Consider the following 89,009-nt stretch of genomic DNA (forward strand, 5'->3'; position numbering starts at 1 on the left):
GACGTCTTCCACGTCATGGCCACCACCCGCCACGACACCGTCGTGACCCGCTGGGCCATGGACCATCCCGTTCACGACCTGTTTCCCGGACTCCCGAGGCAGAAGTGGAAGCGTCGTTCCTGCGGGAACGGCGCCCACGGCCCGCGCGTCTACGACTGGGCCAGGGTGGAGGTCCGGCCCTGGCACCGTGAGGACCGCCGGCACTGGGTGATCGCCCGCCGAAGCGTCAGCCGGCCCGACCAGGTCTCCTACTACATCGCGTACTGCCCGGCCGAGACGACCCTCGACGAGCTCATCCGCATCGCGGGCAGCCGTTGGGCGGTCGAGGAATGCTTCCAGACCGCCAAGCAGGAATGCGGCCTGGACGACTACCAGGTCCGCCGCTATCCCGGCTGGCACCGCCACATCACCCTCGCCATGGCCGCCCACGCCTGCCTCACCGTCCTGCGGGCCCGAGCCTCGGACACCGGGAAAGCAGAAACGGATCCTCCCAGCTCATACCCCTCACCCTTCCCGAAATCCGACGCCTGATCACCCGCCTCACCCACCGCCAACCAGCACCCGTCGAGCACATCCTCCACTGGTCACACTGGCGCCGCAGACGACAACACCAGGCCCGCACCAGCCACTACAAACGACGCGGACACACACCACCCGAAGCTGCCAACCTGTCAGACCAAAGACCGTTGCAGTACTAGGGCTCAGGCGATTACGAGAAGTGGTTCACGTCCACGTGTCGTACGCATCGAGCACAGCCTGAATCCCGTCTTCCCAACTACTGAAGTACCCCCGGATCATCGTGAGCGTTACCGCTGGCGTGGTTTTCCTGCCGTCCATCACAAAGGGGTGGCAGAAATCGCCCGATGTGTCCGCCGCGTACATATGCCCCACCCTGGTGAACCCACAATCGTTCGGGTTCGGATCGGTACACACGAAGACATAGACATCCCTGTCGTCCTCCTCGGGCGAGACGAGGAACAAGCCCCGCCTTGCCACCTCGTTCCGCACACGACGATCGATCTTCAACACATCCAGGAACGCCATGACCAACTCCGTCCGGTCTGCCCGGCCACCCCATCAGTGACCGATGACAGTCTGTTTTGTAAGGAGGAGTAGCGGCGGCAAGACCGCTCCACGTTGGCTTGAAAAGGCCCCGGTTCGCGCGCTTGCCACGAACAGGTGAGTCATCGCCGCGAGTCGACCCTCGAAGGGGTCGGCACCGCGGCCCGCAAGGGCAAGCACGGCGGCCGGCCGCCGGTCATCACCGAGGACCTGCTCCACACTGTTCTGCGACGCCGCGCGGGCGATGAGACGGTCGAACAGATCCAGCCCGATCTGATCACCGCTACCGGCCGCCGCAGGGGGCAGAACCCGAGCCTGTCCAGCATCTACCGGGCGCTCGCCGAACACGAGAAGCGTCAGGCGTACCCGGAGGCCGTCGAGCAGGCGCACGCCGACTTCGCCGCCCTTCAGAGGGTCGGGAGTATTCCGGGCCAGGGAACATCAGCGCATGATCTACGCAGCCCATCGTGCGAAGGGTGCCCCCGTGCTCGGGGCCCTGCCTGGCCAGGACGGACCCTTCGGCCGCCGGCCCGCCCCGGGCGAGCACGACGACACCCACGTGGACACCGAGGAGCGGCGCCGGGAGATGTCGATGCTCGATCTCCCGGATCTGCGGCACAACCCGCGCGCGCCGCAGTACAGGCGGCTCGGGGCCCTGGAAGTCCGGTACGGGAAGGCATCACGAGGATGTCCACCAAAGCGCCGCACTGTCGTGACGGTGCCGGAGTTCGAATGGATCGTACTCTTTGTCCAGGAATGGGTTGAGGAAGTAGCTGTCGGTGTCGGGGGCGCCGAAGACGGTTGAGCTTCCCGGGATCCCGCCTCGCGGCGGTGGCTTCGCTGGGACTTGGCGCGGTGCTCGGCCCCGAGGGCCCGCTCATCTTGCTGGGCAGCGGGGTGGCGGTCTGGCTGATGCGCCTGTTCAAGGCGGACGTACCGGCGCAAGGTCAGGCGATGGTGGGGGCTGCGGGGAGCTTCGCCGCGGTGAGCACCCTGCTGGGGCCGCCCATCACGGGGGCTTTCCTCCTCATGGAGGTGTCGGGGATCGGCGGGCCGATGCTCGGGGTCGTGCTGGTGCCGGGGCTGCTTGCCGCAGGTACCGGCTCGCTCGTGTTCGTGGGCCTGGACAACTGGACCGGTCTCGGCACGTTTTCCCTAGCGATCCCGGACGTGCCGCAGGCCACTTCGCCCACCGTGACCGAGCTCGGCTGGGCGCTGGTCATCGGCCTCTTGGCGGCCTCCGTGGGCACGGGCAGCCGGAAGCTGTCCCTGCTGCTTCAGGCGCGGGCCGAGCGGCACCTGATCCCCGCCACCGTGCTGATGGGCCTGGTGGTCGCCGGGCTCGCCATCGCCTACGCCCAAGGCTCCGGGAAGGCCGCGACCGAGGTCCTGTACTCGGGACAGTCCGCCCTGGGACCGCTGCTCTCCAACAGCGCCGGCTACACCGTCGCCACCTTGCTCTTGCTCCTCGCCTGCAAGGGGCTGGCCTACTGCGCCTCGCTGAGCGCCTTCCGAGGGGGCCCGATCTTCCCGGCGATGTTTCTGGGGGCGGCGGGCGGGATCGCTCTTTCGCACCTTCCGGAGCTGCAGCTGACCTCCGCGTTCGCGATGGGCATCGGCGCCATGTCGGTCGCCATGCTCAAGCTGCCGTTGACCGCGGTGCTGCTGGCCACCCTGTTGCTGGGGGTGCAGGGCCTGACCGTGATGCCGCTGGTGATCCTCGCGGTCGTGGTCGCCCATGTCGTGACGCTCCGGCCGGCGGGCCCGACGCCGGTGCACCGAAGACGTCCGCGCCGGCATGACGAACCGTCGGGCGGGCGCCCCATCCCCTCGATGGGCCCTTCCCGGGGGAATCGGCAGCAGTCACCGCACTCCTGCTCTGTCACCGCAGCCGATGCCCGCTGACTGACCGGTGCCGTCGTCCGTCCCGCGAGCCCGACACCAGGCCGGCTCCCTTCCTCTTCCAGGCGAGCGGGCCACCGCGTCAGTAGCCGGTGCCGCGCTTGACCTGGGCCCGCTCGATCACGTGGGCCCCGCCCTTCTCGTCCAGCGTGCGGCATGCGTCGGCGATGTCCTGCGTCAGGCGGTCGATCTGCTCGCGACTCAGGGTCTCCTTGACCAGGGCGCGCAGGATCTTCACGTTCTCCGCGTTGGGCGGGAGGGTGTAGGCGGGCACCATCCAGCCCCGCTCGGCCGAGAGCTGCCAGGCGATGTCGGACTCGTCGTAGGCGTGCTTGCCGGTGAGACGGAAGGCGACCAGCGGTAGCTGCTCGAGGTCTCTCCCGATCACTTCGAAGCGGCCGCTGCTCTGCAGGTTGTCCGCCAGCGCGTGGGCATTCTCCTGCATGATTTTCATGATGTAGGTGTAGCCCTGGCGGCCGAGCCGCACGAAGTTGTAGTACTGCGCGAGCACCATCGACGCACCGGTGGAGAAGTTCAGGGTGAACGTCGCGTCCGTCTTGCCCAGGTAGTTCTCGTAGAACACGAGATCCTTGGCCAGGTCGGCTTCCTCGCGGAAGACCAGCCATCCGATACCGGGGTAGACGAGGCCGTACTTGTGTCCCGAGACGTTGATCGAACGGACCTGTTCGAGCCGGAAGTCCCATTTCGAGTCCGGGTAGAGGAAGGGCCACACGAATGCGCCACTGGCGCCGTCGACATGGATCGGAATGTCGAGGTCCCGCTTCTTGCGCACGTCCCGCAGGAGCTTGTCGATCCCGACGACATCGTCCATGTGGCCGGTGAAGGTGGTGCCGAGGACGGCGACGACGCCGATCGTGTTCTCGTCGAGGTGCGGCTCCACGTCCTCCGGGCCGATCGTGTACTTGTTCTCGGCGAGCGGAACGATCCGCGGCTCGACGTCGAAGTAACGGCAGAACTTCTCCCACACGACGTGGACGTCGCCCCCGAAGACCAGGTTGGGCCGGTCGATCGACAGGCCGGCTGCCTGGCGGCGCTCGCGCCACTTCCACTTCAACGACAGCGCGCCGAGCATGATCGCCTCGGACGAGCCCTGGGTCCGGCACCCGGTCGTCCTGCCGGGCGCGTGGAAAAGGTCGGCGAGCATGCGCACGCACCGCTGCTCGATCTCGGCGGAAATGGGGTATTCCGCGTGGTCGATGAAATTGCGGTGCAGGTTCTCGGCGATCAGCCGTTGGGCCTCCGGCTCCATCCACGTGGTGACGAACGTGGCGAGGTTGCGCTGCGGGTCGCCCTCCATGGCGAGATCCACATCCACGAGCCTCATCGCATCGGTGGCGGCCATGCCCTCCTCGGGGAAGGTCTCCGAGGGAGCGGGCACCGTCAGAAACCGGTTACCGAAAAGAGTCGAATCGTCATGCTTCGTCATGCCTCGATTCAACAGCTCGCGGTCTGGTACGGGCGCGGGACACACCGGTCTCCGACGGTCGCCGTTGTCCGTCGGCCGCGCGGAACAGGGCGCGCCGAGAAGGAGACGACCAGGAGCCAGGCACGATCCTTCGCCCTCGTGGCACTTCGGCGCGGCCCGCCATCCCGGTGAACCGCATGGTGCGCCTGCCGTACGCCGCCCAGGGCAGTGGGAGGCTGGTCCACGAGCCGGCGCGGCAGCGCATGTGCGGGTGCATCGGGGGGCCGTGGACAAGGGACCGAGTAGAAGCCGCCGCGAGTCACGGCGCGCCATCCTGCGGTCGCTGCTGGCCACGGCCATCCTGCTCGCCGCCTACTACCTGCTGCCGCTCGATTCGGCTTTCACCACGGAAACGGTCCTCGGGCTCGTCGGCGGCATCGCCGCGGTGACGCTGCTCCTGATCTGGCAGGTCAGCAAGATCGCGCGGTCGCAGCGGCCCAGGCTGCGGGCCATGGAAGCCGTGGGGACGTCCCTGCCGCTCTACCTGCTCCTGTTCGCCACGACCTACTACCTGATCGAGCACAGCGCCCCCGCCAGCTTCAGCGAGACGCTGTCACGGTCCGACGCGCTGTACTTCACCATGACCGTGTTCAGCACGGTCGGCTTCGGCGACATCAGCCCGCGCAGCGAACCGGCCCGGCTGCTGGTCACGGGCCAGATGACGGCGAACCTCCTGCTGATCGGCGTCGCCGCCCGGTTCCTGATGTCAGCGATCGAGCAGGCCAGAACCCGGCAGCAGCGCCCCTCGGCCGACGACCGGAACGAGGGGACCCCGGACGCACTGTGACGGCCGCCGTCACCTCTCGACCTTGGCCGTGACGCGGCGGGCCGCCTCAGGCCCTGGTGCTGCGGCCCGCCCGGTGAGGCAGGCCGCGACGACACCTTGCCGGTTGCTGCCTACAGCTTGTCGACCTCGTGGGTCTGCGGCGTTCCGCCCCGCTCCTTCAGCTTGTCTTCCACCTCGGCGGCCTCGAAGTCCCAGGCGAGCGAGCACGCCGACCGCTGCGAGGCCCGCGCTGAGCTGGTCGGTGATCTTCGCTGCGCCCTCTTCGGTGATCTTGAGGCCCTTGTGGAAGAAGTGGCCGATGACGTCGCCTCCGACGAGACCGCCTCGAGCTCGCCACCGCCGAGTACGTCGACTGGTACAACCACCGACGACTCCACGGTGAAATAGGGCATATCCCGCCCGCCGAATACGAGACCAACCATTACTACGAAACCACGAAACCCCAGGTCACAGTCACGACCAAGAGTCTCGATCAAACCCGGAACGGTTCACCCGGTGCACCGTCGAGGGCACGAGCCGCAGGTGGTGGGCGATGCGGGCCAGGTCCCCACCGCCGCAGGACCCTGGCCTTGACGATCCGCCGCTCGGTGCGGGTCGCCGTCCGTCGGGGGTGTGGTGCGGGCGGAGGAGTGGTCGCTCATGCGGCCTCACCGCGGGCCCGGTAGCGGGTGGCCCAGCGTTGGGCGGTGGTGGGTGAGACCTGGAAGCGTTCGGCGGCACGGCGCAGTGGCCAGCCGTCCTCGACCACGCAGCCGGCCAGACGCAGGCGTCCGGTCTCGGTCAGGGGTGCATTACGGTGGGGCACGAGGGCCTTTTGGTCGGTGTTGACGTCGCAATCCACACCGAACCCGGAAGGCCCTCACCCGTTCAAGAGGCCTCAGCCGAGACCCCCATCACCCGTCCACAACGTCCCGGGGCAATACACCTACCCCACCGCCCGGTGTGCCAGCGCCTCCACCTGGACAGTGGTCGTAGCCGGCCCGGCTCCCGCCTCGGATACCGTGTTCCTCTACGGGGTGCCATAACGGATGTGACGCCCCCCACCGGAGGTAGTCAGCGTATGAGTTCAAAGCGCAGCAAGAATCCAGCCCTGCCCGTACTTGACGACGCATTCCGACTCACGTCGGTCAAGGATGCCGAAGAGTCCACCCGTGACTTGGCCGCGCGGCTGGCCACCACCGAGCTGCGCCGCGTTTCCCACCCGGGCCGGGTCACCTGGGAGCCCACCGATCAGGCCGATCCCGTACCGGTCCCGCCGAGTGTGGTCGACGGTGACGGGGACCTGTGGCTGCGGGACCGGGGCACTGGCACCTGGACCATGCCCGAGTTCAACCCGAAGGAGTTCCCGGCCCGCTGTGGCGAGGTTCTGACGTGGAACCAGCTTGCCCGCGAGTTCGGCCCGCTTACCGCACTGGCCGACGACCGCCGCATCGGCGGCGGCCGGCGCTGACCGCGCAGTCTTCTGGTGTCGCTGGTCGGTGAACTGAGCAGTCGTCAAGGCTCTGACCTGGGGTTGTGCAGTTTGGGTGAGCGGTTTTGGTGATGGGTCGGCTCACTGAATCTGCGTAGCATCGGGGTTCGTTGGTCTTCTGACCTGCGTTGCTCGTCGGCCTGACCGCCGCCGCTGCGCAGGTTGGTTGAGTGCTGCGCAGATTCACCGGTCGGCGACAGCTGGTCTTCGACCCGTTCGACCCGACCGAGATTGATGCGAGTGGTCGTTACGTCCGACTTCTCTTCGTTCGTGATCGCTCGATCGTGGTATCGATCGTTGTCCGGGCTGCTCGATGGGCATGTCCATGTTGAGATGCGGGCGTGGAGAGAGAGCCGTATCTCAGCGATTTGTAGGATGGGCTGTGGGCGTTGATCGAGCCGATGATGGCGGCCTGGAAACAGGGCCGGGTGGCGCGGTCGGCGACCGGGGATCCCGGGTCCTGTGACCTGAGGGAGGTCGTGAACGCGATCTTCTATCAGAACGGGTGTCGGCCCTTGCGGGTGGTGTACTCGTCGACGCCGACTACTCGCGCAGCGGGCACTTCCGGCTCGGGAAGTGCGTCTACCAGCCGCAGGACAGTGCTGCGGCTGACCGGCGCACCGACGATGTCGGCCAGCCGGGATCCGGCCCGGCCCGCGAGGGCGAGACCGATCGCCGCCGGGTCGAGCGAAGTCGCTCGGTCCGCTGGCCGTGCCTTCGGGGCAGGCCGGGTATCTGCCCGGCGAACGTCCTGCGCCCGAAACCAGCTTCCGAGGTGTCACAGGGAGTTCAGCCATCACTCACAGTGCTTGGATCACACAACCTGAGCCAGAACTCAGGAAATGACGGCAGCGTCGCCTTCCCGGTGACCACCCCGCCGATCTGCTTCGGAAGTCGGTCCTCATTCGTTCAGCGGAAAAACGGCCGTGCCGACTGAGGCGGACCCGTCCGGCGTACATCACCCTCGGCGGACCAGCCCTCAACGGGAGCGGACGTGCTCACACTGGCATGTGACGGGCGAAGAACGACCGTACGAGGTTGCGCACGGCGGGCACGGTGACGCGCGGGCCTGCCCGACCGACCATGGCGGCGCGTCCGGCATCGGTCATCAGGCCGGCCGTGTGGAGCTGGGGGACGAGGGCCGCATAGTCGGTGAAGACCCAGTGCGTGGTGTCGTCGCGCTGCCGCCGGGTGACGGGGCCCGAGTGAGCGAGGAGGGCTGCCCAGGACCGGTCCAGCCTGGCGTCGCGGAAGCCGTCGGTGCCGGCCAGGAGCAGCGGCCGGTCCGTCCCGTGCCGGGCCACCGGCAACAGTTCGCCGTCCATCTGGTCGAGGTACCCCTCCAGGTTGACGGCGGCGGCGATCCGCCGGTCCTCGTGGAGTGCCTGCGCGGCCGCGGTGCCGCCCGCGGAGTGTCCGTAGACCCCGGCCCGGTCCAGCCCGAGGGTGTCGAGGACGAAGCGGAGGTCGGCGACCCTAGTGTCGATCATGGTGCGGAAGGTAGCCGCGTCCATGTCCGGGCGCAGCATGGTCGTCCGGATCCGGTCGCGTCCCGGCCGCTCGTTGGGGAACTCCACCTCGCTCGCGTCTCCGGGGTGGTCAACGGTGATGACGGTCCAGCCGTACGAGGCGAGGTCGGTCGCCAGGGAGCTGCCCATCGTGCGGGCGTCGCCGCCGCCGGGGCTGTAGAGCAGTACGGGGCGCCGGCCGGGCACGGGTGGGGCGCCGGCTCGGGCGTGGGTGAGAGTGGCTGCCCAGTCGACCCCCGTCGCCGGCAGGTGGGGCGGACCAAGTGGGCTAGGAAGGCAAATGCGCCGGCGGCGCCAGGCGTGAGCTGCGGGAGGCGCGGGAAGCCGCGGCCGGGCACGGCCGGCCGCAGGATGGCGACCATGAGCTCGCGTACGCCTATCTCGGGCTGCCACGGGTCGTTGCGGGAACGGTCGACGAGGTGCAGGATCCGGGCGCCGACGGGGTACGGGCCGGTGGGCGCGGGCAGCCGGAGGAAGAGCCCGGCGGAGCGCTCGGAGCCCGAGGCGGAGCCGGGGGCGGCCGTGGCGAGGAACAGGGCGGCGGCGCCGGCGAGGGCGCCCTTGGTGAAGGAACGGCGGCCGGGCGTGAAGGAATTGGTCATGGACGGCATCCTGGGGGCGGGTGCGGTGGCGGGGCGAAGCTTGCGGCCCGACCCGAAAGGCTGGCTGGGGACAGGGAGATGTGCGTGATCCGGATCCATTTCACGGCGGAGGATTTCGCCCGGGTACGGTTCGCGCCGCGGCCCTCGCCGGTACCCGAGCTGCACGCTGCCCTGATGATGCTGGGCGCCCCGCACGAGGAACTGCTGTTCGGGCTCTGGCGGAACAGACTGTTGCGGAGCCTGACGAGCGCGGTCGGACCGCTCGCGGACCTGGCGCCGGACGGGCTGGCCCCCGCCTTCCTCGACGTCCTCGGCGACACGCTGGACGAGGGGGTCGCGCTGATCAGGGCCGCCCGCCCGGAGTCCGTGCGGGCCGGGATCGAGCAGGTGTACGCGTGACGGCCGGCCCCGCCGTGGATCCGCGCCCTGCACGGCGGGACCGCCGACGCCTGGCGGACACTCGGCCGGGCACAGCGGGCGGCCCATGAGGCGGTACTCGCGCCGGTCTGGCCTCTGGTTCAGGACCTGCACCGGGCGGAGTTCACCCGCCATGCCCTAGCCGTCGCCGAACACGGCCTCGGCGCCACCCTGACCGACCTGGCACCGGGGTCACGGCTGCGCGACGGAGTCTGGGAATGGCTGGGGCCGGGAGCCGGGGGTGTGCGGGAGATACACCTCGGGGGACGCGGAATGATCCTGCGCCCGACATTCCACTGGCGTCGCGGCCCGCTCGTTCAGCACCTGCCGGACCGCCCGACGGTGCTGACCTACCCGGCAGGCCGAGGGCTGCCGCTCGTCCCGGAAAGGAGCGGCCAAGCGGACGAGCCCCTCGCGGGAGTCCTCGGACGCACCCGACTCGCGCTCCTGCGCGCATTGGACGAGGCACGTACGACCACAGGACTGGCCCGCTGTATCGGCGTCAGCAACGCCACGGCCTCAGCCCACGCCTCGGCCCTACGCGCCGCTGGTCTCCTCACCACCACGCGCACAGGCCGTTCGGTGCACCACGCGCGAACGTCCTTGGCGGAGCTGCTGCTGACCGGCGGCACCGCCGACGGCTGACCCGCGCCAGCCGGACAGGCCAGAGTCCCAGGAGACGCCGGTAGGGCGGGCTCATTTCCAGACGGCAAACGCCTCGTCGTCGCTGCGCCGCAGCAGGCCACCCTTGACCCACTCGACCTTGTCGGGCGCCGTGCTGGAGCCCGATGCGGCGAGGTAGACGGAGCAGGCCTCGTAGCTCTCGCCGGCCGGGGCCTGCTTGAACTTGCTGGAGTCGTGCTCGTCGAGGCACTTGTCGAACTTCGGGGCGTCCTTGTAGCTGAGCTTGCCGTCCGCGCCCACGATGGGTTGCGGGAAGGCGCTCATGATGTTCAACCGGGTCAGCGCGTCCCCGTCCGCTGTGACGTCGAAGGAGGGGCCGTTCACGTCCCCGGCATCGGTCTTGGTCACGCGGTAGTGGACGTAGTACGGCGTACGGCCTTGATACTGGTCTGCATCCTTGAGCACGGACAGGTCGCCGGAGGTCCCGGCGTCCACGCGCTCCACGCTGACCTCCAGATTGTCCTTCTTCGCCTTTGCGCCGAAGGAGAGCTCCTGGGTGTCGGAGCATCCGGTGAGTACGAGTGCGGCGGCAGTGGCGGTGAGGACGGCGAATACGGTACGGCTGTTCAAGATTCCCCCTGGGTTGGTGATCGAAGGGATTGCGGGCGGTCGGCGGTCAGGACTTGCCGACACGGCCCCGGGTGAGCATCAGGTCCATGGCGACGAACGCCCCCAGCCCCAGAAGCGCGGCAAGGTGCAGCACCCACCAACCACGTTCAAAGCTGCTGACGCGGCCCGCTGAGACAACGTCGTTCCCGAGCAGCACCAGCGGAAAGGTGACGGCGCACAGAAGACCCGCGACCCTGAGGGCAAGAAACCGCGCGTGCGGCCAGATGGCGCGGCCGGCGATGGTGAGCATGCCAAGGAACGAGAGCAACCATGGCCAGGTCAGCAGCCCACGCCAGGGGTCCACGGCCGGGAAGAGGTCCAGCCCCAGGACGTCCTCTGTCAGCAGGAAGGCACCGCCCTTTGACGTTCCGCCCTCGTACTCGAAGAGCATGGCGGGCAAGGGCATCGCGGCGGCGAGCACCGCCAGCACTGCGGCACAGGTCAGCATCGCTCCCGTGACGAGGCTCCAGCGAGGCCCGTAAGCGTCCGGCAGGGCAGGCTGGCGGGCGCCGACGGCCGGGCCCGGCTGCCACACTGGCGCGTACGGACGAGCGGAGTCCGTGTACGGATCCCCGCCCACGGACGAGTGGGCCGCCGAGGTTCCCACCTCGAAGATCCGCACGTGTGCGGGCGCGTACCGCCGCGTCTTGGCGGTCAGCTTCCCGAGGTCGAACTTCCGCCGCTCGAGCGCTACATGGAGCTGTGCGGGCATCGACGCATCGGGTGGCAGCACCTCGGCCCCGGCGGGTACGGCCACACCGTCGCGCAGTTGCGTACCGATCAGTACCTGCGGCCCGAGCGCGGCCGACTCGGCGACGACGAAGGCGGTGACATCGGTCCACGGCAACCGGACGTGGCCGATGCGCACGCCGGAGGAGTCGAACTGGAAGAGGACGCGCCGCGCGTCGAACCACGTGAAGACGTAGGGCACCAGCAGCACGATGACCGTGCCGCCCTTCACGTCCAGGGCCCAGCCGAGGACCAGCGCGACACCCACCAGAGCGCCGATGACGCCCCAGAGCTTCGCGAGGTCGGATGGGGAGAACGGCCCTGTGACACGGTAGCGCTCCCAGCGAGCGCGTCGGCGCGCAGCTCCTGCCGGCGGCATGGGTGCGTGTTGCGGACGGGTCATGCTGCTATCCCCTGGTGTGTGCTTCAGGCCAACACGGAACGCGACACCTCTCGGGCACCCCCCGCGAGCCAGGGTCGGCTCGCGGAACGTTTGTACCTCACACCGGTGTTGGGCCGCCCACACTGTGGGCAGCCGGAGACGAGGATCACAGAGCAGGGAGCCGGCCCAGAGGGCATTTCCGTCACGTTGGTCCATCTCGGCCTGTCCGGCCTGTTCGGCCTGTCCGACTGATCGGCTGGTCCGGGTATCGCGCCGTGTTCGGGGTGAGCCAGCGCGTCATACGGTTGATCGTCGCGAGGCGAAGCGCGGCGGCCGAGCGCTGCCGGCGAGTGGTCAGGGGCAGGTACACGTGTGCTCTGCTCTGCGGGGTGGGCCCCCAGGGACCGGTGGCTGGCTGTTTCCGGTGGCCGCTAGGGTGATCGACATGATGGGGGCAGCGGGCGACCTGGTGGGCGGGCGGTATCTCCTGGTGGAGATGGTCGGGCGCGGAGGGATGGGGCGCGTGTGGCGTGGCCGCGACTCGCTGCTCGACCGCGAGGTGGCGGTCAAGGAGGTGCTGCTGCCGCCCGAAACGGCGCCGCACGTCCGGTCGGAGCTGATCGCGCGCACCGAGCGGGAGGCACGGGCCGCAGCCCGGCTCCGGCATCCGGGCATCGTGACGGTCCACGACGTGGTGCACCACCAGGGTGTTCCGTGGATCGTGATGGAGTTCATCACCGGGCCCTCGCTAGCCGGCCTCGTCAGGGCCGAAGGACGCCTCGGCTGGGAGCGGGTCGCCGCCCTCGGGGAGACGATCGCCGACGCCTTGGCCCACGCGCACGCCGCCGGGGTGGTCCACCGCGACCTGAAGCCCGACAACGTGCTGCTCGCCGGTGACAGGCCGGTCATCACCGATTTCGGCATTGCCCGTCTCCTGGACGCCACCCAGCATCTGACAGGGACGAATACCGTCATCGGCACTCCGCAGTACATGCCGCCGGAGCAGTTGGAGGGCCGACGTGTGGGGGCCTCGGCGGACATGTGGGCGCTCGGTGCGACCCTGTACACCGCGGTCGAGGGACGCCCGCCGTTCGACGGGTCGACCCTGACAGCGGTCATCACGGCCGTGTTGACCCAGCCCGCGCCGTCGGCGGTGCGCGCCGGCGCCCTGGCGGACCTGCTCGGTGAGCTGCTGTCCAAGGACCCGGCACGGCGCCCTGACGCCGTGAGCACGCGGGCGCGGCTGGATGCCGCCCGGTCGGCGGCGCCGAGCGCCGTGGCCGCGGGGTACATCCCCACAGTGAGGGTGCAGGCCCCGGCGGTTCCCGCAGACGTGGCCGCTCTCGCGAGCGCGCCCACCGCGGCGGCACCGGCCGCCCCCGCCCTCGCGTCGTCCGGGCCGCGCCGCCGTGGTGTCCTGCTGGGCGTATTGGCCGCCCTAGGCGCGGCATCGGGGACGGTCATCGCCGTGCGCCAGTTTGCCGACCATGACGCCCCGTCCGCCAAGAACCGGGCCGGCGACTCGTGGAGCGCACTCAACGTTGCCGACAGCACCGTGATGTCGCTCGCCTACAGCCCCGACGGAGGGCTCTTGGCCGTGGGCTGCCAGGACGGCACCGTCCGGCTCTGCGACACCACCACCCGGACCGTTGCGGCCACCCTCGCCACGAAGGCCGAGGAGGTGCGGCACCTTCTGTTCAGCCCCGATGGCAGGACCCTCGCCACCGGCACGGCGCTGGGTGCGTCAAAGGCCGAACTCTGGGACGTGGCGACCCGCACCAGCCGCTCCACCCTCGACCGCCACGGCCCTGTCGGCGACGTGCTCGCCTTCAGCCCCGACGGCAGAACTCTCGCCGTCTCCGGCGACGACGACCTCCTGATGTGGGACACAGCCACCGGCACACTCACCGCCACGCAGACCGGTGACCGGGGCTGGCTGAACGTCCTGGCCTACAGCCCCGACGGGAAGACCCTCGCCATCGGCGGAGAAAGAGGCCAGGGACATGCGCTGCGGCTGTGGACCCCCGGCTCCAGCAAGGATCCCGCCGTGACCGAAATCCTCGATGGAGCAGTGGAGTCGGTGGCGTTCACACCCGACGGACGGGGCGTCATCACCGCAAGCCAGGGGAAGAACGGGCTGCGCCTGACGGACCTGGCCCACCCGGCTGGCACCGCGACCACCGTCCTCGACCAGGAGGTCATCCAGCGGGCAGCAATCAGCCCGGACGGCAGCACCATCGCCGCCGTCATCATTTCCGACCGCACCGTCAAACTCGCTTTGTGGTCCCTCGCAACCCGCACCCGCATCACCACCGCAGACCTCAGCAGCACCCTTGGGGGCGGGATCCCGGTGCAGCCGATCTTCAGCCCCGACGGACGGACGCTGGCCACCGCCAGTGAGGACAACACCGTCCGACTTTGGCCGCTCCCCATCCAGGCCGCTCACCCGTAGCCACGGCCTCTGGTCGGCACAGAGCCCGGCGGCCCGGGGCACGTGAGGTTGTGAGTGTTTGGCGTCGAGGCCATGACATCAACGGAGGGCAAGGGTCCCGTGTGGGGCTGCGTGGTGCCGATCGGGCTAGGGGGTGTCTGACAAATGATCATCCGGCTGGTTCGCGGAGCCAGAGGATCAGGGAGGCCAGGACGAGCCCGGCGCGGTAGCGGTCGGCGAGCTTGTCGAACCTGGTCGCGATCGCCCGGAACTGCTTGAGACGGGCGAAGCATCGTTCGACCACGTTGCGTTCGCGGTAGATGACCTGGTCGAAGGCGGGCGGCCGGCCGCCAAGGCGCCCTCGGCGCTGGCGGTTGGCCACCTGGTCGCGGCGTTCGGGGACCGTGGCTGTGATGCCCCGGCGCCGCAGCAGATGGCGGATCGCCCGGCTGGAGTAGGCCTTGTCGCCCAGCACTCGGTCGGGTGTCGTGCGCGGCCGGCCCGTGGTGGCGCGTCGGATGCGGATGCCGTCGAGGACCTGGGCGAACGCGGTGGCATCGTTGACGTTGCCGGGCGTGAGCACGATCGACAGCGGCAGGCCCCGGCCGTCGACGGCGAGGTGGACCTTGGTGGTCAGCCCGCCTCGGGACCGGCCGAGGGCCTGGCGCGTCTGCGAGCGGCCCGGATCGTCCAGTTCGTCCCCGTCCGCGCCCCCCTTTTGCGGGCGCCGGCGGCGTGCTGATGGGCCCGGTTGACCGTGGAGTCGACCGCGACGGTCCACTCGACCCGGCCCACCGCGTCATCGCGGACCTGGACGTGCTCCAGCAGCTTCGCCCAGGTGCCGTCCGCTTCCCAGCGGGCGAACCGCTCGTAGACGGTCTGCCACGGCCCGTACCGCTCAGGCAGATCGCGCCACGGAGCACCGGTCCGCAGCCGCCACAACACACCGTTGACCACCTGGCGGTGATCACGCCACGGACGGCCACGTCCGTCCACCTGCGGCAACAAGGGCTCTATCCGCTCCCACGCCGCTTCCGTCAACTCACCTCGACCTGCCACAAGATCAATTATCAGACACGCCTTAGTGATCGTCGCGATCGGGATCGGCGTGATGATGATCGGCAAGAACATGATCACCTCAGAGAACTCGACTCTCTGGGGCAGCCAGGTGATCAAGTAAGGCGCGACCTGCCGGAGCTGCTCCAGGGGGCGGCGAGGTGACCCACTCGTTGGGCGCCGAAGAAGCCAGGGGCAGGCAGGACGGAAGCAAGGACTTCTTCGGCCGGATCGCCGTCCTCGTCGCAGGCGCCGTCCGTGCGGGCGAAATCGCACTCATGTGGGTCACGATCAAGCACCGGAAACTCGAACCAGAGCCACAACACTCACGGGTGATACACCGGTGAGTGCACAGCACTGTCGCAACTGTCGTACCCGGCGGTAATCTGCGGACCGGTCCGCAGCATGGGGGAGTGGTATGGGAACCGTCACGGGATTCGATCCTTCCGCAGAGCACGAGAAGACCCGTGCCGCGCTGGGTGCCGTAGTCCCGCGGCTCGTCCGGCTGCTGCGCGACGTCCCCGACCTGGACGCGGCCTCCGGTGTCCCCGTGTGGACGGTGAGCGACGTCGGCTCGCACCTCTCGGCCGTGTACATCGGGTACTCCTCCGCCAGCAGCGCGGACGAATCCATGGACTGGGACAGCATCCTGCCGGCGGGGGAAGGGCCGTTCAGCGAGCGGATCGCGGCCATGAACGCCACATCAATAGGCCTCTTCGGCGGCAACGACAGGGCCCGTCTGGGCGACTTGGTCGCCGAGTGGGGCGAGGTGTTCCTGCGGGTCACCGAGCACCTCGCCCCGGACACCCCTGTCACCGTGCCCTGGTTCGGGCAGGACATCACGCTGGCGACGGTGACAGGCCTGATGCTCAGCGAGAGCCTCGTGCACGGTCTGGACATCGCCCGCGGCGCCGGACTCTCGTGGCCGATCAGCCCGAACGAGGCGCGCCTGGCACTCGGTCAGACACTAGCGACGACGATGCCACTGGCCCTGGACTCCGAGAAGGCACGAGGTGTCAGCATTGCCCTCGACCTCGCCATCAAGGGCGGCCCGCGGCTGGCGGTCGTCGTCGACGACGGAACGGTGACGGTGACCCGCGATGCTCCGCCACGCGCCTACGACTGCAGGATCACGGCGTCGCCGACCGCGTTCCTGCTGGTCTCCTTCCGGCGCACGCCGACCTGGAAGGCGATCGCGCGCGGCCAGATGCGAGCCTCCGGCCGCAGACCGTGGCTCGCCATGCGGCTCGGCGAACTCATCGCCACTCCCTGACCCAGGGCTGATTCATAGTCCTGTCTGCATCGAGTGGGACACGCGACTGGCTGAGGACAAGAGCGCGCACACCACGCCCCAGGAACTGCGGAACTTCTTCGCCGGGGCCCGGGCGACCGAGGTCACGGCATTCGACGCGGGGCCCTGGGACGGCAAGTTGAGCTGCGGCTTCCTGCCGTCCGCGGGACACCCGATCGTGTGCGCATGGACCGACTCCGGCACATCCGGCCGGGTAGTGCTCGCAGACGAACAGAGTCTCCCCGGGGCCGCCGAGATCGCCCGGCGCTTCCGCACCGCATCAGAGAAGCGCACCTGACCCGCACCGCGTACCTCCCGGCGATCCGACCGCCTCTCGACGGACGTCGGCCGGGAAGCCGGATCCGGGTGGAGGCCGGTGCCGGCGCCCAGCCCCCCTCTCCAACGTGTGGCATCGCCGGCGCCGCGAGACAATCGGTGCATGAGCGGCACAGAGCCCGGAAGCACAGAGCCCGGGGATACGGGGCGCTACGGCGAGCGGGTCTTCCGCCCCGAGGCCCGCGGTGAGGGAGACCGGATCGACCTCGGCTCCCTCACCTACGACGAGACGACCATGTCCCGGCTTCGGCAGCTGGGCGTGGGACCGGGCTGGACCTGCCTGGACATCGGAGCCGGCACCGGGACGGTGGCGCGCCGGCTACTGGAGGAGGCGGGCGTCGCGGAGGTCCTCGCGGTGGACCGCGACGTACGTTTCCTCGCCGCGCATCCCGTACCGGGGCTGACCCCGTTCCAAGCGGACATCACCGCGGACGGATTCTCCCCGGGCCTCTTCCGGCTGGTCCACGCCCGCTTCGTCCTCATGCACCTGCCGGACCGGCCGCGGCTGGTCGCCCGGCTCTCGGAGCTGCTCGCCCCCGGCGGGGTCCTGGTGATCAGCGATGCCGTGGACCTGACCACGGACTCGGCGCCCCTCACCCCCTACACCAGCGCGATGCGGGCCATGTGGCACGGGCTGCGCGACAGCATTGGGACGGACGTGTCGCAGGTGGTCCACCACCCCGAGCTGCTTGAGGCGGCGGGGCTGGAATCCGTGGCTGCCGAGATCCACGTACCACCGCTGCTGCCGGGCAGCGCGATCAGCCGGTTCTGGGCGGACACCTGGGACCGGGCCCGGGCGGACATGCTGGCGACGGGGCTCGTCGACGAGGACCGGCTCGCCGAGGCCCTGCGCCTGATGGACTCGCCCGCGTATGCCGGGCTGTCACCCGGCATGCTCACGGCCTGGGGCTGGAAGCCCGGAAACTCGTAGGCGTCCGTCCTCATCGGGGGCAGAGTTGGTTACTGGGGGGTAGGCGTGCCCCGTCGGGGTGTTGTACGGTCCCTTCCGTCAGCGGAAGGGTGGTGCCGTGCGTCGTCCCTCGCGTGCACCACGGTCATGACCTGTCGGGCTTCGAACGCGACGCGTTCACGCACGGAGGCAGCACGCGTCCCGTCCTGCGCCGCGGCAGCGGGCCCGCGGTGATCGTGATCGCGGAGATACCCGGGATCACCCCGAAGGTCCTGGAATTCGCCGAGCGGGTGGCCGCGCTGGGCTGCACCGCCGTGCTCCCGGTCCTGTTCGGCACGCCCGGCCGCGACCCCCACCCCACGGCCCGCGGCCTGTTGCGGGGCGCGCTGTACACCGCGTCCAGCGTCTGGAACGTGTGCGTGAGCCGCGAGTTCACCGTCCTTGCCACCGGCCGGAGTTCGCCCGTCGTGAGCTGGCTGCGCGCACTGTCCGCGTACGAGCACCAGCGCTGCGGCGGCCCGGGCGTGGGCGCCGTCGGCATGTGCCTGACCGGAGGCTTCGCCCTGGCCATGGCCGTCGATGAGCACCTCCTCGTGCCCGTCCTGTCGCAGCCGTCCCTCCCCCTGGGCATCAACGCCCGCCGACGGGACGGCATCGACATCTCCCCCGAGGACCTCGCCACTGTCCGGGGACGCTGCGAGCGCGAGGGCCTGCAGGTGCTGGGGCTGCGCTTCAAGAGCGACCGGCTCACGCCCGGTGCCCGTTTCGCGTTCCTGCGCCGCGAGCTCGGTGATGCTTTCGTCGCCGTCGAGCTCGAGGACGACGACGCCAACCCCGAAGCCGTGCTGCCTCCGCACTCGGTCCTCACCGAGCACCTCGTCGACCAGCCCGGGCAGGCCACCCGCGCGGCGCTGGACGACGTGTTCGACCTCTTGCGGACCCGCCTGCTCCCTGACACGTGCGGCTAGTGCCGCATCAGACAACGTTCGCCCCGTGCGTCGCACCGATGAGGCGGGGTGGAGGATAGCCCCGTGAGCTTCGATCTTGCGGTTCTAGCGATGGACGAATCAGCCGATGCTGCGGCGGCGCGTGCGATGTTCGATCGGTGCACCTCCAAGCACCACGACGAGGGTGAGTTGGATGAGCGAGTGGTCGGGTTCTATGAGCGGCTGCGCTCGCTGTTCCCGGACCGTCCCCCTTTCGCCGCGGAGTCGCCGTGGATGTCGACGCCGCTGACGATCGGTATCGACCACGTGATCATGAATCTGAGCTTCTCGTCGGGGAGCGACTCGGCAATCAAGGCGATCGAGGAGCTTGCAGCGGAGTTCCGCCTGGTCATCTGGGATCCGCAGTCCCAGGAAGCCCATCTGCTGGGGCGTGATTGACCATGCGCTCTGCTCGATTCAGGCGATGTTCGCCCTGCTGACGACGCTGCGGAGGCGTTTGTCGGCGACGTGCTTGTTCCGCCAGATGATGTAGCGGCGGATCATGCTGCCCTGGGCCTTGTGGCTGGCGTGGTCGGTGCCGTGGAGGGCGAAGGAGCGCAGGGCGGTGAACTGGGCCTCGATCCGGTTGAGCCAGGAGCTGTTGGTCGGGGTGTAGGCGATCTCGACGTTGTTCGCCGCAGCCCAATTGCCCCGGCAGGCTGGTGGACGACCACGTACCCGGCCCGACCATGTCGGGGGCGATAAGGCGTACTCGTCACGCCGCAATCGGCGTCACCTGCGCAGACGCCAGATCAAGCACACGATCCCCGAACCGAGAGACCAGCGGGCCAACCGCCAGCGCCGCGGCAGCCAAGGCGGTCGGCCCGCAGGGTTCGACAAGGCGATCTACCGGCGCCGCAACGAAGTCGAGCAGACCATCAACCGCCTCAAGAACTTCCGGGCCGTGGCCACGCGCTTCGACAAGCGGGCGTACGTCTTCCACGGAACGGTCACCGTGGCCGCGATCCGCCTATGGCTCCGCCCGAAGTGAAGCTCCCGTTCAGAGATCCTCGGCACCCGGGTAGTGGAGGCGAAGTTCGCTGAGTACGCGCTCGTCGACAGCCCTGACATCCCACAAGGAGCTGTCGAACTCGGTCAGGACAAGCACCAGCTCGTCCCCGGCGAACCCACATACTTCAGCGTCGATCAACTGAAGGAAGGGGGTCGACAACGACAACAGCGTCAACGTGTCCATGCCGGAGTCTGCGGACCTTCTCTCCATCTCGACACAGCGAGGATCGACGATCTCGTCAAGTTCGACGCGCCAGGTCAGGTCCAGGCCGAAGATGCCGAGGCGAACCAGCAGCTCGGCCAAGGTCACGTAGTGCTTTCCGCGCCAGGCACGAAACGTGATCCCCTTCATCCCCGCCTCTGCTTCGGCTGTATAGCGCGACATGCGACCCCCTTCGTTCAGCGAACACTAGGCCACAGCCCTGATCGGCTCACACGACCCATCGGACAGTCCCTAGATCGTTTCCTTCGGATCACCTCGCCGACCAGATGAAGAGGGCGGCGAGGTGGAGCCCGGCGAGGTAGGTGGTGGCGGTCTTGTCGTAGCGGGTGGCCAGGCCGCGCCATTGCTTGAGCTTGTTGATGCAGCGCTCGACGGTGTTCCGTCGCTTGTAGGCCTCGCGGTCGAAGGCCGACGGCCTGCCACCGCGGCTGCCGAGGCGTTTGCGGTTGGCGGGTGGGTCGGCGGGCTGCGGGATCACCGCCCGGAGCGGGCATCCCCGGACCCTCCCGGCGGTCTCGTGGGCATTGGTGTACTGGACCGTCGCAGCAGGGCAAGGCAAGGGGCGGGCACGCGTGACGGACTGGAATGACTTCGAGTGGGTCGTCCGGAGGCTGGAGGTCCGGGACCCGCAGCGGCTCTCGGGTGAGGAGCCGGATCTGGACGAGTGCACCAAGCAGACGATGACGGCGCTGGCCGTCTCACTGGGCTGCCTGTACGAATTCTGCGTCGACTACGACTGCTACGACGACGACACGCCCTACTACGCGTGGTGGGTCCGGCTTCCGGCGGCCGAGCACGCCAACGTCGGCAAGGACGGCCTTCCACGGGTCATCGGGCCGCTGCGCGAAAATCTGAGTACCCAGCTTCCCGGCGGTCTGAAGTGGGAGATCCTCCCGGACCGTGAGCTGACGTAGGACCACGCCAGCAGCATGGCCCTGCCGGCCGCCCACGACGACCTGATCGCCCCGTTCGAGCGCGCCCTGACGCCGTTGCGCCGGGATGGGGCTGACGCGCTTGATCCGCGGGCGAAGGTCTGGAAGTGGCAGAAGGATTTCCTGGCCGGCACGTTCGACCTGTGGCTGCGTACAGACCCGGACCGATCGGGCGCGTGGCTGGTGGCCACGGTCGGGCTGTGGACCGAACCGCAGTTCCTGGACCAGGAACCGGCGGCTCGCCTTGGCCACTTCGACTTCACCCCGCACCATCCGCTGCTCTTCCTGCCCCCGTCCGCCGGCCCCGGCGACGTTCACCGCCGCGTCACCTCCGGCTCCTTCCCCAGCAAGGACAGCCCCTGGGCGACGAAGGCCGCCGACGCCCTGGGGGCGGCTCACCAGTGGAGCGCCAACGACCCCGTCGTCCTGGCGGACCGGGTCGTGCGTGATCTCAAGCTCCTGTGGCCGCACCTCACCGGGCCGGGGGGGGCTGATGAAGGCACCGAACGGTTCCTTCGACCGCGAATGACGGACACCCACCCAGACCGTGGCCCCTCCGAGCACGGGTGGCTTCGTACGCGAAAGACCCCCGATGCACCGCCATGGCCGAGGCCCTGGTGCCGCTGCTGCGGCGGTCCTGCCCCGAGAACGCGGGCGGCTACGGCGGCGGGTTGAGGACGTCGGGGCCTTCGCCGCGGCGGCTGCGGTAGTTGTTGACGCGTACCTCCGGGAGAAGGTCCAGGAGTTCGGCGACGTTCACGCGGCAGCCTCGAAGTCGTCCCGCCTGGCCGGGGCAGGCACAGTTCGGCGTCCTCCGCAGTCCTGCCCCCGGCCCGACCCGCATGTGCCCGATCCGCTGTCCGACCCGGTCAGCCCGGCAGTGCCATCAAGCTGACTGTTGGTCAAATTGCTTGCAGGCAAGTGCTGGTCGCCCTCTTGCCTGGCCTCGTCGGTTGGCGAATGATGCTCCCGACACCGTCCCGTCCCGGTGGACCAGGAGGCATGTCGTGCGGACTTACCGGCACATCCGGAAATCACTTGCGGTCGTCGGCGCCGCCCTCGCGCTGGTGGTCGGCGTCCCCCAGGTGGCCTTCTCGGCCCCGCCCCCGGCCCTGCCCTCGCACGCCGAGACGATCGAGCTGACCTTCCAACCGGCCTACGACTACGACACTGACGGCTGCTACCCGACACCGGCTATAGGCCCGACCGGAGTGCTGAACAGCGGGCTCAAACCCACCGGAGCCCTCAGCGGCAGCTGCCGGGACGCGTCGGACCTCGCCAACACTAACGGCTATTCCCGCTGGACCTGCAACAACGGCTGGTGCGCCGTGGTCTACGCACTGTACTTCGAGAAGGACCAGGCCATCCCCGGCGTGAGCCTCGGCGGGCACCGCCATGACTGGGAACACGTCGTGGTGTGGATCCAGGGCAACGAGGCGAGGTACGTCGCCACCTCCGCCCACGGAGACTTCGCCATCCACGCGCGCGACCAGATCCGCTGGGACAACACCCACCCCAAGATCGTCTACCACAAGGACGGCGTCGGCACCCACTGCTTCCGTGCGGCGAACATCAACGACGAGCCGCCTGAGAACCACCACGGGGCATGGCAGTTCCCCGCGCTCGTCGGCTGGTCGGGCTACCCCGCGACGCTGCGCGACACGCTCACCCAGGCCGACTTCGGCAGCGCGCACTTCGGGCTCAAAGACGGCTCCTTCGCCTCCCACCTGGCGGAGGCCAAACCGGCGGGCATTCCTTTCGACCCGTACGTCTAGTGTCCTGCGCCAGTAGTTGATCGTTAGCCTCGCCGTTTCGGTTGGGGTGATGAGACGTCGCTGATCGTCTGCTGCCAGGTGGGCGAGGTGACTTCGTTGCTCGGGCATGCCGGAGTCCCGGCGCGGGGGTCAGGTTCTCCAAGGTCTTTCGGGTCGTGGGCGGTCAGGGGTTTACCGGTCAGCCGGCGGGACGGGGTAGTGCGGCAAGGCGGTGGAAAGCCGTGGCCAGTTCGTGTCTCCAGGGCCAGGTCTGCGATATCCGCAAGCGCAGTCGCCGTCCGCCTTTGTGAGGCGGGCGGCGACGTGCAGCAGTCGGTAGCGGAGCTTCTTCGGCTCGGCAGCCCCCAGCTCCCCTCCAACAGCAGGACGCGCATCCAGGCCAGCAGGTCGATCGCCGCGAGGCTGAGTTCGATCCAGGCCGAGTTGATCGCGAAGCGGCGGGAGGGGAAGCGGCCGAAGCCGGTGGTCGTGCCGCACCGGATGTGGTCCTCGACGGTGGCGTGCCCGCGGTGACGGACCTCCAGGAACTGGGCGGAACCACCACCTGAGTAGGGGGTGTCGGTGAGAAACACCTGGTGCCGCAGGCCCTCGTCCTGGTCGAACAGGGACAGCTGGGCGCCGGGGTGTGGTCGCTCGCGGTGCACGATGATGCGCGTGCCGGCCGGATAGGCGGTCAGCTCGACCATCCCGGTCAGCTCGGCGACCTTGGCGCCGGCACGGGGCGAGCCGTACTGGTCCAGGGCGGGATGCCAGAGGTGGTCGGGCAGGGCTCGGATCGCGTGGCGGACCGGCTCGGTGACCGCGTATCCGACTGAGAAGAAGGTGCGGATTCCTTGGTTCCGCGCATCTCGGACGTGGGTGAGGAATGCCTTCGCGGATCCGGCGCTGTCGGTGCGGACAAGGATGTCAGTGCCGTGCCGGTGGGGGCGTCGGGGATCTGCGCGAGTGCCTGGCCGAGCACCGTGATGTGGTCGCTCGCGGTGTGGGCGCCGGCGTTCCCGGGCCGCAGCCGGCCGGACAATCCCTCTCCGGTGTTTGCGAGGAAGCACAGCAGCGGGTGGAATCCGAAGCCGCCCTTGTAGGTGGGTGCGGCTTGGTCCTTCTCGGAATGGCAGGTGACCAGCGTGGCATCGAGATCCAGGACAAGCCCGGGCAGCATGCGTCCCGCGGCCCGGGCTGCGGGTATGCCCTCACCTTGCTCGGCGGCTTGCAGCCAGGCGACTTCCCGGGCCTGGGCAGGGGCCGAGCGCAGAGCGGTCAGTGTGTCCTCTCGTCGGTGTCGGCGAGCAGTCGCCAGGCCGTCGGTGTCGAGGCGACGGGGGCCGAACGCCTCGCCCTGGTCGCGCAGTACTGCCAGGTCCGCGATGGCCTCGCCTCCGTCGGCGAGCCTCACCGCCAGGCCGGTGGCGATCCGTCCTGGATTGTGTCCGGTCCCGCGCTGCCGAAGCGGCCTGAGAGCGGCGGAGTACGCGCGGTCAGCCCGGTTGCATCAGCGAGATCCGTCAGCAACCGTGCCCCGGCATGCCCGACCACCTCCGAACCATCGGCGCTGACATGGACCTTGGGACGCAACCCGATAGCCTGCACGTAGAAAGTGCTCTCCGCTTGGACCGACAGAACCCCTCAGCAAGGTTCATCGTTCCCGGTCAGGAAGGCACTTTCGCGTTTCCGCCTCACCAGCTGCCGTACCCAACCGAAACGGCGAGGCTAGTCAGGGCGACGCGAGAGCGTCTCGCTGACTAGCCTCGGTGACAGCCGTCTGGTGAAGTGCGGGACAGCCACACGGTGGCCCGCCAGATGTTCGTCTCCGAGCACACCGTGCAGGACCAGCTCAAGTCGGTGTTCGCCGAGACCGTGACGAACAACCGCAGAATGCTGCTGGCCCGCGCACTCGGAACGTGAACCGCGGGCCGCTACCCCGCCTGCTTGACGCAGGTCCGGTCCCTCGCCGGCAGCTTGCCGGTGGCCAGGTACCGGTTGACCTGGTCGTCCACGCACGCATTGCCGTAGCGCCCGAAGAGGGCGTGCCGGTTGGCGCCCTCGAGGGTGACCAGCCTGGAGCTCGGCAGCTGCTTGTGCAGCTCGACGCTTCCCTTGTACGTCGTACGCGGGTCACCGGTGGCGGCGACGATCAGTGCAGGGGCATCGCGCCGTACCCGGGTGGGCTCTTCGCGCGGCGAGTCCCAGAAGGCGCACGGGTTGATGTTGTTGGTCAGAGCGCCGAACAGCGGGTGCGCGATGCGGTTGCGCTCGATGTCCCGCCAGTAGAGTTCGGGATCGCGCGCGGCGGCCACGTCCCCGCAGATGACGGCGGACTGCGCGCCGGTGGGCTCGCCCTCACCGCGCAGCACGTACCGGAGCTCCGGGACGAGCATCGGCGGCACCGTCGTCGGCCGGCCCTCCGCGGCTTTGGCCAGTACGGAAAGCAGCTCGCCGAACGACGCCCGCGCCGGGGCGGTGTCGTCCGCGATGCCCGAGAAGAGGAGGAGCGGCACCTGGCTGTCGTCGATCCGGAAGGCATCGGCGCCGGCGCCGATGGTCAGCGGACCGCGCGCGGCCGCCGCGACGATGCGGTCGACGGCGGCGAGCACCTCGGCGCGGCTGCGGCCGAGGCCGTAGGTGTCGTGGTGTTCCGCGGCCCAGATGGCCCAGTCGGACAGCGCCTTCTCGTTCTCGCGCTCGGTGCCCTTCAGCAGCCGGGGGCGGTAGTCGCTCGGGTTGATGGCCCCGTCCAGCACCATCCGGTCGTAGCGGCCGGGGAACATCTGCGTGTAGACCGTGCCCAGGTAGGTGCCGTACGAGTAGCCCAGGAAGGAGATCTTCCGCTCGCCGAGCGTGCCGCGGATGACGTCCATGTCGCGGGCCGTGTTGCGGGTGGTGATGTGCGGGAGCACCGCGGCGTCGGTGGCCCGGCACTTGTCGGCCAGGCTCTTCTGCAGGGCGACCTGGCGGTCGAAGCCCGCCCGGTCGCTGCCGGCGGACAGCCAGGTCATGCCCACGGGCAAGCCGCAGTCCAGCGCGGTGCTGCGCCCGATGAAGCGCGGGTCGAAGCCGACGATGTCGTAGCGCGCGCCGACCTCCTTCATCGACGCGCGGGCCTGCGGCGGGGACTGGAGCGCGGGACCGCCCGGACCGCCGTTGTTGAGGAGGATCGCGCCGATGCGGTGACGGGTGTCGGTGGCCTTGAGCCGTGAGATCGCCACGGTGATCGTGCGCCCCCGGGGGTCGGCGTAATCCAGGGGCACGGTTACGTCCGCGCACTGCACGCCTGCCTGGTCCAGATCACGGCCCGTGGTGTCGTCGGGGCCCTTGACGCAGCTGCCCCAGCCGAGGTGCTGGCGGTAGTACCGGTCCAGTCCGGCCCCGGAGCTGTCCTGGGCGGGGGCCTCGGCGGCCGTGGCCAGGACGGGGAAGGACGTGAGGCAGGCGGCGAGGGTGAGGCCCACGGCCAAGGCGCGGCGTGCGGCGGGGCTGACAGTGGTCACGGGGTCTCCTTGAGCATCGTCCGCTTCGTGTGATCGCATGCCCCGAGGCTAGGAACCCGCCCTGGTACGGCACATCGCCCAAGGGCACGAGGACCCCGGTCCCGTCCGCCCCTGGTCCGGGACCTGCGGCCCGGTCCGGCCTCCTCCTCCGGGAGGAGACAGTCGGCGGGGCTGCGCTGAGGGCCGTCCCGGCCACGCGCCTGCCGTAAGGGGAGATCGCCGCACCGGCATGCTGTCAGGAGTTCTTCGGCTCCATAATCGAGACGACCCTGTGTCTGCTTCCCAGATCCTCTTGCTCTTCGCATGGGTCTTCACCGCCGCGGGGTCGGTCATCGGCGTCGTCGCCTCCCTCAAGATCCGACGCGGTGCTGCCGGCATCCGAGGCCGGCGCGATCCGGGTCTCCTCAAGACGGGTGACCACGCCACGCGTAGTACTGCCCTCCCTCAGCAGGAACCGGAACGGCCGCCCGTCTCTGTCCTGTTGGTGCGGTGGCTCTCCGTGCCTGCGCCGTTCCGTGCCCCGTCCCGCCCCGCGCGGCGATGGGGCACGGCCGTCCGGGTGACGGTCGGCGACTCCACTCGTCGGTGGGGCACTGGGCGGAGTCCTCCACCGACGCCCCACCAGCCCACTGCACTCCCGACGGTCCTCCTGACCACGCCCGATAGCGAAACGCTCCTGGAGTACTGGCTGCTGTAAGCCCAGCTCTTCCCGCAGTGAGCCGAAGCTGAGCGGGTCGGGTAAGGCGACGTGGAGGCGGACTCGGGCGACATCGAGGCGCGGGAATGGGCAGGAAAAAAGTCCCCGCACGCGGCAACCTTTTGCGGGTCGGCGGCCACTGGCAGGCGTAACCCTGTTTCTCTCTCGTAAGGAAGCCCCGTGGCTGCTCGCTCCCACCGCCGGTCTCTCCGCTCCCGTCGTGCCGCCGTCATCTGCACGGCCGTCGTGGCCGCATGCGTCGGCTCTGGTGTTGTCGTGATGAACGCCAACGCCGGGACCGTCGACCTGTACCACCAGACGCTCACCGCGAAGGACGGCTGGGCATCCTCCGGTACGGGGACCACCGGTGGCACGAAGGCCGACGCCGCCCACACTTTCACCGTCTCGACCCGTGCGCAGCTCGTGAAGGCGCTGGGCTCGGTCTCCGACACCACGCCCCGCATCATCAAGATCAACGGCGTGATCGACGCCAACACCGACGACAGCGGAAAGAAGCTGACCTGCGCCGACTACGCCCTCGGTAGCGGCTACTCGCTGTCGGCCTACCTCAAGGCCTACGACCCGGCCACCTACGGCCGCTCCAAGCTGCCCTCCGGCACCCAGGAGGCGGCACGTGCCGCCGCCCAGACCAAGCAGGGCAACAACATTGTCTTCAAGGTCCCCGCCAACACGACGATTGTGGGCGCCCCTGGCACGAACGCGGGCCTCACCGGGGCCATGCTCCAGATCCAGAACGTGGACAACGTCATCGTCCGCAACCTGACCTTCGCCGCCACTGAGGACTGCTTCCCGCAGTGGGACCCGACCGACGGCGACGACGGCAACTGGAACTCCAACTACGACTCGGTGTCACTGCGCGGCGCGACCCACGTGTGGGCGGACCACAACACGTTCACCGACGCGCCGCACTTCGACAGCGCCAACCCGAAGTACTTCGGCCGCGAGTACCAGATCCACGACGGCGCCCTCGACATCACCAAGGGATCCGACCTGGTGACCGCCTCGCGCAACCAGTTCACCAACCACGACAAGACGATGCTGATCGGCAGCAGCGACACCGACAGCGTCGGCAGGCTGCGCGTCTCCATCCACCACAACGTGTGGAAGGGCATCATGCAGCGTGCCCCGCTTGCCCGCATCGGCCAGATCCACATCTACAACAACTATTACGACGTCACGCCGCTCAACGGGTACACGCCGCAGTACAGCATCAACTCCCGGGCCAAGGCTCAGGTCGTCGCGGAGAACAACTACTGGAAGCTGCCGTCCGGCGCGAAGGCCGCCAAGGTCCTCAGCGGTGACGGCACCGGCTCGGTCAAGGGCTCCGGCAACCTCGTCAACGGCACGGTGACCGACCTCGTCGCCGCCTACAACGCCGCCTCGTCCAAGGACCTGAAGACCACGGTCAACTGGACCCCGACCCTCACGACGGGCCTGGAGGCCTCGGCGAGCAACCTGCCGACGTCGCTGGCGACGACGACGGGGGCGGGCGTGCTCAAGTAGCACCCGAGACACGCGAGGGCCGGGAGACCATGAGCCCCCGGCCCTCGCGTACCGCGCCGCGCGGTCCGCCGCGCCGCTCGCGTCCAGCAGCGCGGTCCACGAGGTCCGGCCGGTCTCGAGGGCGGCGACGATCGAGTAGGGCCAGCCGGGCACAATCTGCTGCTTGCCCAGGCCGCGGCCGAACGTGTGACAGAAGGAACGGTCCGAGCAGGTGCCGGCGTCCGCCCGAAGCCACGGGGAGACGTCCACGGCCACCCCAGGCGGCCGTCCTTCGCCCAGGGCAACGGCACACCGGCCAGTGCTCGTCGGAGTCGGGCGACGTCGAACCGGCCGCGGTTGATCCCGGAGAATAAGGCCCCGTGCCCTCGTCGGCGTTCCGGCGCGAGCGCCAGGTCCACGAGGACGCGGACCGGTCAGTCGATGGACAGCAGCCCGTCACGCAAGTCGAACAGGGCATCCGCACGCGACGTCAGGCATGCGTATCAACGCGTCGCGCTGGATGCGGTGCTCGACCAGTCCCACGATCCCGGCCTCCGTACCCCTCTCAACCCTGAGCACAGGATGGCTCAATCCGCGCCCACTGCGCGTCAGCCAACGGCACACCCGGACCAACGATCAGTGATCAGAGAGTGGCGGCTAATCGCCCGAGAAACCAATGCGTAGGTCTCCGTCCGCACGGCAGCGCAGACCCCAGGCGAGCAGTGTCGTGATGGCCTCGCTCTCGGCATTCCTCAACCGAGCGAGATCCGCACCTTCCAGCTCCCGCACCATCCGGCCCACTGCCTCACCGCGCAGGACGGTGTCCCCGTAGGGATCGACGTCAGCCAGGGTCGGCAACCGGTGCCGGCCCAGCTTTTCGATGGCTGTCCAGAACTCGTCATCGACGACTATCCGCTCCAGCGTCCCAGCTGCTGGACGCGGTCCTGGCTTCCGTCCAGTCCGAGAGGCCGCGACTCCGCGCCGCAGTTCGATCACAAGCGTCATCCCGCCCCCTCCTCGTTCATGCCTTGCCCTGTCCTGACCGGCCCACCGGCAGCCAATTCTTCAAGTGCGTCTACATGGCCGTCATGAGCCTGGACCCCATCGGCCAGGGACGTAAGCGCTGGACCCAGCGGTGGAAGGCAGCACTGAACGCCTTCGAGATCACCTTCGAGATCACCTTCGACGGCCGGCTCTCAGCCGCCCGCCGCTGAACCCCTACAACTCCAGAACCACCCTTCACTGGACAGACCCCCGTGGTCTTGGGGGTATTTTCTCGGGGCAGGCATCGTCTGGGTTCCTCTCACGAGTCCCATCTGACCTGCTGTCACCTTTCCCCGCATCTCAGGGGAACCTCAGTGTCACTGGGGTGAGTTGGCCTGGACAACGGGACGCGGCGTAGCAGGTCCGTCATCCACGGTCTGGCGAATTTCTCTTCAGCGGTGGCGGGAAACCGGCAGGCAGGACCTCAGTCGAGGTAGGTGTAGCCGAGCGGATTGCTGAGCCGTCCACACTCGGTGCCCGCGTAGACGGAGACGATCGCTGCCGTGGGCCACGGGGGTGCGACGGCGACGACGGCGGTATCACTGAGCACGACCACCTCCGAGCTTTCCCGCCCCGTGAAACATCCGTCGGTCCCCACCGTGCCGAAGAACACCCGCGTATAGGCGCTGAGGCCGGCACCGGTCAAAGTGACCTGCGTACCGCCGCTGCGCGGTCCGGCATCCGGCTGGAGCGCGACGAGCTGCCCCTGCGGGACCCCGTCCGGCGAACTGGAGATCCCTCCGACCGCACAGCGTCCGGGCCCAGCCCCCTCGGCCCGCGCTGCGGACTGGCCCAAAGGCAGAATGCACAGAAACACCGCGGCGAGCAGAAGCCCGTTCCGGGTACGCGTCATGACAAGACCCTTCCGGCGCAGAAGACGGAACCGGAGGACCCCGGGCCCGCCCCATCATGGGGAATCCGTACGACCCGAATCCAGCACAAACGCCTCATGTCGCCCGCGATCGTCCTCGCAGCCGGCTGCCCGGCACCAGCAGACCTCGTAGAAGAGCAGCTGGGGAAGTTGTTCTGCACGCCTGCCGGTCACGGCTACGCGCGTCCATGAGCCGGGCGCGCGCAAGGGCACAGGCCAATGCCATCACTCGTTCATCGGGTCGGCTCTCCTTTCCAGCTCAACCGATCCGCAGGATTCATCGCCCAGCCATGAGACAAAGCGGAGTAGCTCGATGCATCTGGCCCGGCATCATGGCCTGGTGACCACATGGATGCGCTGCTACTGGGACGAGGAAGACACCTGGTTCTACTTCGAGGTCGACGCCGAAAGCTGGGTGATCCGGCAGGTCGAACTCGAAGGGCCTGAGCTGATCCCGATCGCGGCTGCCTCACTCGCCGAGTGGCAGGGGGCCCGCGACGCAGGCCGCCTCGACGAGTACGACAGCAGGTTCGGGATCACCGCCGAGTTGCCCGTCTCGGAGTGGGAAGGCCATGACCCCGAACAACTCACCTTCGAGGAGTTCGAGGAAGTCTGGGGGTCTGCCCGTCGCCAGATTGCATCCCGGCCCGGCTGACCGCTCGGCCCCGCGGAGGCTTCTTGGCATCATCGCGGCATGACCCCGATCCTTCCCCGCACCGTCCGAGCCGTCGACACCGCGCAGCTCCTGGACCTGGCCCAGGAGGCCGCCATGCATGGCTTCAGCCAGCGGCTCCCGGTCGACTGGCTACGAGAGCACCTCGCCGCGGAGGCGACGCACTACCTGTTCCCGACGCTCGTGCAGCGGCTCACGCACCGTCCCGAGGTGCCGCTGCAGTGGAGGTGCCAGCAACTGCTGACCGTCAGCACCGGCGAACAGGTCCGGGGTCTCCTCGACGTCCTTCCCGACACCTTCGACAAGATCCCGGAGACCTTGGGCGCGGAGTCCAAGACGGACATCGTCAACCGCATCGAGCATGCAGTGAAGGTACGGGAGTGGATGGAACGGTCGGCCGCCGATGCAGGCTCCTGAGGTCCGGTGCAGCAGGCTGGACAGTCTGAGGAAATGAAACCGATCTGAGACAGCCGCCTGCCGACACGTCGTGAGACTGGAGGGGAACGTCCAGGTCGTAGCGTCGGCGCACGACACCGAAAGTGAGAACCTACAACGCCGGTGCTTGTTCCAGACGCTGGGGTTCGTGCGGACTGACCACCGGACCCCAGCGTCGCGCCCTCTACCGCTTGAGCGGCGAACCCGCGGACGTTGACACCTCCGACCGCCGTGAGTGCCGAGGCCGTTCCCGCTCAACGGGTCGACCGCAGGTCCGAAGTCAGGGCAGACTCTGAGCTGAGGGAAAGGAGCACACGATGACGGCACAGCCGATTCGTGGGCACGAGCCGGAGCGGGTACCGCGCAACGCTGACGGCATCGGGGCCGCGCTGTCCGGGGAGCGCCGGATGGAGTTCTACCGCGAGCTGCTGGCCGCCGCGCCGGAGAAGGCGGAGAACATCCTGCGGCGGTGGTGGCTGGAGGCGATGCTCGACACGGATCCGGAGGCTGACCGGCGTGCGGACGCCGCGTTGGCGGGCGCGATGCCAACGGTCTCGCTCGGTGAGTTGATGACGCGACGCCGGGATGCGGGCCTCCCCGTTGACTGAGTCGTACGATGGTGGGCTTCCGTGCGAACTGTCGGAAGAAGTCGCGCAGCTGATGATGGACCCTGCACTTCCGCCGGAGGCGTTCGGCGCGCTCGTCGCTGCGATGGTCTCGATCAGCGAGACCGCGGGGATGATCCCTGGAAGTACAGCGTCCGCGCGCCGGCCCCAGCAGCGACGCCTTGCCCTCGGCGAGGAGGGCGCACTCGGCCTCGCCGAGTACGTCATTGTGCTGGACGCCCACCCGCCCCACATCCTCATGACCCACGTCCTGCTGTACTGACTGGCCCGAGGGCCCGGCGCTGCACCTGGTGCGTGCCGGGTCCTCGGGCGTACCCGCAGAGGCCGCGGCCGAATCACTCTGTACTGGAGGGGCCCTTGGGCTGCCCCAGGTGTGTTGTCCGAGGTCCGTGGCAGGACCGCCGGGTTACGCGTTCGGAGCGCTCAGGGGTGCGGAGGTGATGTGTGTCATGGGGGCACAGCGGACTTGGTAGCGGCCGTTGGGGACCTCTTCGGCCGCGGCGAGCCGCACCGTGAGCGGCCCGGCCCATTCGTAGCCCTCGCGCTCGCCGTGGCGCTCCAACCGGTCGGTCAGCTCCTGCCCCACGACGGTGAGGTGCGGGCCGATCTCGGCGTACCCGGGCGAAGGCAGCTCGACGGTGTACACGTTCGGCACCACCGTGCGCTGGGAGCTGCACACGACGGCCCCCTCGTCGCACGTTCGGAGCAGTGCCGCGACCACCTCCGCCTCCGCATCACTGCCGAACAGCTTTTCCTCGCGGGCTCCACCTGGCCTCCCGGATCCGAGCATGACGGCCCCACAGCGACCGCCGGTGCGGACGCCGAAGGCATGTGGCCCCCGGCGGTGCCGCCGGGGGAGAAGCACCCGGACGCCTCCTCACCGGCCAGGAGGCCGCGGCCGTGCTGGAAACGCGGGCCTCCACCGTCCGGGACTACGGAACGGACGGGTACCTGCCCGTCGTCCAGCGGCACGGCCGTACCTGGTACCGCCGAGCCGACCTCCAAGCCAGGCTCAGCGCAGGCGATCAGCGCCACCATCCCCACCTCACCGGGGCCGGCCGCCCTCAGGGCTCGAAGGACCGGGCCCCCGGAGCCGACCAGACCCCCGTGTCGCCGAGATCGCCGCCGGACTCGCCCTCGCAGCACGGGAAGGGGCGCAGCCGGCCACATCCGCCGAGATCGCCGCGCGCTACGGCGTCGGGGAACGCACCGCGCAGAGACTCCTCCTGGCTGCCTCTCACCAGCCACTGCCATGGGAGTCTCAAGACCGGAAGAGGCAGGGCAGCGCCGGGTTACGTTGTGCAGCGGCGCCACGGCTTGTCATAGGGGCCGCCGCAGGTCCGGCAGGAGGCGGCGTAGACGGCACTGGCAGGAGTCGTCCGCTCGGCAGGCTCGGCCGGGTGGGGCTGGCCCATGATGACGACGGTCAGTTCCGGCTTCGTGCAGGTGCACGAGCCGCCCGTTTGCCGGGGCCGGGCGCGGCGGGGTGCTGGCACAGCGGCCGGGCCCGCAGAACCCGCGGACGCTGAGGGGAGGTGTTCGGTCCGCCAGCCACCGATGGGGGCCTTGCGCCTCCGCGTATTACGGTCGAAACCCTGCTGCTCGGTGCTGGTCTCGAACAGCAGCAGCATCCCCGCCAGCAGCCGGAACGCCTCCCCGCGTATGAGCCTGGCCACCGGCGACAGCACGGCGGCCGGAGTGCCGTCCGGGCCGATCAGCGGCGTCCCCCCACCCCACCTCGGATCGCCGGTGCTCAGTCCGGGCGTCACGGTGATGTGGTGCTCACGCGCCAGGTGTCCGACGGCCTGCCCCACCCCTGGCCGGCGCATCAGCGCGTCGTACCACTGGGCCCCGGCGGGTCCGAGATGCGCCCGCCGCGCTTCCGCCTCGCAGGCGGTGGCCCGCTCCAGGGCGGCCCGGCGGGAGGCGGCGTTCTTCCGGTCGATGTCGGCCCGTCTGTACCTCGCCCGCTCCTGGAGCCGCTCGCGCTCCTCGGCCGCCTGACGCTGACGCTCCTCCTCCTGCCACAGATAGACCTCCTCGTCTCGGATGTACTGGAGGGCCGTCCAGACCTCGGTGAGCTGGCGCTGGGGGTACCTCAGTCGCACACGCGGGGTGTGCGGGAAGACCCGGCAGGTGAACAGCCAGTGCAGGAATTCGACGAGGGGTACCTGCGGCCCCGGTTCCCAGGAGCGCCCGGTGAACTTCACCAGGCCTTCGGCGACGGCCAGACCACCCTCCGCAGAGACCAGCCGCACCGAGGGGACAGCCCCGAGCCACGGAGGGCGGGCCCGGTCGCTGAACCAGCAGCAGGACACATTGTGCGCGTCCATCCGCTGCGTCCGCTCGGTGATCTCCGCGACGGTGATCGGGGAGAGCTGCGCCTCCAGGGCAATCCGCCAAGTCCCGGCTGGATCACTGGCCAGCACGTCCGCCCGCCACGACCCGTCCGGCGCGCGGACCTCCAGCTCAGCGTGAGCCCCGGCCTGCCGGGCCGCGCTGACCAGCTCCAGCTTGAGGAGGTGGTGCGCCTCGGATTCTCCTTGGCGGGCGATCTCGCAGTCCGGTGCGTGCGGGGCGTGCGCGAAGAAGCGAAGCCCTCGCTCGGAGGTCTTCGCGTACATCGAGTGCCCGCACTCTGGGCAGGCGATCGCAGCGGGCGGGCGGACCTTCCACACCGCCTCCCACGCCCGCCCGCATCCTAGGTCGGGTAGATGCGAGAACACCGTCCCCCACTCGGCGTGCACAGCACGAAACGCCATCGTCCCCCCTCTGTCACCGTACTCAACCCAGCCTGATAGGCGGGCCCGCTGCCGTCGAGACCGCCGTCGGACCGACCCGTTTCCGCCGGAAGCCCGCCCGTAGGACGACTGCGCAGACATTGCCGCGGTGGTCGAGACCGGCGTGCCGTACAGCCGCGCCGCCCACTACCTGGACCGTCTCACCGCTGAGAAGCTCGGCGGCCCTGCTTCCGACACCCCGTAACTGCACGTCGTGCCCTTCATTCTGTCCTTTACCGTGCCGGCCGAGGCCGACCGGAGCGTGCTCGTGCAGGTCCTCGCCGACCAGCTCCACACCCTCCGACGGGAGGAGCGCGAGGCCGGGTGGACGTGGTCGTGCCTGCCGGCAACTGCTCTCCGGGCCCGTCAGTAAACGCTCTCAGCTCTTAACCTACGCAGCCAAAGGCTTCCAGGACCGGGCCCTGGTCTGTTGTGGGGACCGCGTCTCAGGAACCGTGAAGCGGCTCCAGCGCGGCGCACACGTGCGGCAGGAGGCGGCGTTCATGCTTGGGTGGGTGAGGGGTGCACTTAATGCGGAACAGGTTCGACGCTCGGCTGGGCTGCTGCTTGCCTTGGTCTGCATGTCTGTTGGTGTCTGGGCCGTGATCACATTCGTGACGGGGGACCTGGCCACATCCGACAAGCTCGGTGTGTTCAGCCTGTTGATCGCACTACTGCCCGCTGCTGGCCTGGCGGCGAAGCTGCTCAAGCCATCAGCCGATGTGGATCTTGTCAAGGCGGCCGGGAGTCTGGCGGAGGCGGTAGAGGCGAGTGAGCTGGCGCAGCGTACGCGTCTGCTGGCTGGTGACAATCAGCCGATCGATGTCGGTTTCACGTTCCGTTCCGCTCCGTCTCGGGCGGCTACCGGGGCCGGGCCGACCGGCCGGCTCAGCGAGATCGGCGAGTACTACCGCCGTCTGCAGCCGGGACGGCTGCTCATCACCGGAGGAGCGGGGGCGGCCAAGACGATCCTGGCCACCGAACTGATGCCGAGCTCCGGTTGCTTCTGGAGCACGACACCGCGTTTGGGAACCCACCCCGATCCGAGGCCGGATGGGGTGGGTTCAGGTCGCGGGGGCGGGGGTCAGCCGGCGGTCAGGGTGGTCCACTTCTGGTTGGAGTCGCCATGGCAGTCCCATAGTTGGAGCTGCGTGCCGTCGGTCGTGGAGTAGCCCGGGATGTCGAGGCAGCGGCCGGAGGCGGGGTTGCGGTAGCCGCCGTTGTAGGGCTGCCAGATCTGGTTGGAGCCGCCGTGGCAGGCCCAGATCTGGATCTTGGTGCCGTTGGCCGTGCCGAAGCCGGCGGCTTCGAGGCACTTGCCCATGGAGCGCAGGGTGCCGTCGGTGTAGGCGGACCAGTACTGGTTGATGCTGTCTCCGCAGCTCCAGATCTGGACGGCGGTTCCGTCGGCGGTGCCGAAGCCGCTGACATCCAGGCACTTGCCGCCCAAGTTGGACTGCACGCGTGCGGGGGCGGGGGCGGGGTTCCTCAGCCACCCGGCGCTGTCCGCGGACTGGATGCCGCGGTGGAAGGCGTCGGCCATCTTCTGGTAGCCCGCGTCGTTGGGATGCAGGGCGTCGGCCAGGTCGGCCGTGGTCAGGCTGCTCATGTCCACGTATGCGACGTGCTTGCCCGAGGACTGTGCCTCGCTGACTATCTGGGGGATGGCCTGGTTGTACGCGGCCCGGTACTGCTCCTCCGGGCCGCTGGTGGACACGACCAGGGAGGCCACCAGGACGGTCGCGTCGGGGACGTCGGCGGTGATCTGGTTGACCAGCGACTTCAGCCGGGCAGTGGCGGTGGAGACCTGGTAGCTCCCGGCCAGGTCGTTGGTGCCGATCATCAGCGTCACGACGTTGGGCCGGTAGCGGGTCAGCGAGGCGTCGGCGAGTTCGGCGATCTGGTGGATCCTGTATCCCTGGTGACCTTGGTTGTCGGGGTCGGACATCGAACCGCCCCGCAATGTGCCGACGAAGTCCAGCGGATGGCCGTCCGCCGCGAGCCGGTCCCACAACGGGCCCCGGTAGCCGTTGCCCGTACTGCTTCCGATGCCCCAGGTTATGGAGTCGCCCAACGGCATGACCCGCAAGGGCGTGTTGGAGGCGGCGGAGGCAGGAGTTGCACCTGTCGTCGTCACCCCGAGCGTGGCAGCGACGAGCGCGATCAGGGGGAGAATCCAGGACTTTCTCATGAGGCGTCCTCTTCGGTGGGTGGTGCTGAATGACTTGGCTGATCACGGTTCGTGCAGTACCGGCCGTGGTGCCATCCCGTTGGCGTCGACGAGCGTCTGACGTACCGTCAGAACGACGTGAAGCGGACCTTGGCCTCACCCTGGTCCATCACGCCCTCGATGACGAGGGCGGACAGCCCTCAAATCACCACGCCGGCAAGCTCGTTGACATCTCGCACGTCCTGCCAGCGACGCCCGTCACACTTCGGTACCACCGATTGCGGGACAGAGCCAAGAAGCTGACACTCCCGGGCGAAGGCACATGAAGCCAGCGCGGTGCGCGTCAAGACACGCGTCCGAGTTCACCTTCCGTAACCGGACTTCGCCCCGCCCCAGGGCGTACGGTCGACGGGCCGTCGGGTCGATCGTCCACGGACACCGCCTGGTCCCTTCGAGTTCACCCCGAAGGGACCAGGCCGGCGTTTCCCAACGGCCTTGAAGCCAAAGGCCCGAGCCGGACGCAGTCAGTAGCCGACGTGGAAGGTGGCGTCGGCCTTCTCCGTGGTGGTGGAGACCGGGTCGATGCGCAGGACGTAGCCGGTGTGCCGGATGTAGCGCGTCGGGAAGTTGTGCGAACGGAACGACGACCAGGCGGAGTCGGCCAGTCCGGCGGTCCTGTGGAACGTGGCGTCCGCGGCGAAGATCGCGGTGCCGTCGTTCTCTTCCAGCCGCAGGGCGTAGTTGGAGTGCCGCAGATAGCGGGTCGGGAAGTTGACCGACTGGAAGGACACACCCGCGCTGTCGGCCAGGCCGGGCACGAGCTTCCACTGCGACTCGGGGTACGGGTCGAACGGGTAGACATCGATCCGGCCGACAGAGTTGGCATGACGGACGTAACGGTCGGGGTAGTTGTAGGACTTTAGCCGGTTCCAGGCGGGGCTGCCCCACTTCGCCACGAGGTTGTTGTACTCGGTCGTGGTGATCGTCGCGATGGTGCAGTGCTTGGCGTTGAGCGGCGGGGTGTAGAGGCGCTGGTCGAGCGGGGTCCAGGTGCCGGCGGCGAGGTCGTTGCTCTGCCAGGCGTAGAAGACGCCGTTCGGCGAGTAGGTGTCGCCCCACAGGTACCAGGATCCGGAAGTCAGGGACTTCACCAGGGTCGGCGCCTCGGTGGCACCGTGAGCGACCGCCGTGCTGAAGGGCGTGAAGCTGCCCGGATTGAGGGTGGTCGACCGCGCGCCGACCAGGGTCTCGTCCCTCTTGTGGTAGAGGTAGTTGACGCCGTTGACGCCCACGGCCAGAGTGCCGTCAATGATGTCGTAGCCGGGATCGAAGAAAACCTGCGGGGACGACACCGTCTGGAAATCGGTGGTGTAGTTCACCATGATCACGCCGTGGCCGCTGGCGTTGACGGACGAGTAGATGATCCCGTACACGCCCCGGCCGGCGTCCCAGAACGACTCGGGCGCCCAGCTGTGGGTGACCATGTCGTGCAGCTTGAGGCGTCGGTAGCCGGTGAGGGTGCGCAGGTCCGCGGAGTCCCAGACGTGGATGTACTGACTGTTGTAGCCCCAGTCGAAGCCTTTGAGGTCGGTGGCGAGTACGACGAAGGTGCCGTCCTGCTTGCGCATGATGAACGGATCACGCAGGCCGCCCGCACCCTCGGTCGGGGTCACCACGGGGTTGTTCTGGTTGAGCGGTATCCAGTTGAGGCCGTCGGTGCTGACGGCCAGGTGCAGGCCGTAGTTGGCGTCCAGCAAAGCCGCGGACTCGGTGAAGTAGCCCATGACGTAGGCCGCGTCGGCAGCGTAGGCGGGCCGCGCGCCCAGGGTCAGCGTGCCGCTCAGGGCCAGCGGGACGGCGGCGGCCATACCGAGGAACAGTCGGCGCGACGGGTGAGGGCCGGGGCCGGTTGTGGCGGTCATTTGCGCTCCAGAGTGCGTGAGGGGTGGGCGGCCGTCCTCGGCAATCACGGCATGCACCGTCGCAGTGCTGGGCGGGGGCGCCCGGACCACGGGATGCCACGGGTCCCGCGGGTGGTCGCGGACGGTGCGTCCCGGGGCGGGAGGTTGCTGCCCGTTCCGTGGAGTCCAGCCCGTCGGGGGTGCGGGGACGGTGGAAGCCAAACCCACTGTTAGCGCTAACAATTCAGTCAGTGAAGTCAGGCGTTGGATGAAGGCGGCTCGATGGCCATCACTATGGGTCAGCCCGAGTAGTGCGTCAAGATTCCGCGCAAGGTCATCCCGCGGCCCGACCGGAAATCGCGGCCAGGCCCGATCCGTCATCCCGGACGGGTACGTCGGCCTAGAAGATCCGTACCGGCCACGGTCCGGAGAACATGGCCGCACTGCGAAACCTGGCGGTCAACACCCTTCGCGCCGCGGGCCAGACCATCGCAGCCGGCCTCCGCGAAATGTCCTACGCACCCTTCACTCGCCTACTGGACCTACTGGGCCTGCCCTGGCCTGCACGGCTACATGGTCGTCAGGACTATGGATCAGCCCTGGTCCCGACGAGCAGTCGGCGGAGGACTCCGGCCACCGCGCCGGGCCATCGGCGTGCCCGCGAGCTCCGGCGGACCTCTCCGAGATCGACTGCCCGGATCGCGGCCTTGATCAACGGTTGGCGAAAGGCTGCGGTCGGCTTGACAGCCGTCGAGCCTCGGCGAGGCCGGCGTCCCATAAAGGACATCCGCCGAAACCTGCCCGTTACATCTTGACGCGGCCGATGTAATCGCTCACAGTCGTGGTGCGTTCAGCCGCACCGCCGGTTGGCTACTCAACCCTCACGCCCCCACGTATTCCTGCACGGCTCGGCCCAGAAATGTTAGCGCTAACAATTTACCTCCCGGGCAGTTGTCCGTGCGCGGTTGTCGTCGGCGTCCGCGCCGAAGCGGCCCGTCCCATGCCGTCGATTCCATGATGGAAGGAAGACGCTATGTCCGTTTGGTTAGCGCGCGCCGTGAGGTGGCGTCGTCGGTGGCGGTCTGAGGTGGCCGCCGCGGCAGCCGTGGCGATTGTGGGTGCGTTGCTCACGGTGGCCACGACGCCGGCGTCGGCCGCCACAGTGGACACCACCGCCTGGTACGTACTGGTGAACCACAACAGCGGCAAGGCCCTCGAGGTCTACAACTCCTCCACCGCCGACGGCGCCGACGTCGTCCAGTGGACCCGCACCAACGCCGCCAACCAGCAGTTCCAGTTCGTGGACTCCGGCGACGGCTACTACCGGATCAAGGCGCGGCACTCGGGCAAGATGATCGACGTGTCTAGCTGGTCGAAAGCCGACGGGGCTGCCATCCACCAGTGGACCGACCACGGCGGCACCAACCAGCAGTTCCGGTTCGCCGACTCCGACAGCGGCTACCTCCGGCTGATCAACCGCAACAGCAACAAGGCGGTCGAGGTCCAGAACGCGGCGACCAACGACGGCGCCAACGTCGTGCAGTACAGCGACTGGGGCGGCACCAACCAGCAGTGGCAACTCGTCAAGGTGGACGGGGGCACCGGCTCCGGCCCGTGCGACATCTACGGCGCAGGTGGTACGCCCTGCGTGGCGGCGCACAGCACGACGCGCGCCCTCTACAGCGCCTACAACGGAGACCTGTATCAGGTCAGGCGCTCGGACAACACGACCCGCAACATCGGCGTACTGACCCCTGGCGGCGTCGCCAACGCGGCGGCCCAGGACTCCTTCTGCGCAAACACCACGTGTGTCATCACGGTCCTGTTCGATCAGTCCGGGCGTGGCAACGACCTGTGGTACCAGGGCTCCAGCGTGGTCCCAGGCTCACCGCAGACCCGCCCGGCCGTGGCGACTACCGAATCGCTGACGGTCGGTGGCAGCAAGGCCTACTCGCTGTACATCAACCCCGGGACCAGCTACTGGCGCGACGGCCACCTGACGGGCATCCCGACGGGCAGCGAACCCGAGGGCATGTACATGGTCACCAGCGGTACGCATGTCAACAGCGGCTGCTGCTTCGACTACGGCAACAGCGAAACCACCCGCAAGGCCGACGGGCCAGGTGCCATGGACGCCATCTACTTCGGGACGAGCTGCTGGTTCGGCGGCTGCTCCGGAACCGGCCCCTGGGTGCAGGCCGACCTCGAATGGGGCCTGTTCGCAGGTGGCGCCAGCACGTGGAACCCGAACCAGCAGGCGTTCACCAGCAAGTTCGTCACGGCGACCCTCAAGAACAACGGGACGACACGATTCGCACTCAAGGGCAGCAACGCCCAGGCCGGAAGCCTGAACACGCTGTGGGACGGCGCGCTTCCCAACGAGCCCAACGTCTACAGCCCGATGAAGAAGCAAGGCGCCATCGTCCTGGGCAGCGGCGGCGACTGCTGCTCACCCGAGGTGGGCAATCTCAACGACAGCGCGGGCACGTTCTACGAGGGTGCCATGGTCGCGGGCTACCCGTCGGACGCGACCGAAAACGCGGTTCAGGCGAACATCGCCGCCGCCAACTACCGATGAACCGGCCCCAGCCGCCGGCCTGACGGTACAAGCGGTGCCGCCGCTCCAAGGCGGCACCGCTTCGCCCGGATGTGCTGATCCCTGCGCAGGTTGAACCACGCGGATGGGGTCGGGCGCGGACGTGCCTGACCCCATCCGTGTGGAGGGTCTTGGGTGGGCATCCTTCCGCACAGCGGCCAAACCGGGCGCGACCCCAGCACCGTCGGCATGGGACTACGGCCGCCTGCCATACCGGCCGGGCGTGCTGACACTGCAGCGCCAGAGGTCCGGCTCCCGGCAGTCCCCGCCGACGCCACCCCGTCATATCCCAACCGAATAAGGGACTCAAACAGTGGCATTCACACTTCAGCGGTGGGCGAAACGCGTCCTCGCCTTGACGGTAGGCCTTCTCTGTATGTTGGCTTTTCTTCCGGCCACGGCCCAGGCAGACAACCCGATCGTGCAACACATTTACACCGCCGACCCGGCACCGCTGGTCTACAACGGCCGGGTCTACCTCTACACCGGGCACGACGAGGACACCTCCACCTCCTCCTTCGTGATGAATGACTGGCGGGTGTCGTCCTCCGCCGACATGGTCAACTGGACCGACCACGGCTCACCGCTCAGCCTGAACACCTTCAGCTGGGCGGGCGCCAACGCGTGGGCGGGCCAAGCCGTCGAACGGGGCGGCAAGTTCTACTGGTACGTCCCGGTATCGGTCCGGGCGACCGGCCAATTCGCCATCGGCGTGGCGGTGGCGGACAGCCCCACCGGCCCGTTCCGGGACGCCCTCGGCCACTCGCTGGTGGAGAACAGCGAGATCGACCCGACCGTCTTCATCGACGACGACGGCCAGGCCTACCTGTACTGGGGCAATCCGAACCTGTGGTACGTCAAACTGAACGCGGACATGACGTCCTACGCAGGCAGCCCCGCCCAAATTCCGCTCACCACCGAGGGCTTCGGCACCCGCACCGACAACCCCGACCGCCCCACGCTGTACGAAGAAGCACCCTGGGTCTACAAGCGGAACGGCCTGTACTACATGGTGTACGCGGCCAAGTGCTGCGCGGAGTTCATCGCCTACTCCACGGCACCCATCCCGACCGGACCGTGGACCTACCGTGGAACAGTCATGCCCGCCCAGGGCAACAGCTTCACCAACCACGCGGGCATCGTGGACTTTAAGGGCAACTCGTACTTCTTTTATCACAACGGCGCCCTCCCCGGCGGCGGCGGCTTCACCCGCTCGGTCGCGGTGGAGAAGTTCAGCTACAACGCCGACGGCACCATTCCAACCATCAACATGTCGACGCCCGGGGCACCGCAGGCCGGCACGCTCGATCCTTATGTCCGCCAGGAAGCCGAGACCATCGCGTGGGGCAGCGGCATCGAAACCGAACCCTCCAGCGAGGGCGGGATGAACATCAGCTGGATTGAAAACGGCGACTACGTCAAGGTCAAGGGCGCGGCATTCGGCACCGGTGCCGGCTCGTTCACCACCAGGGTGGCCTCAGGCACCAGCGGCGGCCGAGTTGAGCTGCACCTGGACAGTACTACCGGGCCAACGGTCGGGACATGCACTGTGTCGGGCACCGGAGGCTGGCAGACCTGGAGCACGGTCTCGTGCCCTGTCACCGGTGCAACCGGGACCCACGATCTGTACCTGCGCTTCGCCGGTGACAGCGGGTACCTGTTCAACATGAACTGGTGGCAGTTCACCGCCGGCCAACCCGCCTTCTCGTCAACCGCCGTCGCCCAGCACAGCGGGTACTGCCTGGACGACCCCAACCAGAGCACCGCCGACGGCACTCAGTACCGGCAGTACACCTGCGGTACCGGTGAGGAACAGCGGTTCGACTTCCGCCCGGTGCCAGGGGTGGCGGACACCTACTCCCTGGTGAACCACTACAGCGGCAAGTGCCTCGACATCGCCGGCGTCTCCACCGCCGACGGCGCGGCGGTCCACCAGTGGACCTGCCACGGCGGCACGAACCAGCAGTTCACGCTGCGGCCGGTCGCCGCCAACGACTACCAGCTCGTCGCGGTGCACAGCGGCAAGTGCGTGGACGTCAGCGGGATCTCCACCACCGCCGGAGCACTGGTCCACCAGTGGACCTGTGACTCCGCCAATGCCCTGGCCACCAAGAAGAACCAGGTCTGGCGCCTGACCGGCAAGAGCTGAGCTTGACGTTTAACGTCAATGCCGTTGACATAGAGGTGATTTGGCGGATCATCGGATACCAGGGGGTAGTGTCCGACGACTGCTCGATTGCTCGATTGCTCGACTGGTGGACCGGATCGGGCTGGGGGATCTGACCGAGGTGTTCCCGCCGGAGCTGGTGGACGCGGTGCTTGCGAAGTCCCGGAGCCGTGAGGTGCGGGTGCGGCTGCTGCCGCCGAGGCTGATGGTGTACTTCGTGCTCGCGCGGACGTTGTTCTCCGGTGAGCCGTACCGGGAGGTCCTGCGGACGCTCGCCGAGGCGGTCCGGCGTGAGGATGGGCGGGGTGCCTGGCGGGTCCCGGACAAGGCGGCCGTTTTCCGTGCCCGCCAGAATCTCGGTGTGGAGGTGCTGCGTGAGCTGCTGGTTCATGCCGGGGCGGCGGTGGCCGACGAGCGGACGCCGGGGGCGTTCTGGCGGGGTTTCCGGCTGATGGCGATGGACGGGACGACGCTGCAGGCTGCGGACACGGAGGCCAATGAGGCCGGGCTGGGGCGACTTCGGACCAAGGCCGGCAAGGGACCCACCGGATATCCGCTGGCCCGGGTCATGGTTCTGGTCGAGTCCGGAACCCACGTGGTCTGCGACGCCGCGGTCGATTCCTACCGGGTCAAAGAACGGGTCCTGGCCGAACGGCTTGCCGGCTCGCTCCGGCCGGGCATGCTGGTCCTGGCCGATCGAGGCCTGCCCGGAGCCCATATCTGGCAGCACCTGGCCGCCACGGGAGCTGACCTGCTGTGGCGGATCCCCGGTATCTGGAAACTGCCCGTCGAGGAGGTTCTTCCCGACGGTTCGTGGACCTCCACCGTCCGCGGCGGGCGGGGGCGAAGCGTCCGGCTGCCCCAGGACATCCGAGTCCGCGTGATCGAGTACAGCCTGGACATCCCAGGCCGTGATCAGGCCGAACGCTACCGGCTCATCACCACCCTCATGGATCCCGAAACGGCGCCCGCCGCCGAACTGGCCGCCCTCTACGGCGCGCGGTGGGAGGTGGAGAACACCCTCGCCGAACTGAAAACCACCCAGATCGGCACCCGCACCGTCATGCCGAGCAAGAGCCCTGACCTGGTGTTCCAGGAAATCTACGCACACCTGGTGCTCTACACCGGCCTGAGAGTCCTGATGCACAGAGCAGCGGTGAACCGCAGTGAACCACTTGATCCGGACCAGCTCTCCTTCTCCGCGGCCCTGCGGGCAGCCCGCCGGAGTATCACCTCGCTGAACAGGGATGATGGGCCACGCCAAGCATGGCGTGGGTGACACCCTCGCCTTTGAGTCGGCAGTCCCGGAGGATCCTCCAGGTTTTCATGCGGGCGAAGACGTGCTCGACACCGGCCCGGACCTGCTTGTGGGACTTGTTGTGTTCCCCTTTCCAAGCCGGGAGCTGGGCCTGGCCACGGTCGCGACGGTGCGGGATGAGGAGTCCGGTGCCGGGGTAGCCGCCGTCGGCGATGGTGAGTGTCTTGCCGGCGGCGGCTTTGGCGCCGGACTCCTCCCAGGCCTTGCAGTCGTTGCGGTTTCCGGCGAGCGGTCGGCCGACCGCGACGACCAGGCGGGTGTCGGCGTCGATGACGACCTGGTGGTTGGTGGAGTACCGGTAGTTCTTGGACTGCGCGGCGATGGTGTGGTCGCGGGTGGGCACCAGCGTGCCGTCGACGATCAGTATGGTGTCCTTGGCGAACCGCTTGCGGGGCTGGAGCGCGAGCATCGGGCCGAGGTGGTCGATGATTCGGGCCGCCGCCGACTTCGACACACCGAACAGCGGGGCGAGCTGGCGCATCGTCAGGTTCGTCCGCCAGTACGCAGCGACCAGCAGGGCCCGGTCCTCCGAAGGCAGGCTCCACGGCCGGCCCTTGCGGACGGCGTCCGCACCCTCACGCCGCAGCAGGGTCACCAGCTTCCCGAAACAGCGCGGGCTCAGCCCGGTGAACGGGGCTGTCCAGGGCGGCTCCGACGCCGTGATCACACCAGCCACTGCAAGATCATCTCACCCGTGACCAGCAGTTACGGGACAGCCCTTAACCGGAGCTCGCGGGCCCGCAGATACACATCGTGGCTTTGGCTTCGATGACGGCCTCGACGTTGTCTCTGGTGGTGAGCAGGGCTTCGGTGCCGACGTGCTGGGCGTGTTCGAGGCCGAGGAAATGGTCGTCGGTCTCAGGGGGAAGAAGTCCGCAGTCCAGGTCGATCACCGTGCTCAGCGCTCCTCGTCGCGGTGGGGTTTCCCGGCGGCCTGGCCGGTTGCGGATGCCCCTCCGTTCCGCCGCCTACCCGCGCCGAGGGCGGTGCTTCTCAGGTTTGAGGGCCGGCGGCGCCGGCGTCCGGTGGGAAGGTGCTTCGCGCCGTGCGGGTCATCCGTCGCAGTGGCGACAGCGCGTACCCCGACATCACGTACCCGGCGCTGGCCGACAGGGAGCCGAGAGCAAGCAGGGCGAGCAGGGCGGAGGACGCGAGCGAGTCCCGGGATTGCCACCACGGGGGAGCCGGACAGGCGCCGTCCGCTCCGCTGGTCGCCGGGTACGGCGGGAGGCCGGGCCCCCGCCCCGGGCAGGCGGCGGGCGCCAGCGCACCCCGCTGCTCCAACCCCTGTCCGAGTACCGGATCGCTGCCTCTGCCCACGGCTTGCACCGCGAGCAGGGAGACGGCAGTGAGCAGCACCGCCCCGGCCGCCATGAACATCGCGCCGTAGAGGCAGGCGAGACGGGCGCGGGTCACGGGGCGGCGCTGCGGCGAAGGGCGGTCGTGGAAGGGCGCCCCGGCCCCGCCGTCTTCGGGCGCGGGCGACGGCGTGACATCCTGCCCGGCACCGTCGACGGCGCCGCCTCGGACTCGGATCGGCATCCCGTTTCCCTCCCCTGTGGTGTGATGGCCCCACTCTCTCCGCACCCCCTTAAACGGGGCGTCAGGACGGGCCGGGGGCCAGTACTGCAACGGCGTTTGGCGTGACTGGTGCCGCGCTGGGTATGGAGCGCGTCCGCTGTGAACCGTTCCGGGTTCGGTAGGGACTTCAGATTGTGGTTGTGGCCTGGGGTTTCGTGGCTGCTCGGTAGTCGTTCGCTTCGTCTTCGACGGGCGGGATGTGCCCTATTCCACCGTGGAGTCGGCGGTGGCAGTACCAGTCGATCCACTCCGCAGTGGCCAGCTCGACCTGGGTGAGGGTCTTCCAGGGCCGCCCGGGCTTGATGAGCTCGGTCTTGAACAGGCCGATGGCGGACTCCATGAGGGCGTTGTCGTAGGCGTCGCCGACCGATCCGATCGAGGCCGCGAGCCGGCGGCCTGCAGGTGCTCGGCGAGCCGGAAACTCGTGTATTGCGACCTCGCGTCCGAATGATGTATCAACTCGCCCCGCTGGTATGGGAATCCGTCGCGGTCGCGTTGCCACAGGCCAATCTCCAGGGCGTCCAGGACGAGCCTGGTCCTCTTCGTGGTGGCGGCCCACCAGCCTACGATCCGGCGGGAGAAGGTGTCCACGACGAACGCCACGTAGACGACGCCGGCGATCTCTCTCTCAGCGCGGACCGCGCCATCGACCGGGCGGCGTCTACCGACACCCGCTCCGGTTCCAGCGGCTTGCGCCTGGACGTGTCTGGCGGCCATACCCGTTCCTGACCCGCGGGCGCGGGCCGTGCGCGTGGCCGCCCTCGGTTCCCGGGGGCGTGTTCAGCGGGCCAGGTGCAGCCGGGTATGGAAGTACCCTGCCGCCTCCTTCCCTGCCGGGTCTTCTCCGAACGCGGTGACGGTGGTCACCGCGTTCTCCTGCTCCCGGGGGTCGGTGAAGCGCCGCTGGGGCTGGGTGGTGGCGGCCCGCTCGATCGCGAGGCCGTACGACTCCAGGCAGCCGGAGATCGCCCCGTAGTCGTGGGTGCGTAGGACGAAGGCAGCCACCGGCACGGGGTGGCCGATAGCGGTGAACAGCCGGGCGAAGGTGCGCTCGGTGAGGAAGCTGGTGCCGCCGGTGACGGTGATCAGGCCCGTTCCGGCCAGCGAGCCGCGCAGACGCTCCTCCGGCTCGGTGCGCTCCAGGTCCACGCAGTGCCCCTCGTCGAGCAGCCCGACGGCAACCGCGTAGTCCAGGGCGGGGCGCGAGACGTCGATGCCGATGACCCGCACGGCTTCGGGGCGGCGGCGGACCGCGTAGAAGTCAAGGTCGCGGGCCGCGAGTTCGGCGGTGGTGAGTTCGGCCGCACGGGTCGAGGTGTAGTGCGCGAAGAGTTCGTCGAGGGTGACGTCATGGTTGAGGAGGGCGGCGTTGATCCCGTAGGAGCAGCACACGTCGAGGACCGTACGCCGCCTCGGCCCGAGTTCGGCAGCAAGCGCGCGGAACACCGGCTGGGCGTGGCCTGGGGTCTGGTACTCGTACGGCCCCAGGGCGGTGAAGTACCCGCGGGGGTCGGGGAGAGCGTAGACGTCGTCGAAGCTGGTCATACCGACCGGGTTCATCGGGGTGCGCCTCCATGGCGTTCGGCGGAAGTGGGGCGGGACACGGATGCCCAGTCTTATCCGCCCACGCGCTGGCGACGAAAGGCCGCCGATCCGGCCACCAGCGCCGACCGGCCCGAATGCCGTCCGGCCGACGCATACACCACGGCCGGGGTCGCATGACTGAGGCCACGGGCTCGGTGCTGCGGTCAGGCGGAACTCGCCGATCGGGACTTCACGTTCAGGCTCGGCCGGTCAGAGTTCGACAGGCTCCGCCCTTGACGGCTAACGGCGTTAGCCATAGCGTGGCGCCATGCCTAGCTAACGCTGTTAGCCATTTCGATCGTCGCGATGTGAGAGGGCCGCAGTGAACACCGCTACAGCCGGCAGTCCCCCGTCCCGCAGCGACCCGCCCCGTCCCCTCCGGGGTACACGGGAGGCGTCAGAGTTCCAGTCCGGGGCATTGGCGGTCCCTGGGGAAGGGCACCAACCGCAAGCCGTTACCGCGCCCGTGTTCCTCGCTGGACCGGGCCCGTTGCCGCGGAACCCTGCACGGCGCACTGCTGGAATCCGATGTCCCACGCTGGCCGCATCCGGCATCGCCATCGCGCGGACGGCCTGCCATGGCTGACCGCGCGCAGCAGATCATGGCCGCTGCCCGGGAACTGCTCGACGCCGAAGGGCCGGAAGCGTTGTCGATGCGGCGCATCGCCGAGCGTGTCGGTATCCGGGCGCCTTCCTTGTACAAGCACTTTCCTGACAAGGCCGCTGTCGAGGCCGGGCTCCAGGCCCAGGGGATGACCCAGTTGGCGCAGGAGCTGGAGGCTGCCGAAGCAGAGATCGGCGTCGAACCACCCCTGCTTGTACTCGCCCGAGCCTACCGACGGCACGCGCTCGCCAGCCCGCACCTCTACCGCATCACCCACAGTCGGCCGCTCGCCCGCAACGCACTCCCCGAGGGACTCGAAGATCGCGCAGCGACGCCGCTGGCCCACGCGGTGCACGGCGACATCGACATCGCGCGCTCATTCTGGGCATTCGCGCACGGCATGGTCGTGCTCGAACTCGACGGCCGTTTCCCGCCCGACGCGGACCTGGATGCCGCATGGCGTACCGGCTGCGAGGCGTTCGCCCAGACGATTCGAAACAAGACCCGGGGAGACACCACATGACCACGATCGCCAGGGAGCCTGCCACCGGCATCACCCCCAGAGCCGCCGGGTACACACACGCCGCGGCATGGATCCTTGGGCTCGCCGCCGGGTGGGGAGCCACACCCGAGGTCGGTGACACACACGCCGGGATCACGACCGCGTACGCCGACCGGCCAGTCCAGGCGCTGGCCCAGGCGCTGCTCGTTCACGGTGTGGCAGCTGTCTGCCTCGTGGTCGTCGGATCTGGACTGCTCGACTGGGCCCGCCGTACCGGCAACGATGCGGCTCGCCTGGCCGGATGGGCCGGGAGAGTCGCGGGCGCGCTCGCATCCCTGCAACTTGTCCTGGAACTGATCGCAGTACCCGGAGCTGATTCAGCGTCACCGGGCAGGAGCGGCGCACTGTTCGAGATGGTCCAGCGCGTGGACGGCGTCAAGATGCTCGCGCTCGCCGCACTCGCGGCGGCTGCCTGCGCAGCCTGCCGCCACGGCACACTACTGCGGCGTTGGGAGGTCGTCATCGGCTGGGTCCTCGCGACCACGATCGCCACGTCCGGCATCGGTTACTTGCTCCTGTCCACTGCCTTGACCCCGACGGCACTCATTTCGTTGCCCTTGCTGCTGATCTGGATTGCCGCACTCGGCGCAGCCCTCAGGCACCGGCCCTGACCGCTCACTCGACCAGACGGGCGTCGCGACATCGGCCGCCCCTCAGGCGGGAAAGCAGGAGCGCGTCCGGGAAGCGGCTCGATTCGTGGGTGAGCCCGCTGCAAAGTGCGCCGTCGCCCGCCGGGCTTCTGATCAAGGACTCGGTTCAGTGCACGCCTGATTGCTCAGATGCTTACCAGTCCACTTGATTGAGACCTCTACGGAGTGACCATGGATCTTGCCTACCTTCCCAGTCCTTCGAGCGGGGTCCTTCACCTCGGCCCGGTTCCGTTGAGGGCGTACGCCTTCTGCATCATCCTGGGCATATTCGTCGCCGTCTGGCTCGGCAACCGGCGCTGGGCCGCGCGGGGCGGGGACCAGGGCGTCATCGCAGACGTCACCCTCTGGGCCGTGCCGTTCGGCCTCGCAGGGGGACGTCTGTACCACGTGGTCACCAGCCCCGACGCGTACTCCGGCGAACACGGCGAGCCGATCCGAGCCCTGTACATGTGGGAAGGCGGGCTCGGCATCTGGGGCGCCATCGCCCTGGGCGGGGTCGGCGCGTGGATCGGCTGCCGCCGCCACCGCATCCCCTTCCCCGCCTTCGCGGACGCCGTCGCCCCCGGCATAGCCCTGGCCCAGGCCATCGGCCGCTGGGGCAACTGGTTCAACCAGGAACTCTACGGCCGCCCCACCACACTTTCCTGGGGCCTGGAGATCGACCGCGCGCACCGCCCTTCCACCATGCTCGACATCACGACGTACCACCCCACCTTCCTCTACGAGTCCCTCTGGAACATAGGCGTCGCCGCACTGGTCCTCTGGGCGGCCCGCCGGTTCACGCTCGGTCACGGCAGGACCTTCGCCCTGTACGTCGCCGCCTACACGGTCGGCCGGTTCTGGACCGAATACCTGCGCATCGATACATCCCACACGTTCCTCGGCCTCCGTCTGAACGGCTGGACCTCGGTCGTGGTCTTCCTTGGCGCTATCACCTTCCTCGTCGTATCGGCCCGCCGCCACCCGGGCATCGAGGACGTGTCGCGGTCAAAGGACGAGGGCGGCTACGAGATGGCCGGCGAGCCGCTCCTGGGCGTCGCCAATCCAGGCAGGAGGAGCGACGCACGATGACACGTGAGATCGCCGGCGCAACCAGGAGCACCGGGCCCAGGGCCCCACGGCTCGCCTGAGGCTTGCAACTCCTTGCCAAGTACCCCGGTGATGCCGGGGCGGGACGAACTCATCGGGTACGGGACAAGACGCCCTTTCACTTACCCGAATCGGCATCGCCGCCGCAGCGGCAACCGGGGGGGCGCTCCCTCCGGCACCCTGTTGCGGCTGCCTCCACCCCCTGCCGGGCGCCGGGGCCAAAGGTCCGCTCCCTTGCCTGGGCCCGCGTCGGCGGTCCCCGTGAAGACACCTCCGAGTTCGAGGTCACCCCGAGCGTCATCGACCCTGATCCCGCCACGGGCGAACACCAAGACGGGCTCTTGCCCGGAACGGCAAACTTAAGTCACCGTTCCGGGCAAGATCCCTCAGAAATCGCCTAGAGGCGTGCAGGCCCCGCGTTCGTTCGGGCCCGGCGCCGCGAGGCTGTCACGGCTTCAGCTTGTCGGCCTCCCGGACTTCGTGCAGGTGGATGAGAACGTCGAAGGACTTGGCGATCGCGACGTCGCGCGGTTCCGCGGGGAACTGGGTGCCGAGGCTGAGCGTGGGCCGGGCGGTGTTCAGCCAGGTACGCGCGGGCTCCGGGGCGCGGCGGACGTCGAGGTAGAAGTTCTGGTGTCGGACCTGGTCGAGGGTGTGCTCGTTCCTGCCGGGGCCGGCGGCGCCGACGGTGAATTTCTTCCATTCGCCGCCGAGGGCAGCATCCTTGGACAGGAACGAGCCCTGGTTGAAGGTGAAGCCGATGGGGAGGTAATTCTTGCCCATGGTGTCGCGCAGGAATGAGCCCTGCGTCTTGGGATACATCTTGGGGTCGCTGGCCTCGTAGCCGACATGGTCGTTGTGTGCCGACAGCAGCACCTTGTCGCCGGTCTCTCGCTGCCACCAGGTGACGTTCTGGGCCATCACCTCATCGCGGAAGCGCTGCGAGGCAGCCACCGATTCGGGGTTGGTGACGTCAATCGTGAGAAATTTGGTGGTCTGGGCGATCGACCGGGCGTTCTGCTCAGCCCACACGAAGGCCTTGTCGCCCGAGCTCCCCAGCTTGCTGACCAGTGCCAGGGCTTGCTCCGCCTTGGCGGCGAGCTGCTGCCGTTCGGCGAGGGGCTTGCCCAGGTAGGCGAAGACATCGTCGATCGGGCGCAGGCCGGCGTAGAGCTCGTTGAGCTGGGGCAGCGCCGCCGGGTGGCTGCGCTGCACGTAGCCGGTCACCCGTCCGAAGAACTCGTCGCTCAGTGTGGGAGCGCCGACATCATTGCCCATGAAGTGGACAGTGCGGCTGGGATGGCTTCGGTTGTAATCCCGCATCCACTCGATAAGGCTCACGAACTCCTCTCGTTCCCAGGGCGAATTGCCGAGTTCCTTCTTGGCGATCTCCCGGACGTCTCCCTTTCCGGTCTGCAGGTATTCGTCGATCTGGAGCCCTGAGGACCAGCTCATCTCCAGAGAGAAAGTGGTGAAACCCTTCTTCTCCACGAGGTGACGGAAAATCCGCTCCTTCATGGTGAAGAACTCGTGGGAGCCGTGAGTGGCCTCGCCGAGGCCCACCACCTTGGCGTTGCCGACCATGGAGGTCAGGGCTTGCAGGTCCGCCGTGTTTCCCCCGGGCTCCGTCGAGCGCAGCGGATGGGCTGCCCGCTCCAGTGCGCGGACCGCGCTCTGCTTTCCGCCGCCCGTGGCGTCCTTGTCGACCGTGGCCGCATTGACCGCCATGGGAGTGAGGGCCGCCCCCACCGCGATGGCCACCGTCGCAAGGAGCTTACGGCGACTGATGCGTTTCTTGTGCGTAGCCATCTTGTTCAATCCTTCTATCAACTTACGTGTGGATTCTTCAGGAGAAGATGACCAGCGATAAGCGCCGAAGTCATGCCCCACACCATCTCGGAAAGTGCCCCATCAGCACATCACCGGAATGCGCGGAGATCGTACGAGCGTGGGATGAGAAGCTGTACGGGCCCCCAGGGCCCGTCGTCCTCTGGAATGGGACCCTGGTCCTGGTCCGGTTTCGGTCCTGGGGTTGAGCCGGGGGCCGCGGGATGCAGGGACAATTGCACAAGCAGAATCGATGCTGTGCGGACCGTCCGGCATTACTGCGGAAACCAGCTGGGAGCGAACCACCATGGCGACGCGTCGCAGAGCCCAACCGTCGCGCGAGGGACTGCGTGGGCGCTTCTTCCGGCTGGACGCCGGCCCATTGCCGTGGACCCGCAACGACGCCCTGCTGGCCACCGGCGCAGCTGTCGTAGATCTCATCGGATACATCGTGTTTTCGCAGGTCACGAATGTGCCCGTGTCGAATGTCGGCGTCCTGCTGGTGACCGTTTCCGCGCTGCCGCTGCTGGTGAGGCGACGCTTCCCGCTGACGGTCATGACCGTCAGCCCGATGCTCGCCGTGTTCCTGAATCTCACGACGTCCGTGAGCCATCACTTCGGTGCGACCCTCGCGATCGCCCTCTACTCGGCTGCACGAACTGGCCGCCGGTGGGCGACGGCCGCCCTGATGATCGGGGCGATCGGGGTCACCCTGCTCACCCCGGACCTCGCTCTCCCGCGCGGATTCCTGAACGTGACCAGCGCCGGCCTCGCCGCCTGCCTCATGGCTGCCACCGGCCTCGCGGTCAACCGATGGCAGCAGGAGACTGAGGCCAACCGTCGGCTCCTCACCGACCGGGCAGTGGCCGACGAACGCCGTCGCATCGCCCGGGAGCTGCACGACATCGTCGCCCATCGCATCACCACCATGCAGCTGATGGCGGGAGGCGCCCGCGCCAACCTCGACCACGACCGCGACGTCGTCCGCGGCGCCCTGGTCACCCTCGAACACTCAGGGCGGCTGGCCCTGCGCGAGATGAGACAGCTCCTCGATGTCCTGCGGACTGACGAGGACACCGCGGGCGACCGGCACAGCCCCCCGGAGGCGCCACTACCAGGCCCGGCCGACCTCGACCGCCTGATCAAGGAGTCCCGGCAGGCCGGACAGGCCGCCGACCTGACCATCGACGGCGATCCCGGACGACTGCCCTCGGTGGTCGGTGTCACCGTCTACCGGATCGTCCAGGAGGCCCTGACCAATGCCCGCAAGCACGCCGGGCCCAGTGTCCCGGTGAAGGTCCGCCTCAGTTGTCTGCCCGAACGCGTCCTTGTTTCCGTCACCGACGGAGGCCCGACGGCCGCCGCGCAGTCGCCGTCGGCTCCCGGCATCAGGCAGGGCGCCGGATACGGTCTGATCGGAATGCGCGAACGGGTCGCCCTGCACAGTGGCGTGCTGGAGGTCGGCCCGCTCCCGGAGGCCGGCTACCAGGTCGTGGCGAGCCTGCCGCTGAAAACACCGACGGGCGAGGAGAACTGACCGGTGAGTGGGACAGAAACCGAACACGAGGCCGTGGGCGAGCGGACGATCCGGGTACTGATCGCGGACGATCAGCCGCTCGTGCGGCGTGGCCTGGCGCTGATCCTCGGCCCCTCTCGGCCATTACCGTCGTTGCCGAGGCCGAGAACGGCGAGCAGGCTCTTGTCCTCGCCCACGAGCACAATCCCGATGTCGTGGTGATGGATATCAGGATGCCGGTCCTCGACGGGGTGGCGGCCACCGAGCGACTGGCCCGCGACCTGCCCAAGTGCCGGGTGCTCGCCCTGAGCACCTTCGACATGGACGATTACGTGGTCGCCGCCCTGCGCGCCGGCGCATACGGCTTCCTGCCCAAGGACAGCTCGCCCGAGGAGCTGGTGGCCGCGATCCGCACCGTCCACGCGGGCGAGGCCATTGTCGCGCCCCGGCTGCTGACCCGGCTGATCTCCGCCTACATCAAGAGCGAGCAGGTGGCGCCCCCGGATTGCCGACGGCCCGCCCCGGAAACCGCCTCCGATCTCACCCCACGAGAGGTGGAGGCCTGGCGACTACTGGCTACCGGCCTGGACAACAACGAGATCGCGCACGCCATGGAAATCACCGTCTCCACTGTCAAGAACTACATCACCAGGATCTTTGACAAACTCGGCGTCCGCGACCGGGCACAGGCGGTGATCGCGGCCTACGAGTCGGGCTTGGTTGCAGCGGGCTGATCGGCTCTCTCCTGGGCGCTGGCCTACGCCGCTGGCCAGCAGGGGTGTCGGATCGTCAGGTTCAGAGCCACGGGCATGACGTTCCGTTACCACCGGAGGTGAGACAGAGCGGTTGACCGTACAGACCGTGGCCGACCCCCTTCGTCGTACAGAGTGGCTGCCGGTGCGGGAGACGGGGCCTCAGTGGGTTGTACGCCCAGCTTCGACAGCCGTTCCTGCTGCTGGGTGCGATCTATCGGTGTGGGGCCAGTGGTGTGAGAGACAGTGGGCTCTGGTTTGTTGCTGCTGTGCAGGCTGCGTTTCGGGGCGTGTAGATCATGGATGTGAGAGATCTGGGTCCACCCACGGTCATGGAGTGAGAGAGGCCCAGGGGTCACCTGCTGACGCGAAAGCGAGAGATTGCACTTGCAGGTGCGCGGGGATGAGGCGCCCGCCATCGATCCCGCCGTGACCTGACGGGAGATCATACTGAGGTCTACCGGACGTCACCTGAGCCCAGCACAATCGCCTGTATGACGATCGCCACGGGCCCGCCGCTGCCCACGCACCACACACCCGTCGTGCTCGCACGGAGGTTTCTGACCGGTGGCGTGGTCGGCACGTCGCTCGCCGCGTGCGTCGTGGGCGGGATCGTCGAGTACGTGCCACTGTTCGTCACCGGCTTGGTCCTGCCCGCCGTCTACGGACTGCTGTCCTTCCTCGCCGGTAGGCCGAGAAGGGCCCGGGAGGCAGCAGTCGCGCCCCGCACGGCGCTCGCGACGATCGAGAGCATGGAGGCCGTTCGGGGCGAGCCGAGCGACATACCGGTGCGGTTCGAGCTCACCGTCGCACCAGACGACGGGTCGGCGTACCGGGTTGAGATCACGCAGGACATAAACCTCGTGGACCTGTGCGACTACCGGCCGCGTGGCGTCGTGGTGGTCCAGTACCCGCCGGACCGGCCGTGGCGGGTGCGGATCGTCAAGCGGCCGACACCGGAGTGGGAGGGCCGGGTGGCCTCGGCCCGCCTCGACTCGGCGCCCGGGACGGTCAGGGTGGCCGCGCCCCCGGAGGACCCTGCCTTCGGCTTCGTCGCGCTCCTCGGCCTGCTGCTCGGTGCGGTCCTTGTGGTGCTGCTGTTCCGCGCGGACCTCTTCGACCGGGACGACACCACTAAGTCGCTTTCGCCTGCGCCGCCGCCCGTCTCCTCCCCCTCGTCGACCACGGTGGTGTCGTCGGTGTCCGCAACGGTCGAACTGGGTCGAGGTCAGTCGTTTCTCGACAAGGGTGAGCTGGACCGGACTGTCGGCTCACTCACCAGAGGCGGACGCCAGGCGCTCACCGTCGTCGTGCAAGAGCGCCTGCTGTCGGTCGTGTTTTCGCCGACCAATACCCAGACCCCGGGGTTCGACCTTCGCGCGCTGCCCTACGACCGTTTTCCCGCCCTGGTCGAGGAGGCCACGAACACCCTCGGCGTGCAGTCCCCGCGGGCCTGGCAGATCACCGCCGATCGGCTTACCGGTTCCCTCACCATCAGGGTCGTCGTGACCGGGGCCGAGGGCACGGCGTCACTGGAGGCGGAGGGACAGGGCAAGGTGGTGCGGCGCGTGCCCGCACGGTGAGGTGCCCTGGGGCCGCGCCGTTCCGGACGGCAGGGGTGTGCTCGGTGGCTGTTCCCGAAGTGGCAGGAGGAAACACGGATGGGCTGGCACGGATATGGGGTGCTGTGGTGCGCCTTGTTCGGCACGGTCGCGCTGGTCGGCTACGGGAGGTCACTGGCCGGCGTGACCCGGGCCCAGCGGACGGTTCGGGCGACCGGGCGGATCGAGCGGGTGGGAGAGCCACGGCACGGAAGCTCCCCGAACGACGGGATAGCCGTGGTCGTATCCTTCCAAGACCCCCTCACCGGCCAGGAGTTCACTGTCACAAACGACGGTGAGCGAGGCGAGAGGATCAGCGCGGCTTGGACGGGTCGGGAGATCGGCGTCCACTACCCGCGCGGAAGGGCCCACGCCTTCCGCTTCACCAACGACCGTTCCGAAGGCGGGCGGGGACTCGGATGGCCGACCTTCGCGCTCTTCCTCGTCTACGCCGGTCTGGTCGTCGTCGCCGCGATCGACTGGGGCTGGCCGTGGGCTCTGCTCGGCTTCTGCGGGCCGTGGGCCCTCTTCGGGGTCTACCACCTGCCCGGGAACATACGCGACAGGAACCGCCGTCTCGACGAGCTAGCCGCCATGGCTGCCGTGTCCGGCCGCGTCGTCGCCGTGCTCAAGAACGTCAGCACCGACGACGAGGGCCACACCTCCACCCACCTGGTGCCGGTCGTCACCTTCACCACCCTCGACGGCAGGGCCGTCACGGCCTACTGCGAGTCAGGACTGCCGAACCCCGCCGGATCGCGGGGCCTGGACGTCACGATTCACTACGCCTCCGACGACCCGGCCGTCTTCACCCTGGACGTCGAGGGCGAACGCCGGTCCTGGAAGCAGGACATGGCCGTCAATGTCGTGGGTGTTCTGGTCGTGGCAGCGGCGGCCGTGGTGGGAGTGGTCGCGCTGTGAGAGCTTCCCAGCACCTTTCCAGCTTCAGGAGGAGATAAGCTGTGCGGACTCCGGGGCAGCCTGTGGGTTGTCACTGGCTCTGCCTACTCCATACCCAGCTTCGCAAGTACGGTGAGTTGGTCGGCGTCCAGGCGGTCCCTCCTCGTCTTGGTGTTGGAGATCCATACGCCGAGCTTGATGGCCACCGGCTGCTCCGTCTCGCCTTTGACCGTGACCTCCTCTCGGTGTGCCCTCGGGACTGGCCGGTGGGCTCCTTCCCGCTCGACCCACTGCCTGAGGGCTGCCAGGCCTCGCTGGAATGAACCGTTCCGGGTTCGGTAGTAATGCCGCTTAGATAAGGGGTGTGAGTCCGTGAGTTACGCCCCAGCACGCGGACCCGGAAGCTGTTGTCGCCATCCGCGAGACTGATCAAATCCACTGCGTACCCTTTGCTCCGCCCACCGACATCTGTCAGGACTCATGGTGGCCAACCAGATCCTCGGGCACCACCAGGTTGGCCCAGCCCCATTCTGTTAGGGGTTCTTACAGCGGTGCAGGCCTGGCAGGCGGACGCGATGGGGTCGCGCTCGATCATGTAGCGGGCCTGGTCGGTGGTGATGGTGCCGCCCGTGGGGCCTTTGATCGCCCAGCAGCGGGGTTTGTGGATCCGGATTCCGGGTCCGGTCCCCGGCGCTCCGGCGGGTAGCGGTACCTGCTCGCAGACCCATTCGTCGGGGACCGTTTCGGCCGGGGTGGCTGGCGCGGGCGGGGCCGGCGCGGGGAGGACCGGCGCGGTGGGGGGTGAGGGTGGCCGTCGACGCAGCATGGGGACGTCGTCGTACGCCACCCCGGGTACGGGGCGTACGCGGGCGCCGGGGACGTCCATCTCGATAAGTTCGGGAGTCAGGTCCGCGCCGGTGCTCGCGGCGCGGTGATCCACCCCCGCAGGGCCACGCGCTACACCCACTGCCCGGCATCGGTCTGCCACCTGCGCACGGGCCGTCCGGCGACCTCGCCGTCGGGCAGGAGAACGCGGACCGGCGGGAGCAGGCCGGTTGAGGGTGTGCGGGCGCGGCCTGGCCGCGCGGTGCCTGACCTGCCATGGCTCTCTATTCGCGCAACTGTTCGAATGCAGCAAACGTGGTGCGCCCTGTCCCGTCTCAAGTGATCTGGTCCGAGGATGCGGCTGTGACCTGGGGCGACCAGAACGGTTGAGACACCTGGGTGATCGAAAATCTCAGTTGATCTGGCCCCTGGCATCTGAATACTGGGTGTCGTCTCAGTTGATCTGGTCTGCTTCCGGCGTTTCGAGTTGAACTTGTGGAAAAGCTTGCGAGGGGTGCCCATGCACGATGACCAAGTGGACGTGACCGCCGAAATCGTTGCGACCTTGATCAGAGAACAGTTCCCTCAGTGGAGCGGCAAGGCGATCCGACTCGTGTCGTCGACCGGGACGGTCAACGCCATCTTCCGCATCGGGAACGACCTCTCTGCGCGTTTCCCACTGCGTCTGGCCGATGCCGCCGAGGCGCTGACGGTTCTGGAACAGGAAGCCCAGGCGAGCGCGGAGCTGGCACAGGTGTCTCGGTTCCCCGCTCCGGAACCCGTCGCCTTGGGAAAGCCTGGAGCGAGTTACCCCATGCCGTGGTCGGTCCAGACATGGCTCCAGGGAACGGTCGCCTCTGATGCCGACCCGAGTGGGTCGGACGCTTTTGCCGAGGACCTTGCGGCCTTCATCGCAGCCCTGAGGGACGCCGAGACGCGGGGGCGGCTTTTCAGCGGCGAAAATCGTGGCGGCGTTCTCGCTCACCACGACGATTGGATGGCGAAGTGCTTCGAGGAGAGTAAGGGACTGCTCGACGTGCCCCGGCTGCGTCAGGTGTGGAGCCATTTTCGGGAGTTGCCACGCACGGGTGCCGACGTGATGAGCCATGGTGACTTGATTCCGGGCAATGTGCTGGTCGCGGGAGACCGGCTCAGCGGCGTGCTCGACACCGGCGGCTTCGGCCCAGCCGACCCCGCGCTGGATCTGGTCAGTGCCTGGCACCTGTTGCAGCCAGGCCCACGGGAAGTGCTCCGGCGGACACTGGCCTGTGACGATCTGGAGTGGGAGCGGGGCAAGGCATGGGCGTTCGAACAGGCGATGGGTCTTGTCTGGTACTACGTCGAGAGCAATCCGACGATGAGCAGAATGGGGCGCCGGACACTCGACCGCATTCTGGAGTCGATGGAGTGATGACAGGTCTCCTCAGACAACCTGGCGAACCAGATCTTCTGAGACAACGAGCGAATCAGACCCGACCAACTGAGACAGAGACCAGACCACCAGAGACGGGACACGCCCGCCTCCCGGCCTACTTCACTGTGCCTCTGTCCTGTGCCATCGAACCTTGACCGCCCAGGTCAGGGCCTCGTTGAGCAGTGTCAGAACCTTGCTGAATGATCGGGCCATGCTGATTGCGACCAACGAACGCGGCCATGTGGTGAAGCGACCCTCCAAGCCGGCCATTGGGAAGATGCTGGCCGACCTGCAACGGGGGAACGCTCACCTGGTCTTGGAGCGGGTGGACGAGGAGCGTTCCGGCAGCTGGTACATCCAGGTCCTGCTCCGTGAGAACAACACCTTCCAGCTCGAATTCCGGGACGGCGTGGCTGAGCTGCACTACCAGACACAGACGATCTCCCAGCAGAAGGTCCTCGGAGCCCTGCTCGGCTGGGCCGGTGCAGCGCCGGACTGGCGGGACAACTTCATGTGGAACAACATCTCCGAGCAGTTCGGCCCGAGCGACCGTGAGAGCCCGGAGCCGCCGGGTGGCGAGGCGCCCTCGACTGGTGCGCATACGGGCTGACCACGACGGCCAAGATGCGATGGCACGAACCGCACAGCGGCCAAATTTTAGTGGCAATCGGTCAAGGTTCGATGGCACAGGACAGCCTCGCAGCGATAGATGTCACCTCGCAGCGCAAACCGTTACCGCCTTGGAGATCGATCTGTGTGCCCGGCCCTGTGTCGAACCATGCCGCCGGCTCTCCGTTCCTTGTTCAGCGACGGCGGGGCACAGTCCTCACACGGCAGTTCGACGAATCCAGGCCTTTGATCTTGTGGGTGGAGGACCATGAGGTCATGAGGTCATGAGGGCTTTGTGGTGGGCCTTGGCTGCGGCCGGGACCGTGGCTGCGGTCACGTTGCTGGTCTGGGTGTCGGCGGGAGACCTTGAGCGGTCCAGCCAGGTGTGGGGGGTGGCCGGGGCCATCGCCGGAATGGGCGCACTGGTGGTGGGTCTGCTGCAGCTGCGGGCGTCGGCCACCGCGGCGGCCGCAGCTGCAGCGGCGGTGCCCGTTCCGTCGTGCGCGCGGGCGGCGGCGCCATCGCCGCAGGCGGCAACGTCCGCAATGCCCATGCACGTGACACTTCTCCGTCGGCCGGTAGCGCCCCGGCGCCTGGTGGCAGCCCGGGGATCTCCGCGACCGGAGGAGCAATCGCTGCTGGTGGTGACGTCGACGGGTCGACCGCCCAGAGGGGAGCGTGAAGCTCCCACGCTGGGGGCAGCCCACCAGCAAGGGGAGCCATCCGACAACCGCCGAACCGGCAGAACCGTCGGTGCACGCCGACCGGGGGTCGCTCGCAGCGGGCCGGGACATCCTCAACTCGTTGGCCCTCTACGTCGAGAACGGCACGATCCTGCCTCGGGAGGCGTACGGGCCGGTCGCTGACGTCCAGGCACCCGCCGGGTTATGCAATGCGCCTGCGACGAAGCTGTTCGTCGGCCGAACCGAGGCCCTGACCCTGCTAGACGCCGCTTTCGCGACACCCGGCGAGGTCATCGTGCAGGCTGTCCACGGCCTGGGCGGAATCGGGAAGTCAAGCCTGGCCGCCCACTGGGCCCGCCGGCACCACACTGGCAACCCCGCTGGTGGATCACTTCCGACAGCCCGGAAGCAATCGACGCCGGCCTCGCCGAACTCGCCCGTTCCCTCCAGCCCGCGCTGGCCGTCATGCCTACCGCGTTCCTCGTGGAACGCGCACTCCAATGGCTGACCACCCACGACGACTGGCTCATCCTCCTGGACAACGTCGAACGCCCCAGCGACATCACCGGGCTGCTCGACCGTGTCGGGACGGGCCGCTTCCTGGTCACTACCCGTCGCGCCACCGGCTGGCATCACACCGCCACCTCCGTGCGCCTCGACGTTCTCGCCGAGAGCGAGGCCGTGGACCCGTTGCCAGCCTCGGTCATCCAGGTCTCGCAGGCGGCGTGAGAGAAGAAGCCGCTCCGGCCAGTTCTCGTCACCTTCACCACCGCGCCACTCATGGTGTGCCGACCTGCTCTTCGCGCAGCCGTGCCGGCTGGCGGCACCGGTGGAGGGCCGTGATGTGTCTGTCCTTCTCGGCTGGTTGCCGATCGGGCAGGACGCGCCAGGACGCTTCGAGGGACAGCACGTGGCCGGTCATCGCCTGGATGTCGTTCTGGGGCAGGGCGCTGGAGCGCAGGGCCGGCAGATGCCCGACGACATAGCGTTGGTGGGCAGTTGAGCCGGACCACAGGGTCGTGACCAGGTAGCGGTTCGTGTCAAGTCGCGTGACGACCCCGGCGAGCATGCCGCCGGCCGCAGCCATACCGGGCGTCCACACCTCGCGCTGGGCTTCGAGGAAGCGCCTCTTGCGGCCTGGCAGCAGACGGCAGTCGGCGACCCGCAGGAGAACGGCTGATTCGAGAGCGCTGGACAGGTCGGCTGAGTCCCCTCCCATTTCAAGGACGATCTCCCCGGTGGCGACGTCGATCCCGGTGTAGACGGCGCTTTGCCGGTTGTCGACGACCACAGCATCGTGTCGCTCGCGCATGAAGCACCGGTAGGCCTCTGCACCGCTCCACAACCCCAGCACATGCGCACGGCCGGTCTCCGTATCCCAGCCCCCCACCTGCCCGACCAGGCCCGGCTGGTCGCTGATCGTCGACCAGGCGCTCTGGGCTGCGGAGAACCGCTCCCGCGCTGTCACCGGCACTCGGCACCCGATCCACTTGCCCCACATGTGCAGTCTGCCTCTCAGCCGTGCCGAACTCGACGAACAGATGCAGCAAATGATCGGGCGCAGACCCCGGTCGGCGTCAATCGGCCCACGGACCGATCCGACTGGGACCCGCGACGTACGGCCTACGGCGTAGCCTGGCCGGACGCGGCAGGACTCACATAGCCGCCGTGCCCAAACTGCGCACCGTCTGTGCGAGACCGCGGATGAGGTCGTTTTCCGTCTCGGTGTGCCACACCAAGCCCCATCGCAGAGAGCGTTCCTCATCGAACGGCAGGTAGACGATGTCGGGGCGGGCGTTGTAACGAGTGGCGTGCGCTCCGGTGAGGGTCACGATTCCGCCGTCGGCCACGACGGCGATGTTCTCCTCCCAGCTCGCCACCACCTCCAGGCGGGGAACCTTACGGCCTGCCGGGGTGTAGAACGGCTGGAAGGCGTTCTCCCAGGAAGCGGGCACGTCCACCGCCGGTGACAACACCCCGCAGTCGGCGAGGTGCTCCAGCGACGCGGAGTCCCGTCCGGCCAAGGGGTGGTGTACACCGACGCCGAGCACCTGCGGTTCGGAAAACAGCACGGGGCCGGTGGTGAGGTCGGGCTCGTCCACCGGCAGCCAGGCGATCAGCACATCCCCATCCCCTCGGCGCAGTGGTCCGAAGGGGTCCTGGGAGGCGCTGTGGCGCAGCCGCAGTTCACAGTGGGGGTGCCGGGAGCGGATGGCTGCCCAGAACGGCTTCAGATCGTGGCCATTGGTGTTCACCATGCCGACGCGCAGCACAGCGGTGACGCCCCCGGCGGCCATCCTGGCTCTCTGCAGGCTGTGGAGCAGACCGCGATAGACGGGCCGCAGGTCATCGCGGAGCTGCTCCCCCAAGGGGGTCACGCGAACGTTACGACGGGTGGAGCGATCGAACAACACACCGCCGATGCGGGCGTTCCTGCTCCTTGATGGCCTGGCTGACCCGGGCCTGGGACACGTGCAGCCGGACCGCGGTGCGCCCGAAGTGCAGCTCCTCGGTCAGAGTCAGGAAGATCTCGATGTCGCGCATCTCCACCGTGGCACGCCCCCGTTCGGTCCTCCTGATCGGTTCGAGATAACCCGCAGGTGATCGGGGCTATAAGCGATCCGATCTTGATCGGGACGACCGGCGTGCGTGAGCCTGGGAGCCGCCGGCAGTCGCTCCGGCCAGACGATCGACCTCATACGCACGCCCGCCCGCCACGGACCCGAACGAACCCAGGAGCATCCACATGTCCACCACCGTCGTCGTCACCGTTCTGACCGCTGTCTGGGTCGGCTTCTCCGGCCTGTCCCTGATGCGCAGAGCCCCATTCGTCGTCGAACCGCTCCTCCAGTACGAGGTGCCCAGATCCTGGTGGGCACCGCTCGCCCTGGCCAAGCTCGCCGGCGCGGTCGGCCTGCTGATCGGGTTGGCCGTACCTGTGGTCGGGTACCTCGCCGGAACCGGCCTGGTCCTCTACTTCCTCGGCGCTGTCATCACCGTGCTGCGGGCCCGTTCGTACAAGACCGTCGCCTTCCCCCTGCTCTACCTGGCTCCGGTCACGGCCACCCTCGCCCTGGGTCTCGCCGCCTGACAGCCGCGCGTCACGGCTCGGACCGAGCCGCCGATACGAGGCATCGGACACGGCGGTTGCCCCGCCGAGCGTGCGACTGCCTGAACCGCGCCACGAACCACCGGCCCCGCTCGTGCCGTAGCCCGTCCTTCCCTTTCAACCAACCGCATACGAAAGAGCACATGATGCGCGCCGTCCTCCGACTGCCTCTGGCCGCCGCCACTTTGGCCACTCTCCTGATCGCCGCCCCGGCGTCTGCACACACGGCCACCGCCTCCCCGCGAGCACACTGGATCGCCGGATGGAGCACGGCCGTCCAACGTCCCTCCCAGAGCTGGTACCCGACCTGGGCGGAGGCGGGCTTCCACGACCAAACCGTGCGTCAGACGGTAAGAGTGGGCACGGACGGATCCGACCTGCGGGTACGCCTGTCCCATTCCTTCGGAACGACCCTGCTGAGCCTGACCGGTGCCACGGTCGGCATATCCGACGGGGGCGCCGCCGTCCGGCCCGGGAGTGTCCGCACGCTGACCTTCGACGGATCCGCCGCCCCTTCGATCCGTCCCGGGGACCGGCCTGCCAGCGACCCGGTCCGGCTTCCGGTGAAGGCGGGTGACCGGCTCAGCATCACCCTGTTCTTCAAGGGTCCCTCGGGGCCCGCCAGCTTCCACAACGTGGCGATGGAGACCGCGTACCGGGCCGAGGGCGACCACCGCGCAGACGTGGGCGCGGACGCGTTCACCCAGGAAAGCTCGTCCTGGTACTTCCTCGACGGCGTCGATGTCTCCGCGAAGCCGGCGGGAGGCCGGCGGGACGCGATCGTCGCCTTCGGCGACTCCCTCACCGACGGCGCGGCCTCGACGCCGGGAGCCGACAACCGCTATCCCGACCAGCTCTCCCGCCGCCTGTCCGCCGAGGGACGTCAGCGCCCGGTCCTCAACGCCGGCATCGGCGGCAACCGAGTACTGAGCGACTCCGCTTGCTTCGGAGAGAAGGCCACGACCCGGTTCCGGCACGATGTCCTCGACCAGTCCCGCGTGGGCACCGTGATCGTGCTGGAGGGAACCAACGACATCCTGATGGGTGAGATGGCCGCGAACGCCTGCACCACCACGAACCGGCGGGTGACGGCCGGCGAGTTGATCGAGGGCCATCGCGCGCTGATCCGCGCGGCCCGCGCCCGCGGGATCATCGTCATCGGCGCGACCCTTCCGCCCGGCAAGGGCCTGGAGAGCGGAACCGCCGCCGAGACCCGCGCCGCGCTCAACCAGTGGATCCGCACCAGCGGCGCGTACGAAGCCGTCGTGGACTTCGATCGCGTCCTCGCCGACCCTCTGAACCCCGAGCGGCTGCTCCCCGCCTACGCCAGCGGGGACGGACTGCACCCCAACGACGCCGGCTACCGGGCCATGGCCGATGCCGTGAACCTGGATTCCCTGTAACTCCCTTCACCGAGTCGCCGCGCTTGCCGCGTGCCATCGGACCGCCGACCAAAGGACTCCATCCCCGTGACCACCGCTTCTGAGCACTACGACCGGCTGCTCGCCGCGCACTACACCTGGATGCTCGGCAGCGACATCCACGCCGTCGCACGCGACCAGGCCGAACTCCTTCGAGACCTGGGAGTACAGCCTGAGGCGGGCGGGGACGCGGCCATCGACCTCGGGTCCGGGCCCGGTCCGCAGACGCTGGCTCTGGCACACCTGGGGTTCTCCACCGTCACGGCCGTGGACCTCAGCCGGGCCCTGCTCGACGAACTCCTCGGGCATGCCGAGACCGCGGGCGTCGCGGGGGCCGTACGTACCGTGCGAGCGGACCTCCTGGATGCCCTGCCGCACGTGGCCGGACCGGGCACCGCGGCCGCGATCGTGTGCATGGGTGACACCGTGACCCACCTGCCCAGCCCCGCCGACGTCCGCTCCCTCCTGGACAGCGTGACGCACGCCCTACGCCCCGGTGGGCACCTCGTGGTCACCTTCCGCGACCTCACCGAGGAGCTCCGCGGCGATGAGCGGTTCTTCTCCGTACGCTCCACCGAGGAGCAGCTGCTCACCTGTTTCCTGGAGTACGTCGACGACGAAACGGTCATGGTCCACGACCTGCTCCAGACCCGGTCAGGGGGCGAGTGGCGTCTCCAGGTCGGCAGCTACCCCAAGCTGCGGCTGGCCTCGGCCTGGCTGAGCGGCGAAGCCCGACGTGCCGGCCTGCAGGTCCGCCACACCGGGGCGGGCCCCCGGGGCATGCGCATCCTCCACGCGGTCAAGCCGATCAGGGGGTAGCGGACATGCTCCGGCTGTCCGGCGTTTCGGTCACTGATACCCGAATTCCTGCGGCCCGAGGTCCCGTACGACTTCGGCGAGGGCATGGATGGGTTCGTTTCCGGATTCGGTACGCCATAGCAGGGCGTAGGACAGTGGCAGCATGTCCCGGATGGGCAGCCAGGCTATGTGGGTCAGGGCCCAGTGCCGGGTGACGTGGGCAGGGAAGGAGTGAACGATCTCGCCGGTGCCTACCAGATGGATCAGGTCGTCGCTGTTGGTGATGCTCTCGCTTCGTTCGATCGTTCGGCCTCGTGGTGTCTGGAACGGCAGGTACCGGTCCTCCCAGTAGTCCGGCATCAGAGATGCCATCGCATGGGGGCGGTCGGCCAGGGTCTCCAAGGTCACCGACGATCGTGAGGTCAGCGGGTCTTCCTTGGACACGGCGAGCAGTCGGGGGTCGGTGAAGAGCACGGGTCCGGCGGTGAGGTCCGGCTCCTCGACGGGCAGCCACCCGACCATGACGTCCAGCGTGCCGTTACGGAGGCACGCGAATGGGTCGACGTAGGGGGCTCGGCGAATCTGCAGTTCCCACTGGGGATGCCGCGTGCGGAACGTCCGCCAGTAGTGGTGGAGTGCGACAAGGTTGAAGGGCAGCATGCCGACCCGCAGTACCCCCGCCACCCCACGGGCGGTCATCCGGGCGCGCTCCAGGCTGCCGCAGATACCTGCGTACAACGGCCGCAGGTCGTCTCGCAGCTGGCCCCCCAGCGACGTCAACCGCACCTGCCGGCGGTTCGCGCGATCGAAGAGCATCCCTCCGAGCCGCCGCTCCTGCTGGGCGATGGCCTGGCTCACCCGTGCCTGGGATACCTGCAGTCGAGCGGCCGTGCGGGCGAAGTGCAGCTCTTCCGCCAGGGTCAGGAAAATCTCGATGTCCCGCAGTTCCATCGGCGGTCCTCCCTGCGTACGGCGCGTCTCATCGGTCTGCGCCCGACGTTCACGCCGGGTGTGGGCCAGGACGGAAGAGGCTGCGCGCGCTTCGGCGGCCTCGCCTCACCCAGCCGCGGGCAGAAGGGGTCGAGGTCTCGAGAACCGCCCGTTCCGGCCCCGTCAGAAACCTCGCAGCACGTACGGAAGTGCGACCGCTTCTTCTCCACCACATCTCGTCGCGCTTACGCCCTGGTCAGCGCGCACATTAGCTGATGCCCACGCATCGGACGGCAGCCACCCCCGCTGCCGCCGCTCCTGCGCTCGGCGGTGAAGTTGAGCGCGAGGCCGCGGGCATGGCTCACGCCCGGCGAATCCCGTACCCCAGGTACGTCACCAGTGGTTTGCCGTCCGATTCGATGACCATGCCGACCAGTTGCGGCAGCTGACCGTCCGTCACCGTGCCGCGCTTGCGCCCGCGCGTCGCACGCACCAGGTCGCGCACGTCGCGCGGCTTGAAAGCCGAGACGTCCTTCGCGGACAGCCCCGCCCGGTCGAGGGCCTCGGCGAGTTCCGCCGGACGGCGCAGCCGCTGTGCGGCGTAGCGGCCACGGGGCATGATCCGCGTGGCCGGGAGAGTCTGGAAGGCTCCAAGATAGATGAGACGGGACACGAGCGTGCGGTTCACCGTGTCGTACACGAAGGCTCCTCCGGGGCGCAGCAGGCGTGCGGCCTCCGCGAGGACCATGCCGGGCCGATCGGTGATTTCGAGGGTGTCGGCGCAGTACACGAGGTCGAAGGAGCTCTCCGCCAGGTCGAGGTGCTCCGCCGGGGTCGTCAGGTAGGTGACGCCGCGCCCGGCATCCGCGTTCCGGGCGAGGGTGGTCGCGGCGGGGGACGGATCGGCGGCGACCACCTCGAACCCGAGTCCAGCGAGGCCGCGGGCCAGAAGGCCGCGCCCGCTGCCCATGACGAGCGCACGGCCGGTCTCCGGCGCGAGGTCCGACTCATCGATCACGCGGCGCAGGTAATCCATGCGTACCGACTGGAAGGTCAAGGCGCGGATGTGGCGGCCGTCGACGGCACCGGGGGCGTCCGAGTCGAGTGCGATGTGCGGGGCGATGGTCATGGCGGGCTCCCTCGTCAATCAGGTCAAGTTCCCTCAGGAAACTTAACATTGACGAGTTCCCTTAGGGAATGCGCGGGCGCTACGGTGAGCGCATGGCCCGTACCTCCCTCTCCTCCGTCGCGTGCTCGATCGCCCGCGCGACCGACCTGTTCGGCGACGCCTGGACAGCCCTGATCATGCGAGACGTCCTCGTCGGCATCAGGCGCTTCGACGAGCTGGCGGAGGACTTCGGCATCTCCCGCAAGGTTCTCGCGGCGCGACTGGCTCGGCTGGTCGAGGAAGGCGTGCTCTCGCGCGAGCGGTACCAGGCGAGCCCGCCGCGGGAGGAGTACGTGGCCACGGAGAAGGGCCGGGAGCTCTACCCCGTCCTGCTGACGCTGATGGCCTGGGGCGACAAGTGGTACGCGGCGCCCACAGGTCCGCCCGCCCGCATCCGCCACGACACCTGCGGACACCTCACCATCCCGGTCGTGACCTGCGAAACATGCCGTGATCCGCTCACAGTGGCCGACACCACGCAACTACCCGGCCCCGGCGGACACACAGGGCCGGGAACACTGCTCCTGGGACCGCTGATCGCCGCGCGCGGGCAAGAAGCCCGAATCCGCCGGAGGGAATGACCTCTTTTCACCCTCATCGGCATGTGGGTGGACAAACACCGATGTGGCCTCACCGCCCCGGGCGGGACTGTAAAAGAAACGGCTCTGGCCCGTAGTCGGTGGTGACGCCGAGTAGCCATCCGCGATCATGGTCTTGTGATGGATGTCAACTCTCTTATCGGGACGGTGTTTTCCGGGCTGTCGGCACTGGTCGTCGAGGACGTGACGGACGACGGTGACAAGGTGATGGTCACGGCCCGCACCCGGGATGTGGCGGTGCCGTGTCCGGTGTGCCGAACGCCAGCGGCGAGGTGCACGGGTACCACCGCCGGACGGTGCGGGACGTGCCGGTCGACGGCCGCCCGGTCGTCGTCCACCTGCGGGTACGAAGGCTGGCCTGTCCGGTTCTGGGCTGCTCCCGGCAGACCTTCCGTGAACAGATTCCCGGACTGCTGAAGCGTCATCAGCGCCGCACTGTGCGTCTCGCCGGGCAGATATCGCAGGTGGCGCGGGAGTTATGCGGCCGGGCGGCCGCACGCCTGGCCGCTCTGCTGGCCGTGCCCGTCTCCCGCAGCACCGCACTGCGCCATCTGCGGCGCCTGCCGCTGCCCGAGCAGGCCATCCCGCGGGTGATCGGCGTGGACGATTTCGCCCTGCGCCGCCGCCACCGCTACGCCACGATCATCACGGATGCCGAGACCGGCCGACGCGTCGCGGTCCTGCCCGACCGAGAGATGGCCACCCTGGAGTCCTGGCTGCGCGAGCATCCCGGTAGAGGTCGTATGCCGGGACGGCTCGGCCACCTACGCCGAGGCCGTCCGCCGTGCCCTGCCCGACGCGGTGCAGGTCAGTGATAGATGGCACCTCTGGCGCAACCTCTGCGACAAAGCCCAGCTCGAGGTCCGCGCGCATGCCGGCTGCTGGGCCACCATCAACCCGCCTCGCCCCGGCGGAGTACGCGAGCAGACCACCCGCGAACGCTGGAACAAGATCCACGATCTCCTCGGCCAAGGTATCGGCTTGCTCGACTGTGCTCGCCGCCTGGGCCTGGCCCTGAACACCGTCAAACGCTATGCCCGCATGCCCGAACCCCAGGCCCTGCGCCTCACCCCTGCCTACCGGCCCACCCTCGTCGACCCCTACCGCGAGCACCTGCGCCAGCGCCGTGCCGAAGAACCAGCCGTTCCGGTCACCCACCTTCTCGAGGAGATCCGGGAGCTGGGCTACACCGGCAGCGCAAACCTCCTGGTCCGCTACCTCAACCAGGGCCGCGCCGAAGGCGACCGCCCCGTCACCACGGTGCGTCACGCCGGCCGCCTCCTCCTCACCGACCCCGAGAATCTACGCCCGAAGGAAACGGCCCTGCTGGAGAAGATCGCCGCAGCGTGCCCGGAGATGACCGCACTCGCCGATCTCATAAGCGATTTCGCCGCTCTGCTGAAACCAGCCGAGGGCAACGACACGAAACTCACCGATTGGATCACAGCCGCCCGCGCCGTCGCCCTGCCCCACCTGCGCAGTCTCACCAACGGGCTCAAAATCGACCGGCCCGCCGTGAACGCCGGCCTCACCTTGCCCTACCACAATGGCCGCACCGAAGGCGTCAACACCCGCACCAAGAGAATCATGAGACAGATGCACGGACGCGCCGGATTCGACCTTCTCCGGCACCGCGTCCTCCTGCCCTGACGGCTACCCGGCGTCACCACCGACTACGGGCCAGAGCCGAACGTTTTACAGTCCCGATCCTGCCGGTCATCTCCCGCAAGGGCACCCCGAACATCAAGGGGATGGGCAAGCTCCGCTACGTCGTGGAGCAGACCTTCGCCCTGCTCCACCAGTTCAAACGACTCGCCGTCCGCTGGGAACGGCGCACCGAACTCCACGACGCGTTTGTCTCCCTCGCCTGCAGCCTCATCTGCTGGCGCCGCCTCAACAAACCCGAATCATGATCGTGTTACGAGCTCTCTGGAAGGCTGATGTATCCCGCCCGGACAAAGGGAGACCACGGGCGCCTTCACCGTCGTTGTGTTGGTCCGTACGGCTGCCTTCACGCCGAGCCAGCGTCGGCGGCTGGCAGGGGTTTTGGTCGCGTCGGCTGATGCCGGGCCGTGACGGTGGTCGCGGGTGGTAGTGGAGGCCACCACCGATCGGGAGGAGGTACGCGCGGCGCTGCGTGGTCCGGTCGGGGCCGGTATGACGGCGGAGCGGCTGAGGGCTTCGCTCCCGCGCTGCCGTCCCCGGGTGACGGCCTCCGCGATCGGCCACCTGGTCCGAGCCGGTCTGCTGGTGTAGCTCGGCGGGGACGTCGAGTTCCCGGACGTGCACTCAGGCCTGGTGCCCACCCCTGAAAACCTCAGTAGCCGGCCGTCGCATCGCAGGATACGGACGTCGTGTATGGCGTCTCTGTTGCTCCAGCTCGGGCTGCGCGGATCCGGCCGGAGGTCGACCCCGAACCGCTTTGGCTCGTCGCGTGTCAGCATGCAGATCGAACCGGCCGTTGACGGGTGGATTGGGTGCGGCGGTCTCCGCTCCCGTTCCTGGCGCCGAGAGAATCTCGCAGATGGCCCGAAGGTGGTGCGGTGTCGCTTAGTGATCCTCCTCACCGAGTTGTAGGCATGCGGCTCTGGAATTGCATCGGTCCGTCAGTAAATGGATCCATCTGTGGGGCGCAGTTTCGGATGCCTGGCGTGAGTGGAATCTGTGGAGCTGTTGTGTGCTTGCTGTGAGTGTGGATATGAATGGCCCCCTCTTGATCGTTCTTGTGGGGGATCCCTGTGCGCGTCGCGCGTCCGTTCGTTGTAGTCGTTGCCTTCGTCATGGCCGTTCTAGCCGGTACGGAGCAGGCCGCGCTGGCCGTGAATCAGTGGGACGCTGCCGGCAAGGTTCCCGGGGCAGGACAGCGGCCGGAGCAGGCCTGGGGCTCGGCGAAGGGCCGCGGACATGACGTTTCCGGGGATTCCACCGATGCGAATGCGGGCGGCGGGCGTAGTGGCGCGCAGAAGGCTCCTGGCGAGCTGATGCCCACCGGAGCTCCGGCGCCGGTCGAGCTGGGCGGCCAAGCTCAGGCGCCGGTTCCGCAGGTCAAGGCGGTGGAGGCCCCTGCGGGGGCTGTGGCCGTGCCGCCTGGGTTCGATCAGAAGCGCAGTGTCGAGCTGCCCGATAAGCGCGAGCAGCGGGCGCGGACCTTCAGGAACATCGACGGAACTTTCACGACGCGCTATTTCGATGAGCAGGTCAATTTCCTTTCCCGTGAAGGAAGTTGGAAGGCCATTGATACGACCCTGGCTCGTCCCAAGGGGGCCTGGGCTTTGGGCGCGTCGGGTTCCGGTTGGGAGCCGCAGTCGACGGAGGCTCCGCTGTTCCTCGGCGAGTACGCGGACGGCAATCCGCTGGTACGAGTCAGCGCGGGGAGCGGGTACTCCGTCGGCTACGGCATCGAAGGTGCCGCGCATTCCCAGGGCCGGGTCGAGGGCAGCACGATCACCTACCCGGACGTGCGGCCGTCCACGGATGTCGAGCTGGTAGCGGGCGCTGAGTCCGTCAAGGAAACGCTGCTCCTCAAGGACCAGAGTGCCCCGAGCCAGTGGCGGTTCCCGTTGTCCCTGGTCGGGCTGACGGCAAAGCTCGACGGCCACGGCAACGTCATCTTCCTCGACAAGGATGGCAGCCAGCGCAGCTGGATGCCGTCCGGGTGGATGGAGGACTCCAACCGGGGTGAGCACTCCAACGAAGGTGCGATCTCAACCGGCGTCACCTACAGCCTCCTCGAGGAGGGCGGCCGCCAGATCCTCGTCGTCACGCTCGACACCCAGTGGCTGACGGCCCCGGAGCGCGTCTACCCGGTGAGGGTGGACCCTCCGGTCGAGGTGACGGGTGTCCGGGCGAACTCCGGGACCTTCGTCCAGTCGCCGTACAACGCGAACAACTCCGGCAACCCTCTCCTCAAGGTGGGGACGCCCGACTCCGGCGCATCCAAGGCCGCGGCGTTCCTCCGCTTCGACAACGTCAACAGCACACTGAGGAACGCGTGGGTCATCGCGGCCAACTTGAGCCTGTACAACTCATGGTCCTACTCGTGTAACGCGCGACCGGTCACCATCCACGAAATCACGTCAAACTGGGCAGAGGGTTCGACCACGACGATGCCTGGTCCGGCGACGGGTCCGGCACTGGGCTCGAAATCGTTCGCCCACGGCTGGCACCCCCAGGGGGCGAGCAACTGGACGTGTGCACCTGAGTGGGAAACGATCCCGCTGGGCGAGTCGGGCCGGCAGATGGTTGATGACTGGACTCATGGCCGCAGGGCGAACTACGGGCTCGCGGTAAAGGCGTCGACGTCGGACTCCTTCAGCTGGAAGCAGTTCTATTCCGACAGCAACAGCGAAAACGGGGGTTCGGGCAAGCCCAGCCTCGACGTGACCTGGACACAGTACGGCGCCACCTACCAGCTCGGTGGCTTCGTCAAGCCCATGACCGCGACCTCCGAGGGCACGTTCAAGGTCACCGTCACCAACAAGGGCATCGCCACCTGGCCTGCGGGCGGCAACTACAAGCTGCGCTACGACCTCTACGACGCCAACAATAATAACGTCGGTGACTGGAGCAAGATCCGCTGGACAGCCATGCCCCAGGACGTTCCGTCAGGCGGCTCGGTGACTCTCGACGCGACGATCGCGCCGCTGACTCCTGGCACTTACACGCTTGTCTGGACGATGGACGACTACGGCGCTAGTTCGTTCCGCGCAGCGGGAGTCCCTGGTGCCGGGCTCCGCTTTGACGCTGTCAACATTCCCCCGCAGATCACAGGCCTCGCTCCCGCGAGCGGCGCCCTCACCGACAACCTGACCCCCACACTGTGGGCGTCGGCCACTGACAAGGACTTCTTCCCCAACGCTCTGACCTACCAGTTCGAGGTGTGTGAGGTCCAGGGCGCGGACAGCCGCAGGAACTGCCGCCAGTCCACGCCCGGGTCCTCACAGAGCTGGATGGTGCCCGCCGGCTGGCTGAGCTGGTCCAAGACATACGCGTGGTACGCCTACGCCAGCGACGGCCAGGACAAGTCGGCGCAGACCCAGCCGTCGATGCTGACGACCCAGGTCCCCCAGCCGGTGATCACCTCGCACCTCGGCGGAGCGGACAATGGCCGCAGCTTCGGTGAGGCCGCCGGCAACTACGCGACCGCGGCGACCGACGCTTCCGTACCGGTGGTGGGCCCCGAGCTCACGGTGGTCCGGACGTACAACTCTCAGGACCCCCGCCAGGCCAACGCCTTCGGTGCCGGCTGGGCGACCCGCTGGGACATGCGGGCCAAGCCTGAGGCCGACGGAAACATCGTCATCACCCTCGCGGGCGGGAGCCAGGTTCGTTTCGGCCGCAATAGTGACGGCTCCTACAGTGCCCCCTCGGGCTCAATGGGTGTCCTGACGGCGATTGCCGGCGGGGGCTGGACGCTGCGTGACGCGAGCGGTGCCCTGTACACCTTCGACGCCGAGGGCCTGCTGAAGAAGACCACCGACGGCCACGGACGCGAGCAGACCCTCACCTACACCGATGGTCTGCTGACGAAGGCTACGGATGAACTGTCCAAGCGGTCGCTGACGTTCACCTGGAGTGCCGGGAACGTCAGCTCGGTGTCCACCGACGCGATCGGTCCCGGTGCCCCGGCACTGACTTGGACGTATACGTACAGCAACGGGCGGCTGGCGAAGGTCTGCCCGCCTACATCGGCGACCGCGTGCACGGTCTACGAGTACACGACCGGTTCGCAGTACCGCAGCATGGTCCTCGACGCCAACCCGGTCTCCTACTGGCGGATGAACGAATCCGACGGAGAGAGCGCAGCGAGTGAGGCAGTCTCGCGGACCGGCCTGAACGCCGGCCGCTACCGCGACGTCGGCCTCGGCAACCCCGGTGCCCTCACAGGGACGGGCAACAAGGCAGCTGCCTTCAACGGCACCACCTCCCACGTGGAGATACCGGAGGCCACACTGTCCTCCTCGAAGATCCTCACCGTGGAACTGTGGTTCAAGACGGCCAAGCCCAGCGTCCTGGTCGGACTCCAGAACAAACGGCTCGGCGAGCAGCCCACCCGCTGGAGCCCTGCCCTGGCCATCGACACCAGCGGAAAACTCCGCGGCGGCTTCGACCTGGCTGACGGATGGAAGAACCCGCTCGCCTCGCCGAACACGGTCACGGACAACACCTGGCACCACGCCGCACTCACCAGCACCGGCACCAGCGAAACCCTCTACCTCGACGGCCAGGCCGTCGGATCGCGCACCGGCACCGTGGACCACAGCTCCAAGACGTTCGCCTACCTCGGCGCGGGCTTCTCAAGCCCCGAATGGGACGACAACCCCGACCGGACCGTCCGCTACTTCGACGGCACCATGGACGACGTCGCCATCTACCACCGCGCCCTGGACGCCGGCGCGATACGCGCCCACTACGACGCACGCACCGCAACCTCCAAGCTGACCAAATCCACCCTGCCCTCCGGCAGGACCGGCGCCCAGGTCACCTACGACAGCGACACCGAACGCGCCACCCAGGTCACCGACGCATCGGGCGGCACCTGGCAGATCTCCGCACCCCAGTACTCCTCGGGCTCCCAGGCCTACGACAGCACCGTGCAAGCGGCCGGCCCGGTCAACTACTGGCGCCTGGGCGACAGCAGCGGCGCCGCCGCGGCCGACGAGATATCCAGCGGCGGCAACGGCTCCTATCGCGAAGGCGTCACCCTCGGCTCGGTCGGCGCGTTCCTGGACGGCGACAACGGCTCGGTCACCCTCGACGGCGCCAAGGGCGCGATCGACGTCCCCGCCGAAACCATCAGCGGCGCAACCGCCCTCACCCTCGAACTGTGGTTCCGCACCGACAAGCCCAACGGTGTACTCCTCGGCCTCCAGAACACCGAACTCGGCACCACCCCCACCGCCTGGAACCCCAGCCTCCTCATCGACTCCGACGGAAAACTCCGCGGCGAACTGTGGCGCGGCACCAAGGGCGACCAGATCACCAGCACCACCCAGGTAACCGACAACGCCTGGCACCACGCGGTACTCACCGGCGGCACCACCGGCCAGACGATGTACCTGGACGGCGTCAAAATCGGCTCGATGGCGGGTGCGGCCAAGCCGGAAACCCTGGCGCACGCCTATCTCGGCGCCGGCTACTCCAGCCCCGAGTGGGACGGCCAGACGTACGCGACACGCTATTTCTCCGGCCAGCTCGACGAAGCCGCCTTCTACAACAAGGAACTGGACGCCGGCGCGGTCGCGGACCACTACAAGGCCCGCACCCGTCTCGTCACCGGAAACGGCGCCCAGTACCAGGGCACCGTGATGGCCGATACCCCCTCCAGCTACTGGCAGCTCGACGAGACCAACGGCACCCGCGTCGCCAACAAGATCGCGGCCACTGGCGGCAACGGCACCTACACCAAGGCAACTCTGGGAACCCCTGGAGCCTTCGGTGTCGGCGACCGGCCGGCGGCCGAGTTCACAGGAGACGGATACGCCGCACTCCCCGGCGCCCACCTCTCCAACACCGACCTCTCGGCCGAACTCTGGTTCAAGACCACCAAACCCGGCGTGCTCCTCAGCGACCAGAGCCACGCCATGCCCGACCCCGGCACCAGCTACGCCCCCGTGCTGTACGTCGGCTCCGACAACAAACTCCACGGCCAGTACTTCACCTTGGGTGTCGGAGCCACCAACACGTCACCCACCACGGTGACGGACGACCAGTGGCACCACGCCGCGATCACCGCCCAGGGCTCCACCCAGACCCTCTATCTCGACGGCAACCAGGTAGCCCAGGCCGCCAACGTGCCGGTCCACCACCAGTCCAACACGCGCACCTACATCGGAGCAGGCTTCACCCAGTACTGGCCCGCCTCTCCCGGCAACGGCGTCAACTACTTCACCGGCCAGATCGACGAAGTCGCCCTCTACCCGCGCACCCTCACCAGCGAGCAGATCACCAAGCACTACAGCGCCCGCACCCGCGCCTCCGGCTCCTCCCTCGCCGCGACCGTGAGCGTCACCGATCCCACCGGCGCCAAGACCAGCAGCACCTACGACGCCGTGCGTGGCCAGCGCCGCACCGCCTCCACGGACGCCGACGGCGGTGTCACGACCTACGCCTACGACACGGGCGGCTTCCTCCACACAGTCACCGACCCCAACGGACACGCCACCGTCACCGGCCACGACGAGCGCGGCAACACCGTCTCGACCACCACCTGCCGAGACGCGGACTCCTGCTGGACCACATTCGCCGACTACTACTACAACGCGGCCGACGAGCTAGACCCGCGCAACGGCAAGCAGACCGCAGTGCGCGATGCCCGCTCCGCCAACGCAGCCGACAACCGCTTCAAAACGGCCACGACCTACACCGCCCTCGGACGGCCCGAGTCGACGGTACTCCCCGACGGTCGCACGTCCGCCACGACGTTCACCAACGGCACCGAGCCCGCGATTGGTGGCGGCACCACCCCTCCCGGCCTCGTCGCGACTGAGAAGTCCCCGGGCGGAGCAACCGTCTCCTACGCCTACTACGCCAACGGAGATGTAGCACAGGCCGCCACGCCGTCCGGACTGGTCACCAAGTACACCTACGACGGCATCGGACGGAGCCTCTCCGAGACCCAGGTCTCCACCCTCCAGCCCACCGGCACCACCACCAGCTACGAGTACAACGCCATGTCCCGGATCACCTCCGAGACAGCCCCGGGTGTGAAGAACGAGATCACTGGTGTCACCCACACAGCCCGCGTCACCCGCACCTTCGACGGCGACGGCTACCTACTGACCGAATCGACAGAGGACACCACGGGCGGCGACCCCAAGCGGACCACCACCTACCGGTACAACACGCACGGGTTCAACGACAGCGTCACCGACGCGGCCGGCAACGAGACCACCTACGGCCACGACGCACTGAGCCGCGTCAACCGAGTCACCGATGCCGCGGGCAACGTGGTGACACACACGTTCACCTCACGCGGACAGCTAGCCCAGTCCACCCTCAAGGACTGGACCGGCCACCCCCAGGGCGGCCAACCCCGCGACTTGGTCATTGCTTCCCACGCGTACGACCCTGCAGGCCGCCTCGCCTCAACCACGGACGCGATCGGTGCCACCACTGCCTTCACCTACTTCGACGACGGACTCGAGGCCACGACAACAGCCAAGGCCGTCACCCAGGCCGACGGCACCAAGCGCGACATCATTGTCGAAGCAAACACCTACGACGGCGCGGGACACCTCACCCAGCAGACCACCGGCGGCGGACGCGCCACATACGCGCACACCGTCGACGCCACAGGCCGCACCACACGATCGACCTTCGATCCGGACGGCCTGAACCGCGCTGCGACCTTCGAGTACGACGCGGACGACCACCCGACCGTGCAGAGCCAGACCATCGATTCCACGGGCAAGAAGCTCACGACGACCACCGAATACGACACGGCGGGCAACCCGACCAAGGCGTCAGTCACCGACGGCACCGCCACCCGCACCTCCAGCCGAACCTACGACCAGCGGGGCAAGCCCCTCACCGAAGTCAGCCCGAGGGGCAACACCACCACCAACCGCTACGACGCCCTCGGCCGCCTGGTCGAGCAAACGGCACCCTCGGTAAACGCTGAAGAGAACGGCGCAGCGGCCACCCTCGTCGCGCCTAAGACTCTCACCGGCTACAACACATTCGGCGAGGCCACACAGGCGCGCGACCCGCGCGGCTCCACCGCCCTCACCGAAGTCGACATACTCGGCCGCCCTGTGACCGTGACCCTGCCGGACTACACGCCGCCCGGCGGTCAGAAGATCACTGCAACCTCCCGAACCGCGTACGACAACCTCGGCCACGTCACGTCGACAACCGACCCGCTCGGGCGCACCACATACTTCACATACGACCAACTTGGCAACCTCGCCAGCAAGACCGACCCGGCACTCGGCACGGCAGGCACCACCCTGCAAGCCCCGGGAACCACCACCCTCAACGGCACCACCACAGCCCTGTCCGGCGGCGGAGTCAGCACCTACAGCTGGACACCGACCGGCCTGCCCCTCTCAGCCACCGACCCGACCGGCGCGCGTACCGAGTCCACCTACGACGAACTCGGCCGCCAGCTCACCGCGACCACCATCGAACGCAAGCCCACACTCCAAAACCTGGTATCCCGCTACACCTGGGACGACGCGAGCAACCAGACCGCATCCACCACCCCTGGCGGGCGCCGGACCACAGCCACGCACAACCCGGCCGGCGAAGTCCTTACGGTCACTGACCCCCTGGGTGGTGTCACCAAGTCGGCCTACGACGGCCTCGGCCGCACGATCGCCACCATTGATGCCACCAACCGTAAGACCACAACCGCCTACGATCTCCTGGGCAACCCCACGTTGGTCACCGACTTCGGCACGGGGGATACCGCGCTTCGTGCGACCTCCTCCGAGTACGACGCCGACGGCAATGTGACGGCATCCACCAACGCCAACGGCGCCCGCAGCGCCTACACCTACGACGCCCTCAGTCGGATGACCAAGCAGATCGAGCCGATCAGCGCGACGGATTCCATCACGACCACCTTCGGATACGACGCGGCGGGCAACCGCACGCGCCTGACCGACGGCCGCGGCAAAGAGACCTACTACACCTTCACCCCCTGGGGCCTGCCGGAATCGACCATCGAACCGGCCACCAGCCAGCACTGGACACCGGACGTCCGCACCTGGACCACGCTCTACGACGCCGCCGGGCAGGCGGTCACCGAACTGCTACCCGGAGGCGTCAAGCGCCAGCGCACCTACGACGCCCTCGGCCGCCTCACCGGCGAGACCGGGACCGGTACCGCGGTCACCACCCGCCCCCGCACGCTCGCCTACGACCTCGCCGGCCGCATGACCAGCTCCGGCACCAACGGCGCCCTGGCAAACAACACCTACACCCACAACGACCGCGGCCAGCTCCTCACGTCCAACGGACCCAACGGAAACTCCGAATACGGCTACGACGCCGACGGATTGATGACCTTCCGCAGGGACGCAGCCGGCTACACCTCCTACTACGGCTACGACCTCGCCGGCCGACTCGGAGGCCTCACGGACCCCCTCACGGGGACCGAACTCTGGCGGTCCTTCGATGCCGCGGGCCGCATCACCCTGGAGAAGTACGCCCGGTCCAACGGCAGCGACTACAAGATCGACGCCAAACGCGACTACAGCTACGACAGCCTCGGCCGCCTCACCAAGGACTCCGTCTCCCGCACGGCCGGCGGAGACGTCCAGGGCATGGCATACGACTACGACCTCGTCGACCAGCTCGTGAAGAAGACCACCACGGGTACTGCGGGCGCGGCGGCCAACACCTACACCTACGACCTCGCCGGCCGCATGTCCTCCTGGGGCGACGGCGCCACCAACACCCCATTCGAGTGGGACAAGTCCGGCAACCTCACCAAGCGGGGCACCCTCGCCGGTACCTACGACTCACGCAACCGTCTGGAAACCTGGGGCACGCAGACCTACGCCTACAGCGCCCGCGGTACCGAGAAGACCGTTACCGACTCCGCGAACGCCAACGCCACGCAGCAGATACAGTCCGACGCATTCGAACGCACCATCACCAATGGCGCCAGCACCTTTGCCTACGACAGCCTCGACCGCGTCCTGACCTACAACGGCACCGCCTTTACCTACGACGGTGGCTCCAACAACTTGGTCACCGACGCCACCACCACCTACGCCCGCACCCCCGACGGCACCATCCTCTCCACCGCCACGACTGGTCAGACCGGCACCGCCCGCCTTGCCGTCACCGACCAGCACGACGACCTCGTCGCCAGCCTCACCCCTGACGGCACGGCCCTCGCCGGCTCCCGCACCTACGACCCCTTCGGCAAGACCACCGCCACCAGCGGCAGCAACCCCAACATCGGCTACCAGTCCGGCTGGACCGACCCCACCAGCGGCGAAGTCAACATGGCCGCCCGCTGGTACCAGCCCGGCATCGGCAGCTTCACCAGCCGCGACACCCTCCAACTCGACCCCACCGAGTCCGCCCTCAACGCAAATCGCTACGCCTACGGCGGCGGCAGCCCTCTCAACGGAACCGACCCCACAGGCCACAACTTCGACGGGCGGGGAGGCGGAGGCCCCGGCGCCGGCGGCCGCGGAGGAGCTGGCAGCGGCGGAAGCAGCGGCGGAGGCAGCACCGGACGAGGACCCCTCCGACCGTCTTCCTCCACCCGCCCCGGCCCAGCTGCACGCAGTGAGCTCAGCGACAAAAGGGCGATGCGCCAGTCGACCCGCCCCGGCACCCGGCCTTCGGGCGCTCGACCCAAGGACATCGGTAGGGGCACTGTCACCCGCCCGACCAGCTCCCGGGGTCCGACGGGGACCCGGCCTACCACGACTCGTCCCCAGAGCCCTGGCCGAACAAACGGTGGCAAGTCCGGTGGTGTGAAGGGCGGAGGCACGAAGCCCACGGGCACGAACCCCGGCACCAGCACCCAGCCCCGCTCAGCCCCCAGGCAGAATCCCAACGGCCGCCCCAAGCCCGCACCAGCGCCGACGCACGTCCCCAAGCCGAACTGGGGGCTCGCCGCCAAGGCCGCCGCCCTGGTCCTCGAGCAGGCTGTCACCACCATCGTCCTGCCGACGCTGTATGAGGAGGACCTCGACTTCACGCCGGACTCGGAGCTGGCCGCTGACTACAGCCTTGGTCTGCACATCACAGTCGACGAGTGGAACGAAGCGGAGATGACGCAGTCGCCGGTGAACCGATCCGATTGCCGCAAGGGAAATTCGGGCGTCTTCTATATGCCGCTCGACAAGTACGGTCGAGCCCAGGGTGCCCGTGCCTGCCTGAATCAGGGAGACTTCAATTATGTGGACGATAAGAAGGGGAATTGGGCTCTCGATACCGACCCCACTCTAATTGTCGGTTCTCCCGCCGAGAATCTTTTCGAGTCCCCCAGAGGGGTAATAGGTTGGAATAATAAGCCGCAAGGTTGGAGTGGGGACCCGCTCGATCGCGGTCATCTAATTGCTAGATCGCTTGGCGGCTCCGGAGAAGACCTGAGAAATCTCACGCCTCTGTACTATACGGCCAATCAGGTCGTAATGTACGCCACCGAGAAGAAGATCGCGGCCATGGTAAAGAAGGAGACGGTATACTACAGCGTTACTCCGGAGTATGTGGGAAGTAATCCTGTACCGATGCGGCTTTATATAGGATGGATCGGAAGCGAGAGCGGTCCGGGATTCACGATTATAGAAAATACTCCCCAATCCTCGAGGAGGAAGAAAAAGTGACGGACTGGCCCCAGGAGATTTTGGATCTGGTTTGTTGGCGCTCGCTTTCCCTTGATATTTCTTGGAGGGAGCTGGAGGAGGAGCTTGAAACTCCCCTGCCTGAGGATTTCAAAGTACTCTGCGAGGCGTTCGGGCGGGGTGTATTCTGTGGCCACGTTGTGATCGCTTCATCGTTCGGCGGAGATGATCTGGCTCTTCTGGATGATCTATTTTCCTTCCAGGATGCGATGGAGGCAAATCTAGATATCTCTCAGGCGTTCGCCCCATTCGATGTGTTTAGGGTGGGATCTACTGGCCTCATTCCATGGGGTAGGACACTTACCGAGGAGTCATTTTTCTGGCTTGCAGGTCCGACGAAACCCTCTACTTGGCCTGTTGTTACTATGACGGATGACGGTATTTGGTCTACATTCAATCTGTCGACTTCAGAATTCTTGTTCAAAGTGCTTTCCGGGCTCTACGAAGAGTTCGGAGTCGTTCCTGGTGTCGATCTTCGCTATGAGCCAGCACAACGGCCATCCGAGGGCTGAGGTGAATCCGTCCTGGATCACGCAAAGCTTCCGTCGTTTCGAGGTCCTGGGAGTCGCGAATTGCACTTCGGGAGCTGGCGGAGAGCCTGTTCTCGGCACTGACCGCTGCACATAGCATTCAGACACCAGGCTCCCTTCACGGGTGGGTGCACCGGGACGTCAAGCCGTCCAATGTGCTTTGGCTTGACGGGGGACTGATCTTTTTCCAACCTCACGTTGAGGCGTGGTGAAGGGCGAGGACGGCCTTCACCACGTCGGTGATTCGGTTGGTGCTACAGCGGAGCTTTCGCAGGAGGCGCCAGCCCTTCAGGACGGCCATGGCCTGCTCGCCGACGCAGCGGATCTTGGCGTGGCTGCTGTTGTGACGTCGCTTCCACCGCTTGAGCCGGCGGCCCCGGAAGGGGACCCGGATGTGCGGGCCGGCCCCTTGGTACGCCTTGTCCGCCCAGCATTTCACTCCCGCGGCGGCGAGCGCGTCGACGATCCCGTGGCTTCGGGCGGCCGTCAGGTCATGGGTGGAGCCCGGCAGGGCGGCCGAGGCCCAGAGCAGCCGGCCGAACGGGTCGGTGAGGACCTGCACATTCATGCCGTGACGTTTGTGCTTGCCCGAGTAGTAGGGGGTGTCCGCGGCGATCCGGTCGATCGGCAGAAGGGTGCCGTCCAGGATCACGAATGCCTTCTTCCGGGCCGCCTCCATCACCTTGGCCAGGGTCGGTGCGAGAGCGGCCAGGACTTCGATCGCCTCGCGTATGTACCGGTAGACGGTCGCGATGCCGATGCCGAACCCAGCGGCGAGCTGGGCGTAGGTGTCGCCGCACCGCAGATGGGCCAGGGCCAGCAAGGCCCTGGCGGCCGGCGGGCAGTCGCCGCCAGCGCGTACCGATCTCCCGTCGCTGGGCTGAGAGCTGCTCGGTCAGGTGCCGCAGCGTGCTGCTGGGCAGATCGATCGAGGACGGGTAAACAAGCACGGAAGCTCCTGGCGGCACGGGTGATCTTGGTCGAGAACCCGTCTACCAGGAGCTTCGTCGTTGCGTACAGCCCCCCGACCTCCAACGCTCCGACATCCCAGTCAGGTTGGAAAAGGCTCGTTGCCGCCCTCCCGTCCGCCCCACCATGACGACGGTCAGGCAGCGTACGTACACAACCCGCCGAGCTGGTCATGCGGGCGCAGAATGCACGCCGCCCGACGTGTCGTTCTGGATTACCTCCACACGCAATGAGAGCCTGCACCCGGGAGGCTCCATGAACCATGACCACCAAGGCGAAGAACCCCCAGACGGCCCCAGGACCGAAGACCAGCGTCAGCGCAAACCCTGGTGGAAGCACGTCTGGGTCTGGGCCGCCACAGTGATCGCCGGAGTCGCCAGCACCGTCATCGCCGCGGTGATCACCGAAAAGATCGACAACAACGACCCACCCAAACTCCGCCTCACCAACGAGCGATACGTCCGGCCCTTCACCGACGAAGGAGCATTGCGTCCGCCATTCAAGGCCGACCCCTCGCGCACGGCAAAAGAGGGCCACTGCGATGCCGCATCGCTCTCCTCCACCGACCCGGCAGCCTGGCGCTGCGGCTACGGCACACCGGTCTCCAACCTCGCCGACCCCTGCTGGACGCACGCCCTCAAGGCCGTCTGCCTCCTTTCCCCGTGGGATCCGGATGTCCTGATCATCGACGAAGTGAAACTCGCCCCCAGAGTCCAGGTCTCGACCAAGCAAGGCACCCAGCCTTGGGCACTGGAGATCAAGGACCCCGTCGGCGGCGACGCTCTTCGCTGCTCGTGGGCCGGCGGAGCGACTTCGCTGATCGCCGGAAAGCGGGTGAACTGGCGCTGCATGAACGATGACGACACAGTCATCGGTGACGCAGCCGGCGACGTCGTGCAGTCGAAGTCAGACCCGTGGACCGTGCTTTATAGCCCCGGCAGCTCCTCCGAGGTACAGAAGGCGGAGATCCTCACCATCTGGTACTGATCTGCGGCGCCGGTAGTAGAAGCTCGAGCGGGAAAGGCCGAGGATGTCGCAGAGCCGCTTCACGCCGTGACGCCGCTGGTGATCTTCAACGAACTGGCAGCGGTTCACCAGCGCGTCTCCGTCGCGAAATACCGGGCCGCCTTGCGGAGAATGTCACGCTCTTCCTCCAGATCACGGATCCTCTTCCGGGCCGAGGCCAGCTCCGCCTGAACGTCGTCGACGCCGGCCCGGTCAGCGGCTGACGCTGCGGAGGGGGTGCCGGGCCGGCGCCCGTCGGCGGCCTTGATCCCAGTTCCGAAGTGAGCCTTTTCCAACCTGACTGGGATGTCGGAGCGTTGGAGGTCGGGGGGCTGTGCGCAACGACGAAGCTCCTGGTAGACGGGTTCTCGACCAAGATCACCCGTGCCGCCAGGAGCTTCTGTGCTTGTTTACCCGTCCTCGATCGATCTGTCCAGCAGCACGCTGCGGCACCTGACCGAGCAGCTCGCAGCCCGGCGACGGGAGATGCGCGCAGGGCAGCGGCCGTCCTCGCCCCGGTGGTGGTCGAAGCGGTGGTGGCCCATTGGGTGCCTGAGTGGTCCGAGGTGATCGGGCGGCCTGCGGGAGGCCGTCAAGGCGCTTGTGACGCTCCGCCGGGGCCGGGGCGGGCGGCCGCGCGGCTAGCAGGTCGGCGGGGCCTGCGGGCCCCGCCGACGTCCCGCGCCCGGAGTTTGAAGTCCTGTGGGGTTCAGGCCATCGATGCTGGTGCAGGTGTCAGCGCGGGCAGGAGCGCGGCGAGGACCGTTTCCATGTAGGCCTCGGGGAGGGGGCGGGTGCGCAGGAGCCAGGTGTGGTAGATCGGACCGTAGATGATCTCGACCGCGAGTTCGAGGTCCAGGTCGGTGCGGATCTGTCCGGCGTCGCGGGCTTTGGCGAGGCGGGCGACGCATTGGTCGATGGACACGCGCAGGATGCGGGCGACGCCCTCGGCCGCGGGCTCGTCTGACTGGGCGGCGCTGATCAGTCCTCGCCAGATCGTGCCGAACTCGGTGGTGAACATCTGCATGACGCTGGCGGTCTGCGTGACCATGTCTGCATAGATGTCCCCGGTGTCGGGATAGCCGGCGGAGGCATCCCGGGCGTTCTCGACGGCCTCGATGAGGATGGCCGCCTTGGAGGGCCACCAGCGGTAGATGGTCGTCTTGCCGACGCCTGCACGGGCCGCGATCCCCTCGATGGTGACCGCGGCGAATCCACGCTCGGCGCACAAGCTGAAAGCGGCTTCGATGATGGCCTGACGTGCCTCTTCGTTACGGGTGGCGGGACTCACGGAGTGACCTTATCCAACGCCACGTCCTGTGTTGACAGCCGCAGGTTCCGGCCTCACAATGATCACGCTACGATGCGTTTCGTATCGGAAGCGCAGCGGGGGCGTCGCCGATACCCACTCCCGGGTATCGGAACGACGCCCACGAGATCTGCCGTTGCAACAGCTCCCGATCTGCGGGAGGTGGAGGCGCAGTGAGGCGGAGCTGTGTCGCTTCGAGAAATAAGGCGTGAGAGGGCGAGACCCGGCGCCGGGGGCAGAACCATCGGGCCGCCCGAGCAAGCAGCAAAGCCTGCCGTTGATGTCCGGTCCGGGGCGGCGGTATCTGCCCCCGATGCCCAGGGGCGGGCTTTAGAGCGGTACTCAGTACGGCGGGACTTCGTAGCCGTGGGGGCATTGCGTGGCCCCTCAAGCGCGTGGGTCTGGTCCGCGAAACCTGCCCGGGTCAGCGGAATGCACTATAGCTTCAGGTCCTGAGCTGATCCGCGAGTGATTTCCGCGAGTGGTTTTGAAGCATCCCATGGATCCACATGTGCGTGATCACGTACGCTGCCTGACCATTTCGACGCTACAGGTGCGTCACATTAAGACGATGGGGGAATGATTTTCTTGAGGAAATTTTCGGGGATTCTCGGCCGCATTGCGGCTGTGGGTGCACTGTTGTTGGGGTCGCTCGGAGTGCACTTCAGTACAGCAGCGCCGGCATCGGCAGATGAGGGCTGGTTCATGCTGGGCAACTACAGGAATGGACTGTGCATGCATGCCAGTTCTGGTGGTGGTGCGGGCGCGTGGGTGACTCAGGAAAACTGCAACCAATACGAAACCCGTCAGTGGTGGCGCTGGATGTATATGGGCCACACCCAGGTGTTGCAGAATTATTCCGGGATGTGCCTTGACTCGTACAACGGGAACAACCCTGGAACTGTGATCGTATATTACTGTAATGGAGGGAGTACTCAGTATTTCGTGTGGTTCAGTGAATCTCGGACCCTGGAAGTGAACTTTGCTGGGGATGCCGTTGAGCCTCCTAGCCTATCGAACAAGCCGGGTACACAGTTGATTATGTGGTCGAGGAACGGAACTCCTAACCAACAGTGGTGGTCACAGAGACTTAGTTGAGGAGCGGCCGTGCCGCCCCAGGTTCCTAGCGTGGGGTCGCGTCCCCGTATCCGCCTTCCGCACTGCCCTGTGGAGTGGGCCCTGATGGCGTGGTCCAGAACTCCGACGGGCAGCTTTTGTGACACTTGTGAATTTCATACAGAGGGGGTCTTTTACCTTGAAGAGTAAGGTTTTGCGTTCGCTGGGCCGATTTGCTGCTGTAGGGGCATTGGTCATCGGTTTTGCTGGGGTGGGTGCAGTATCAGCTACTCCTGCTTCGGCAGCCTCCAACTGGTTCAATCTGGTCAATGGAGGTACGAACATGTGCATGCATGCAAGTTCCGGTGGTGAGGCCGGTGCGTGGGTAACGCAGGAAGATTGCAATTTTAATGAGCCGCGCCAGCGCTGGACCTGGAACTGGGACGGGGCCGGCCGCAAGGTGCTGCGGAACTGGTCCGGGTATTGCCTTGAGGGATATAACGGCGAGAATCCTGGGACTCTGATTGTCTGGAATTGCACTGGGGTGGATAGCCAGGCCTGGTATTGGGGCGAAAACTATGACCTCCAGAACTACGGCTACTTCAGCGGGCGTTCAGTCGAAGTGCCTGGCAAATCCCATAATCCGGGCACTCAATTGATTCTGTGGCCCACGAACGGGACCTCGTTCCAGCGTTGGATAGCCCACTACGTATAAAGACAGTTCGCCGATCGGCAGCTCCTGCGGACCGTGACCTTGGCAGGACCGCCCCGCGCAGCGGATTACTGAGGTTGAATCCGGCCGGGTCCTCTACGAGTTCATGAACGCGACGGTCAACCCGAACGGCCGGCTCGGCTCGATCGAGATGGTTCCCTCAGAGGCGACGTCGCGCGGCTCCCGCTGAGACGCCGAGCGCGTCCTGAAGTTGGGCGTCAGCCCGTCGTGGGCGGCCCGTCTTCGTAAGCGAAGACGGTTTCGGACACAGGTGAGTCCTCCGGATCCCAGCCCGGGGGGCTCACCTGCGTGGCGCCCGGATCGAGGTATCCGCCTTCTCCAGGGTCCCGGTGAACATCCGCGTAGACGAGAACCTGTACGTCCTGCTCGCTGTGGGTTCGCCGGAGCCGGCAGGGGCCGCTGGACAGGAACAGGTCGGAGATGAGGCGGGAGGCTTCGAGTGCAGCCTTCTCGTGGCCCCGGATCTCGATCGTGGTCACGCTTTCGTCGCTCATGACTTGGGCAACCGTGGGGTCGCCCTACAGGTTCCGGGCGGTGGACGGGACCACTCCATCGGGCGGCCCCGTCCGGGCGGGAAGCACGGCACGAGCTTGTACCTGGACCCGGCGCTACGACCGGCACCCGGTCCGGGACCGCGATGGCCGCTGCTCATGGCGCCGGCATCGCGGCGACCGTCCTCTCCCAAGGGACCCCGGCCAATCAGGTGGATGCGAAGATCAAAAGCCTGGCCACGAAGAACGCGGTAGCGGGCTTTAATAGCGCGACGCCCAACATGCTGCTCTTCAGCGGCTCCTCGGGGTAGGTCCTGGCCTCTGGCCCCCGCCGAGCTGCTCCGGCACGGCGCCGGCCCGGAACTCCCCCAGGACCGGGATGTGGTCGTGGAGCGTGCCGGGGAAGATTCCTAGGGCCTGTGTGATGTCGTGATCAGCTTCTAAGTTCTTCCCCCTGCGCGGGGTGGAATCCGGTAGGACTGTGGTCGTGACGCGTAGGCAACT

General features: G+C 67.9%; 74 protein-coding genes and 15 pseudogenes. 51 read left to right on the forward strand and 38 right to left on the reverse strand.

Going from position 1 to position 89,009, the window contains the following annotated elements:
• A pseudogene (locus ABZY44_RS14055) lies at nt 1-531 on the forward strand (IS701 family transposase); the annotation flags it as partial.
• Nucleotides 532-723: 192 nt separating this feature from the next.
• On the opposite strand, the gene ABZY44_RS14060 reads toward ABZY44_RS14055, so the two are convergent.
• Together ABZY44_RS14060 and ABZY44_RS14065 are read right to left on the reverse strand one after the other, a co-directional pair.
• Nucleotides 724-1,044 carry a hypothetical protein gene (locus ABZY44_RS14060; RefSeq protein ID WP_356653349.1) on the reverse strand — a complete coding sequence of 107 codons (321 nt, stop codon included), beginning with the start codon at nt 1,042-1,044 and terminating at the stop codon, nt 724-726.
• Between the two features lie 33 nt (nt 1,045-1,077).
• The gene (locus ABZY44_RS14065) at nt 1,078-1,452 is read right to left on the reverse strand and encodes a hypothetical protein (protein ID WP_356653351.1); all 375 of its coding nucleotides are present in this window, start codon (nt 1,450-1,452) and stop codon (nt 1,078-1,080) included.
• Between the two features lie 58 nt (nt 1,453-1,510).
• On the opposite strand from ABZY44_RS14065, the gene ABZY44_RS14070 reads away from it, so the two are divergent.
• Entirely contained in the window at nt 1,511-1,867 is a 357-nt protein-coding gene (locus ABZY44_RS14070) for a hypothetical protein (RefSeq protein ID WP_356653353.1), read from the forward strand.
• Between the two features lie 26 nt (nt 1,868-1,893).
• Nucleotides 1,894-2,967, forward strand: coding sequence for a chloride channel protein (locus ABZY44_RS14075; RefSeq protein WP_356653355.1), 1,074 nt, complete (start codon nt 1,894-1,896; stop codon nt 2,965-2,967).
• Between the two features lie 79 nt (nt 2,968-3,046).
• Here the strand turns inward: ABZY44_RS14075 and ABZY44_RS14080 are convergent, their stop codons facing one another.
• On the reverse strand, nt 3,047-4,411 hold the full coding sequence (locus tag ABZY44_RS14080) for a glutamate decarboxylase (RefSeq protein ID WP_356653357.1): 1,365 nt from the start codon (nt 4,409-4,411) through the stop codon (nt 3,047-3,049).
• 265 nt (nt 4,412-4,676) lie between these two features.
• On the opposite strand from ABZY44_RS14080, the gene ABZY44_RS14085 reads away from it, so the two are divergent.
• Nucleotides 4,677-5,237 carry a potassium channel family protein gene (locus ABZY44_RS14085; RefSeq protein ID WP_356653359.1) on the forward strand — a complete coding sequence of 187 codons (561 nt, stop codon included), beginning with the start codon at nt 4,677-4,679 and terminating at the stop codon, nt 5,235-5,237.
• A gap of 317 nt (nt 5,238-5,554) precedes the next feature.
• A pseudogene (locus ABZY44_RS14090) lies at nt 5,555-5,662 on the forward strand (IS3 family transposase); the annotation flags it as partial.
• A gap of 64 nt (nt 5,663-5,726) precedes the next feature.
• Here the strand turns inward: ABZY44_RS14090 and ABZY44_RS14095 are convergent.
• Nucleotides 5,727-6,042: pseudogene (locus tag ABZY44_RS14095) on the reverse strand (leucine zipper domain-containing protein); the annotation flags it as partial.
• Between the two features lie 255 nt (nt 6,043-6,297).
• Here ABZY44_RS14095 and ABZY44_RS14100 point away from each other — a divergent pair.
• Nucleotides 6,298-6,687: a hypothetical protein gene (locus ABZY44_RS14100; RefSeq protein ID WP_356653361.1), complete on the forward strand. Its 390-nt coding sequence runs from the start codon at nt 6,298-6,300 to the stop codon at nt 6,685-6,687.
• A gap of 1,019 nt (nt 6,688-7,706) precedes the next feature.
• Here ABZY44_RS14100 and ABZY44_RS14105 read toward each other — a convergent pair.
• The gene (locus ABZY44_RS14105; RefSeq protein ID WP_356653363.1) at nt 7,707-8,423 is read right to left on the reverse strand and encodes an alpha/beta fold hydrolase; all 717 of its coding nucleotides are present in this window, start codon (nt 8,421-8,423) and stop codon (nt 7,707-7,709) included.
• A gap of 500 nt (nt 8,424-8,923) precedes the next feature.
• On the opposite strand from ABZY44_RS14105, the gene ABZY44_RS14110 reads away from it, so the two are divergent.
• Complete coding sequence (locus ABZY44_RS14110; protein WP_356653365.1) at nt 8,924-9,238, forward strand: regulator; 315 nt, start codon at nt 8,924-8,926, stop codon at nt 9,236-9,238.
• A gap of 261 nt (nt 9,239-9,499) precedes the next feature.
• Nucleotides 9,500-9,901, forward strand: a complete 402-nt coding sequence (locus ABZY44_RS14115) for a winged helix-turn-helix domain-containing protein (RefSeq protein WP_356653367.1) — start codon at nt 9,500-9,502, stop codon at nt 9,899-9,901.
• Between the two features lie 51 nt (nt 9,902-9,952).
• Here ABZY44_RS14115 and ABZY44_RS14120 read toward each other — a convergent pair whose 3' ends face one another.
• Entirely contained in the window at nt 9,953-10,510 is a 558-nt protein-coding gene (locus tag ABZY44_RS14120) for a hypothetical protein (RefSeq protein WP_356653369.1), read from the reverse strand.
• Between the two features lie 46 nt (nt 10,511-10,556).
• Nucleotides 10,557-11,681: a hypothetical protein gene (locus ABZY44_RS14125; protein WP_356653371.1), complete on the reverse strand. Its 1,125-nt coding sequence runs from the start codon at nt 11,679-11,681 to the stop codon at nt 10,557-10,559.
• 424 nt (nt 11,682-12,105) lie between these two features.
• Between ABZY44_RS14125 and ABZY44_RS14130 the strand changes: the two genes are divergently transcribed.
• Nucleotides 12,106-14,112 carry a serine/threonine-protein kinase gene (locus ABZY44_RS14130; protein ID WP_356653373.1) on the forward strand — a complete coding sequence of 669 codons (2,007 nt, stop codon included), beginning with the start codon at nt 12,106-12,108 and terminating at the stop codon, nt 14,110-14,112.
• 148 nt (nt 14,113-14,260) lie between these two features.
• Here ABZY44_RS14130 and ABZY44_RS14135 read toward each other — a convergent pair.
• A protein-coding gene (locus ABZY44_RS14135; protein ID WP_356653375.1) for an IS5 family transposase occupies nt 14,261-15,150 on the reverse strand; the annotation gives its coding sequence in 2 pieces (ribosomal slippage) (nt 14,261-14,796 and nt 14,796-15,150; 891 coding nt in all).
• 415 nt (nt 15,151-15,565) lie between these two features.
• Here ABZY44_RS14135 and ABZY44_RS14140 point away from each other — a divergent pair.
• From ABZY44_RS14140 to ABZY44_RS14155, 4 genes are all read left to right on the forward strand, one after another.
• A complete protein-coding gene (locus ABZY44_RS14140; RefSeq protein WP_356653377.1) occupies nt 15,566-16,420 on the forward strand; it encodes a maleylpyruvate isomerase N-terminal domain-containing protein in 855 nt (284 codons plus the stop codon).
• A gap of 457 nt (nt 16,421-16,877) precedes the next feature.
• Nucleotides 16,878-17,705, forward strand: a complete 828-nt coding sequence (locus tag ABZY44_RS14145) for a methyltransferase domain-containing protein (RefSeq protein ID WP_356653379.1) — start codon at nt 16,878-16,880, stop codon at nt 17,703-17,705.
• A 113-nt stretch (nt 17,706-17,818) separates the two neighbouring features.
• The gene (locus tag ABZY44_RS14150; protein ID WP_356653381.1) at nt 17,819-18,652 is read left to right on the forward strand and encodes a dienelactone hydrolase family protein; all 834 of its coding nucleotides are present in this window, start codon (nt 17,819-17,821) and stop codon (nt 18,650-18,652) included.
• Between the two features lie 63 nt (nt 18,653-18,715).
• Complete coding sequence (locus ABZY44_RS14155) at nt 18,716-19,069, forward strand: hypothetical protein (RefSeq protein WP_356653383.1); 354 nt, start codon at nt 18,716-18,718, stop codon at nt 19,067-19,069.
• 18 nt (nt 19,070-19,087) lie between these two features.
• Here the strand turns inward: ABZY44_RS14155 and ABZY44_RS14160 are convergent.
• Nucleotides 19,088-19,315 (reverse strand): annotated as a pseudogene (locus tag ABZY44_RS14160) (transposase); the annotation flags it as partial.
• Between ABZY44_RS14160 and ABZY44_RS14165 the strand changes: the two are divergent.
• A pseudogene (locus tag ABZY44_RS14165) lies at nt 19,314-19,661 on the forward strand (transposase); the annotation flags it as partial. The pseudogenes ABZY44_RS14160 and ABZY44_RS14165 sit on opposite strands and share 2 nt — an antisense overlap.
• Nucleotides 19,662-19,670: 9 nt before the next feature.
• On the opposite strand, the gene ABZY44_RS14170 reads toward ABZY44_RS14165, so the two are convergent.
• Nucleotides 19,671-20,066, reverse strand: coding sequence for a hypothetical protein (locus ABZY44_RS14170; RefSeq protein ID WP_356653385.1), 396 nt, complete (start codon nt 20,064-20,066; stop codon nt 19,671-19,673).
• 88 nt (nt 20,067-20,154) lie between these two features.
• Nucleotides 20,155-20,391: pseudogene (locus ABZY44_RS14175) on the reverse strand (transposase); the annotation flags it as partial.
• 85 nt (nt 20,392-20,476) lie between these two features.
• Between ABZY44_RS14175 and ABZY44_RS14180 the strand changes: the two are divergent.
• From ABZY44_RS14180 to ABZY44_RS14190, 3 genes are all read left to right on the forward strand, one after another.
• On the forward strand, nt 20,477-20,818 hold the full coding sequence (locus ABZY44_RS14180) for a hypothetical protein (RefSeq protein ID WP_356653387.1): 342 nt from the start codon (nt 20,477-20,479) through the stop codon (nt 20,816-20,818).
• A gap of 15 nt (nt 20,819-20,833) precedes the next feature.
• Entirely contained in the window at nt 20,834-21,511 is a 678-nt protein-coding gene (locus tag ABZY44_RS14185) for a hypothetical protein (RefSeq protein WP_356653388.1), read from the forward strand.
• A 332-nt stretch (nt 21,512-21,843) separates the two neighbouring features.
• Entirely contained in the window at nt 21,844-22,611 is a 768-nt protein-coding gene (locus ABZY44_RS14190) for an NPP1 family protein (RefSeq protein WP_356653390.1), read from the forward strand.
• Between the two features lie 23 nt (nt 22,612-22,634).
• Here ABZY44_RS14190 and ABZY44_RS14195 read toward each other — a convergent pair whose 3' ends face one another.
• Both ABZY44_RS14195 and ABZY44_RS14200 read right to left on the reverse strand, forming a co-directional pair.
• The gene (locus ABZY44_RS14195) at nt 22,635-23,660 is read right to left on the reverse strand and encodes a transposase (RefSeq protein ID WP_356653392.1); all 1,026 of its coding nucleotides are present in this window, start codon (nt 23,658-23,660) and stop codon (nt 22,635-22,637) included.
• Nucleotides 23,606-24,022 (reverse strand): annotated as a pseudogene (locus tag ABZY44_RS14200) (transposase); the annotation flags it as partial. The gene ABZY44_RS14195 and the pseudogene ABZY44_RS14200, both read right to left, overlap by 55 nt.
• A 356-nt stretch (nt 24,023-24,378) precedes the next feature.
• On the opposite strand from ABZY44_RS14200, the gene ABZY44_RS14205 reads away from it, so the two are divergent.
• Nucleotides 24,379-24,513, forward strand: coding sequence for a two-component response regulator (locus ABZY44_RS14205; RefSeq protein WP_356653394.1), 135 nt, complete (start codon nt 24,379-24,381; stop codon nt 24,511-24,513).
• 11 nt (nt 24,514-24,524) lie between these two features.
• Here the strand turns inward: ABZY44_RS14205 and ABZY44_RS14210 are convergent, their stop codons facing one another.
• Complete coding sequence (locus ABZY44_RS14210) at nt 24,525-26,096, reverse strand: alpha/beta hydrolase (protein WP_356653396.1); 1,572 nt, start codon at nt 26,094-26,096, stop codon at nt 24,525-24,527.
• An 877-nt stretch (nt 26,097-26,973) separates the two neighbouring features.
• Here ABZY44_RS14210 and ABZY44_RS14215 point away from each other — a divergent pair.
• A complete protein-coding gene (locus ABZY44_RS14215) occupies nt 26,974-28,317 on the forward strand; it encodes a polysaccharide lyase family 1 protein (protein WP_356653398.1) in 1,344 nt (447 codons plus the stop codon).
• Nucleotides 28,318-28,395: 78 nt separating this feature from the next.
• Here the strand turns inward: ABZY44_RS14215 and ABZY44_RS14220 are convergent.
• Nucleotides 28,396-28,790: pseudogene (locus tag ABZY44_RS14220) on the reverse strand (transposase); the annotation flags it as partial.
• 163 nt (nt 28,791-28,953) lie between these two features.
• Nucleotides 28,954-29,301, reverse strand: coding sequence for a hypothetical protein (locus tag ABZY44_RS14225; RefSeq protein ID WP_356653400.1), 348 nt, complete (start codon nt 29,299-29,301; stop codon nt 28,954-28,956).
• Between the two features lie 62 nt (nt 29,302-29,363).
• On the opposite strand from ABZY44_RS14225, the pseudogene ABZY44_RS14230 reads away from it, so the two are divergent.
• Nucleotides 29,364-29,510 (forward strand): annotated as a pseudogene (locus ABZY44_RS14230) (IS256 family transposase); the annotation flags it as partial.
• A 254-nt stretch (nt 29,511-29,764) separates the two neighbouring features.
• Here ABZY44_RS14230 and ABZY44_RS14235 read toward each other — a convergent pair.
• Nucleotides 29,765-30,193 (reverse strand): IPT/TIG domain-containing protein, encoded by a 429-nt coding sequence (locus ABZY44_RS14235; RefSeq protein WP_356653402.1) that lies wholly within the window; start codon nt 30,191-30,193, stop codon nt 29,765-29,767.
• Between the two features lie 370 nt (nt 30,194-30,563).
• On the opposite strand from ABZY44_RS14235, the gene ABZY44_RS14240 reads away from it, so the two are divergent.
• The 4 genes from ABZY44_RS14240 to ABZY44_RS14255 all read left to right on the forward strand — a co-directional run bounded on the left by ABZY44_RS14240 (nt 30,564) and on the right by ABZY44_RS14255 (nt 32,207).
• Nucleotides 30,564-30,866, forward strand: coding sequence for a hypothetical protein (locus ABZY44_RS14240; protein WP_356653488.1), 303 nt, complete (start codon nt 30,564-30,566; stop codon nt 30,864-30,866).
• A gap of 39 nt (nt 30,867-30,905) precedes the next feature.
• On the forward strand, nt 30,906-31,301 hold the full coding sequence (locus ABZY44_RS14245; protein ID WP_356653404.1) for a hypothetical protein: 396 nt from the start codon (nt 30,906-30,908) through the stop codon (nt 31,299-31,301).
• Between the two features lie 335 nt (nt 31,302-31,636).
• Complete coding sequence (locus tag ABZY44_RS14250) at nt 31,637-31,927, forward strand: hypothetical protein (protein ID WP_356653406.1); 291 nt, start codon at nt 31,637-31,639, stop codon at nt 31,925-31,927.
• Nucleotides 31,928-31,979: 52 nt separating this feature from the next.
• Nucleotides 31,980-32,207 carry a hypothetical protein gene (locus ABZY44_RS14255; protein ID WP_356653408.1) on the forward strand — a complete coding sequence of 76 codons (228 nt, stop codon included), beginning with the start codon at nt 31,980-31,982 and terminating at the stop codon, nt 32,205-32,207.
• A gap of 144 nt (nt 32,208-32,351) precedes the next feature.
• Here ABZY44_RS14255 and ABZY44_RS14260 read toward each other — a convergent pair whose 3' ends face one another.
• A complete protein-coding gene (locus tag ABZY44_RS14260) occupies nt 32,352-32,735 on the reverse strand; it encodes a DUF3662 domain-containing protein (RefSeq protein WP_356653410.1) in 384 nt (127 codons plus the stop codon).
• Between the two features lie 502 nt (nt 32,736-33,237).
• Complete coding sequence (locus ABZY44_RS14265; protein WP_356653412.1) at nt 33,238-34,707, reverse strand: competence protein CoiA family protein; 1,470 nt, start codon at nt 34,705-34,707, stop codon at nt 33,238-33,240.
• A gap of 473 nt (nt 34,708-35,180) precedes the next feature.
• Between ABZY44_RS14265 and ABZY44_RS14270 the strand changes: the two genes are divergently transcribed.
• Nucleotides 35,181-35,897: a hypothetical protein gene (locus tag ABZY44_RS14270; protein WP_356653414.1), complete on the forward strand. Its 717-nt coding sequence runs from the start codon at nt 35,181-35,183 to the stop codon at nt 35,895-35,897.
• Here the strand turns inward: ABZY44_RS14270 and ABZY44_RS14275 are convergent.
• On the reverse strand, nt 35,810-36,916 hold the full coding sequence (locus ABZY44_RS14275; protein WP_356653416.1) for a ricin-type beta-trefoil lectin domain protein: 1,107 nt from the start codon (nt 36,914-36,916) through the stop codon (nt 35,810-35,812). The two genes, ABZY44_RS14270 and ABZY44_RS14275, sit on opposite strands and share 88 nt — an antisense overlap.
• A gap of 503 nt (nt 36,917-37,419) precedes the next feature.
• A complete protein-coding gene (locus ABZY44_RS14280) occupies nt 37,420-38,817 on the reverse strand; it encodes a glycoside hydrolase family 43 protein (protein WP_356653418.1) in 1,398 nt (465 codons plus the stop codon).
• A gap of 1,012 nt (nt 38,818-39,829) precedes the next feature.
• Between ABZY44_RS14280 and ABZY44_RS14285 the strand changes: the two genes are divergently transcribed.
• From ABZY44_RS14285 to ABZY44_RS14295, 3 genes are all read left to right on the forward strand, one after another.
• Nucleotides 39,830-41,374, forward strand: coding sequence for an arabinofuranosidase catalytic domain-containing protein (locus ABZY44_RS14285; protein WP_356653419.1), 1,545 nt, complete (start codon nt 39,830-39,832; stop codon nt 41,372-41,374).
• Between the two features lie 439 nt (nt 41,375-41,813).
• Nucleotides 41,814-43,541 (forward strand): family 43 glycosylhydrolase, encoded by a 1,728-nt coding sequence (locus ABZY44_RS14290; protein WP_356653421.1) that lies wholly within the window; start codon nt 41,814-41,816, stop codon nt 43,539-43,541.
• A 106-nt stretch (nt 43,542-43,647) separates the two neighbouring features.
• On the forward strand, nt 43,648-44,838 hold the full coding sequence (locus tag ABZY44_RS14295; RefSeq protein ID WP_356653423.1) for an IS4 family transposase: 1,191 nt from the start codon (nt 43,648-43,650) through the stop codon (nt 44,836-44,838).
• On the opposite strand, the gene ABZY44_RS14300 is transcribed toward ABZY44_RS14295, so the two are convergent.
• The 6 genes and pseudogenes from ABZY44_RS14300 to ABZY44_RS14325 form a co-directional block, all read right to left on the reverse strand.
• Complete coding sequence (locus tag ABZY44_RS14300; RefSeq protein ID WP_356653425.1) at nt 44,789-45,553, reverse strand: transposase; 765 nt, start codon at nt 45,551-45,553, stop codon at nt 44,789-44,791. The genes ABZY44_RS14295 and ABZY44_RS14300 overlap by 50 nt on opposite strands.
• A gap of 43 nt (nt 45,554-45,596) precedes the next feature.
• On the reverse strand, nt 45,597-45,770 hold the full coding sequence (locus ABZY44_RS14305) for a hypothetical protein (protein WP_356653427.1): 174 nt from the start codon (nt 45,768-45,770) through the stop codon (nt 45,597-45,599).
• A gap of 100 nt (nt 45,771-45,870) precedes the next feature.
• On the reverse strand, nt 45,871-46,419 hold the full coding sequence (locus ABZY44_RS14310; RefSeq protein ID WP_356653429.1) for a hypothetical protein: 549 nt from the start codon (nt 46,417-46,419) through the stop codon (nt 45,871-45,873).
• 166 nt (nt 46,420-46,585) lie between these two features.
• Entirely contained in the window at nt 46,586-46,939 is a 354-nt protein-coding gene (locus ABZY44_RS14315; protein WP_356653490.1) for an integrase core domain-containing protein, read from the reverse strand.
• A pseudogene (locus ABZY44_RS14320) lies at nt 46,834-47,175 on the reverse strand (DDE-type integrase/transposase/recombinase); the annotation flags it as partial. The gene ABZY44_RS14315 and the pseudogene ABZY44_RS14320, both read right to left, overlap by 106 nt.
• 63 nt (nt 47,176-47,238) lie before the next feature.
• Nucleotides 47,239-48,018, reverse strand: a complete 780-nt coding sequence (locus ABZY44_RS14325; RefSeq protein ID WP_356653431.1) for a hypothetical protein — start codon at nt 48,016-48,018, stop codon at nt 47,239-47,241.
• 602 nt (nt 48,019-48,620) lie between these two features.
• Here ABZY44_RS14325 and ABZY44_RS14330 point away from each other — a divergent pair.
• The 3 genes from ABZY44_RS14330 (at nt 48,621) to lgt (ending at nt 50,929) form a co-directional block, all read left to right on the forward strand.
• Nucleotides 48,621-49,169, forward strand: a complete 549-nt coding sequence (locus ABZY44_RS14330; protein ID WP_356653433.1) for a TetR/AcrR family transcriptional regulator — start codon at nt 48,621-48,623, stop codon at nt 49,167-49,169.
• A complete protein-coding gene (locus tag ABZY44_RS14335) occupies nt 49,166-49,819 on the forward strand; it encodes a hypothetical protein (protein ID WP_356653435.1) in 654 nt (217 codons plus the stop codon). The genes ABZY44_RS14330 and ABZY44_RS14335 overlap by 4 nt, the downstream gene beginning before the upstream one ends.
• Before the next feature lie 210 nt (nt 49,820-50,029).
• Nucleotides 50,030-50,929 carry a prolipoprotein diacylglyceryl transferase gene (lgt, locus tag ABZY44_RS14340; protein WP_356653437.1) on the forward strand — a complete coding sequence of 300 codons (900 nt, stop codon included), beginning with the start codon at nt 50,030-50,032 and terminating at the stop codon, nt 50,927-50,929.
• A 465-nt stretch (nt 50,930-51,394) separates the two neighbouring features.
• Here the strand turns inward: lgt and ABZY44_RS14345 are convergent, their stop codons facing one another.
• Nucleotides 51,395-52,756, reverse strand: coding sequence for an erythromycin esterase family protein (locus ABZY44_RS14345; RefSeq protein WP_356653439.1), 1,362 nt, complete (start codon nt 52,754-52,756; stop codon nt 51,395-51,397).
• Nucleotides 52,757-53,252: 496 nt separating this feature from the next.
• Here ABZY44_RS14345 and ABZY44_RS14350 point away from each other — a divergent pair, with 496 nt between their 5' ends.
• The 4 genes and pseudogenes from ABZY44_RS14350 (at nt 53,253) to ABZY44_RS14365 (ending at nt 57,564) form a co-directional block, all read left to right on the forward strand.
• Nucleotides 53,253-54,311 (forward strand): sensor histidine kinase, encoded by a 1,059-nt coding sequence (locus ABZY44_RS14350; RefSeq protein WP_356653441.1) that lies wholly within the window; start codon nt 53,253-53,255, stop codon nt 54,309-54,311.
• Nucleotides 54,312-54,314: 3 nt separating this feature from the next.
• Nucleotides 54,315-55,024 (forward strand): annotated as a pseudogene (locus ABZY44_RS14355) (response regulator transcription factor).
• Nucleotides 55,025-55,536: 512 nt separating this feature from the next.
• Nucleotides 55,537-56,625 carry a hypothetical protein gene (locus ABZY44_RS14360; protein WP_356653443.1) on the forward strand — a complete coding sequence of 363 codons (1,089 nt, stop codon included), beginning with the start codon at nt 55,537-55,539 and terminating at the stop codon, nt 56,623-56,625.
• 78 nt (nt 56,626-56,703) lie between these two features.
• Nucleotides 56,704-57,564 carry a DUF3592 domain-containing protein gene (locus tag ABZY44_RS14365; protein WP_356653445.1) on the forward strand — a complete coding sequence of 287 codons (861 nt, stop codon included), beginning with the start codon at nt 56,704-56,706 and terminating at the stop codon, nt 57,562-57,564.
• 83 nt (nt 57,565-57,647) lie between these two features.
• Here ABZY44_RS14365 and ABZY44_RS14370 read toward each other — a convergent pair.
• A pseudogene (locus tag ABZY44_RS14370) lies at nt 57,648-57,866 on the reverse strand (helicase associated domain-containing protein); the annotation flags it as partial.
• 1,022 nt (nt 57,867-58,888) lie between these two features.
• Here ABZY44_RS14370 and ABZY44_RS14375 point away from each other — a divergent pair.
• Nucleotides 58,889-59,779 (forward strand): aminoglycoside phosphotransferase family protein, encoded by an 891-nt coding sequence (locus tag ABZY44_RS14375; RefSeq protein WP_356653447.1) that lies wholly within the window; start codon nt 58,889-58,891, stop codon nt 59,777-59,779.
• A 214-nt stretch (nt 59,780-59,993) separates the two neighbouring features.
• A complete protein-coding gene (locus ABZY44_RS14380; RefSeq protein WP_356653449.1) occupies nt 59,994-60,392 on the forward strand; it encodes a hypothetical protein in 399 nt (132 codons plus the stop codon).
• Nucleotides 60,393-60,665: 273 nt separating this feature from the next.
• On the opposite strand, the gene ABZY44_RS14385 is transcribed toward ABZY44_RS14380, so the two are convergent.
• On the reverse strand, nt 60,666-60,944 hold the full coding sequence (locus ABZY44_RS14385; RefSeq protein WP_356653450.1) for a hypothetical protein: 279 nt from the start codon (nt 60,942-60,944) through the stop codon (nt 60,666-60,668).
• 595 nt (nt 60,945-61,539) lie between these two features.
• Between ABZY44_RS14385 and ABZY44_RS14390 the strand changes: the two genes are divergently transcribed.
• Nucleotides 61,540-61,803 (forward strand): hypothetical protein, encoded by a 264-nt coding sequence (locus ABZY44_RS14390; protein ID WP_356653452.1) that lies wholly within the window; start codon nt 61,540-61,542, stop codon nt 61,801-61,803.
• Nucleotides 61,804-61,852: 49 nt separating this feature from the next.
• Here the strand turns inward: ABZY44_RS14390 and ABZY44_RS14395 are convergent, their stop codons facing one another.
• Genes ABZY44_RS14395 through ABZY44_RS14405 form a run of 3 tightly spaced genes read right to left on the reverse strand, consistent with a single transcriptional unit; the run spans nt 61,853 to nt 63,618 of the window.
• Nucleotides 61,853-62,839 carry a DUF4937 domain-containing protein gene (locus ABZY44_RS14395; RefSeq protein ID WP_356653454.1) on the reverse strand — a complete coding sequence of 329 codons (987 nt, stop codon included), beginning with the start codon at nt 62,837-62,839 and terminating at the stop codon, nt 61,853-61,855.
• Nucleotides 62,730-63,443, reverse strand: coding sequence for a LysR substrate-binding domain-containing protein (locus tag ABZY44_RS14400; RefSeq protein ID WP_356653492.1), 714 nt, complete (start codon nt 63,441-63,443; stop codon nt 62,730-62,732). Before ABZY44_RS14400 ends, ABZY44_RS14395 begins: the two co-directional genes overlap by 110 nt.
• A 16-nt stretch (nt 63,444-63,459) precedes the next feature.
• The gene (locus tag ABZY44_RS14405; protein ID WP_356653456.1) at nt 63,460-63,618 is read right to left on the reverse strand and encodes a LysR family transcriptional regulator; all 159 of its coding nucleotides are present in this window, start codon (nt 63,616-63,618) and stop codon (nt 63,460-63,462) included.
• A gap of 202 nt (nt 63,619-63,820) precedes the next feature.
• Here ABZY44_RS14405 and ABZY44_RS14410 point away from each other — a divergent pair, with 202 nt between their 5' ends.
• The 3 genes from ABZY44_RS14410 (at nt 63,821) to ABZY44_RS14420 (ending at nt 66,423) form a co-directional block, all read left to right on the forward strand.
• Nucleotides 63,821-64,165 (forward strand): DoxX family protein, encoded by a 345-nt coding sequence (locus ABZY44_RS14410; protein ID WP_356653458.1) that lies wholly within the window; start codon nt 63,821-63,823, stop codon nt 64,163-64,165.
• A 356-nt stretch (nt 64,166-64,521) separates the two neighbouring features.
• Nucleotides 64,522-65,586 carry an SGNH/GDSL hydrolase family protein gene (locus ABZY44_RS14415; protein WP_356653460.1) on the forward strand — a complete coding sequence of 355 codons (1,065 nt, stop codon included), beginning with the start codon at nt 64,522-64,524 and terminating at the stop codon, nt 65,584-65,586.
• A 66-nt stretch (nt 65,587-65,652) separates the two neighbouring features.
• Entirely contained in the window at nt 65,653-66,423 is a 771-nt protein-coding gene (locus ABZY44_RS14420; RefSeq protein ID WP_356653462.1) for a class I SAM-dependent methyltransferase, read from the forward strand.
• 30 nt (nt 66,424-66,453) lie between these two features.
• On the opposite strand, the gene ABZY44_RS14425 is transcribed toward ABZY44_RS14420, so the two are convergent.
• Both ABZY44_RS14425 and ABZY44_RS14430 read right to left on the reverse strand, forming a co-directional pair.
• Nucleotides 66,454-67,353 carry a LysR substrate-binding domain-containing protein gene (locus ABZY44_RS14425; RefSeq protein WP_356653464.1) on the reverse strand — a complete coding sequence of 300 codons (900 nt, stop codon included), beginning with the start codon at nt 67,351-67,353 and terminating at the stop codon, nt 66,454-66,456.
• Between the two features lie 340 nt (nt 67,354-67,693).
• Nucleotides 67,694-68,461 carry a methyltransferase domain-containing protein gene (locus ABZY44_RS14430; RefSeq protein ID WP_356653466.1) on the reverse strand — a complete coding sequence of 256 codons (768 nt, stop codon included), beginning with the start codon at nt 68,459-68,461 and terminating at the stop codon, nt 67,694-67,696.
• 92 nt (nt 68,462-68,553) lie between these two features.
• Between ABZY44_RS14430 and ABZY44_RS14435 the strand changes: the two genes are divergently transcribed.
• The 5 genes and pseudogenes from ABZY44_RS14435 (at nt 68,554) to ABZY44_RS14455 (ending at nt 82,924) form a co-directional block, all read left to right on the forward strand.
• Entirely contained in the window at nt 68,554-69,081 is a 528-nt protein-coding gene (locus ABZY44_RS14435) for a helix-turn-helix domain-containing protein (RefSeq protein WP_356653468.1), read from the forward strand.
• A gap of 165 nt (nt 69,082-69,246) precedes the next feature.
• Nucleotides 69,247-70,749, forward strand: a pseudogene (locus ABZY44_RS14440) (ISL3 family transposase).
• Between the two features lie 101 nt (nt 70,750-70,850).
• A complete protein-coding gene (locus ABZY44_RS14445; RefSeq protein ID WP_356653470.1) occupies nt 70,851-71,012 on the forward strand; it encodes a hypothetical protein in 162 nt (53 codons plus the stop codon).
• Between the two features lie 1,359 nt (nt 71,013-72,371).
• Nucleotides 72,372-82,394 carry a LamG-like jellyroll fold domain-containing protein gene (locus tag ABZY44_RS14450; RefSeq protein WP_356653472.1) on the forward strand — a complete coding sequence of 3,341 codons (10,023 nt, stop codon included), beginning with the start codon at nt 72,372-72,374 and terminating at the stop codon, nt 82,392-82,394.
• Nucleotides 82,391-82,924, forward strand: a complete 534-nt coding sequence (locus ABZY44_RS14455) for a hypothetical protein (RefSeq protein ID WP_356653474.1) — start codon at nt 82,391-82,393, stop codon at nt 82,922-82,924. Before ABZY44_RS14450 ends, ABZY44_RS14455 begins: the two co-directional genes overlap by 4 nt.
• A 211-nt stretch (nt 82,925-83,135) precedes the next feature.
• Here ABZY44_RS14455 and ABZY44_RS14460 read toward each other — a convergent pair.
• A pseudogene (locus tag ABZY44_RS14460) lies at nt 83,136-83,892 on the reverse strand (transposase family protein).
• Between the two features lie 274 nt (nt 83,893-84,166).
• Between ABZY44_RS14460 and ABZY44_RS14465 the strand changes: the two are divergent.
• Together ABZY44_RS14465 and ABZY44_RS14470 are read left to right on the forward strand one after the other, a co-directional pair.
• Nucleotides 84,167-84,898: a hypothetical protein gene (locus tag ABZY44_RS14465; RefSeq protein WP_356653476.1), complete on the forward strand. Its 732-nt coding sequence runs from the start codon at nt 84,167-84,169 to the stop codon at nt 84,896-84,898.
• Nucleotides 84,899-85,318: 420 nt separating this feature from the next.
• Nucleotides 85,319-85,402, forward strand: a pseudogene (locus tag ABZY44_RS14470) (IS5/IS1182 family transposase); the annotation flags it as partial.
• A 223-nt stretch (nt 85,403-85,625) separates the two neighbouring features.
• On the opposite strand, the gene ABZY44_RS14475 reads toward ABZY44_RS14470, so the two are convergent.
• Nucleotides 85,626-86,207 (reverse strand): TetR/AcrR family transcriptional regulator, encoded by a 582-nt coding sequence (locus ABZY44_RS14475; RefSeq protein ID WP_356653478.1) that lies wholly within the window; start codon nt 86,205-86,207, stop codon nt 85,626-85,628.
• Between the two features lie 597 nt (nt 86,208-86,804).
• Here ABZY44_RS14475 and ABZY44_RS14480 point away from each other — a divergent pair.
• Complete coding sequence (locus ABZY44_RS14480) at nt 86,805-87,323, forward strand: RICIN domain-containing protein (protein ID WP_356653480.1); 519 nt, start codon at nt 86,805-86,807, stop codon at nt 87,321-87,323.
• 157 nt (nt 87,324-87,480) lie between these two features.
• A complete protein-coding gene (locus ABZY44_RS14485; protein ID WP_356653482.1) occupies nt 87,481-87,996 on the forward strand; it encodes an RICIN domain-containing protein in 516 nt (171 codons plus the stop codon).
• A gap of 215 nt (nt 87,997-88,211) precedes the next feature.
• Here ABZY44_RS14485 and ABZY44_RS14490 read toward each other — a convergent pair whose 3' ends face one another.
• Entirely contained in the window at nt 88,212-88,508 is a 297-nt protein-coding gene (locus ABZY44_RS14490; RefSeq protein WP_356653484.1) for a hypothetical protein, read from the reverse strand.
• A 143-nt stretch (nt 88,509-88,651) separates the two neighbouring features.
• Here ABZY44_RS14490 and ABZY44_RS14495 point away from each other — a divergent pair, with 143 nt between their 5' ends.
• Nucleotides 88,652-88,816: a hypothetical protein gene (locus tag ABZY44_RS14495; protein ID WP_356653486.1), complete on the forward strand. Its 165-nt coding sequence runs from the start codon at nt 88,652-88,654 to the stop codon at nt 88,814-88,816.
• Nucleotides 88,817-89,009 lie beyond the last annotated feature (193 nt).

The sequence above is a fragment of the Streptomyces sp. NPDC006544 genome, assembly GCF_040611715.1.
Taxonomy (GTDB): Bacteria; Actinomycetota; Actinomycetes; order Streptomycetales; family Streptomycetaceae; genus Streptomyces.

What these genes read in the sequence shown, in the direction of transcription:
- ABZY44_RS14490 (WP_356653484.1), bottom strand. Translation starts at nt 88,508, where the DNA reads ATGAGCGACGAAAGCGTGACCACGATCGAGATCCGGGGCCACGAGAAG.
- ABZY44_RS14240 (WP_356653488.1), top strand. Translation starts at nt 30,564, where the DNA reads ATGCGCTGCTACTGGGACGAGGAAGACACCTGGTTCTACTTCGAGGTC.
- ABZY44_RS14275 (WP_356653416.1), bottom strand. Translation starts at nt 36,916, where the DNA reads ATGAGAAAGTCCTGGATTCTCCCCCTGATCGCGCTCGTCGCTGCCACG.
- ABZY44_RS14125 (WP_356653371.1), bottom strand. Translation starts at nt 11,681, where the DNA reads ATGACCCGTCCGCAACACGCACCCATGCCGCCGGCAGGAGCTGCGCGC.
- ABZY44_RS14225 (WP_356653400.1), bottom strand. Translation starts at nt 29,301, where the DNA reads ATGACGCTTGTGATCGAACTGCGGCGCGGAGTCGCGGCCTCTCGGACT.
- ABZY44_RS14140 (WP_356653377.1), top strand. Translation starts at nt 15,566, where the DNA reads ATGGGAACCGTCACGGGATTCGATCCTTCCGCAGAGCACGAGAAGACC.
- ABZY44_RS14330 (WP_356653433.1), top strand. Translation starts at nt 48,621, where the DNA reads ATGGCTGACCGCGCGCAGCAGATCATGGCCGCTGCCCGGGAACTGCTC.
- ABZY44_RS14070 (WP_356653353.1), top strand. Translation starts at nt 1,511, where the DNA reads ATGATCTACGCAGCCCATCGTGCGAAGGGTGCCCCCGTGCTCGGGGCC.
- ABZY44_RS14100 (WP_356653361.1), top strand. Translation starts at nt 6,298, where the DNA reads ATGAGTTCAAAGCGCAGCAAGAATCCAGCCCTGCCCGTACTTGACGAC.
- ABZY44_RS14145 (WP_356653379.1), top strand. Translation starts at nt 16,878, where the DNA reads ATGAGCGGCACAGAGCCCGGAAGCACAGAGCCCGGGGATACGGGGCGC.
- ABZY44_RS14285 (WP_356653419.1), top strand. Translation starts at nt 39,830, where the DNA reads ATGTCCGTTTGGTTAGCGCGCGCCGTGAGGTGGCGTCGTCGGTGGCGG.
- ABZY44_RS14260 (WP_356653410.1), bottom strand. Translation starts at nt 32,735, where the DNA reads ATGCTCGGATCCGGGAGGCCAGGTGGAGCCCGCGAGGAAAAGCTGTTC.
- ABZY44_RS14325 (WP_356653431.1), bottom strand. Translation starts at nt 48,018, where the DNA reads ATGAACCCGGTCGGTATGACCAGCTTCGACGACGTCTACGCTCTCCCC.
- ABZY44_RS14375 (WP_356653447.1), top strand. Translation starts at nt 58,889, where the DNA reads ATGCACGATGACCAAGTGGACGTGACCGCCGAAATCGTTGCGACCTTG.
- ABZY44_RS14060 (WP_356653349.1), bottom strand. Translation starts at nt 1,044, where the DNA reads ATGGCGTTCCTGGATGTGTTGAAGATCGATCGTCGTGTGCGGAACGAG.
- ABZY44_RS14365 (WP_356653445.1), top strand. Translation starts at nt 56,704, where the DNA reads ATGGGCTGGCACGGATATGGGGTGCTGTGGTGCGCCTTGTTCGGCACG.
- lgt (WP_356653437.1), top strand. Translation starts at nt 50,030, where the DNA reads ATGGATCTTGCCTACCTTCCCAGTCCTTCGAGCGGGGTCCTTCACCTC.
- ABZY44_RS14465 (WP_356653476.1), top strand. Translation starts at nt 84,167, where the DNA reads ATGAACCATGACCACCAAGGCGAAGAACCCCCAGACGGCCCCAGGACC.
- ABZY44_RS14235 (WP_356653402.1), bottom strand. Translation starts at nt 30,193, where the DNA reads ATGACGCGTACCCGGAACGGGCTTCTGCTCGCCGCGGTGTTTCTGTGC.
- ABZY44_RS14425 (WP_356653464.1), bottom strand. Translation starts at nt 67,353, where the DNA reads ATGGAACTGCGGGACATCGAGATTTTCCTGACCCTGGCGGAAGAGCTG.
- ABZY44_RS14310 (WP_356653429.1), bottom strand. Translation starts at nt 46,419, where the DNA reads ATGCCGATCCGAGTCCGAGGCGGCGCCGTCGACGGTGCCGGGCAGGAT.
- ABZY44_RS14380 (WP_356653449.1), top strand. Translation starts at nt 59,994, where the DNA reads ATGCTGATTGCGACCAACGAACGCGGCCATGTGGTGAAGCGACCCTCC.
- ABZY44_RS14360 (WP_356653443.1), top strand. Translation starts at nt 55,537, where the DNA reads ATGACGATCGCCACGGGCCCGCCGCTGCCCACGCACCACACACCCGTC.
- ABZY44_RS14280 (WP_356653418.1), bottom strand. Translation starts at nt 38,817, where the DNA reads ATGACCGCCACAACCGGCCCCGGCCCTCACCCGTCGCGCCGACTGTTC.
- ABZY44_RS14410 (WP_356653458.1), top strand. Translation starts at nt 63,821, where the DNA reads ATGTCCACCACCGTCGTCGTCACCGTTCTGACCGCTGTCTGGGTCGGC.
- ABZY44_RS14130 (WP_356653373.1), top strand. Translation starts at nt 12,106, where the DNA reads ATGATGGGGGCAGCGGGCGACCTGGTGGGCGGGCGGTATCTCCTGGTG.
- ABZY44_RS14480 (WP_356653480.1), top strand. Translation starts at nt 86,805, where the DNA reads ATGATTTTCTTGAGGAAATTTTCGGGGATTCTCGGCCGCATTGCGGCT.
- ABZY44_RS14185 (WP_356653388.1), top strand. Translation starts at nt 20,834, where the DNA reads ATGGCCCTGCCGGCCGCCCACGACGACCTGATCGCCCCGTTCGAGCGC.
- ABZY44_RS14245 (WP_356653404.1), top strand. Translation starts at nt 30,906, where the DNA reads ATGACCCCGATCCTTCCCCGCACCGTCCGAGCCGTCGACACCGCGCAG.
- ABZY44_RS14435 (WP_356653468.1), top strand. Translation starts at nt 68,554, where the DNA reads ATGGCCCGTACCTCCCTCTCCTCCGTCGCGTGCTCGATCGCCCGCGCG.
- ABZY44_RS14255 (WP_356653408.1), top strand. Translation starts at nt 31,980, where the DNA reads ATGATGGACCCTGCACTTCCGCCGGAGGCGTTCGGCGCGCTCGTCGCT.
- ABZY44_RS14405 (WP_356653456.1), bottom strand. Translation starts at nt 63,618, where the DNA reads ATGCGCGACATCGAGATCTTCCTGACTCTGACCGAGGAGCTGCACTTC.
- ABZY44_RS14250 (WP_356653406.1), top strand. Translation starts at nt 31,637, where the DNA reads ATGACGGCACAGCCGATTCGTGGGCACGAGCCGGAGCGGGTACCGCGC.
- ABZY44_RS14265 (WP_356653412.1), bottom strand. Translation starts at nt 34,707, where the DNA reads ATGGCGTTTCGTGCTGTGCACGCCGAGTGGGGGACGGTGTTCTCGCAT.
- ABZY44_RS14495 (WP_356653486.1), top strand. Translation starts at nt 88,652, where the DNA reads ATGGCCGCTGCTCATGGCGCCGGCATCGCGGCGACCGTCCTCTCCCAA.
- ABZY44_RS14430 (WP_356653466.1), bottom strand. Translation starts at nt 68,461, where the DNA reads ATGACCATCGCCCCGCACATCGCACTCGACTCGGACGCCCCCGGTGCC.
- ABZY44_RS14445 (WP_356653470.1), top strand. Translation starts at nt 70,851, where the DNA reads ATGGGCAAGCTCCGCTACGTCGTGGAGCAGACCTTCGCCCTGCTCCAC.
- ABZY44_RS14170 (WP_356653385.1), bottom strand. Translation starts at nt 20,066, where the DNA reads ATGTCGCGCTATACAGCCGAAGCAGAGGCGGGGATGAAGGGGATCACG.
- ABZY44_RS14390 (WP_356653452.1), top strand. Translation starts at nt 61,540, where the DNA reads ATGCCTACCGCGTTCCTCGTGGAACGCGCACTCCAATGGCTGACCACC.
- ABZY44_RS14385 (WP_356653450.1), bottom strand. Translation starts at nt 60,944, where the DNA reads ATGGGCATTGCGGACGTTGCCGCCTGCGGCGATGGCGCCGCCGCCCGC.
- ABZY44_RS14395 (WP_356653454.1), bottom strand. Translation starts at nt 62,839, where the DNA reads ATGAGGAACGCTCTCTGCGATGGGGCTTGGTGTGGCACACCGAGACGG.
- ABZY44_RS14345 (WP_356653439.1), bottom strand. Translation starts at nt 52,756, where the DNA reads ATGGCTACGCACAAGAAACGCATCAGTCGCCGTAAGCTCCTTGCGACG.
- ABZY44_RS14080 (WP_356653357.1), bottom strand. Translation starts at nt 4,411, where the DNA reads ATGACGAAGCATGACGATTCGACTCTTTTCGGTAACCGGTTTCTGACG.
- ABZY44_RS14335 (WP_356653435.1), top strand. Translation starts at nt 49,166, where the DNA reads ATGACCACGATCGCCAGGGAGCCTGCCACCGGCATCACCCCCAGAGCC.